Genomic DNA, 115,343 nt, shown 5'->3' with positions numbered 1-115,343 from the left:
ATCTGCGCTCCTACCTGCCCATGCTGGTCATCGGCGGCGCGGCTTCGGCGCCCCTGGCCCGGGTCTTGTGGGACAAACTCCCCCAAAAGGCGGAAAAGGTCGTGCTCCCCGTGCTGCTGCTGGCCGGTCTGGTGCTGTGCACCGCCTATCTGGTGGACTCCACCTATAATCCCTTTATCTACTTCAACTTCTGAGTCAGGAGGACCATGGAATGAGTAAACGGTACAGTATTTTCCTCACCGCGCTGTTCTGCGTATTTCTGGGCGTGCTGACCACAGCGACCGCGCTGGCGCCCGACCGGGAGACCTCCGAACTGGAGAACCGTTCCCTTCAGCAGCTGCCCACCCTCACCGTCTCCGATTTCAGGCTGGCCTGGCCGGTGGAGAACAGCGGCAGCTTCTTTAACGGCACCTTCATGAAAGAATTTGAGACCTACTGCAATGACCAGTTTATCCTCCGGGACAGCTGGGTGGCCCTCAAGTCCTCCTCCGAGCGGGCGGTGGGCAAGCAGGAGAACAACGGCGTCTATTTCTGCGACAAGGACACCCTTATCACCCGCTTTGACCAGCCCGACCAGAAGCGGGTGGACACCAATGTGGGCTATGTGAACCAGTTTGTGGCCAACGCCGGCGTGCCGGTGTACATGACCCTCATCCCCGGCGCGGTGTCCATCTGGGCCGACCGGCTGCCTGCGGGCGCCCCCAACGCCGACCAGAAGGAGGTTATCGACGGCATTCAGGCCAGCAGCGACGCCATCTGGTATGACAGCTATCAGCAGCTGTGGGACCATAGGGACGAGGATATCTTCTACCGTACCGACCACCACTGGACCAGCCTGGGCGCTTACTACGGCTATGTCTCCCTCATGAACGCCCTGGGCATGGAGCCGGTGCCTCTGGACAGCTACACCAAGCAGACCGTGTCCGACAGCTTCTACGGCACCGTATTCTCCACCTCCGGTGTGCGCTGGGTGCAGCCAGACGACATTGATATCTATGTCCCGGATCCCGGCGTGGAGGTCACCTCCTGGTTCACAGGCGAGCCGGAGGAGGGCGCCCTGTACAACTGGGATAAGCTGGACATTAAAGATAAGTACACCTTCTTCATGGGCGGCAACCAGTCTCTGGGCGTTGTCAAGAACCCCAACGTGGACGGACCCAAGATCCTCATCCTGCGGGACTCCTACACCGACAGCCTGGTGCCCTTCCTGACCCAGCACTTCTCTGAGATCCACCTCATCGACCTGCGCTACTACCGCTACTCCATCCCCCAGTATATCAAGGACAACGACATCGACATGGCCGTGGTGCTGTACAGCGTGTCCAACTTCGTCACGGACACCAACCTGTTCACCCTGCGCCAGCCCTGAGGCAGCTTGTTCTTGCCAGCACTCACATTTTAAGGTATCATAAATGGACGGACGCAGCCGCGTCCGTCCATTTTTTGCAAAGTGGGTGTTTCCCTATGACAAAGCTGACCGCCAGTCCCAAGGCGGTGCTGTTCCTGGGCGTGCTGGGGGCGGCATTTTCCTCCTTTTTCGTCCGCTGGTCCCAGGCGCCATCCCTCTTCACAGCCACCTGCCGCCTGGGCTGGACGGTGGTTCTGCTGCTGCCCGCCCTGCTGCTGCGGTACCGGGATGAGCTGAAACAGCTCAAAGGGCGGGATCTCCTCTCCTGCGCCGCCAGCGGAGCCCTGCTGGCCCTCCACTTTGCCAGCTGGTTTGAGTCCCTCCGGTGGACCTCAGTGGCCAGCTCCACCGTACTGGTGAGCACCGAGGTCATCTTCTGCGCCCTGGGCTTTGCCCTCTTCCTCAAAGGGAAAATTCCCAGACTGGGCGTGGCGGCCATCGCCCTGGCCTTTCTGGGCAGTGTGGTGCTGGCTCTGTCCGACGGCGGAGGGGTAAGTGGCCGGAGCGCCCTGTACGGCGACCTGCTCAGTCTGGCCGGAGCGGTGTTTGTGGCCCTCTACACCCTCATCGGCCGGGTGGAGCGGGGCCACATGTCCACCACGGTTTATACCTTCTTTACCTATCTCTCCAGCTTCCTCACCCTGCTGCTGCTGGACCTGATCACCGGCACACCGGTGGTGGGGTACCCGCCCAGGGAATGGGTCATCGGACTGCTGCTGGCGGTGGTGTGCACCCTGCTGGGCCACAGCCTGTTCAGCTGGAGTCTGAAGTACCTCTCACCCTCCTATGTGTCGGCGGCCAAGCTGTGCGAACCGGTGTTCGCCACCGTGCTGGCGGTGCCTCTTTTTGGGGAGATGCCCGGACTGGTGCAGGCTGCGGGCGGTGTGCTGGTACTGGCGGGCGTATTGCTCTACACAAGGGCGGAATAGGAATAAAAGAGAAAACCCGGCGCTTCCGTAAGAACGGAAGCGCCGGGTTTTTGCTGTCTGGGAGGGGCCTAAGCCGTCTTTTGCAGGATGTCCTCCAGCAGCAGTCCGCCGAAGAGTCCGGCAAAGAGCACAGCGCAGGCGGAGAGAGCGGTATAGGAGGCATACTCGTACTGAAGGCTGGCGTACAGGTCCCACTGCCCGGCCCACACCAGGGTGATGAGGGCGCCGGCGAGCATCAGACAGGCCAGCTGGGCGCAGCGGGCGGCTATGTACCGGGAGAGTGGGTGAAGGCAGCTGTAGCGGGTAAAAAAGGTCATGTCTCAGTCTCGCTTTCAAAGAGAATTTCCTGGAGATTCAGCAGGCGGGAAGGCAGAAAAATCCGTGTGGAAAAAATAGAGAAATAAATACAGATATGACTTTATTCTACAAAAATGACGAATTTTATCTAATTTTACGAAAATATACAAAAAGTGCTGAAAAAAGAAGCCGCGTAGCGTTTTACGCGGCAAAAACGATTATATCCCGGGAAAAGCACCCCTTGCAAGGGCAAAAATATACCGTAAAGGGAAAGAATTTCTCGACAAAATCTGACGGAAAGCGCGCGGCTTCGCCCCTGAGAATGGGGAGACGGTTTACCGATAGTTCGGGAAGGTGACATAACGCCGGGTGAGCGGTCGAAAAGCGCGAAATATTACTCTTTCTAATTATTGGATAGTACAATATAATGTATCCAGTGTGTAAGAGCAAAGGAGGAAAACGCAAGATGAGGGAAATGTTTGTAGGAACCCGGGAGGAGCAGGGCGAGGACGGGAGCACCGTTCAATGTGACTACTACGTCCTGATTGACCAGATGGAGGTAGGGGGCAGTTTTGCCTGTGAGAGCTACGGCGTGGGAATTGCCACACCAGGCGGCGAGCGGACGGATCTGCCCAACATTACCACCAGCGCCGCCCGAATCGACGAGCTGATGGAGCTCCTGACCCGCAACGCTGTAACGCCCGCCTCCCTGCGCGATGTGGTGGAGGACTGGCTGTAAGCGGAGCCGCCGGGTTCCGTATATATTCCTTCTCCGGCATAGTATGATGAGATACCCCAGTACACACGAATACATCTAACCTGCAAAAACAGCAGCCTGACAGGCCATTGGCCTGCCGGGCTGCTGTTTTTTAGTCGTCCCAGCCGTCGCTGTTCCAGTCATCGCTGCCCCAGCCGCCGCTGCCGCCGGAGGAACCGGCAGGGCTGGAATCCCAGCCGTCGTCATCCCAATCATCCTTGCGGCGTGAGGTGCTCCCGGCCCGGGGGCGGGACCGCCCGGCGGTGGGGATGTGGGGGCGGAAAGTGGTACCCATGGTCCGGTCCTCCTGAAAGGCCTGCCACAGCCGCAGACCAGCGGTAAAAATACCGACGATCCAGGCAACGGTGACCAGAATGCCAATTGCCAGAAGAGCGATAATCAAGAGAATGATGACACCGATGGGGTTTTTAAAGGCGATGGACATGACGCTCCCGTTGCCCAGGGTCTTGAGGGCGCCCAGCAGGGCGGGCAGCACGAAGCGGATACCGTAGAACAGACCGATGACGTAGAAGGCGAAGGGCGCCATGGCACTGGGTCCGGCGTACAGCAGACCGATGACCAGCCCGGCGGCGGCGCACAATCCCACCCGGAGCAGTTCCCGTTTCAGCATCATTGATATGACCTCCTCTTATGAGATTCCCACGGGCCGAAGCCCCTGAAAGACCAGAATACCCCGCTTCCGCTCGGCGGGGATGGCCACCACGGCCTGATTCTCCGGCATGGTACGCAGCTCCTCCTCCTCCAGCACGCCCCGGGTCTCCTCCTTGATGACGGCGCTGTGTCCCTCGCTGTGGCGCAGAACAGCGGCGCTGTCCTTGGTGCGGGAGTAGCTCTGCTCCAGATAGCGGTGGCGGTAGGAGCCCAGGTACTGGAGCCAGAACTCCTTGCCGGTGTGGGAGGTGTGGAAGAAGATAACCGCGTTGGCGCCGCCGTCGCCGCTCTTCATCACGCTCTCCATCAGGCCGGGGCGGGCCTGGAGCTGGACGGGCACGTCCGGCCCGGAGATGAGGAACCGGATGCCCGGCGCGGCGCCCCGGAGAAACTGTTCCATCTGGACGGTCTGCTCGGACAGGCTCAGCCCGTCGCACACCACCAGGAACCGCCGCCCGTTTTCCATCAGCCGCCGGAGCACCAGGAAGCACAGCTCCTTGGCGGCCAGATTGCTGTCGGATACCAGGTCAATGGAGGCCAGGCCGCCCAGCTCCACCACCTGGGCCATGCCCAGAGTCTCCCAGTCCGGGGTCTCGGGACCGCTCATGGCCCCCCGCCGCAGCTTGCGCAGCAGCTGGTCGCCTGCCTCCAGAGCGCCGGAGGGCAGTGCGCTGAGCTGATCCAGCAGGGCGCAGGCCCGGCTGCCGTCCAGCAGACCCTCCCGGCTCAGCCGGGCGATCTCCTCCGGCAAACTCCGGCAGGTGAGGGCACACAGGGCGGGCAGGGTAAGGGGACTGCCCCGAAGGGAGCACACCTCCAGCAGCAGGTCCCACAGCCCGCCCAGCGGCGGCCTGTTGGGGTTCAGAGATTCGCTCAGATCGGTGAGCAGCTCGGCGGCACCCTCCGGGGAACTGCCCAGCAGGGGGTCACAGCGGAAGAGCTGCCCGTCGGGCAGCACAGCGCCCGCCGACATGGCAGAACAGGACAGCCAGGGGCTGCCGCAGTGGAGCACCACCGTGGGCACGCCCTGGGCGGCGTACTGCCGCAGGATGCCGTGGATGGCCGCTCCGCGGAAGGGGGCGCTGCCGCCGGACACCACGGTTGAGCGCAGAGCCCGCCGGTAGGTGGAAAAGAACTTGTCCGTCTGGGTCCCCAGGCTGGGCAGGCGGGAGCGGCTGTTGACCTCCTCCAGCTGCCGCTGGCGCACCGCGTCGGCGCTGGAAAAAATATCAAGAAGGAAGTTGGACATGATGTACACTCCTGTCAGCGAAAGCGGTCAAAGTGAAAGAGAAAGGGCGGGGCCTCCGCAAGACCCACCACCGCTTCTCCCTTGTTCAGGGCGGACAGGTCCCAGTCCTCCACCGCCCAGCCCTCCCGGCGCTCCGGGGCGGGGGCGCGGCTGCCCAGCAGCTGCTCCAGCACCACATTCCGGCCAAAGTGCTCCCGGACAAAGTCACGGCTCACCGCGTCATTGGGCCGGAAGGAGAAGAGGGAGGCAAAGCCGGTGGCAATGGCCCGGCCCTTGTGCTCGCCGTACAGGTCGTAGAGCTGGGACAGGCTCTGGAGGCTGGCGATAACTTTTACTCCCATACTTCTACCAAAATTGACAGCGTCATCCAAATGCTGGAGGTGGGGCAGCAGCTTCAGCTCGTCCACCACCAGATAGACGTTGCCTCGTGTCCGCTCCTGGCTGAGGGCCTCCTTGAAGGCCTGGTCCATCAGCAGGGAGTAGATGGGGGCCAGGGCCTCGCCCACCGCCAGGTCGTATTCGATGTAGAGCACCCGGCCGCCCTTCTGGCGGATGAACTGCCGGATGGAGAAGTCGCCCTGCCGGGCAAAGACCCCCTGGAACAGGTCCTGGACCATGGAGGACAGCTCGCCCATTACGCCCAGAGCCTGGAGGTTCTTGCCGTCTCCCAGGTACTTGCTGATGCCGCCCAGGTCCGGATAGGAGGCGGCCAGCTCACTGTACTGCTTGGCGCCGGCCTGGTCAAAGTAGCGCCGCAGGGTGCGGTTGTTACACTCCCGGTCCCCAAAAGCCGGGTCAGCCTTGGCGCTGCGCAGCATGGCCAGCAGCCAGGCGCTGAAGATGTTCCGGGCGGAGTTGACAAAGAAGGGCTGCTGGGTGGAGCCCCGGCCGGCAAAGAGGGCCTTGGCGTTCTCGTTGATGCTCTGAATCAGCACCTCTTCGTCCAGACCGCCGGCGGTCAGCTCGGGAAAGAGGTTCCAGACGGCGGTGACATCCCGCAGAGCAGGGGAGCCGGACAGCACCAGATCCCCCCGCTCCGGGGTGTAGAACCGGTCAAAGAAGTCCCGCTTGGCATCAAAGACCACCGCCACGTCGTCCGGCCCCATGGAGGAGAAGAGCCGGTACAGCAGAAGCAGGATGGCGTTGGTCTTGCCGGTGCCGCTGCCTCCCAGAAAGAGGGAATTCCGGCTGAGCAGCTCCTCATCCAGCCGGACGGCATCCGCGCTGCCCCGGCAGGTGCCCGGCAGGCTGACCAGCGGTGCGGAGGGGGAAGGGGGGACGCCCTGGCTCAGGACATGGCCCCTCAGTACAGTTTGAATCAGATCCATTGTGTGCCGCTCCTTTCAGGGCTCGATATCCTGTCCGCCGGAGGGTCCGCCGCCCTGGCTTTCGCCCTCCGCCGGCGGGGCGGCCCCGGCCTCCTGGCCGGAGACTGCCTCCACGCTGGCTGCAAAGCCGCCGGAGGGCCCGGAGGACTGGGCGGCGTCCTCACCTGCGGACAGGGCGGACACCCCGGAGGTGAAGGAGGTCCCAGTCTGCCCGGCGGCCGCGCCCTGGCCCTGTCCGCCTGTCTCCTCCTGGACGGACAGGGAGGACACGCCGGACTTGAACTGAGCCTCCGCCCTGGGCTGGGCCAGCTCCTGGAACTCCTCCGCCATGGTCACATTGAGGGCGTTGGGGTCGTTTTTCTGGAACACCCGGCCCTGGTCGTATTTCAGGTTGTCCTCCAGGTCGGCCTGGGTGACGCCGGGAGGCAGCTGGCTCACCGGCGCATTGTCCAGGCCGCCCACATCTTTGGCCAAATCTCCGGTGTGCATGTTCTCGTTGGTGAAGGAGAAGTGGTCGGTGAAGGTGGTGCCGTCGGGCCGGACCACAGTGTAGGTGCCCGACAGGACGGCGGGCCGGTCCTGGCTGCCGGGATAGCTGCTCTCGATGTTGACGAACACCCGGTTGCCCTGCTGCAGGTCCCTGGCCCAGGAATTTTCCAGCCGCTTGTAGTCGCTGCGGTTGACCACCTGGTTCTGGGCGGACAGGTTCTCTGCCCCCGGGCTGCCGCCGAAACGGGTACCGATGTAGTGCCCGCCGTCATCCCCCGGCTGGCGGGCGGCGCCGCCCGCTTCACGCTGGGCTTTGCCGTCCCGCTGGGGGTCGTCCGTCAGACGCAGCTCCCCGTAGGCCTGGATCACCCGCCCCTGTTCGTCGGTGCGGTAGCCGTAGCCGTTGGAGATATAGTCCGCTTTTCCCATAGTCTGCACCTCTGACATATTCTTTCCACTAGTTTAAAGTGGTCCGGCAGGGCTGTCAATTAACCAGGTTTATCGGAAGGTGAAGTAGACAGTGAAGATGTTCAGCTCCTCATTTGTGCTGTGGCGCACTGTGCTGATGTCCAGGATACCGGCGCCGCCGTCGGCATCCTTCACCAGGTCGAGAAGATCGTACTGCCTGGTAAGCGCCTCCACCGCCTGAGCCAGGGCCTGGGAGGAGGTGAAGCGGAAGGAGGCGTCCTGCCGCTGTGCCACCGCCCGGCGCATGATGTCCAGCACAGTGTCGTAGTCGTACCGGTCCAGGAGCAGGCCGTTGCGGGCAAAGTAGTTGCAGGCCGTGGCGGTACATTGGGGGAGGGGGAAGGTATCGTCTGGCGTATGGGTCTGGAACAGCTCCTCACCGGTGACGCAGAAGTAGTTGTAGGACACATAGTCCGGGTCCTTCTCGCCGTCGGAGAAGAGGGGGTCGCCCCAGGTGGGGTCCAGGTAGTACCAGTCACCGTCAGCCAGCACCAGGTTCCAGCCGTGGGCGCCGCCGCGGGCCGTGCCTGTCACATAGGTGCAGGGGATGCCCAGCCGGTTGAGCAGGTACTGGGTGGTCCTGGCGTAGCCGGCGCACACGCCCCGGCCGCTGACCAGGACGGTATACAGGCTCTGGTCGGCAGCCTCCACGTCGTACTCCGTGCGGCGGATGACCCAGTCGTACACGGCCTTGATCTTGTCGTAATCGCTCCAGGCGGGGTCAATACCGCTGAGGCACTCCTGGGCGGCCGCCTCCACACGGGCCTGGGCGGCGGCCAGATCTGCGGCCTCCTCGCTGTAACGGAACTCAATGGTCGCCTCAGTGGGCACGCCGTTCACAGTGGTGATGGTGCTCGCATTGACGCCCAGCAGCCAGAAGAGTTCGGGGTAATCGGCGTGCACATAGTCCACCATCCGGCGCATGGTGTCCAGGTCGGAGCTGGAGCAGGTGACGATGGGCTCTGCGTTCTGCACGGCCTCCAGCACCCGGAGATAGAGGTCCAGCTCGTTCCCGCTGAGCAGCTGCCGGCAGTAGCGCAGGTCGGACTGTACGGCGGAAGGGGCGGCAGAGAGAACGGGCTGCTGCTGAGAGGCCGCGGGCCGGGAGACCACAGGCGCCTGGGAGCTGGCGGAGGAGTTGGGACGGAAGAAGAAAAAGGGAGCGCAGCCGCTGCACAGCAGCAGGGGAAGGAAGAGGGCGGCGGCAAGACAGAGGCGAAGCATACGTTTCATGAATGATCCACTCCTTCTGCCGGAGAACCGGCGAAATAGCAGCCGGCCGATCCGGCCGTACTTACATGTAGAGAACGGCCCGGGGCAGCCATTGTCACAGCGGAAGGGAAATAAAAATTTTTTTGTTTAGAAACATGACAATCGTGGCGGCACCCCGTTTTTTTTGTCAAAGGCCAAAACAAGGTGGAATTTTATCAACAGTATACAATGGAATAGAAACTCTGAAAAGGAAAAAAACGGATAAAAATAAAGTTTCGATTATAAACCTAGTGATATTGACTTGGGAAAAGAACATCCTTACAATTTGTCTATATTTCACATAAAAAGTAGAATAATAGATAATGTGGAAGAGATGAGATAAAACTAAGGCAATTAATTGAGGGAGGAACATGAGATGGAGAAGAGAAGAGGCGCTGCCTTGATGCGGCTGCGGCTGACAGCTCTGGCTGCGGCGTTCTGCCTGCTGTGGAGCTGTCTGGGCTGGGGCGTCCCCAGCGCGGGCGCAGCGGAGAGCACCGGCGGATATCAGCCCTACAACATTGTCCTGCTGATTGACAAGAGCGGGTCCATGAACGCCACCGACCCGGAGCGGCTGGCCGTATCCGCCGCGGGGATGTTCGTCAACTCCCTGTACGCCGAGAGCCTGATGAGCCAGGCCTCCGGTACCGGCGGAGAGGGCTCCAAGGTAGGCGTCATCTCCTTCAGTGCGGACACAGAGACCGAGACCATCCCGGTGGAGCTGGCCTCTGAGACTGAGGTGAGCTTTCTCACCGAGAAGATCGACTCCATCACCTATGATAAGGTGAACACCGGCGCCACCGACCTGGGCCGGGCGGTGCTCTCCGGCACGGAGATGATCAAAAACACCCAGGACGGCGTGCGGAAGAACATGATCATCCTGTTCACCGACGGCTATACCGACGCACTCTCCGCCGAGGGGATGGCGCGTTCCTCCGCCATGATGGCCGAGGGCCTGGAGGCGGCCCGGCAGATGGGCTGCGAGATCTATGTGGTGGGTCTGAACTACCAGGGACGGATCAATGCCCAGGGCCGGGCGGAGATCTGGAACATCGCCAACAGCACCCAGGCCGGAGACGGACTGATGCTCCCCGACAGCGATGACACCACCGCGGCGGCTCGGGTCAACTACCTCATCACCGACTCCCGCCAGGAGGTCAATGAGTTCTACACCGCCATCTTCGGCATGATGATGGGCTCTGATAGCACAACGCTCCCGCCCTGGTACGAGAATGGCTGGACCTACTACGATGTGGACCTGACCAGCCCCGGCATCTTCTGCGCCAATATCTACATCATCTCCGACGGCGCCATCGGCGGCCTGGGCCTGTGGGACCCCAGCGGCAACCAGGTGGATCTCAACGGAGAGAGCGTCCGCCTTGTCCGTGGCAACGGCTACGCCATGATGACCATTATGGCACCTGCCCAGGGAGTGTGGACCATGGGCGCCGAGGGAGAGGTGAGCTATAAGGTCAACCTGGTGCCTGTCACCGGAATCACCCTCCGGATGGAGACTCAGGTGTACGGCGGCAGCGCGGACATCAAGGTGGAGGCCCTCTACATGGACGAGACCCAGAGCGCCGAGTTCTACACCGGCCTCAGCGGCGCCGTCTGCACCGTCACGCCTGAGGCGGGAGGAGAGAGCCAGACCGTATCCCTGACATATGACGAGGAGAAAAACGCCCTGGTGGGCGAGGTCACCGTCCCCGCCCCCGGCCGGTATGTGGCCGAGGCGTCGGTGACTGCCGCCCAGATGGCCCGCACTGCCGTCCAGACCATGGAGTTTACCATGGGCGGCGACCCTGTTTACATCACTGTGGGTCATAAGGAGAGCATCACTGTGGATCTGCGCCAGCGCTTCCTGGCCGGCTGGGACAATGTGACCCTGACGGTGGAGAGCGCCGAGTGGGACCCCCAGGACCGGCTGGACATGATCCCCGGAGAGAACGGAATCATTACCGTCAAGGGCCTGAGCCAGGGTGAGGCGTCCTTTACCGTCCACGCGGTGGACAGCCTGGGACAGGTGTGGGACATTCCCGGCACGGTGGAGGTCACCTTCAGCCTGATGGTCTATCTGCCCCTGATTCTGGTGGTGCTGGTGCTGATCATCGCCGCGGCCGTGGTGCTGCGGAGACGGACCCGCTATCTCCGCGGCGACTTCACCGTCACCTGCGCCTGCGGCCAGGGGTACAGCGTGGAGACCGTCTCCCCGCCCCGTGGCACTTCCTTTACCCTGTACAACCTGGTGATGTCCAGCATTGACCCGGGCTCCAGCAGCACCGGCATGCAGCAGATCGTCAAGGCGGTACAGGCGGCAAAGAACGAGCTCTCCTCTGACCGCTACCGCATCCGCATCACCACCCGCACCAGCGGCCGGACCAAATATGAGACCTACCGCTACGGCAAGGACAGCCGCGCCCTGGGCGGCGAGATCTACCGGAATGACGAGAGCGGCCTGACCATTGAGGTGGACTTCCACCGGCCGGACGAGGAGGATGACTTCTGAGCCCGGCTCTGAGCAGAAGAAAGGAGAAGCTGTCCATGGACAAAGCGGAAAAGCAGGCAGACAAGAAGTATCTGTACATCGGCGTTGGAGGCGCAGGGCACAGAACGCTCAGTGTCCTCATGAAGCAGCTCAGGGAAAAGGCAGAGCTGCAGGAGAATGCAGAGGACACCCGGAGCCCGGACCAGGCGGATGACGCCTGAGTCCGGCCCTCCGTACCAACCATGGAAGCAGAAGAGGGGGGATGCACATGACGGAAGTCCAAAAGCGCAGGGTGGAGGCCAATCTCAGAACGCTGGACTATCTGGAAGGTACCGGCGTCATCTCCGGCCACAGACGGAGGCTGGTGGATGAGGTGTTTCTCTTCCTCGGCGCCGGCGGCACCGGCAGCAAGATGCTGTGCGCCATCCGGGACCGATTGCGGCAGAAGGTGAGCCCTGAGGAACTGGAGGAGAAGACCGCCTTCCTGGCGGTGGACGACGCAGCCCACAAGGAGCTGGACGAGCTGGAGGAGGAGCGGGGCTTTGACAGCACAGAGGTGCTCCCTCTCCCCTTCGAGGGGTTCGTTGATCCGGCCGGGCTCTCCCCCCAGGTGAAGGCCTGGCTGCCCCCTGAGCTGTACGATGAGATGGGCGGCATGGGCGCCGCAGACCATGGTGAGACAGATTTCTGTGCGGCGTACCGAAGTTCCCGGCAGCTTGTCCATATACGGCTCTGCCGGCCGGATACCATTGCTGCACTCACCGGCCGCCTGACCGCCGCCCTCAACCGCCTGCTGGCGGGCAAGCCCGCCGGCGTGCGCATCAACGTGTTTCTGCTGACAGGCCTGGCCGGCAATACCGGCAGCGGCATTGCGGTTGATCTGGCGTTTCTCACCCGGCAGATCATCTTCAACCTCAGCGAGGACCGGTACAGGCACACCACTGTGTCCGCCTTCCTGATGCTGCCCAGCGCCTGCGGCCGCGCGCCTGACCCGGCGCGCAGGAAGCTGTGGAACCACAGAGCATGCGCCGCCCTGAAGGAGATCGACTATTTCATGGGCCTCCAGAGCCGGGGCGAGGTGTTCCGCCGCCAGTACGGCGCCTTTGAGGTGAAGATCGGAGAGAATATATTCGATTTCTGCACCCTGGCGGAGGGGGCCGATGACAGCGGTGCGCCCTTCAGCGATCCGGCTGAGACAGCCCGCAATGTGGTGGCAGACTCCATTGTGGATCTGCTTTCCGCCGCTGAATACAGAGGGAGACAGCTTCCTCTATCCGTTGTCTTCTTACCGCATACAGATATTCGAGTTGTGGAGGCGGCAAACCGCCGGGATGTCAATTGCTGCTACAACATCATCAGCTACGCCTCCTGCGGGGTACCCGTCGACCTGATGGCGGCCTACATGGCCAGCAAGGTGCTGGACAAGGTGTGGGAGAGGCTCGAACGGTGCGGCGAGGCGGATGCCGAGGCGGCTGAGCAGTTCCTGTTGGACGCCAACCTCTCCCCCAAGGAGGTCAGGGCAGCCCAGGATATGAACCGTCTCCGGGAGCGCTTCGTGGCCCATGCCGACGAGGTGTTCCGGAGCAAGGGCCCCTACTACATGGTCAACCTGATGTACGAGATTCACAGGGTGCTCTATGCCGACGGCAAATTCGCCAGCTACGCTGCCTCCAAGGTCAAGGGCATTTTCGGCACCAACGTGGACTGGGCACGGACGGAGCGCCGGTACAACGAGCTGGACCAGAAGGTAGTCCTGCCCATGGGCACTGGTCTCTACGAAGTGTACAGTTTTGTCGTCAGGGAGCTCCAGAGGCTGCTGAAGAAGAACGCTGGCCTTCTCACCGACACCGCGGTGAGGGACTACCTGGATGAACTTGTTTCCGCGGCGGAGATAGAGCGGAAGGCTGGGAGATTCCTGAACCTGCTGTACAGCAGGAAGGACGAGTGGACCCAGCTGGACCCGACCCAGAGAGGGGAAGAGGCAGTCTTCGACGCGGCCGGACTTGTCCGGGACTTCATCCGGGCGGAGTTCGACCAGCTGGCCGGCGCCACCATGGAGGACATTCTGGTCAAGCTCTGCACCGGCAGCAAGGACACGGAGGTACCAACGCAGCCGCCGGACCGGGACCCTGACGGCCACAAGCCGCTGGAGGCTGTGGCCGAGGCTCTGGTCAGCCAGCTGAGCATGAAAGCCCGCCCGCTGGTGCGGACCCGGGAGGGCTTCAGCCTGGATGACTGCTTCTGCAGCAGCTACCTCACCGTGCCCGACAGCTGCAAGTGGCTGGGCAGGCATATCGAGAGGTACGCCGCCAGCTGCGGCGGGGTGAAGCAGGGCGGCGTGTATCCCAGCTCGGCCTGGGAGGAGATCGCGCTTTTGCGCATTTACAGAGGCGTGCCTGCCTGGGCCCTGTCCTGGGTGGAGCAGGTGGAGGAGGAGTATGAATCCGATCCTCACCGGGCGGGGCTCCATATGGAGCGGGGTGCCAACGGCCGGGACTGGAGCCGCTTCCCCAACCTGATGAACCAACTCACGCGTTTCCGGAGTCCGGACCGGGCGGACAACGCCTGAGTCCGGTTCTCCGTCCCATATCACCTGAGCAGAAGAGAGAAAGGAAGGATATCCATGCCCATGAATGATGCCCAGAAGCGCAAGGTAGAAGCCAATCTCAAGACGCTGGACTATCTGGACGGCACCGGCGTCATCTCCACCCACAAGCGGAAGCTGGCGGATGAGGTGTTCCTCTTCATCAGCAGCGGCGGCAACGGCCACAAGACCCTGTGCACCATCCGGGACCAGCTGCGGTGGAAGGTGGACCCCCTGGAGCTGGCGGAAAAGACCGCCTTCCTGGCGGTGGACGCGGCCCACAAGGAGCTGGACGAGCTGGAGAATGAGCGGGGCTTTGACAGCACCGAGGTGCTCCGGCTCCCCTACGAGGGGGCCCACGAGTCCATCAACCCGGCCAAAATCTCCCCTCAGATGAAGGCCTGGGTGGACCCCAAGCTGTACGATGAGACGGGCGGCATGGCCATCACCGCCCCGTCCCAGTCCGGCTTTGACGAGACAGGCGCCGGCGCCTGGCGTCAGCCCGGCCGTGTCCGTCTCTGCCAGCCCAATACCATCGCCGCCCTTACCAGCGGCCTGACCACCGCTATCAACCGCCTGCTGGTGGGCAAGCCCGCCAGCGTGCGGCTCAACGTGTTCTTCCTGGCCGGCCTGGCCGGCGGCACCGGCAGCGGCACCATGGTGGACCTGCCCTTCCTCACCCGGCAGATCATCTTCAACATCAGCGAGGACCGATACAAGCACACCGGCGTGTCCGCCTACCTGATGCTGCCCAGCGCCTGCGGCAACGAGCCCGACCCGGTGCGCAAGAAGAAGGGCAACCGCAACGCCTACGCCGCCCTGAAGGAGATCGACTATTTCATGGGCCTTCAGAGCCGGGGCGAGGTGTTCCGCCACCAGTACGGCACCTTTGATGTGGAAATCAAGGAAAATATCTTTGATTTCTGTACCCTTGTTGAGGGCATCGCGGACGGCGGCGTATTCTTCGGCGATCCGGCCGATACCGCCAGAAAAGTGGTGGCCAACTCCATCCTGAACCTGATCTCCACCACCGAGGCCAAGGCGGGCAGCAAGCCCTTCCTGGTGGATTCCTTCCTCTCCAACCGCACCGCCCTCAGCGGCGAGGCAGTGGGCCGCCAGAGCCACCGGGTCTTCCCCCGGGACGCCAACTACTGCTATAACGTCATCGGCTACTCCTCCTGCGTGGTACCCATCGACCTGATGACAGTCTATGTGGCCAACAAGGTGTTCGGCAAGGTGTGGGAGAATTTCGAGAAGTGCAGCGAGGCGGACAGCGAGGCGGCCGAGGAGTTCCTGGTGGACGCCCAGCTCTCCCCCAAGGAGGTCAAGGCGGCCCAGAACCTGAGCAGCCTCCGGGAGCGCTTTGTGGCCCGCGCCGATGAGGTATTCAAGAGCAAGGGCCCCTACTACATGGTCAACCTGATGAACGAGATCCACAAAGTGCTCTATGCCGACGGCAAGTTCGCCAACTACGCAGCCTCCAAGGCCAAGGGCATTTTCGGCACCAACGAGGACTGGGCCCGGACGGAGCACCGCTACAACGAGCTGGACCAGAAGGTGGTCCTGCCCATGGGCACCGGCCTCTACGACGTGTACACCTTTGTCATCAGGGAGCTGCAGAGGCTGCTGAAGAAGAACGCCGGTCTCCTCACCGACTCCAAGGAGCATGAGGCCATGTTCCACCGCTCCTTCTCCTGGTCTCCAATCGACCTGACCGGCGGCGCCCGCGCCACCGGAGTAGTGATGAGCTACCTGGACGACCTTATCCCCGAGAAGGAGGTCACCCGGAAGGCCAAGAAGTTCGTGGACCTGCTGTGCAGCAAGAAGGACGAGTGGACCCAGCTGGATCCGCCCCAGGGCAAGAGCCAGGCGGCCTTCGACGCGGCCAAGCTCATCCGGGACTTTATCCAGGAGGAGTTCGGCCAGGTGGTCAACGCCACCATGGAGAACTTCCTGGTGAAGCTCTACTCCGGCGACAAGGACGCGGTGGTGCCCGAACTGCCCCCCGAGGAGGATCCCGACGGCCACAAGCCCCTGGAGACCGCCGCCCAGACCCTGGTCAATCAGCTGAGCATGAACGCCAGCCCCCTGCTGCGGACCCGGGAGAGCTTCTCCCTGGACAGCTGCGGGTGCAACAAGTACCTCACCGTGCCCGACGGCTGCAAGTGGCTGGACCAGCACATCGAGAAGTACGCCACCAGCCACAACGTGGTGGACCCGGGCAGCGTGTACCGCAGCTCCGCCCGGGAGGAGATTGTCCTCTACCGGCTGTACATCTGCGTGCCCGCCTGGGCCCTGTCCTGGGTGGAGCAGGCGGAGAAGGACTATGAGTCCAATCCCCACGAGGTGGGCTTCCACATGGAGCACGGCGAAAACGGCCGGGACTGGAGCCGCTTCCCCAACCTGGTCAACCAGACCCTGTTCCACGGGCAGATCCCCGAGTGGGATCTGCGGGAGGCAGATCTGGCCAAGGAGGCCGCGGAGGACCTGAACAAGGCCAGAGACCTGGGCATGGTGGTGCGGACCAATCCCACCGCCACTGGCGCCACGGCGGAGTACGCCCTCTATCTGCCAAATCCGGACGTGTCGGCGGCCGACCTGCTGGCGGCGGCGGAGCTGGACGACAGCAAGTCCTGCACCATGGAGGAGCTGTGCGGCATTCTGGCGGAGAGGAAGATCAAGGATGCCAAAGGCCTGCTCAAGCCCGCCATGCGCAGGGAGGACCTGAAGTATGTCAACCAGGTCATGACCACCACCGACAAGCCCGCCCCTGCCGACCTGGGCGAGCGGCTGGCCGAGAGCGGCCTGCGGCGGAAGATGGCGGTGTGGACCGAGCTGAAGGCGGACTTCCCCGCGGCGGAGGAGCTCAGGCAGCTGCTGGAGGCCCGCAACGCCGCCGCCGCCATCAAGGCCAAGTCGGGCAAGCGGAAGCAGACCTTTGTGGACTGTCTGGCCAGCGGGCTCATCGAATACAACAAGCTGCGCCACTGCTGGAACATGGAGCTGGGCGACGAGAAGCCCCTGGGCGGCAAGCTGTCCAGCCGTCTGGAGCGGGACTGCAAGGAGTACTACGCGGCTCAGGCCTTCTACGCCCTCAGCGACGACGACTATCAGAGCTTCACCGACGCCCTGAGCGACCAGGAGGACAACGCCACCGACGCCCAGCTGGAGGCCATCCAGACCAGACGAGCGGAGCTGAAGGCGTACCTCAAGGAGATCCGGGCGCTGAAGAAGGAGAGCGATGAGCTGGGGATTGCCTACCCCATGGCCTCCCGGGACTTTGAGGAGGAGGCAGGCAGTGAGCTGGCGGAGGAGATCCGCAAGTTCTACGACTGGCTGATCAAGCAGCTGTAATCAAACCCCGTGCCGGAGGCGCCGGGCAGGGCCACGAGGCCCCGCCCGGCGCCGGACCGGCCTTGCAGTACAGATAGAGAGGTGGACTGCCGGTGAAATACAATCTGAGAGAAGCGCTCCGGGGCCGTGTGCAGAACGTCCTGCCCCGCATGGACCTGCTGCCCCGGAGGAGAGCGGCGGTGCTGGCCTGGAGGGAGTCGGATGCCGCGGCGGCCCGTCTGTGCGGCGCCACGGCGCCCTTCCGGGCTCTGTACCGCCCCTGTCCTCTGGGAGATACGCCGGAGCAGGCCCTCCGCGCCTGCCTGGAGAACCTGGCGGAGGAGCGGAGAGAGGGAGCTGTGGTATGCCCCGACGGCGTGTACCTGCTGTGGGTATGGAGCGGGGAGAAGCCCGTGGGACTGGACACACTGACGGCGGATTTCCGGGGACGGCTGCCCATCCGGGTGGAGCAGTGCCGGCTGACGGCGGAGGCAGACTGTACCCACGACGGCGTGGGCCGTCTCTGGCTTGCGGACCCCGGCATACCAGGCGCGGCGGATGCGCTGACCGCTCTGCTGCTCCTGGGCAGCGCGGATGAGAGCCTCATCTCCGGGAACCTGAAGGTGCCCGCGCGGCTCCAGGCTACCCTCCACAGCGCGGTGGAGCGGGATCTGGCCCGGCAGCTGCGGGACAAGCTGGAGGCCCTGACCGAGGGAGAACAGGCCCGGGAGAAGGAACACTTCCGGGAGGAGTTCGGCCCCACGGAGCGGGATTTGGAGACGCTGCTGGGGCGGGTGCCCCTGCTGCAGAACCTGCCCGTCACCGGCGCGGAAGCTCTGGCAGAGCGCCTGGAGCCGGAGGAGGGCCTGATGAGGCGGATGGCCCGGGCCCTCCGGGGCGAGGCGGACACTGGGCGGACCATTACGGTGCGGGCGGCGCTGGAGGGGCTGTTCGGCCGTCCGGAGGGACGGGCGCCCCATGAGTGGCTGCTGGACCGGGTGCTGCCGGTGCTGCCCAGGGTGTGCAGTGACTATATCAGGCAGCTGGAGCTGAAGCAGCGCTGCTTCCGTCAGTCCCTCCGGCTCCTGACCGGCGAGGCCACCGGACTGGCCCTCTACTTCCAGGAACAGGCCAGAGCAGCGCAGAATCAGCAGAAAATCCAACTGGATGAGGCCCTGGGCCGTGATCTGACGGTCCGCGGTTCCCACCCCGCCCAGCTGCTCTCGGCGGCGGAGCCTGAGCTGAAGCTGTGGGAGGGCTGCGTCCGCAGCGGCCTGGAGGCGGCCTGGTGGGGGTGTGTCAGCGAATTTTTCAGCGTGGACAGCGGCCTGGTGCGGCAGGCCCGGGAGAAGCGGGAGGAGCTGACCCGGGCGCTGACCATCCTGGGCGCCATGGAGCTGGGGCCCTGGCGGGAGCCGGCGGGCCTGCTGGGGGACTGGCGGCAGGAGACGCCGTCCACCCTGCTGGCCGGGCTGTACAGCCAGGCGGAATTTACCGGCGAGGATGCGGCGGTGCTGGCTGAGAGTGCCCGGAAGCGGGCGGAGAAGGCCTTCCGGGCCGCCGGCCTGGAGGAGACCGTTCTCCTGTGGGACGGGGACAGCGTGGGACTGCTGAAAGAGAGCAGAAGCCGCACCGGACAGCCTCTGTTTGAGGATAGAAACGGCGTGCTGACCGCCCGGAGCAACACGGGCAGTGTGCGTGTGCTGCCGGTGCAGGGACTGGGGCGGCGGCTTCTGTGGGAGCTGCGGATCAGCCTGCGCACCCAGGCTGGAGAGGAGGGCTGAGCGGTGGAGCTGAATTTGTTTGAGGACCAGCTGTACCTGGCCACCTGGACCGAGCATGAGCTGGGAGGCCGCGGAAAGGCCAGACTGGTCATCGAGCCGATCCAGTGCTTTGGCAGCACCCGGGCCAGGACGCTGGAGATGACGGTATATCCGGCCCAGGACTACCGGCCCAGGAAGCTGGAGACCCGGCTTCCCGAGGGGCTGTACCGCTATTTTCTCTCCGACTGCGACAGCGGCGAGGCCCTGACGCCGCCGCAGGAGGTGTTCTTCGGCCGGCAGAAGAGCGTGGAGCTCCGGATGGAGCGGGAACAGGGCGGATTCAAGCGGGTTGTCATTACCAGCCCGCTGCCCCTGCGGGCGGGGGACTGCAGCCTGGACTACGGCGTGTTCGGCGCCGTGCCCCTGCCGGAGGCCAGGGACATGGGAGAGCGGTATGAGATATCCTTCCTGCTGCGGACCCGGCGGGAGCTGCCGGTGAAGCTGAGCTGGACGGAGTCCCTGAAGAAAATCCTGGTGCTGCCGGAAAAACTGGAGGATATCTCTGACCGGCCGTGACAGGCAGAGGAGAGAGGAGAGCAACGATGGAGTGTATCTGTCCCTACTGCGGAAAGAAGAGCAAGAGCCATGAGCTGTGCTTTGACCTGAGCGAGCAGTTCAAAAAATGGAAGGATCTGTACTTTGTCGGGTGTACACAGGAGGAGAAGGAGCGGTTTTACGGTGCCTTTGACGGCCTGGTGAACTACTGGCACAATCAGGGCCACGGCCCCACGTTCTACTGCGAGGCAGAGCTGCTGGCGTATTCGGGCCAGCTGACCGACACCGGAGCCCAGGGCGTGTCCAGGGGCATGCTGGAGATTCTGGCATCCATATGGAAGGAGAGACTGCGTGAAAAACGGGGCGAGGTGCCGGCCGAGTACCGGGATCTGCTGGAGTTCATTCGGGGCAACAGCTTTGCCGCCCAGAAATATATGATGCGCCTGGAGGTGCAGTACTACAAGGAGGGGGACGGGGATGTGCGGATCACCGCCATCCGCGACGCCAAGGGCAACATGATCGCCGACCAGCGGCACTGTCCCCACTGCGGCGGCGTCATGTCCTACTGGGCCGGGCGGTATCCCGAGGTGGTGCTCACTGTGCTGGGCGGGCCCCGCATCTCCAAGTCCACCGCCCTGGCGGCCTGTGCCGACGTATTCATCCATGACCGGGCGGCCTGCGCCATCAGCTGGGAGAGCTACGGCGTGCGCACAGTGGATGGCGGCGAGGTGCGGGAGAAGGGCGATAAGAGCTGGATTCAGTTTGAAGCCAACTGCCTGGAGCCTTACAGCGCCAACAGGAAGGTTGCAGCCACCAAGACCGGCAGCATGGAGGCCATTCCCCGCTTCTCCGTGCTGGTACGCATCGGCCAGAAGACCAACCTGATTCTCACGGTTGTGGACCTGCCCGGTGAGTACAGCCTGGACCGGGAGCGGCTGGGCGTGTCCGACGCCATCTTCAAGGAGTATCAGAACTTTTATCAGAACGTGGACTGCGTCTGGTACTGTACCGACGAGCTGGAGCTGCGCCAGATCAGCATCCGGGACGAGGACAAGGCCGACCAGGCCAAGTACGGATACAGTGCGGGACGGCAGGCCACGCCCACCAATGAGCTGATAGCCCGCATGAGCCAGCTGGCCACCCTGTTCCGTCCCAATGTGCCGGTGGTATTCCTGCTGGGCAAGAGCGACACCATTGAGTCCCAGGGGCGGATCAGCTCCATCCTGTACCGGGACGGCTACCGTCCCGGCGCCACCGGCGATTGGCTGGACGTGGAGGGAAAGCAGCGCACCATTCTGCGGGCCAAGGACTTCTGTGACAGGGCCCACCAGCTGCGCGCCTACCTGCGGGAGCAGAACCTCCGGCTCATTGAGCAGTTTGAGACCCATTTTCCCGTCCACACCTTCCTGGCCACCTCCAACTATGGCCACGGCTTCCGGGAGGACGGAACCCCCACCGGAGAGAAGCGTCCCTTCCAGACCGAGGCGCCCTTCCTGTGGATGCTGGCCATGCTTGGCTACCTGCCGGTGTCGGAAGGGAACACAGAGTATTACACTATGAACCGGGAGGGCCGGAAGGACGCGGACCAGCTGAGCTGGGAGAATCTAGGTATGTACGGCCGGAGTGCCGGAGGCTACCGCTCTCACGGAAACCGCCATGGCGGCGGAGGCGGCCTGCTGGGCGGCCTGTTCGGAAGGAGGTAAGAGTATGAGCGGAAAACAGTTGGCGGGTGAAATCCTGAAGGGACACGCCGGACAGTACCGCAGCTTCTCCTGTCCTGCGGGGGTGCTGACCCGTGAGGAGGAGGAACAGTGCCTTAGCGGCACACTGCCGGGGGACCGGAGCCGGGGGAACCAGACCCTGCGGTGCGTCACCTGCGGCAGCCGGCGTCTGCTGGTGTCGGGGTACAGCGCCGCCCAGAAGAGCAGCTCGGTGGACGCGGTCTATCAGCACGCGGCCTTCTTTGAAAATTTCCACCAGTGGTTTGAGAGCGGTACTGCTCATGAGCTGGCCTTCTTCCGCTTCGCGGGGGAGGAGGACTTCCAGAGCGTAGCCGATCAGCGGACACAGCTGAGCAGCGGCTGGCCCCGCCGGGGGGCCGGCCTGCGGGAGACCCTGTGCCAGCTCTCTCTCACGCCGGACCAGCAGGCGGACCTGGCCTGCTGCTGTCTCTCCAGGGGTATGACCAACGACTTCGGCAGCCTGGTCATCCTGATCCCGGGCAGCGAGGACTATGCCGCCTGCTGCCGTACCGTAATGGAACGCATTCTCAGCTGCGTGCCCACCGGCCTGTGGCGCTATCTCAGCTTTTCCACCAACCCGGACGAGATGGGCAAGCGGAGCTTTGCGGTTCTCTTTGCCCCGGAGGGCACTGCGGTGCGGGCCGGGGGGCGGACCGCCATCCGGCTGGATGACAGCACATGGCCGGTGAGCCACAGCCTCCGGCCCGAGACGGCGGAGCTTATCCACGCTGCGGCGTTCAATCCGGAGATACTCCGGACCGTTGCCAGAGAGCTGGAGCGGGACGAGGCGCTGGAACGGCTGACGGAGGAACGCTATGTCAACTTCTGGCGGCAGTATCAGCTCAGACTGAAGCCTCTGGACTGCGCCGCGCTCAAGCAGTACTGCGGCCAGCTGGGCCAGCATCTCAGCGAGCGGGAGCGGAGCAGGCTGGAGGAGGAGGTCCGTGCCCGCCTGACTACGCCGGGCACGCTGGAGGGCGCTCTGCGGCAGGATGAAGCCCTGCTCAGGGCCACCGGTCCGGAGGAGCTGGACCAAGGGCTTGCGGCCTATGAGACGGTCTTTCGCGTCCTGGGCCGGGGACTGGACAAGGTATTCTCAGCCGAGCTGCTCAACCGTATCCTGACCTCGGGACAGCCCACACTGGAACAGCTTGTTGGAGACGCGCAGCGGCTGGACCGCTGCCGCAGCGCCGGTGAGGACGGCGTTTTGGACAAGGCGGCGGTGCGGGAGCGCCGGGAAGTGCTGCGCCGTGAGACGGAGGCGGCCAACCGCCGCCGCCAGGAGGAGTTCGAGCGGGCCATTCCGGCCGGATGGGACTGGAACCGGCTGCGGACGCTGGTGGAGCAGCTGAAGCCCTGCCAGGAGAGTGTCCGGTACAGCTGTCTGAGCAAGCTCGCTCAGCTGGCGGCAGACCATCTGGAGCGCTCCGGACTGTCTGAGAGCAGTGTGCGGGAGTTTTACGCCCAGGCATCCGGCCTCGTGGGACGAGGCGCCGAGCTTGCGCCGCTGGAGAAGTGGTATCAGAGCTGGCAGCAGCAGCTGGAGGAGCGGCGGAAGATGCTGGACAGCATGACCAGCTACCGGGCCTATCTGGAGATGGAGAAGCAGGACGAGGAATGCCTGTACCGCCTTCTGGACTATTTTGAAGACAACGGCTATCGTGACGCAGGCGTGGCCGAGCTGCTCCAGGCGGCGGAGCTGAAGTGGGGCGAGGCCTGGCCCCGCCTGCTGGACCGGCTGACGGAGCTGTTCAAGGTTCTGCGGGGGAAACAGCGGCTGGGCGTGTGGCTGGAGACCGGGAAGAACTGGGCGGCGCTGTACTCCGAGCTGCTGGCCTGCCGGATGATCGAGCAGAAGGTGGGCGAGATCAAGCTGCATCTCTGGTATCAGGATGCCGGAGAGGCAAGAAGTGTGAGGCTGACCAAGGTGCTGGAGACAGTGGAGATGCTCCAGCCGGTGGTGCTGGACGGCAAGCGGGACACGGACGGCTGGTACGACCGGGAGGTACTTCGGGCCCTGCTGGACTCCGGTATGATACACCCGGAGGATGAGGAAATCCTGCGGGATGTACTGGACACCAGAGACCTCGACCTGTTGGGCAGGGATACAGGCCGCAGAAACGGAAAACACGTCAAAAAGCAGAGAAAGCTGCGCCCCGCTTTTGTAGCCCTTATGCTCTCCGCGGCCGCACTTCTCTTGGTGATTGGTATGGCACTCGGCCTGCTTATATCTTCGGCAACAGCGCAGCCCCAGCCCTCCGAAACGCCGGGCACGGAGCAGAGCGGCGAACCCGCTCCCCGGCCCAGCCACTCGGAGGACGTGGAATCCACCCCGGCACCCTCGGAGAGTGAGAAGCAGGTGGTGCCCTCTCAGCAGGTGAGTGCCAGTCCCTCTCCCAGCCAGAGCGGGGGAATGGTAACGCCCAGACAGCCTGAGCCCTCTGACTCCATACGGGAGGACAGCGGGACAGACACTGTAAAGCCGCGGCAATCCTCTTCAGCGGACGACACGGAATAAAAAGAAGACACCAGAGACTGCGGATACGGGCAGTCTCTGGTGTCTTTTCATTTTGAAGCGGGAAGGTTCAGCGCTCTTTGAGCAGCTTGTTCAGCTCTTCCATAAAGGTGCTGATGTCCTTGAACTGACGGTATACGGATGCGAAGCGGACATAGGATACCTCGTCCACGTCCTTGAGCTTTTCCATCACCAGCTCACCGATGCGGGCAGAGGGGATTTCGCGGTCCATCTCATTCTGGAGGGTGAGCTCGATTTCGTCAGCGATGCGGCTGAGGGTATCAAAGGGGACGGTCCGTTTCTCACAGGCGCGGATCATACTGTTGAGCAGCTTACTCTTGTCAAAGGTCTGGCGGCTGCCGTCCTTCTTTATTACCACCATGGGCAGGCTCTCCATGGTCTCATAGGTAGTGAAGCGCTTGTGGCACACCAGGCATTCCCGGCGGCGGCGGATGCTGGCGCCCTCGTCTGAGGGGCGGGAGTCCACAACCTTGCTCTCGGGGTTGGAACAGAAGGGGCATCTCATGGCCGACTCCTCCTATCTGAAATATGTCGTGGGGCTCGTCTCAATAAGTATAACACGGGCTGGACAAATGTGGTATTACTTCTTTGGAAAAAATTTTGTCCAGAGTGAAGTTTTTGAGTATAGGGCCCGGTGTACAGGGGGAATAATAGGTCCAGTGAAAGCGAGGTGAGCTTTATGCAGAACGAAAAGCAGAACAAAACCAACATGGGTCCTCAGGATAAGACCAATGGTCAGAATCCTCAGAACAAGAAGAAGGACCAGGCTCAGAACAAGAGCAACCGTCCCGAGCAGTACTAAGCCGCAGCCGGAGCCGTCCGGAGGCGAGGCACAGGCCTCACTTCCGGACGGCTTTTTGCCGGAGAAAAGCGGGGAAAAAGGCATAAAAACAGCCCAAAAGAGCCTGATAGATTCCAGTGCAAAAAAAATAAAAAAATTTCAAAATTCTTCTTGACAAATCTCGAGGTTCTGGTATAATAAATCCTGCGCTTGCGAGTGAGCGAAACGAAATAGCGGGATTGTGTAAGGGTAGCACGACAGACTCTGACTCTGTTTGTGAGGGTTCGAATCCTTCTCCCGCTGCCAAAAGAAGTCTGGAATCAAACGATTCCAGATTTCTTTTTTTTCAAAAACAATCAGAGGCCGGTATCCTTTCTCTGTGGAAGGATACCGGCCTCTGATTATATGATACATATCATGCTAGAGAATGTTTTTCAGCGAGAGCTGCTCTGCCTCATAGAGAAGTCTGATTTGGGTGATAAGGCGGGCATTTGCAGCGGAGTACTCACCGCTCTCCTCGCAGGTGATAAATTCCCCTACCTCCTGAAATCCGCTGTTGATATCATCGGTATCCGCATGCCGGAGGAGCACATGAAGGTACAGCGTGTGGGATTCCCAGTCCCGGAAGGCTTCTTCCGTGAGCCGGGCAGCCTCATCCCAGTTGCCGGCCTCGGCCCAGGCCTCCGCCTGGGTGAGCTGGTCGGCGAGGGAAGCGGTGAGACGGTCCAGATAACCGGCATTGTACAGCGTGGCGGCGAAAAGGGCGGCCAGAATACCACATGCAATCCAAAGCCGTTTCATTTGGCAGTCACATCCTTTGCCGCCAGATAGATTTGATTCTGCCCGTCCACAGTGAGCAGAAATACATCTCCGGCGGAGGTTATCTTGTGGGCAGCCAGCTGCCGATCCAACCAGGTGCGGTTAAGCCCTCTGGCACGGAGATTGTGGTCCAGAATCCGTCCGTCATTGATGATGACCAGCGGCAGCCCTGGCTCCGCTGTCTGTATGCCCATTTGACTGGCTGTTACAGGCAGCTCACCGGCCCGGGGCAGAACGGAAATTTGCCCGTTTGTCTCCAGAATGGCGTATTTAACCGTATTGATGTCGGAGACACCCTTCATTCGCAGTTCTTCCATCAATTCATCCACAGTGAAGCGGTTCTTTTTCATTTCCTTTTGCAGAATTTTTCCGTCCTCCACAATGATGCTGGGCCTTCCACAGATGATGGCCCGAAAACGCACACTGCGCATGGTGAGCACTGAGATGATCATAGTAATACACAGCAGCGTCAGAATAGGGATAATACCGGAGAGAAGAGGGATACCGAAGTCCTGCATGGGTACAGCGGCCAGGTCTGCGATGATAAGGGCCAGCACCAGCTCTGATGGCTCCAGTTCACCCACCTGCCGTTTGCCCATCAGCCGCACTCCGGCGATAATCAGCAGATAGAGAATGATGGTGCGCAGAAAGGCAATGACCATGAGAAAACCTCCCAAAGACAGCTCGATTAAAGTCAGTATCACCGCCCGGCGGCATAATATGCAGGGAAAAGAAACGGTAACGAAAAATAAGAAAATAAAAGAAAAAATTTCCAAAACTTTTTTTAAAATGTGACCAAAATGTAACTCTTGTATGGTATAGTGGGTTCACAGACGGAAGAGAAAAGTAAGGTACCGTGTTTTTTGTTCCTGAAAGGGACGAAAAGGTACTGAAAATGAAGGAATTCTTCCGGTAACGAAAGGGCAAACCGGCCGAAAGACCGGGACGCAAAGTCAGGAGGCTAAAGCGGCGCGCCCTGTCCGCCATGCCCGTCCGACTGCCGCATTTTCAACCTCAAGGATTGAAAGGGGAATTGAAACATGTTGGCAAAGAAGTGTAAGAAATTGGTGGCGATGCTGCTGACGCTGAGCCTGGTGCTGGGATTGCTGGGCACTGCCGCTCTGGCAAACGGCACAGAGTCCTCCGGCGGAAACCCGGGTCCGGTGACGGAGCAAGGGGTCACGGTGGACAAGACCGCCACACCGCTGGATGAAAACGACAAGACGACCGTCTCCCTGTCTGTGGGCGCGACAGAGGAGAAGGAAAATGTGGCAGTCATGTTCCTGCTGGATAAATCCACCAGCCAGGGCATGCGGGACGAGGCTGCCGCCATGCTGGACGAACTGAAGACCAAAACCAATACCAACATTCTCTATAATGTGGTGATCTTCTCCGGCACGGCGACGGCAACCGGATGGAAGGACATTCAGAATGACGCAGACTTGGAGGACACCAAGGCCAACTTTGTCAACGCTGCAACCACCAGCGGCACCAATATGACCGCCGGTATCCAGAAAGCCCAGTCTGAGCTGACTACCCTTCCTGCGGAGTATGACACCACGTATCTGGTCACCCTCAGCGACGGTATCACCTATGTCTGGGACGAGGACGGTCAGACCTACTGTGTGGCGGTTGCCGGACTCAATGCCAAGGGGGACGCAGTAGAGGGCAGCATCCAGACCGGACCGGACACCTGGACGATGCTTCACCCTGTGGACCTGTATCCTCATACAGATAACAGCGCCCGCACGACGGTGGAAAGCCTCTACGGGAGCTTTAGCGCTTTTCTGACGGATGTGGCGTCCAGAATGGAGGCCACCAGACAGGACGGATATGTAAAGGCATATGGTGCGGACGGATCCTACGATAAGACCTCCTATGTCACTACCTACATCTATCAGGGTTGGGAGGAACAACAGGCTGTGGCTGAGGATACCTACGCCTGTGGTCCGGAGTTTGCCCTGTACTATGCCGCCACTGGTTATACCACGCTGGCCGCTCAGTTTGACAAGAGCTTTGCCTATGCCGTGCCCGAACTGGACGGCAACGGCGCGGACAATACCTCCAACTGGGAGAACTACCCCTGGGGCCAAGAGCTGATGAACTACTGCCAGTCCCAGAGCACCAATTCCGGTGAGGGCAGCATCTCTAATGCCAATGCGAAAGAGATTTTTTCCGGGATTAAGGACGCGATTCTGTATACCATCCAGAGCGGCTCTGTGACCGATATCATTGGGGACGATTTTGACCTGAGCGGTCTGGACACTGTTAAGCTGACCGTGGGCGGCACTGAGCTGACCGGAACGGCAGATGCGGAGAATGAGAACCTGATCAACTTCGGCACAGCCGATAAGCAGGGCGTCTATCCCTACACTGTGGAGTACAAGCCTGCCACTGATACGGAGAAGGAACAGCTGGTGTGGACCATCAACGTCCCCGTGGAGAGTGCCGCGGGCGTGAAGCTCTCCTACGGCCTGACGCTGGTCAATAAGGCCGAGGAGCCGGGCGACTATACTGTGCCCACCAATGAGAGCGCTGTTCTGAACTACACCTCTACGGAAGGCGGCAGCGGCACCGTGGCTTTCCCTGTGCCCCAGCTGACCTATACCATAGAGGATGAGGGTGGAAATCCTGATCCCGATCCTCCCGCTCCTGACTGGGAGGTCTCCAAGTCCAAGACGGCCACCAACCTGAACTCCAGTTATGAATCCCAGATTACCCTGTCCCTGCCTGCGGCAGGCTACGCTCCCAAGATGGATGTGGTATTTGTTGCGGATGGTACATCATTCGGTCGGTGGAATACATATAAGAATAATATAAAAAGCGTTTTGGAACAGTTGAAGCAAAAGGAAAATCTTGATATTTGTGTGGGACTGGTCACTTTTGGAAATACAGCAAGCGACACAGTTCCGCTGAAAACATTGGAGGAATTTAACCTCCCCGGTTTCATCTTTGCTAGTTCTGGAACCAATATTCAGGCCGGTGTACGGGCTGGCAGAGAGATGCTGGCTTCCGGGCGTGATGACGCAGAGAAGTATCTCATTCTGCTGACAGACGGCGGTGCCTTCTACTGGCTGGATGAAGATGGCGCTTCTGTGACGAAGCCGTATAAAAGTGGACGGTTCTTCGACAGCACTGCCCAGGAAGACTCCCATATGTATAATAATAATCTGACTGGGATGTACAGCATAGCGTCTGGAAGCTTTGCTGCTTTCCGGGAGCAGTACGGAACGCAGGTGGAGGCCTTTAACAAGTCCGCTACTGTATGCACAAAGGGCACAAAAGAGGACGGAATGGGCGACGCATACATTTACAGCACCTCGGACTGGAGCAACAAGGAGGTCTATCCCTTCACCAACATGGAGCAGGGCACCTATAATGCCTCTCAGGAGATGGTGGAGGCTGCGGCGGATGGTGTGCATTTAATTACAGTCGGTGCCTATGACTATTATCCGGATCAAGCAGCGGTACACACGGTTTCCAATCTCTTCCTGGATTGGACGGGTGAGGTTGGCGATCTGTATAAGGTCAATACGGGAGACGCTGATGACTCCATGGAAAAAGCGTTTGCCGGAGTTCAGGACAGCCTGATCCAGCTGGTGGATGCCGGGTCCAAGGTAGTGGACGTTATTGGCTACGGCGACGACTACAATTTCGACTTTGTCAACAGCATCGACAAGCTGACCCTCACCGAGGGCGGAGTTGCTCTGGATAAGGTCAAGATTGACGACACCACCTACGGCTTCGGCCCGATTGAGGAGAACGGAACCACCACCTATCGCTATGTCCTGCACTACTATGCTGACGGGGCCACCGACGAACAGACCAGCGGCAACGGACAGGTGGAGGACGAGTACATCGTGTGGGAGATCAACGTGCCTGTGACCAAGGATGCCACTGTCCAGCTCACCTACTCCGTAAAGCTGACCAACCCCAAGACTGCTGCTGGTACCTACGGCCAGTATGACGCTGACGGCAGCAAGGGCTACGACGGCCTGTACACCAACAACAGCGCGGTGCTCTATCCCGTGGACTCTCTGGGCAATGTGGGCGAGGCGGAAGAATTCGGCAAGCCCACCGTGTCCTACACCGTCAGCGGCGGTGGCGGCGGCTCCAGCTATGACTATTACACTGTCACGGTCAACTATCTGGACAAGGAGACCGGTGACAAGATTGCTGAGAGCTATAAGACGCCCAGCCGCATTGAGGGCAGCCGCTATGATGTCACCGAGTATGACGCCATTGCCATTGACGGCTACACCTACGACAGCACCAGCGGCGACGCGCTGAGCGGTGTCCTCAACAGCAATAAAGTCATCAATGTGTACTATGTGGCCGAAGAGACCGACATTGATGACGGCCAGACCCCCGGCGGCGGCGATCCGGATATCCCCACCGACCCCACGGATCCCACTGACCCGACCGATCCGACTGATCCCACTGATCCTACCGATCCCGGTGAGGAAGTGGATATCGGCGACGGCGAGACGCCCACCGGCAACCTGCCCCAGACCGGCACCACCGTCAACCCGCTGTATGTGGCGGGCATGCTGATGCTGGCTCTGTCCATGGCTTCCGCCGGTACTGCGGGCATTATCCTGCTCAAGCGTAAGGAGAACTAACCGCAGAGAGCGCCGGAACAAATCCAAACAGCAGACGGGAGCGCCTGAGTTCAGGCGCTCCCGTTTTTTATTCCAGGTTGACGGGCAGAGGAGAAGCACATAAAATAGGGGACAAATACACCGGGGAGGTGCTTCCCATTACAAAGAGAAAAAAGAGACTGATCTGCGCCGGAGCAGCAGCGGCTGTTGTGGTAGGGTTGGCGGCGGGACTGGACAGCCGGCTGACGGTGCCCCATTATCAGATAGAGAGTGAAAAGCTCAGCGGAGGCGTGCGGGTGGCCCTGATCACCGATCTCCACTGCTGTGACTACGGCCAGGGCCAGCGGGAGCTGCTGGACGCAGTGGCGGCAGAGGAGCCCAATTTGGTGCTGCTGGGAGGCGACATTGTGGACGACGACCCCAGCCTGCCGGTGGAGAACGCCTACACGGTGGTGAAGGCGCTGGCGGAGCAGTACCCCACCTACTATGTCACCGGAAACCACGAGTTCTGGAGCGGCCAGGTGGAGGAGATCAAGGAAACTATGGCGTCCTGCGGAGCGGTTGTGCTGGCGGGAGCCTGGGAGGACGTGACGATTAACGGCCAGAACCTGCGCATCTGCGGCGTGGACGACCCGGCGGTGGGGACGGTGGAGTGGAAAACACAGATGACCCGGGTGGGTGAGGCGGCGGACGGGAGCCGGTTCACCATCCTGGTGACCCACCGGCCCGAGCGGGTGGAGACATACATACAGTATGGGTTCGACCTGACGGTGGCAGGCCACGCCCACGGCGGCCAGTGGCGGCTGCCCGGACTCATCAACGGCCTGCTGGCCCCCAACCAGGGGCTGTTCCCCAAGTACGCCGGAGGAGTTTATGACCTGAACGGGCAGACCATGGTGGTCAGCCGGGGACTGGCCAGAGAGAGCACCCGGATTCCCCGGATCTTCAACCGGCCTGAGCTGGTGGTGCTGGAGCTGGGGCCGGAAGCGGGGATGTGAGCAAAAAGATTTTTTGCTTCATACAAAGAAATTGTATAAAAGAGGCCGGTTTCACAGCAAAAAAGCCAGATTATAGGCTATCTTTTGTATAAAATTACGATTTTCATTCATACTGAAAAAAGACAGTTGCCCAAAACCGGGCAAGTAGAGTACAATCAATGGGATAACAGGCTGTCAGAGCGCCCACCGGCCCCAGTACCGGCGGACGGAGCAATGGAAAGGGAACCGAAACGGTTCCCTTTCGTGTAGCATTGAGGGATTTCCGCGCTCTGACGGCTGAACGATAGGAACGAAAGGCGTGATACAAGCGATGAAAGCGACCTTGATCCTGGCCAACGGCATGACCTTTACGGGCCGCAGCATCGGCTCCACCGCAGACCGTGTGTGCGAGATGGTGTTCAACACCTCCATGACGGGCTATCAGGAGATTCTGACCGATCCCTCTTACGCCGGACAGGGCATTGTGATGTCCTATCCCCTTATCGGCAATTACGGCGTGAACCACGAGGACAACGAGTCCTCCCGTCCCTGGGCGGAGGCCTTCATTGTCCGTCACCTCACCACCCGTGGCAGCAATTTCCGCTGTGAGGGCGGCCTGAACGAGTACCTGAAACAATATGATATCACCGGTATTGAGGGCGTGGACACCCGCGCGCTGACCAGAATACTCCGCAGCGAGGGGACCATGAACGGCATGATCACCTGTGCGGAGCATTTTTCTGTCCAGGATTGCCTGGAGAAGATCAAGGCCTACCGGGTGCAGGGCACCGTGGAGGCCGTGACCCGCAAGGCGCCCCAGGTGTATCCCGCCATGGGAGAGCAGCAGCTGCGGGTAGCCCTGATGGACTTCGGCGTGAAGGAGAACATGATCCGCTGCCTCCAGAAGCGTGGGTGCCAGGTCACCGTCTATCCCGCCCACACGCCCGCTGAGACCGTCCTCACCGGCGGCTTTGACGGCGTGATGCTGTCCAACGGCCCCGGCGACCCGGCGGACAACACCGCCATCATCGAAGAGGTGAAGAAGCTCTATCAGTCCGACCTGCCTCTGTTCGCCGTCTGCCTGGGCCACCAGCTGCTGGCGCTGGCCACCGGCGCCGAGACCCGGAAGATGCGCTTTGGCCACCGGGGCGGCAACCACCCGGTGAAGGACCTGGAGCACGGCCGGGCTTATATCACCAGCCAGAACCACGGCTACGTGGTCACCAAGGAGAGCGTGAACCCGGAGGTGGCCGAGATCTCCCATGTGAACGTGAACGAGGGCAGCGTGGAGGGCCTGAAGTACAAGCGGCCCAACTGCTTCACCGTCCAGTTCCACCCGGAGGCCTCCCCCGGACCCATGGATACCGAGTATCTGTTTGACAACTTTGTGGACATGATGAAGCAGAAGGGAGGGGCGCGGTAATGCCCAAGAATCCGAATATCAAGAAGGTGCTGGTGCTGGGCTCCGGCCCCATTGTCATCGGTCAGGCCGCTGAGTTCGACTACGCCGGCACCCAGGCCTGCCGCGCCCTGAAGGAAGAGGGCGTGGAGGTGGTGCTGGTCAACTCCAACCCCGCCACCATCATGACCGACAAGGACATTGCCGACCATGTGTATATTGAGCCCCTGAACATCGCCAGCGTGGAGCAGGTCATCGAAAAGGAGCGTCCCGACTCCATTCTGCCCACCCTGGGCGGTCAGACCGGCCTGAACCTGGCCATGAACCTCCACGAGCAGGGCATCCTGCAGAAGTACGGCGTCCGCCTGCTGGGCACCAGCCCTGAGTCCATCCGCAAGGCGGAGGACCGCCAGGGTTTCAAGGACGCCATGGAGGCCATCGGCCAGCCCTGCGTCACCTCCGACGTGGTGGAGAGCGTGGAGGACGCCGTGGCCTTCGCCGGCAGCATCGGCTACCCCGTCATCGTCCGTCCCGCCTACACCCTGGGCGGCACCGGCGGCGGCATCGCCTACGACGAGCCCTCCCTCCGGGAGATCGCCGACCGGGGCATCCACCTGAGCCGTGTGGGCCAGGTGCTCATCGAGCGGTGCATCTCCGGCTGGAAGGAGATCGAGTTCGAGGTCATGCGGGACTCCGCTGGCAACGTGATTCAGATCTGCTCCATGGAGAACATCGACCCCGTGGGTGTCCACACCGGCGACTCCATCGTGGTGGCCCCCACCCAGACCCTGGCCAACAAGGAATTCCAGATGCTCCGTAAGGCCTCCCTGGACATTATCTCCGCCCTGGAGATTGAGGGCGGCTGCAACGTGCAGCTGGCTCTGAACCCCGACTCCTTCGAGTACGCGGTCATCGAGGTCAACCCCCGCGTGAGCCGCTCCTCCGCCCTGGCCTCCAAGGCCACCGGCTACCCCATCGCCAAGGTGGCCGCCAAGATCGCCCTGGGCTACACCCTGGACGAGATCCCCAACGCCGTTACCGGCAAGACCACCGCCTGCTTCGAGCCCACCCTGGACTACTGCGTACTGAAGATTCCACGCCTGCCCTTCGACAAGTTCACCACCGCCAGCCGCACTCTGGGCACCCAGATGAAGGCCACCGGCGAGGTCATGGCCATCGGCAACTCCTTCGAGGGCGCCCTGATGAAGGCCATCCGCTCCCTGGAGCTGCCGGTGAAGTCCCTGCGCCTGCCCGGCCTGGACGAGCTGTACACCGAGGAGATTGAGGAGCGACTGGTGAACATCGACGACCAGCGGCTCTTCGTGGTGGCCGAGGCCCTGCGCCGCGGCTTCTCCCCTGAGAAGATCAACAAGATTACCAAGTACGACCTGTGGTTCCTGGACCGGTTCCAGAACATCGTGGACATGGAGGACAAGCTGGACCACGGCCATCTGGACGCCGACACCCTCCGTCAGGCCAAGGAGATGGGCTTCTCCGACGCCTGGATCGCCGCCCTGTCCGGCAAGGAGCGGAAGGAGATCAAGGCCCTGCGGGAGAGCATGGACATTGTCCCTGCCTTCAAGATGGTGGATACCTGCGCCGCCGAGTTTGAGGCCCAGACGCCCTATTACTACTCCTCCTACGATGAGGAGAACGAGGCGGTGGACGGCCTCCACCTGCCCAACGTGGGCGAGCTGGCCCCCCACATCCCCGAGGCGCCCTACCTGTCCGCCGCCACCGCCGCACCTCACCGCACCGAGGGCGCGCCCGAGCGGAAGAAGGTGCTGGTGCTGGGCTCCGGCCCCATCCGTATCGGCCAGGGCATCGAGTTTGACTACTGCTCCGTCCACTCTGTCTGGGCCTTCAAGCGCCTGGGCTATGAGACCATTATCATCAACAACAACCCCGAGACCGTGTCCACCGACTTCGACGTGGCCGACAAGCTCTACTTCGAGCCCCTGACCCCCGAGGACGTGGAGGCCGTTGTGGAGCTGGAGAAGCCCTGGGGCGCTGTGGTCCAGTTCGGCGGCCAGACCGCCATCAAGCTGGCCCAGGCCCTCACCGACATGGGCGTGCCCATCCTGGGCACCCCGGCCGACGGCGTGGACGCCGCCGAGGACCGGGAGCGGTTTGACGAGATTCTGGAGCAGTGCGGCATTCCCCGCGCCAAGGGCCAGACCGTGTTCACCACCGAGGAGGCCCTCGCCGCCGCCCGGGAGCTGGGCTACCCGGTGCTGGTCCGGCCCTCCTACGTGCTGGGCGGCCAGGGCATGGAGATCGCCTACTCCGACAAGAACATCATCGACTTCATGAAGATCATCAACATGACCGTCCAGGAGCACCCCATTCTGGTGGACAAATACCTGATGGGCCGGGAGCTGGAGGTGGACGGCGTGTTCGACGGGGAGGACATCCTGCTCCCCGGTATCATGGAGCACGTGGAGCGCTCCGGCGTCCACTCCGGCGACTCCATCGCCGTCTATCCGCCCCTCCACCTGGAGGACAAGCACAAGGACATGATCCTGCGCTACACCCGGGATATGGCCAGGCACCTGGGAGTCATCGGCCTCATCAACGCCCAGTATATCCTCTACAACGACGAGATTTACGTCATTGAGGTCAACCCCCGCTCCTCCCGCACCATCCCCTATATCTCCAAGGTCACCGGCGTGCCCATCATTGACCTGGCCACCAAGGTCATGCTGGGTCAGAAGCTGAAGGACCTGGGGTACGGCACCGGCATCTACCCCGAGGCCAGCTACTACGCCGTGAAGATGCCCGTGTTCTCCTTCGAGAAGCTGACCGACGTGGACACCGGCCTTGGCCCTGAGATGAAGTCCACCGGCGAGTGCCTGGGTCTGGCGGAGTCCTTCCCCCAGGCCCTGCTGAAGGCCTTCAAGGGCGCCAACATGAAGGTGCCCAAGCGGGACGGCCGGGTCATCGTCACCGTGAAGGACGAGGACAAGGGCGAAATCGTGGGTATTGCCCGTGGCATGGCCGATATGGGCATTGAGATTCTGGCCACCTCCGGCACAGCCGACGCCCTGGAGGCCGCGGGTGTTCAGTGCCGCTGTGTGGCTCGTGTGTCCGAGGCCCACCCCAACATCCTGGACATGATCGCCTCCGGGTCTGTGGACCTGGTCATCAACACCCCCACCCGGGGCCGCAAGCACAGCTCCGACGGCTTCAAGATCCGCCGCTCCGCCGTGGAGCACTCTGTGCCCTGCGTCACCGCTGTGGACACCGCACGGGCTATCCTCACCGTCCGGGAGCAGGGCCGCAGCGCCGACCTGCGCCCCATCGATATCACCACCATCTGAACAAAAATTCCGCGCCGGATGATTTATCCGGCGCGGAACTTTTGTTGGCGCAGGCAAATTTGACGGATAGCTCCTTTAAGGTTCTGATATTAAGCACAGAGCAGGATGTCAAAAGGAGCTCTCCATCAATAATATTATATTTTTAAGAAAACTGGAGGAACGGGTATGGAGCAGGCCTTTAACCCCTATCTTCCCAGCTGGGAGTATGTCCCCGACGGTGAACCCCATGTGTTTGGCGACCGGGTATATGTCTACGGCTCCCACGACCGGTTCGGCGGCCCTCTCTTCTGTATGAATGACTACGTCTGCTGGTCCGCTCCTGTGAAGAATCTGAGGGACTGGCGGTATGAGGGTATCATCTACCGCAAGAATCAGGACCCTATGAACAAGAAAGGCCGGCGGTGCCTGTACGCGCCTGACGTGACTCAGGGCCCGGATGGACGCTATTATCTCTACTATGCCATTGACTTTCTGGGCGTTATGTCAGTGGCGGTGTGCGATACTCCGGCGGGCGAGTACCAGTTCCACGGCCATGTGAAATTCAAAGACGGCCACATCTGGGGTACCAAATCGGGGGAACCCTTTCCCTTTGACCCGGGCGTGCTCACCGATGATGACGGACGGGTCTGGCTCTACTCCGGTTTTGCCACCAAGGTGCCCGCCGTGGCCTCCGGGTTCCACAATCTGACCAACTCGGGTGGCGTGGTGCTGGAGCTGGAGCCGGATATGGTCACCATCAAGTCCGGGCCTGACCTGCTCTTCCCCACTAAGGGGAAGCCGGGTGCCTTTGAGAACCACGCCTTCTTTGAGGCCAGCTCCATTCGAAAGGTGGACGGACAGTACTGCTTTGTCTACTCCTCCCAGCACAACCACGAGCTGTGCTACGCTATGGGACCCAGCCCCAGAGGGCCCTTCACCTTCGGCGGTACCCTAGTGGACATTGGCGACCTGTTCCTGGACGGCAGAACCGACGAGACCCGGGCGGCCAACTACCTGGGCAACACCCATGGGGGCATTGTGGAAGTGGGTGGCCAGTGGTACGTGTTCTATCACCGCCAGACCAACCGGCACTCCTATTCCAGACAGGCCTGCGCTGAGAAGCTGGAGCGGCGGCAGGACGGCGGCTTCCGCCAGGCGGAGGTCACCTCCTGCGGCCTCAACGGCGCACCACTGAAAGGCAGCGGCCGGTATCCGGCCCGAATTGCCTGCAACCTGTGGAGCGGAAAAGGGAGTGCACGGTACGATATCCGGTTCCCACGGCTCCGGCTTGCTGCTCACCCCTATTTCACCCAGGAGGGGAAGGATGGCGAGGAGCGGGACAGCCAGTATCTGGCCAACATGCGGGACGGAGCGGTGGCCGGCTTCAAGTATTTTAACTGCAGGGGGCTGAAATTTGTGTCCGCAGAACTGCGGGGTCACGCCAGCGGTGAGCTATTGGTGTCCGACACGCCGGATTTCAAGGCTCCGGCAGCCAAAATTTCGGTGAATCTCAATTCAAATGCCTGGAAGGAGTTGGGTGCTCCCTGCACAATTCCCAACGGCACCCGGGCATTGTATTTCAAATTTGCAGGGAAGGGAAGGATTGATTTCCGCTCCTTTGAGCTGATAGACAGGTCATAAAATACGCAAAAACAGGCAGGTCCCGGAAACTCCGGGACCTGCCTGTTTTTTTATGAAATTATTCCCACTCGCTCCTGCCAGAAGTTTTCTAAACAGATTTGCTTATGGGATTTAGCTCAGAGTATTGACATTATTTCCATTATTCAGATAGTGACGGCTATCTGATTTTTTGTTGCCATAGTGTTGCCACGCGTTCTACAACTTTTCTTCATCAGAAGCTAGAGAGCGTTTCAGCATTTCTAACTCTTGTGTTTTTTCTAAATAAGCACTTTCTAATTCTGATAGTTTTGCTTTAGTATTATCATATTGATATTGAATATTTTCTGGAAGTTCAACTCCTTGTCTCTGATATTTGTTTTCAATATCAGAGACAATTTTTTGACGCCGTGATATTCTGTTCTGAATTTTTTCAAGCGTTTCTTCTACTCGGGCGATCCGCTCGGATAAAGATAATTCTAACCTTTTCTTCCTGCTTTCTCTTTTTTTATCAGCATTTTCAAGACCTATTACTTCAGCTATGGCACTTTTATCAATTGGTACCTCATTCATTTTGTTATATGTATTTATGAAGCTGTTCATGGAATACATATGAAATTCTTGCCCTGTTTCCGATGTGAATTCTCGTCTAAGTTCTATTCTTGGACCAATCGTCTTACCTTTGACGATATTCCACCAATCTTCTTTCTGGTCGTGTGTCACATAAACGATTCCCACAGATCTCTCTTTAGCATATTGAATTGTCTGTTTCCATATAATTAAGTCTCCATATGCATTATTATCGTCAAGTTGATCTTTACGCTTTTTGTCATCCATATATCCAGGAGGAATAGATTTTTCATATCTTTCTTTTCCCTCCTTTTTAATAGCGTCTATTTCATCCTGGCTAAGTTTTGCACCAACTTTCCCCTCGAAGATTGTCAATATTTTATCTAATATTTCATCGGCTTCAACGTTTAAAACTAATAGGTTCCTATCTTTATTGCTATCCAACCATTTAAAGAGGTATCTTTTAAGGTCTGAAATCTCATCGTCACTTGAAGTGAGGCGCAAAGTATCGATCGCCTTATTAGTAAACGCATCTATCTCTTTTTTAAACTGGTCATATCTTTGAACGGTTTCATAGATAACTTCACAGCGTTTACGCATATATTCATATGCTACTTGATACGGAATCCAAACTCTATCCCTAAAGCTCTGAAATGCATCAAGTAAAGAATTTCTAGTCTTAGCAGAATATCTATACAAATTTAATAGCACATTTGTATCAAACACAAATATCGCTTTTTCCCACAGCTCCTGCTTTTCTTTACTTGATGGCTCTATATATTCCTTAATTGCACTTCTCATATCTTCTCCCTATCAATATATTGCCAGGAATTCTAACCCCAGATAATCTTCCTCAATATCAATACTCTCAAATTCTTGCTTTTTTGTTGATGTTATTTGCTTTCTCAAAGCTCGATTAAGTCCAAGGAAATCTTTATATATGTCAAATACAGGGAGTGGCGTATCCTTGTAATACTTTCGGGATTCTAATTTTGCTAATATAGTGAGTTCTTTTCCTTCATAATCCTCTAAATCATTATAATCAATTAGCAAATTATCGGGCGAAACTTTTCCAATTCCCAGCCAATAATCACATTCGCTACCCAACTCACAGAAAATGGGGATTCGCATCTTAGAGTTAGAAAAGACCGCATTGAGCAATCCTCTTTCCGCAGTCCCATTACATTCTATCCCATTCAAAATATATGGTTTGTATTCATCAATTAAATGTATCATATCAAACTGCTCTGGGACATAAATTTCGCCCGTAACGCGGATGATTGAAGAAATTCTAACATCTTTTATTGAGGTGCTTTGACTGTCACCTGCAAAATCAAAATAATCATCTCTCTGCTGCAAAATCTCTTCAAATTTGGCGCATTCCAACAAATAATTAGATGCTTTATTATCGTTGTCAACTTTTTCAGCACTTTCCCAGTCAGCTGCATGTCCAAGGATGAGCGTTGAATACTGATCCACCTTTTTTTTATTATAATATATTAGATTTCCGAACATAGGCATGCCTCCATACATATCTATAGAACTATCTCGGCCCTAAAAACTTATCACCATTCAAATGAATCATGTGATCCGGCATATCTGCAATCCAAACTTCCGTTTCCCAAGCAAGTGTCTCAGAAAACTTCTTGAATGTCTTAAAATCCAGAAAAGCTGTAACATAGATTTTCCCCGCGGTTACGCCGGTGGTCATTTCTTCGATCTCTTTGATGCGTTTCGGCTCCATCGGCCCAACAGATGTTACCGACTCTATAAAATACAGCCAGTTCTTCTCCTCTGAGTAGAGGACCACATCTGGCATCTTATCATGTAATGTAATAGTAAATCCCAGTTCACTAAGCTTGTCCTCGTTCTTTACCAAATCCTTTTCAATGGTATCGCCGACATAGAGGCATTCCGAATTTGGAGCAAAGCGCGGTGCAAATTCCTCGATAATTGCTTTTTGTAGTTGATTATGATCTCCTGGAGAAAAAGTGAAATCTTTACCGTTGATTTTCACAGGCATTTTGCGTCTGACACGCTTAGAAGCATATAACTGAACAAGCGTGTCGTGATTAGTTTGAAAAGAAGTAAGCTTGGTTTCCCACCGATCTGTACCAAAACTCTGTACCAACTTCAGCATTTCATCTGTCAACCGATAGCGGTAATTTGGGCTGTTGGTGGCCTTACCATTATCCTCGATGAAAGCCGCATTTCTGAAATGGTGCATAGCCTGTTTTCTGAAGGTTTCACGACTATTTTCCGCATAAGTAGTCCCATAATTGTTATTCGAAAAAGCAATTACATCGTGAATACGAATCCATTCGTTCGTCGCATCTTGCCACGGAGTTTCCTCAACAAGTCCCGCCATGGCAAGCAAAACACAACAGCACATGGCATTTTGCTGCTTTGCTGGGACTTGCAAGGCATTTAAGATCTCTTTTGCTTCATCTATTCTACTCATACATAACCCCTCAAAATTCTGTCACAAACCGGTTCCGACATATCGTGTGCAGCAATCAGCTCTTTCCCCATGGCCTCAATGACATCCATGGATGGAACCGGCATAGAGTTCACCTCAGTCGAATTGACCTGCGTTGAACCATTCAAGATCCTATAATAGCAGTCATACAAGGTGGAATTAAACAAGACATAAAGCCCGTACACAACACACTCCGAAAGATCACGCATCCCATCGATAAAATTTATCTTGTTTTGTGTGCTGATCTGGGAATACTCAGGATGCTTTTTTGCCAAGTAAACACCACATTGAAGCCGCCTATGTTCTTCTTTTGCTGTGAATCGTTTGACAAAAAGATAGTTCTTATTTGGTTGTAATAGCCCCCGCTGCTCAGTAACCAAGTACTCGTGTTCCTTCCCTACAGGAAAAACCACTTTGCCATTTTGTATGTGCTGAGAATAGAACAATGGAACAGCCTGTTCTTCAGCTGCATCTCTCAGTGCTTCTCTGTTTCGGAAGTCAACTGTAAGTCCGGTTTTCATTTTTAGGCCGATGCTTGGCAAGGTATTTTCCCACTTGTTCAAACTATTAAGTGTCTCTACTTCATCAGCATTTGTTACCAGATAGACATAGGAATCTGATCCGTTGACAACGGCAGAATAGGGTGCCTCAAAAATGGTCCTTTGGGAAAAGTCTGCATTGCTTTGGGTCGTAGTAATGGTAACAGTTTTTGGCTTTGAGCGCGTTTTTCTCAGTTTAATAATGATAGTTTCCTGTAGTACACTCTCTTTTTCAAAGACTTTATCGCGACTAACAAATAAGTGGATATGCTCCAAAACACCTTCACTTAGAAACTTCTGACGGAATCTCTTAAAATAAGCACCCGAAGTCCAGGAGCGCGGGATAATATAAACCAATTCTCCACCATCTATCAAATTAAACATACTCATAGAAGCAAAAAGAAAATAGAGATTGGGAGCGCCATAACATACATCTTGCATGGCTAGGGCTTCTGGAGCATCCTTTGCTATTTTCATGTATGGAGGATTTCCGATTACAAAATCAAATTTTTCAGGCTCTAAATTCGCCCCTAACATCAGATTATAGTCAGTTGCTTGGCTTAAAATGTAGTTATCAGAAACGATTTCATAGGATATTTTCTGTCGAGATTGACTACACGCTACCTCCAGATTGGCTCGCAATAGCTCCATTACATTTGGGTCATTCTCATAACAAACCAATCTAATCTCTTTTATTGTCGAGAAAGCTTGCAAGCGTTCCAATAGTGCAATTGAGAGAATGCCAGAACCAGCACCAGGATCAAGAATAGAAAGTGTCTGGCGTTCGTTAGGAATCTTAAACAGCTCAGCCATAAAAACGGCAGTTTCTTTGCTTGTAAAAAACTGGCCATATTTCTTGCGCTGACTTTTCGGCATATGGTCAATATATTCTGTTGTTGCATTAATTGCAAAGTCAAGCATGCTCATGATTCGTAAACTCCATAATTTCATCAATGCCGCAGTCTAAAGCCACACAAATTTTATATAGGCTCTCCATTGATACAAATTCATTTTTCCCCATCTTTGCTAGGACATTAAAGCTAATGCCTGCGGCATCCTTTAAGTCCGAGCGTTTCATCTTTTTGTCGATGAGAATTTTCCAAAGTTTATCATAAGATACCGGCATTGCAACTTCTCCATTCGTGTGTGGATAAGTAATTATATCACAAAACACACGATACCTCAAGATAGACTCACGAAATCATGAGACCATTTCAAGTCAAATGGTATGCAGAATTATATAGCGACTTGTGTCAATACGGTTATTTGGATGCCGTTTTTCCGCTGTCTCTTCTGAGCATATTTCACCAACTCCCGCGCGTTGCTGGCGGGGTGCCAGGCATAAGCGATCAGATAGTCTACATGATCAACAACATAATGGTTTGCTCTTATAATTGCAGCCTTGCGTGGAACGCTTTCCATCCCTGGTGGATAGAGGGTGCTGTCAAATCCATCTGGCGTTGAGATGGGCTGCTCTGCTGGGTGGTACGGCAATAGCAAAATGAGCTTCACATCTGGGTAGAGATGCTTCGCGGCCTTAACTGCTGACGCTGCAAGGCGGTCAAATCCACCATAGTGACCGACGATAAATTCTTTGACACCATATTCAACAATGTGCTGCTCCACAGCCGCATACAATGCCGGATAAATTTCTTCCGATGTCTCGCGGTGTCCGATGAAAAAACAGCTTTTTCCGCCCAAAGTTCTCCCTCCTGTATAGTTGTGTTTATCGTTAAAATTATACGATATAAATGATTAAATCACAACGATTTATCAAAGTATAATTTACGAAGAACACAAGCAAAGGAGTGATGCAGGTGAAGGATATTCTCTCGGTTATAACCGCGTATCGAGAGGAACGGGGCTGGACAGAGTATCAGCTTGCAGAACGCTCCGGTTTACCGCAATCCACGATCTCCTCATGGTATCGTAAGAACATGGTTCCGACCATTCCATCTCTGGAGAAAATCTGCACAGCTTTTGGTATTACGCTGTCTCAGCTGTTTGCAGAAGGAGATGCACCTGTTTCCTTGACTGAGGCGCAGAAAAAACTTCTGGAACGCTGGTCAAGACTAAGTGAAGAACAGCAGGCCATTGTATTTGCTTTGATTGATAAGATGTAAAAAATCCGTCAGAGGCACATCTTGAGGATGTTGCTTCTGGCGGATTTTTTGTGTCAGCCTAACAGGTGTTTCTCCGTCACAGCCTTTAGATATAGTTCTGGCTCACCATTCAAAATCAGTTCGGCATAGGCCAGCGGATCGTTGTAGATCAGCCAGTCCAGTTCTGACCGCTGGTACATACTATTTGCTAGTTCGTTCTCCACGGCCGTGCAGTCGATGGAGAGCAGCGTCCCGCCCGCCAGACGCAACTCCACACAGACGGTGTCCAGGTTAAACTCACAAGACAAAATCTTCCTCATACTCGTTACCTCCTAATACTTAAATTTCAATTGGTTTTCCGCAGCGGCGCAAAGGCCGTTTCGGTTGTTTTAGTTATCCGCAAGCAATGCGTGTGGATAGCCACACACAAGACTGGCAAGCAATGCGAGTGTTAATACACACTCACATTTCCTGCCGTCTGCTTGTTGAGGGCAGTGCCCCCAAGCCCCTTTTTGAACACAGAATTTCATTCTGTGGCTGCGCGTTCTGCGAACGCTTTGAAGGAGTACGCCAAAATGCCGTACCCCTTTGGGTAAGGGTGTAACAGATCATGACACCCTTATGGCCTTGGGGGCTACCGTGAAATAGTGTAGCCCTTGACAGATAAGTGAGCAAAATGCCACCCCATTTTTCCCTTCCGCGACGGTGGCGACGGTCGCAACGGTGCTGTGAGTACCCCTCAAAACACCGTCGCGACCGTTGCGAGCGTCGCGCTTTACTCGATTACTTCAAACGCAGGTGCTTCCACCACCATGTAGATCAGCCGGATACGCCGTCCAGCGTGCTTAGTTTTGTTCTCGTACTTTACCTGATGTTCTTCCAGCAGGCGACTGGCATTCACATTCAAATGCTTGGTGAGCCGGTTCACCGCCATATCCGCTTGAATCGCCTGAGCCAGCTCGGTGGGACTGCCTTCCCATTCCCGGTTGTCAGCGGATACGATCTTCGCTACGGCCTCCAGTATCGGGTCTGGAGGCTGTTTCCAAAGCTCATTTTCTGCATGGTCAAGACTCCAAACCAGGCTCTCCTGGTCTTTGCTCAGATACAGCCGCTGATCCGGCTGGTCTCTGCCTACCGCCTCCAAGGTGGCCTTGCTATCTGTTCGCTTCTCCTTCTGCATCAGGAGCGCACCATCCGCACAGCCCAGCAGGCCGGTGGTGCCCGAGATCATCTCAAAACTATCCCCCGCAGGCTGCTTTCTGGTGTGGTGGACGATCAGAACGCAGACGCCATACCGATCAGCAAATTGCTTCAGCTTGCCGATCACCTCATAGTCGCTGGAGTAGCTGTAACTATCATTCACCACCTCACGGACTTTTTGTAGGGTATCCACGATAATCAGCTTGGTATCACTGTGTTCCCGAACGAACTTTTCCAGCTGTTCATCCAGGCCACCGCCGATCATCTTAGCGTTGGTGGCGAAGTGAAGAGAGCTTGTCCCTTCCACGCCAAACATACGGAACATCCGGCGCTGCAACCGGCTCTCATCATCTTCTAGGGCAAGATAGAGCACGGTTCCCTGGTGGACTTTGTAGCCCCACAAATCCTGCCCGGTACTGACATGGTGGGCAATCTGCGCCACCAGGAAGGACTTGCCGATTTTGGGCGCTCCGGCAAGGATGTACGCTCCAGTGTAGAGTAGGTTCTCAATCACTGCGGATTTCCCCTCGAACACATTGTCCATCAGCTCGTCCAGGGTCACAGTGTGCAGGTATGCCGGGTCGCTCATGCGGCGCATCTTCCGGTAAAGTTCCTCCAAATCTCTTTCGGGGGAATTGCTTTTTTCGTCTGGGTCTGGTATAGTGGTCTTGGAATTTTGAGAGATTGACTGCCCATCATCTGCGCCAACAGATGAGTTCTGGGCGGTCATTTTCTTTTTATCATCGGTCATAGGCAAAATCCTCCTGCATCCCGTTCATAATGGTAGCGATCATCTGGATGGTGTCCAGCAGCTCATCGTTTACCCCCTGCCCGGCCTCGATCCGGCGCAGCTCGTCCAGCACAGCGGCCAGATGATCCCGCAGGGCCTTGTAAACCCTGGGGTTTCCCTGGACCACCACATCCCGGCAAAGCAGCCGACGGATGATATAATCCTGCTTGGTCAGTCCGGTGAGCTTCACCGCCGTTTCGATCTGAGCGTCCTCCTCCGGGGAGACCCGGAAAGCCACGGTCTTGTTCCTCCAACGGTTGTGCTTGTCCAAATTCTTTGCTGACATTTTTAATTGCCCCTTTCCATGTTCAGTTTATCCGCCATTTCCGCCTGCTTGGACGGAAACAGGTGTGCGTAGTTATAGGTGATGTCGATGCTTTCATGGCCTACCCGGTCTGCGATAGCCGTAGCAGAGAACCCCATGTCAATCAGAAGCGACACCGCGCTATGACGAATATCGTGGATTCTGATACGCGGTACCCCCGCTTCTTTGGCTCCCCGGTCCATCTCCCTATGGAGATAGCTTTTGGTGACAGTGAACATCCGGTCATCCGGCCCGATGCCGTAGAGCATTTTGATGTAATCCTGGATTTCTTCTGCCAGAAATTGCGGCATGGTGATGACCCGATTGCTCTTCTCGGTTTTGGGAGTGGTAATCAGATCTTGACCGTTCAGCCGCTGGTAAGACTTGTTAATAGATACGGTGCGCTTCTCAAAGTCAAAATCCGCTGGGGTCAGGGCAAGCAGCTCCCCCTCCCGAATACCGCACCAGTAGAGCATCTCAAAGGCATAGAAGGATAGCGGCTTGTCCATCATCACCTCGGCAAATTTCAGGTACTGCTCCTTGGTCCAGAACATCATCTCCCGGTTTTTCTTTTTGCCCATGCTGCCCGCCTTCTTGCAGGGATTTTCCCTAAGGTTGTAATACCGTACCGCGTGGTTGAAGATGGCGCTGAGCTGGTTGTGGACTGTTTTCAGGTACACTGGAGAGTAGGGCTTGCCGTTCTCGTCCTTGTGGTTCAACATCTCGTTTTGCCAGGTGATGATCTGCTGAGCGGTGATGTTGCACATTTTCAGCCTGCCGAAGTAGGGCAGTAGCTTGGTGCGGATGATGTGATCCTTGGTGGCCCAGGTGTTTTCCTTAAGCCGGGTCTTCATATCCGCTGTGTAGAGGTCCACGAAGCTCCTGAAGGTCATATCCAGGTCGGCACTGGTCTTGTTGAGCTGTTCCCGCTCCCATGCCTGCGCCTCTCGCTTGGTCTTGAAGCCCCGTTTCTGGGTTTGCTTGCGCTCGCCGTTCCAGTCGGTGTAGCGGTAGACCGCTCGCCAAGTATTCGTCTTTTCTTCTTTGTAGACCGCCATGATTAGCCCTCCTTTCCCGTCTTGCCGTAGCAAAACTTCTCCATGAAAAAGTTTCGGTTGACCCGCCCGGCGATGGTCAGATAGCCTTTCTCCCGGAGTTCAGCGTTGAGTTTGTGGATTACCTTGTAGGCGTGGGACTTGGAGATATCCAGTTCCTGGGCCACTTCCTCCACGCGCATAAAGTTTTGTGCCTGCATTGAAAATACCTTCCTTTCCTCATTGATGGCTGTTGCGGCTGGATATTGTGTTCCATAAATGCCTCCTCACTTTCGTCCACCACTTTTTCCCGTGATGTATAACCGGGAATTGCGGCAGTTCTTTTTTATTTATTGATTCTAAGCTATTATGCTTAGTCTGTTGTCATTATACTAAGCAAAATAGCTTGTGTCAATCGGAGTACACAAAATAAATTAAATAAAATTGTTTAGGATTCTCTTGACATTACTAAGCATTTCTGCTACGCTTTTCCTAAGAACAATCAACGATTGGAGTTAATGATATGGCGATTGGCGAACGGATTCACTTTTTCCGTCTCCTGCGGGGGATGACTCAGAAATATCTCGGCATGGCGCTGGGCTTCCCGGAGAAGTCTGCCGATGTGCGCCTTGCTCAGTATGAAACAGGATCAAGAACCCCTAAGGCAGACCTTACTGCTGCCCTAGCCCAGGTACTGGATGTCTCGCCCCATGCCCTCTCTGTCCCGGATATAGACTCCTATGTGGGGCTGATGCACACCTTGTTTACCCTGGAGGACAACTACGGGCTCAAAATCAGCGAAACGGATGGAGAAGTCTGCCTGAAGGTGGATGTGCGGAAGAACAAGGATGCCGCCCGGCTGCATGAGATGCTCTGTTCCTGGCAGCAGGCCGCTGCCATGCTGGAGACGGGCGAAATCTCCAAAGAGGATTACGACAAGTGGCGCTACCACTATCCGGAGTTTGACAAAGCCCAGAAGTATGTGAAGGTGCCGCCCCAGGACCTCTTTTGACCCCCTCACTTGTAGGCCACAGGAGAGGCTGTTTGTTGCACAGAATAATAATAAAAAGAAAAAGAGAGCTAACTGACTAATCAAAATCAGTTAGCTCTCTTTTTATGAATAATGAAAAAGTGTTGCCAAATCGTTGCCACAAAGGGCCTTAACCCCTCAAAAACCCAGTAACTACGGGCTTTTTCGGGCCTCTGAAATCATTCCCACTCGATGGTGCCGGTGGGCTTGGGAGTCAGGTCGTAGCAGACGCGGTTGACGCCGGGGACCTCGCTGGTGATGCGCTGGGTGATGTGCTGGAGCAGAGCGAAGGGCACGTCCTCCACAGTGGCGGTCATAGCATCCACAGTGTTGACGGCGCGGATGATAACAGGCCACTCGTCAGCACGCTTGTCGTTGCGCACACCCACGGACTTGAAGTCGGGGATGACGGTAAAGTACTGCCACACCTTGCCCTCCAGGCCGTTCTTGGCAAACTCCTCGCGCAGGATGGCGTCGGACTCCCGGACGGCCTCCAGCCGGTCGCGGGTGATGGCGCCCAGGCAGCGCACGCCCAGACCGGGGCCGGGGAAGGGCTGACGGAACACCATGCCGTCAGGCAGACCAAGGGCCTTGCCCACCACACGGACCTCGTCCTTGAAGAGGAACTTCAGAGGCTCCACCAGCTCAAACTTCAGGTCCTCGGGCAGGCCGCCCACGTTGTGGTGGGCCTTGACTCCGCCGCTCTCCAGAATGTCGGGGTAAATGGTGCCCTGGGCCAGGAACTCGATGCCCTCCAGCTTGCGGGCCTCTTCCTCGAACACGCGGATAAACTCGGCGCCGATGATCTTGCGCTTCTGCTCGGGCTCGGCCACACCGGCCAGCTTCTCCAGGAAGCGGTCCACCGCGTCCACATAGACCAGATTGGCGTCCATCTCATCCCGGAACACCTTGACCACCTGCTCGGGCTCGCCCTTGCGGAGCAGGCCGTGGTTGACATGGACACAGACCAGCTGCTTGCCGATGGCCTTGATGAGCAGAGCGGCTACCACGGAGGAGTCCACGCCGCCGCTGAGTGCCAGCAGCACCTTCTTGTCGCCCACCTGGGCCTGAATGTCCGCCACCTGCTGGGCGATAAAGGCCTCAGCCAGGGCAGGGGTAGTGATTCGCTCCATGCTCTCGGGACGCTTGTTGCTTTCCATATAGGTCCTCCTTATATTTGATGGATTCATTTTATTTCCACTGAACGGCGCTCAAATGTGGAGACTTTTCTCTGTATTTGTGCAGAAAAAAGTTGCGCAATTATATCAATATTGAAATAATATCACAGAAGCATGGGAAATTCAACGTTTTCCTGCCCTTTGGAGGCGAATGTAGGGAAAACGCCGCGTTGAACACCATATCCTCTGCAAAAGTATAGAAAAGCTGTTTTAGCACTTAAAAAGGTACCGCCCTGCTGATTTTGATATCAGCAGGGCGGTCTTGCAGGTTACAGGTTTGCGTCCAGAGCGGATACATCTCCCCGCGTTCGGGAGCTCACTCCCATTCCACCGTGGCAGGGGGCTTGGAGGTGATGTCGTAGCAGATGCGGTTGATGCCCTTGACCTCGTTGACGATGCGGACGGACACCCGGTCCAGCACATCATAGGGAATGCGGGCCCAGTCGGCGGTCATAAAGTCATCGGTAGTCACGGCCCGGAGTGCCAGAGTGTAGTCGTAGGTGCGGCCGTCGCCCATGACGCCCACAGAGCGGGTGTTGGTCAGGACGGCAAAGTACTGGTTGATGCCGCCATCCAGACCGGCCTTGGCGATCTCGTCCCGGAAGATAAAGTCGGCCTCACGGAGGGTATCGGCCTTCTCCTTGGTAATGTCGCCGATGATGCGGATGGCCAGGCCGGGGCCGGGGAAGGGCTGGCGGGAGACCAGATACTCGGGCAGGCCCAGCTCACGGCCCAGCTGACGGACCTCGTCCTTGAACAGCAGGCGCAGGGGCTCGATGATCTCCTTGAAGTCCACGTAGTCGGGCAGTCCGCCCACGTTGTGGTGGGACTTGATGACCGCGGCGTCACCGGCGCCGGACTCGATGACATCGGGGTAGATGGTACCCTGGGCCAGGAAGTCCACAGCGCCAATCTTCTTGGCCTCTTCCTCAAAGACCCGGATAAACTCCTCGCCGATGATCTTGCGCTTGCGCTCCGGCTCGTCCACACCGGCCAGCTTCAGGAGGAAGCGGGTCTCGGCGTCCACCCGGACGAAGTTGATATCCCAGCGGGCAAAGGCCTGCTCCACCTCGTCGCCCTCATCCTTGCGCATGAGGCCGTGGTCTACAAACACGCAGGTGAGCTGATTGCCCACGGCCTCGGCCAGCAGGGCGGCCACCACGGAGGAGTCCACGCCGCCGCTGAGTGCCAGCAGCACCTTGCCGCTGCCCACCTTTTCCCGGATCTCCCGGATGGCGGTGTTCTTGTAGTCGCCCATGGTCCAGTCGCCGGCAGCGCCGCAGACCTCATAGAGGAAGTTGCGGATCATGGCCACACCGTTCTCGGTGTGGTTGACCTCGGGGTGGTACTGCACGCCGTAGAAGCCCCGGGCCTCGTCGGCGATGGCCACGTTGGGGCAGGCGTCGGAGTGGGCCACCAGGTCAAAGCCCTGGGGAACCTTGGCCATATAGTCGCCGTGGCTCATCCAGGAGATACCCTGGGCAGGCAGGCCCTTGAAAATCTTGCAGTCGGTGTTGTAATAGGTCTCCGTCTTGCCGTATTCCCGGGCGGAGTCGTCCTGAGCGGCGGTTACTTGACCGCCCAGAGTGTGGGCCATAAGCTGGCAGCCGTAGCAGATGCCCAGCACAGGAATGCCCAGATTGAAAATCTCCGGGTCCACGTGGGGGGCCTTTTCGTCATAGACGCTGTTGGGGCCGCCGGTAAAGATAATGCCGATAGGCGTCATGGCCTTAATCTGCTCCAGGGGAGTGGTGTAGGGCTTGACCTCGCAGTAGACACCACACTCACGCACACGGCGCGCGATGAGCTGGTTATACTGACCGCCAAAGTCCAGGACAACGACAAGCTGATGGGACATCGTCCGACCTTCTTTCCTTGATTTTCCATTGTCCCGCACAAGCGGGGCAGCGCGGGATTTGATAGCTTAGAATATCATATTTCGGCCTTTGGCGCAAGCAACGAGGCCTACAAACCGGCGCCCTGTGCCGCCCCGATTGCCGTCATCTCTCACAGAGGAGGAGAAAAAAGAAAGCGGTAAGAAATTGGGAAGTAGAAGTCCTCCACACAGCCCAGAAGCGCATCGGAGAGGGAGAGATTCTCTTTGGCAGATACCTGACCGGTGAGCTCCGTCACCACCTGGGTGCAGGAGCCGTCGGTGTAGCCGGTGACAGGGCCTATCTCCAGCGTACCACCCACCACGATGATACGGTGGAGCCCGGCCGCATTGTCGTTGAGGGAGAAGGAGTAACGGCGGCTCAGTTGATCCTCGGAGAGTGCCGAATAGCCCTCCAGGCCGTAGACAAAGAGCTGAATATCAGGGTCGGAGAGGGTGCAGTCCACCGCCAGGGTGGCCGACCAGGGGTCATCCAGGCTGTCCCGGATGGTCTCATAGTCCTGGCTGGGTAGGATGTCGTACACCGTCACCGGCACACCGGCCAGCATTCCAACAGGGTCGGCCTTGGCCCCGGCCAGCGCATCTCCGCTGTCCATGGCGTCCTGATAGTCCTCCCAGGCGGTGAAATCGCCGGTCCAGCTGTCACCAGTTTCGGGGAAGAGGGACCCGCCGATGAGGGGCGAGTTGTCCTGCTGGTACCCGTCCAGGGTGATGGAGGGCAGGGAAGTGGAGGAGGCAGTCAGATTGTTGGCATAAGGATAGCAGAGGGTGACGGTCAGGTCCCTTCCGCTGGTATTCTCCACCACATAGCGGTCGGTGACCCTGGGATAGTAAAGGAGATTGTCAGCCGTGGAGCCGCCAAACAGGTCGTCGGTGAAGTCCACGGTGAGCTTCCGCCAGGTCCTCAGGTTGGAGCTGTCTCCATCCACAACCAGGGGCAGAACGGGAGGATTGTACGAGTCAAAGCCGACAGTGGGCTCGGCCTGGTCGGGCCTTGCAATGTCGGTGAGCGGGGCCTGCTCCTCCCCGGCCAGAGGAACGTAGCACAGATAGCTCCACTGGTCGTCCTCGCTGCCCGATGCCGCATCCCATTCGGGATTCCGCACATAGAGATCCAGGCCGGCGCCGTTGATGACGCTCTTGTGGTCTTCCCAGAAATCAGTGTCCGCCCGGAACATGGTCTCCGCGCCCTGGGGAAGGTTCTCCGCCCCAAGAGCCACCTCAGGCAGCTCCGTCACAGTGCTCAGCTTGCTGCCGTCAAAGGTGAAGAGGGCGGCGGTACAGCTTTCGGCTCCGTGTGTAATAACGGCATTGGTGCAAAGCAGGTACTGCTGCTGGGTGGCTATGTCCACCCAGGTATAGACTTCCCCGTCGTCTCCATTGATAATGGTGACCGGCTCCACCGGCTCTCTGGTCCGGTTGTCAAAGACGCCCACAAACAGACTGCCGAGCCCGAAGGCGTGGGGACCTTCGTAACGCAGGACACCTAGGGTGCGGCCATCTCCCGGAATGGAGCAGAGCAGCTCCCAGGTATCGCCGGGCTGTTGGCCGCCGGGAGATTCTGCCGCCAGCAGCTGGGCCAGTTCCTCGTCCGGGATGGTGTCGTCCGAGCCAGTGGCCACTGGGGGAGAGACGATCTCGCCGCCCGGATAGAGTCCACGGAGGAGCGCCGGCAGCGCTACGGCCAGTGCAATCACCAACACCAGGCAGGCGGCCAGGGAGAGAAGCCTGCCCCACCGGAAGGAGCGGGCGGTCCGCCGGCCGGGGAGGGAGACAATCCGGCGGCGCAGGTGATCGGGGGTGCGGAGAGACTCCACCTCTCTGATATAATCCCGCTTATTCATCGTCAAACCCTCCTATCATCCGTTTCCGCAGGGCCTCCCGGCCCCGCCGCAGCCAGGAGAGGGCCGTGCTGGTGGTGCCGCCCATGATCTGGGCGATTTCAGCGGCGGTGTAGCCCTCAAAATAGTGTAGATAGATGGCGTTCCGGTACCGCTCGGGCAGACGGCGTACCTCCTCCAGTACGGAGCCCTCTTCCCGCTCCGGTGCGGGCAGGGCCTCGCTGAGGGACACCTCCCGGCGGTTGCGGAACAGGTTTTTGCACCGGTTCAGGGTGCAGCGGATAAGCCAGGCCTTCAGGTGCTCCTCATCGGAAAAGCCCTTGCGGCAGGTGAGCAGCCGCTCAAAGACCTCCTGAGTCACGTCCTCCGCGTCCTCCGGTGATGGGGCGTTGTGGACCGCCACACGGTAGACCGTGTCCATATAGTGGTCACAGGCGTAGGAGAACGGGCTTTCCCGCTGGAATTGTCCGGTCATAGGCTTCCTCCTCCTTTCACCTCTAACACACCTGAGCAGAGCAAATTATTGCAGGATAAAAACTCTTTTTTCTGCTTATTTCGCAGATGAAAAATTTACAGATGGTTCACTGGAATTTCAGGTTGCTTTCAGCTTGAACTGTTATACTTGCTCCCATCCTGAAACAGAAAGGAACCTTACTTATGCGGAATAAATGGATTCCCGCCGTGCTTGCCGCGGCGATGTTGATTTCCTGCGCCGCCTGTACTGCCGGGGAGACGGAGGACGTGCCGTCCGCCGCACCCACCCAGAGCACTGCTGTCCAGAGCAGCGAGACAGTGGAGATCGCTGTGGTGCTCTCCGATGACGGGGTCACAGTGGACGGCCAGGCGGCCTCCACAGACCCGGCCTCAGCGGTCTATGTGGGCGCGGAGATTGTCTACTATGAGGACGGCCACGACGAGACCTACGGTGAGGGAACCACTGAGGAGGCCCACTCCGCCGAGGAGGCGGCCGCCCATATGGTGGTTACCATCACCCAGCCCGGCGCGTACCGGCTCTCCGGCACCCTTTCCGCCGGACAGGTGGCGGTGGACCTGGGAGAGGACGCAGAAGACGACCCGGATGCGGTGGTCACCCTGATTCTGGACGGGGTGGACATCACCTGCACCGTGGCTCCGGCGGTCATCTTCTATAACGTCTATGAGTGCGGCAGCAAGGACACAGCCACCGCCTCCCCCACGGTGGATACCTCCGCCGCAGGCGCCAACGTGATTCTGGCCGACGGCTCCACAAACACAGTCACCGGCTCACATGTGGCCCGTATTTATAAGGAGGGCACGCAGGATAAGCTGCACAAGTACGACGGCGCGTTTTACTCCAAGATGTCCATGAACGTGAGTGGGGAGTCGGACGAGTCGGGCACGCTCAACATCATCGCCGACAACGAGGGCCTGGACAGCGAGCTCCACCTGACCATCAACAGCGGCAGCATCTTCATCACCGCCCAGAACGACGGCATCAACACCAACGAGGATGGCGTGTCGGTCACCACCATCAACGGCGGACGGCTGTCCATCAACGCCGGTTTGGGCGCGGAGGGAGACGGCATCGACTCCAACGGCTACCTGACCATCAACGCCGGTGAGGTTGTGGCGGTGGCCAACGGCCAGTCCGGCGACGGCGGCATTGACTCGGACAGCGGCATCTACCTCAACGGCGGCAGCGTCCTGGCTCTGGGCAGCCGGAACGACGCCGTGGATACCGCCTCCGGACAGGCCTATATGGAGCTGTCCTTCACCGGAGAGCAGGCCGCCGGGAGTAATATTGTTATCAAGGACAGCGAGGGCAGCGAGCTGGTCAGCTATACTGCCGAGCGGGCCTTCTCCTCCCTGACCTACACCGGAGCCGACCTGACCGACGGAGCAACCTATACGGTCTATGTGGACGGGGTGCAGCAGCAGTTTATAGGCCACAGCTTCGGCATGGGCGGCGGAATGGGCTTCGGCGGCGGACGGCCCCAGGACGGGCAGCAGCCGCCCGAGAACATGGGAGAACCTCCTGAGGGCATGGGTGAGCCGCCCCAGGACGGTGAGATGCCGGAGGGCGAGCGCCCGGAGCGGCCCGAGGGAGCGGGCGGTGACGGACAGCAGCCGCCCCAGCCCACCGACGGCGGGGACCGCCAGCCTCCTGAGGGAGGCATGGCCGGAGATGAGACGGCTGAACCCTCCACCGAGTTTACCATCTTGGCAGATACCCACAGCTTCTCCGGCGTAACCGGCGTACAGAGCGAATAAGACAGAGCAGCGCCTCCGGTTTTTCGGTCCGGAGGCGCTGTTTGCTGTTTAAAGGGCCTGAGCGATGGCCTCTGCCACCCGGATGCCGTCCACAGCGGCGCTCATGATGCCGCCGGCGTATCCGGCGCCCTCACCGCAGGGATACAGACCGCGGACGGGGGACTGGAAGGTGTCGTCCCGGAGGATGCGCACCGGGGAAGAGGAGCGGGTCTCCACGCCGGTGAGCACCGCCTCAGGGGCGGCGAAGCCGTGGAGCTTCCGGTCAAAGATGGGCAGGGCGGCCCGGAGCGTGCCGGTCACAAAGCCGGGCAGACAGCGGTCCAGGTCGGTGGGGGTGACGCCGGGCCGGTAGGTGGGTTCAATGCTGCCCAGCTTTTTGGAGGGTACCCCCGCCAGAAAGTCCCCCACGGTCTGGGCGGGGGCCCGGAAGTCCCCGCCGCCCAGATGGAAGGCAGCCTCTTCCCACCTGGCCTGGAAGGCGGCGCCCGCCAGGGGGTGGTCGCTGCCGTAGTCGGCGGGAGAGACACCCACCAGGAAGCCGCCGTTGATGAGAGCGCCGTCCCGGGCCCGGCAGCTCATGCCGTTGGTCACCAGCCGGCCCTGTTCCGAAGCGGCGGCCACCACCGAGCCGCCGGGACATACGCAGAAGGTAAAGGCGCTGCGGCCATCGGGCAGGTGGCAGGAGAGCTTGTAGTCTGCCGGGGGCAGCTGCTCCCAGGCGGGACCGAACTGGGCCGCCGACACAGCCGCCTGGCTGTGCTCAATGCGTACGCCGATGGCAAAGGGCTTGGGGGCCATGGGTACCCCGGCGTCCATCAGCATCTGGAAGGTGTCCCGGGCGGAGTGGCCGGGGGAGAGCACCAGGGCGTCGCAGGGCAGGTCGTACCGCCCGGTGGGGCCGTCCACTGTCAGAGAGGTCACCCGGCCGTCCTTCAGCCCCAGACCGGTCAGCTTGTGGCCGAAGCGGACGTCGCAGCCCAGGCGGATGAGCTCCAGGCGGATGGTTTTTACCACATCCCGCAGCACGTCGGTGCCGATGTGGGGCTTGTGCTGGTAGAGAATATCCTCCGGGGCACCCGCCATCACCAGCGTGCGGAGCACGGTGGAGATCCGGCTGTCGTGGGTGCCGGTGGTCAGCTTGCCGTCGGAGAAGGTGCCCGCGCCGCCCTCGCCGAACTGGACGTTGGAGGCCGGATTGAGCACGCCGGTGGCCCAAAACCGCTCCACGTCGGCGGTCCGCTCCTCCACCGGGCGGCCCCGCTCCAGCACAATGGAGGGGATGCCGTTACGGGCCAGGTAGAAGGCGGCGAAGAGCCCGGCGGGGCCCATGCCCACCACCACCGGCGGCAGAGCGGAGCTCCGGCGCACCGGCGGGAAGGTGTAGGGGACATGCTCGTGGAGAGAGACGTTTTTGTCCCGGCAGCGGGCCATAATCCCGGCCTCGTCGGCCACGGTCACGTCCACAGTGCAGACATAGTGGACGTCATTTTTCTTCCGGGCGTCGATGGACTGCCGGGCCAGAGAGAGACGGACCACGGCGTCGGGCTTTATGCCCAGAATGTGGGCGGCCTTCTTCTTCAGCTGGGCTTCCCCGCCGCCGATGGGCAGGGGGATATTTGAAATTCGAATCATAGTACCTCCGTATGGAAGCGCCCGGACACCGGCCGGACGCAATAAAAAATGGCATAATGGCTGGAATACAGCCATTATACCATTGCAGAGGGGCGGACACAACCCGCCAGAGCCTGGAGGGCTCAGACACAGACGGGGTAATTGCCGGTAAAGCAGCCGTCGCAGAAACCACAGCTGGCCTGGGGCGCGATTTTGTGCAGGCTCTCCAGGCTGAGAAAGCCCAGACTGTCGGCGCCGATCATGTCCCGGATCTCCTCCACCGAGTGGTGGCAGGCGATGAGGTTCTTCCGGTCGGGGATGTCGGTGCCGAAGTAGCATGGGGCGATGAAGGGGGGCGCGGAGGAGCGCATGTGGACCGCCGTGGCCCCCGCCTCCCGCAGCAGGGAGACAATCTGTCGGGAGGTGGTGCCCCGGACGATGGAGTCGTCAATCATGACCACCCGCTTGCCCGCCACACAGCTGGCCAGAGCGCCCAGCTTGATACGCACCGCCTGCTCTCTGCTCTCCTGGCCAGGGGTGATGAAGGTGCGGCCGATGTACCGGTTCTTCACCAGACCCACGCCGTAGGGGATGCCGGAGGCCTCGGCGTAGCCCATGGCGGCGTCCAGGCCCGAGTCGGGCACGCCGATGACCACGTCGGCCTCGGCCGGGTACTCCTGGGCCAGCAGGCGGCCTGCGTTCCGCCGGGCCTCGTGGACTGACTGACCGCAGAGTACCGAGTCGGGCCGGGCGAAGTAGATGTACTCAAAGATGCACATATGGCTGGAGGCGGCCACGCAGTTTTCACGGATGGAGTGCACCCCATCCCGGCTGGCCACTACAATCTCACCCGGCTCCAGCTCCCGCTCGAAGATGGCACCCACGGCGGTAAGGGCGCAGGTCTCGGAGGCGAAGATCACCGCGTCGCCCCGGCGGCCCATGCACAGAGGCCGGAAGCCCCAGGGGTCCCGGGCGGCGATGAGCTTCTGGGGCGACATGACGATGAGGGAGAAGGCGCCACGCAGACCCTTCAGAGCCTGGCACACCGCCTCCTCGGCGGAGGGACAGCGGAGCCGCTCCTGGGCGATGGCGTAGGCGATGAGCTCGGAGTCGGTGGTGGTCTGGAAGATGGCGCCCCGGTACTCAAAGGCGGTGCGCAGCTGGTCGGCGTTGACCAGATTGCCGTTGTGGGCCACGGCCAGGGTGCCCTTGACGTACTTGAGGGTCAGGGGCTGGGCGTTCTCCCGGCGGCTGCCGCCGGTGGTGGCGTAGCGCACATGGCCCACAGCCATGGTGCCCCCCAGCCGGTCCAGAATTTCGGGGGAGAACACCTCTCCCACCAGGCCCAGGTCCTTGTGAAAGGCCAGCTCACGGTCCTGAATGGTGGCGATGCCGCAGGCCTCCTGTCCCCGGTGTTGGAGGGCAAAGAGACCGTAATAGGTGGTGCGGGCGCAGTCTCCGGCAGGGTCCAGCACACCGAAGACGCCGCATTCCTCATGGATTGACACGAAAATATTCTTCCTTTCTGAAAGGGGATGGATGAGCACGGAAACGGTGCTCAGACACGACAATCAGCCCTCCGGCCGGGCCGCCATGAGAGGCAGCCCGGCCGTGAGGGCGGAGTGAGGTGTTTTAGAGAAAGCAGAATGGATTACACGTAGAAGAGTAGGTCGCGGTAGGTGGGGAAGGGCCAGTGGGCGCGGTCCACCAGCAGCTCCAGCTGGTCGGCGACGGCACGGGCGGCCTCCATGGCGGGGAGGACAGTCTCGGCGCAGTACCGGGCGCTCTCCTTCACAGACTCGGGCACAGCGGTCACGGCCTTATCCAGGGCCTCGGTGCGCTCCATAAGGGCGCTGGTCTTGCCGGTGATGGTGCGGACCAGGGCGATCTCGCCGTCGGCGGAGACGCCGATGGAGCCCTTCACCGCCGCGCCCTGGGCCACCTGGGTGGAGTAGGCCATGCAGGCGGGGATGATCTGCTTGTGCAGGATGTCCAGGGAGGTTCTGGCCTCGATGAGGATGGTCTTGGCGTACTCCTCCTGGGCGATCTCCTGGCGGGAGTGGATCTCCTCCATGGTGTAGATGCCCTGGGAGGTGAAGAGGGCCACGTTTTTCGCGTCGTCGAAGTGCTCCAGGGCCTCGGGGGTGTTGTGCAGGTTCATCAGACCCCGGCGGGCGGCCTCCTCGGGCCAGTCGGCGCCGTAGCCGTTGCCGTTGAAGAGGATGAGGCTGTGGGCGGACAGCTCCCGGCGGATGAGGGCGGAGAGGGCGGCGTCGAAGTCTTTGGCCTGCTCCAGCTCCCCGGCGTACAGCCCCAGGGACTCGGCCACGGCGCAGTTGAGCATGATGTTGGGGCAGGCGATGTTGAAGGAGGAGCCGGGCATGCGGAACTCAAACTTGTTGCCGGTGAAGGCAAAGGGGGAGGTGCGGTTCCGGTCGGAGTTGTCCAGGGGAATGGGGGGCAGGGCGGTGACGCCGATGTCCATGCTGCCGGGGGCGGCGTCGCTGTGGCCGGTGCCCTGAATGAGAGCGCTGATCACGCCGGACAGCTCGTCGCCCACGTAGACGGACACGATGGCGGGCGGCGCCTCGTTGCCGCCCAGGCGGTGGTCGTTGCCGGCGCTGGCCACCGAGATGCGCAGCAGGTCCTGGTACTCATCCACGGCCCGGATGACGGCGGTGAGGAAGAGGAGGAACTGGGCGTTGTCCATGGGGGTCTTGCCCGGGTCCAGCAGGTTCTCGCCGGTGTCGGTGGACAGGGCCCAGTTGTTGTGCTTGCCCGAGCCGTTGACCCCCTCAAAGGGCTTTTCGTGGAGCAGACAGACAAAGCCGTGGCGGTTTGCCACCTTCTTCATCACCTCCATGGTCAGCTGGTTCTGGTCGGTGGCCAGGTTGGCGGTGGTGAAGATGGGGGCCATCTCGTGCTGGCTGGGGGCAACCTCGTTGTGCTCGGTTTTGGCGTAGATGCCCAGCTTCCACAGCTCCTCGTCCAGGTCGGCCATGAAGGCCTTCACCCGGGGCCGGATGGAGCCGAAGTAGTGGTCCTCCATCTCCTGGCCCTTGGGTGCGGGAGCGCCGAACAGAGTGCGGCCGGTGAGGATCAGGTCGGGGCGCCTGGCGTAGTCGGCCTTGTCGATTAGGAAGTACTCCTGCTCAGGACCCACGGTGGCGGTGACCCGGCGGACCTCCTTGCCGAAGAGCTTGAGCACCCGGGCCGCCTCGCGGCTGAGCACGTCCATGGACCGGAGCAGAGGGGTCTTTTTGTCCAGGATCTCGCCCCGGTAGGAGCAGAAGGCAGTGGGGATGCACAGGGTGTCGTCCTTAATAAAGGCGTAGGAGGTGGGGTCCCAGGCGGTGTAGCCTCTGGCCTCAAAGGTGGCCCGCAGGCCGCCGGAGGGGAAGGAGGAGGCGTCCGGCTCGCCCTTGATGAGCTCCTTGCCGGAGAACTCCATGATGCCGGAGCCGTCCCCGCAGGGGGAGAGGAAGGCGTCGTGCTTCTCGGCGGTGACACCGGTCATGGGCTGGAACCAGTGGGTGAAGTGGGTGGCGCCCTTTTCCACGGCCCAGTCCTTCATGGCGGAGGCCACCACGTCAGCCACCGCCGGGTCCAGGGCTTTGCCCTCCTTGATGGTGCGGCACAGGGCGCGGTAGGCATCCTTGGTCAGGCGCTCCTTCATCACGGACTCGTTGAACACCATGCTGCCAAACAGCGCGGGAATCTTCTTCATAACACTCACTCCTTAAATTTGTGCCCGAAATATGCAAAAGGCGCCGCGGCATCTGCCGCAGCGCCTTTGCTGCCATATTGCTGGATTGTACAGGGAGAATAGCCCGTTCCGGCATCCTTGCCGTCAGGGAAGGGAAATAAAAAAAGAAGATGCTCCACCCATGGGGGTCGGAACACCTTCGTTCTCAACTGATAGCGTAAGTATAGGAGCAATGCGGTCATTTGTCAAGAGAAAATTTTCGCAGGCCGGACATTTGTCCCGGAGAGACGGAGCCGGAGGCGTTGGCCTCCGGCTCCGGGTTAATCACTCAATATGCACGTGGTTGTGGATGTGCTCGGAGCAGTAGCAGTAGTAGCCGTTGCACTTGGAGCAGTAGCGGAACTCTTCGTCGGGGTAGTCGGTGTCGGTCTTGCCGCAGACAGCGCACTTGTGGATGTACCCCTTCTGCTGCTGGGCGTGGCGGGTGGCCTGCTTGAAGTTGATGGTCTGGCGGGAGGTCTGGTGCCTGGCACGGCGGAAGGTACGTGTGCAGAACTCCCCAATGTCCGACCAGAAGAAGAGAACATAGTTGAGGATGGCAACAACGGGCGGGATGACCATCACCAGCATGATGGGCCCGTAAATCACGGTATACACCAAGCCCTTGCCGATGCCGAAGAGGAAGAAGGCCGCGTCAATCCAGGCCAGCCACTTGGCCTTCAGGGGGATGACGAAGAAGAGCAGGATGGTCAGGTCGGGGAACAGGGTGGCCATGGAGAAGAAGAGGGACATGTTCAGGTAGTCCGCGCCGTACAGGATGGGGATAGAGGTGGTGAAGCCGCCCAGAAACAGGGACAGGATCAGACTGGACAGGATATTCATCAGCACGCCGGTACCGTAGAACACGGTGAACTTGGTGCTGCCCCACTCCCGCTCCACCGCTCTGCCGATCCACCAGTACATATACAGTGAGAGGATGAACCAGAATGGGTTGTCGTTCAGGGGGATAAAGATAAAGGTGATAAGCCGCCACACCTGGCCGTGGATGATATGGTAGAGATCGAAGGCCAGATAATTGGAGATGGGGAAGGGACCGAACTGGTCCAGAATGTAGACAATGGCGGTACCGATGACAATGTACATCATCAGGTTGGGGATGGCCAGCCTGGGATGCTTTCTGCAGAAGCGGTCAAACCAGCTGTCAATGGAGCGCAAGGCAAGTCCTCCTAACAATCAAATTGTGCTGTGCATCATTCTACCCGCTTTTCTTCGAGAAGTAAATAAAAAATCTGTGAACATTCTTCCACCGGGAGGAAAAGTATGTTAAACTGGAAAAACCGACAAAACACACCTTGAGGAGGCATATGCCATGAGCGTGGTAAGAGATATGTCCCTGGCCGAATCCGGCCGCAGAAAGATCCAGTGGGTACGGGATTTTATGCCCGCCCTCAGCGGGATTGAGGCCCGTTTTGAGAAGGAGAAGCCCTTTGCCGGGCTGCGGGTGACCGTGTCCGTCCACCTGGAGGCCAAGACCGCCAACCTGGGCCTGGTGCTGGCCAAGGGCGGCGCTGAGGTGCGGCTCACCGGCTCCAACCCCCTGTCCACCCAGGACGATGTGGCCGCCGGTCTGGCCAGCCTGGGCGTGGAGACCTTCGGCGTCCACGGCGCCACGGCAGAGGAGTACGAGGACCATCTGGTCCAGGCACTCTCCCACAAGCCTCACCTGATTGTGGACGACGGCGGCGACCTGGTCCATCTGCTGGGCGGCAAGCGGGCCGACCTGGCGGAGAACCTCATCGGCGGCTGCGAGGAGACCACCACCGGCATCCTGCGCCTGCGTGCCCGGGAGCGGGAGGGCATCCTGCCCTGCCCCATGATGGCGGTCAACGACGCCAAGGCCAAGCACTACTATGACAACAAGTACGGCACCGGCCAGTCCGTGTGGGACGCCATCATGCACACCACCAACCTCATTGTGGCGGGCAAGACCGTGGTGGTGGCCGGCTACGGCTGGTGCGGCAAGGGCGTGGCCATGCGGGCCAAGGGCATGGGCGCCGACGTGGTGGTCTGCGAGGTGGACCCCTTCAAGGCACTGGACGCCACCATGCAGGGCTTCCGGGTGATGAAGATGGACGAGGCCGCCAAGATCGGCGACGTGTTCGTCACCGTCACCGGCTGCAAGGACGTGATCACCCCCGCCCACTTCGCCGTGATGAAGAACAACGCCCTGCTCACCAACGCCGGTCACTTTGACTGCGAGGTGGACGTGGCGGGTCTGGCCAAGATGGCGGTGAAGCGTGAGCTGCGCCGGGACAATATTGAGGGCTTCACCCTGCCCGACGGCCGTGTGCTCAACGTCATCGGTGAGGGCCGCCTGGTGAACCTGGCCGCCGGAAACGGCCACCCCGCTGAGATTATGGACATGTCCTTTGCCGTCCAGGCCCTGGCGCTGGAGTGGCTGGCCAAGCATCGGGACGGCCTGGAGAAGAAGGTCTACAATGTGCCCGATGAGATTGACGACCAGATTGGCCGGGTGAAGCTGGCTGCTCTGGGTCTGTCCATTGACACCCTGACCCCCGATCAGGTGGAGTACCTCAACGGCTGGAAGGCCTGAGAATTTTGAATCCCCGCTGCCGGAAAACCGGCGGCGGGGATTTTCTGCTTGACAATATCGAACATCGATAATACAATGAGAGCGGGAAGAATAACGATATTCGATATACGGAGGTGAGACCATGGCACGGGAAAAATTCCGCACCCTGACGGAGCAGATGTTCTATATTCTGCTCAGTCTCCAGAACGAGTGCTGCGGCATGGACGTAATGGAGCGGGTGGCGGACATGACCCAGGGCCGGGTGGCAGTAGGGCCCGGCACCCTGTACAACCTGCTGGAGGAGTTCGCCAGGGCGGGCATGATCCGGGAGACCAAAGTGGAGGGCCGCAGGCGGAGCTACCTTATCACCCCGGCGGGCCGGGCAGCGCTGGCGGCGGAGTATGAGCGGCTGGAGCGCCAGGCGGCGGACTACCGCCAGTACCGGCTGGAAGAGGGAGAGGAGGACGGCCATGGGGAACTTGGAATACAGGCCGGAGCCGTTCCTGTACTATGACGGCGAGGGGATCGCGCGGCATCTGGAAAAAATGGCGGCCAGGGGCTGGCGGCTGGAGAAGGCAGGTCCTTTCTTCTGGCGCTATCGCCGGGCGGAACCTGCCGGGGTGCACTACGCCGTGACCTATTTCCCCGAGGCGTCGGAGTACAACCCCTATCCCACCGACAGCCAGGAGGAGTTCTATGACTACTGCCGGGAGGTGGGCTGGAACCTGGTGACCGAGTGGGACCGGATGCAGGTTTTCTCCACCGAGCGGGCCCATCCCATCCCCATCGAGACCGACGAGGCGGCCCGGGTGAGGGTGATCCACAGGGCCATGCTGCGCAGGTTCCTGCCTGCCAGCCTGCTGAGCCTGGGCCTGGAGGGGCTCATAGCGGTACTCTCTATTGCAGCCATCCTGCAAAATCCAGTGGCCAATCTGTGCCGTCCAGCCGGACTGCTGCTCACTCTGGCCTGGGTACTGGTGGGGCTGAGTACCTTTCTGAATCTGGCGGGCTACCTGGTGTGGTACCTACGGGCCAGGAAGGCGGCAGAGGCAGAGGAGCGGCCTGCGGAGGAAGCGGGGTGGTTCCGCGCCCTGACCATTGCGGTGGCGGCGCTGGGTCTGATGGCCGTTCTGGCGGCGCTGGGCACGGCCGTGTCGGCGGGCACTCCGTGGCTGGGCGTGTATGCCGTCCTGATGTCGGCCGTCTGCATCGGGCTGGTGGCGGCGGTGAGAGCATTCATGCGGCGGCGGGGTGTGGAGCGCGGGGAAAACCGGAAGCTCACGCTGGCAGTGGCCGCCGCGCTGCTGCTGGTGATCAACATCATTCCGAGGGCGGTCATCGGGGGCCAGCCGGCGGAGCTGCACATCGTTGACCGGGCCGCCCTGCCCCTGGTGCTGGCGGATCTTCAGCAGGGGGAGCCGGGTGCATTCACATACAGTTGGGAGACGTCGCGCTCCCCACTGGTGACCTATGGCGCGGGGTGGCAGCGGGGTGTGACGGTCGGCGGTCCGGTCCAGCTGGAGTACCAGGTGGTGGAGGTGCACCTGCCCGCCCTTTTCGACCTGTGCCGGAACAGCTATCTCAGCCGCTATGACAACCGGTACAGCGCGATTACCGAGCTCCACTTCCGGCCCCTCAACGACCCGGCCTGGGGCGCCGACGAGGTGTGGCAGGTGTGGGACAACGAGGGCCCCTGGCCTTACTATCTGGCGTGTAAAAACGGCCGGATTGTGTGGCTCATGGCCGACGATTTCCTGACGCCGGAGCAGACGGACATTGCGGCGGAGCACCTCTTTGGCGGGACAATTTAGGGGAACTGTGTACTTGGGGCCAAGAAAACCGTTGACAAACGGGGAAAATCTGATACAATACATTTCGCAAAAGTGAATACGCCTTATCAAGAGCGGTGGAGGGAACGGCCCGATGAAACCCGGCAACCTGCGCATTGCGCAAGGTGCCAAATCCGGCGAGAGAATCGAAAGATGAGGATGGAACTGACTCCATGCGCTCCGCCGGCCGGCGGAGCGCTTTTTCGTTCCGGACCATCCCCGCGCAAACACAGAAAGGAAGAATGTACTTATGGCACACCATCTCTTTACCTCTGAGTCCGTTACCGAGGGACACCCCGATAAAATCTGCGACCAGATCTCCGACGCCGTGCTGGACGCCATCCTGGAGAAGGATCCCGAGGCCCGTGTGGCCTGTGAGACCACCGTCACCACCGGTCTGGTCCACGTGATGGGCGAGATCTCCACCCACTGCTATGTGGATATCCCCCACATTGCCCGTGAGGTCATCCGGGAGATCGGCTATGACCGGGCCAAGTTCGGCTTTGACTGCGACACCTGCGCTGTCCTCACCTCCATTGACGAGCAGTCCCCCGACATCGCCATGGGCGTGGACAAGTCCCTGGAGGCCAAGGAGGGCGGCGCCGACGCCGAGCTGGAGAACGGCGCTGGTGACCAGGGCATGATGTTCGGCTACGCCTGCGACGAGACTCCCGAGCTGATGCCTCTGGCCATCTCCCTGTCCCACAAGCTGGCCTACCGTCTGGCCCAGGTCCGCAAGCAGGGCCTGGTGGACTACCTGCGGCCCGACGGCAAGAGCCAGGTCACCGTGGAATACGACGAGAACGGCCAGCCTGTCCGGGTTGACACCGTGGTCATCTCCACCCAGCACAGCGCTGAGGCCACCCTGGAGCAGATCCGCAAGGACATGGTAGAGCTGGTCATCAAGCCCACCATCCCCGCCCAGCTGCTGGACGAGAACACCAAGTACTACGTTAACCCCACCGGCCGCTTCGTGGTGGGCGGTCCTCAGGGCGACTCCGGCCTCACCGGCCGCAAGATCATCGTGGACACCTACGGCGGCAGCGCCCCCCACGGCGGCGGCGCCTTCTCCGGCAAGGACCCCACCAAGGTGGACCGCTCCGCTGCCTACATGGCCCGCTATGTGGCCAAGAACATCGTGGCCGCCGGTCTGGCCAAGAAGTGCCAGATTGAGCTGGCCTACGCCATCGGCGTGGCCAAGCCCGTGTCCGTCCTCATCGACACCTTCGGCACCGGCACCGTCTCCGACGAGGCCCTGTCCGCCGCCGTCAGCAAGGTCTTTGACCTGCGGCCCACCGCCATCATCCGCAAGCTGGACCTGCGTCGCCCCATCTACCGCAAGACCGCGGCCTACGGCCACTTCGGCCGCACCGACGTGGACCTGCCCTGGGAGCGCACCGACATGACTGAGGCCCTGAAGGCCGCCCTGTAAAACCCCCGGAACAGGAAGAAAAGCGTAGACAAAGGCAGAAGTTTACGGTAAACTATATGGGCAGACGCCATGCGTCTGCCCATATCTTATGCTGAACACAGGAGGCCGATTGACGTGCTGAATGTCCTCTATCTCCTCAACTTCGCCGGTAAGGCCGGGACGGAGCGATATGTGGAGACCCTGGTGAAGTACCTCAACCACAAGCATATCCGGGCCTTTTTCGCCTACAACCAGGGGGGCCTGCTGGTGGAGCGGATGGAGGAGGCAGACGTCCCCATCCGGCAGATCGACATGAACAGCCGCTTTGACTTCAAGGCGGCCAAGGCCCTGGCCAAGCTGTGCCAGGAGTGGAACATCGACGTGATCCACTGCCACTACCTGCGGGAGCACTACACCGCCCTGCTGGCCAAGCGGTACAACAAGCACATCCGGGTGGTGTACACCAACCACTTTGTGCTGGAGAACAACGCCATTACCCGGCTGTCCAACAAGTGGATGGACAAGCGGCAGGACCAGATGATCGCCGTGTGCAACCTGGGCAAGCAGCAGCTCATCCGCAACGGCTGGAGCGGAGACCGGATTTCCGTCATCTTCAACGCCGTGGATCCCGCCGCCTGGGCAGGGGACCGGAGCGAGTCCACCCTGCGGCAGGAGCTGGGTATCCCGGAGGACCGGTTTGTCATGCTGTGCGCCTCCCGCTTTGCCGACGACAAGGGCCACCACTATCTGCTGGAGTCGGTGAAGCGGCTCAAGGAGATCTCCGACGTGTCCTTCACCCTGGTGCTGGCGGGAGACGGCCCTCTGCTGGAGGAGCGGAAGGCCCAGGCCAAGGAGCTGGGGCTGGACGACTGCGTCAAGTTCATCGGCTTCCGCAAGGACATCAAGAACCTGTACAAGGCCAGCGACCTGTATGTCAACTCCTCCCGGCACGAGGCCCTGTCCTTCCTCATCATCGAGGCTATGGCCGCCGGACTGCCCGTGGTGGTCACCGACATTGCCGGCAACCCGGACATCGTCAATGACCAGACCAACTGCGGCCTGCTGGCAGAGTACGACAACCCGGAGTCCATGGCGGGCGCCCTCAAGCGGATGATGGAGGAGCCGGAGCTGCTGGCCCGCTGCCGTGCCAACGCGCTCAAGGCGGTGGACGACCGCTTTGAGGTCCACAAGATGGCGGAGGCCACCTTCCGTATCTACGAAAAGGCGGCCAAGGGGTAAAACCTGCCGCTCAGTTACAATTTTTCCACAAGATTGGAGCCTATGTCTATGTCTGTCGCACAAAACAGTGCCCTGGTCCGCTTTTTTATCGCCCTGTGGGCCGTCCTGAGTGACGGCTGGGCGGAGAGCGTGCCCGGGAAAATCCTCCGGCGGATCGAGATTGCCGTCCGCCACGGCGTGGAGGGCAGCGTCCTCTGGCAGTTTGTCTGGCGGGACGGCCGCCTCCCGGGCGGCTGGCCGGGAAGCCTGACCTGCCGGGTTGTTACCTTCATTATCAACATTCCCTGCATGATTGTACAGTGGCTGTACAAAATCTGGAAGAACGTGTGGGACGGCAGCATTGCCTTCCGCATCGCCTCCGCCCTGGGCGGAGCCACCTTCGTGTTCCTGGGGCTGTCCATGCTGCTCATGCTGGTGGTGGACCACAACAACTGGAACAACGCCTACACCCTGCTGTGCATGTACGGCGTGATGATGCTCTTCCTGGCCGGCTGCATGGCCCGGCCCAAACACCGGCTGGACCTGGACAAGCTGGGACCCTACTACACCCTGTTCATGGCCTTTGTGTGCTATGGCTTCCTCACCAGCCTGGGCACCGACTTCTCCTCCGGACTGGTCAGCGGCATCACCGGCAGCCTGTCCTGGCGCTTCTTTGTCTTCCACGCCATCGCCTTCCTCATCACCCTGCTGACCGTGAGCTCGGTGCAGAAGGTGGAGCAGCTTCAGCTGATGCTGGTCATCTCCCTGCTCGGCCTGACTGTATCGGCTCTCTACGGATGCTACCAGGGCTATATCGGCGTGGAGGTGGTACCCTCCCAGCAGGATCTGATCCTCAACGCTGGCATGCCCGGCCGGGTCTACTCCTTCTTCGATAACCCCAATAACTTTGGTGAAATCCTGATTATGCTCATGCCTTTCCTGCTGGCCCTGCTTCTCAACGCCAGGGGCTGGCGTGGGAGAGTGCTGGCCCTGGCAGCTCTGGCGATCTGTGTGGTGGCTATCGGTCTGACCTACTTCCGCACCGGCTGGATTGCCATGGTTCTTGTCATGGCCGTGTTCCTGATCCTACAGAACTGGCGCTTCCTGCCTCTCTTCATCGTGCTGGGTCTGCTGGCGCTGCCCTTCCTGCCTGAGAGCATCATGAACCGTATCCTTACCATCGGAAACATGAAGGACAGCTCCCTCCGATACCGCTTTGCCATCTACGGCAATACCACCTACCTCCTTGAGGACTACGGTCTGCGGGGCGTGGGCCTGGGTACCGACGTGATGCGTCAGGTGTTCAGGGTGTACCCCACCATGTATGACGGCAACTACCCCATCCACACCCACAACAACTATGTCCAGATGTGGGGCGAGCTGGGCTTCTTCGGCGCCCTGACCTATGTGGCCATGGTGCTCCACCAGCTGAAGGTGGGCGTCAAGACCTACTATACCTGCACGGACCGCCGGATCAAGAACATCCTCTCCGCCGCCGTGGGCGCCTTCTTCGGCATTTCGGTCATCAGCGTGGCCGAGTACACCTGGTTCTACCCCCGCAATATGTTCGTCTACTTCTTCCTCTTCGGCGTCATCGCCGCCTGCGTCAAAATTGCCCGCGCCAAGGAGAGCGCGGAGGCATAACTCCATCATCCATGAAAAGCCCGGGCCGACGGCCCGGGCTTTTTATTTTACGTTTGGAAGTGAAAATGCTGGAATTGTCTCCTAAATGTTGTGAAAGTGTGAGCGAGGCGCTGCTTTAACGGATAAAATTACTCCAAACAGTGGGAACAGCTCACGGAATATGATAATTTTTTGTCTGATTCCGTCGAGAAAAGGGGTAATTTGCTATGGCAAGAAAAACGGTTGAGCGCGGCATTTCCTACGACGATGTCCGGAAGGCATACTATGTCTACATGGACTATGGACGGGACGAGGAGGGACAGCGGGTCAAGAAGTACAAGACCTGCGCCACACTGGCGGCAGCCCGGCGGGCTCTGCGGGAGTTCCAGAGCGAACTGGAGAGCCGGCGGCAGGTGACACCACGAGCACTGACCTTGGACCAGTGGCTGGAATACTGGATGGAGGAGGTCATCCGGCCTAACCGGGCGGAAACCACCATCTACGGCTACCGGAAGATCATCGACAACCACCTGTCCGACGCTCTGGGGGATATTCCGGTACAGAAGCTGACGCCCCGGCACCTGCAGGAGTACTACGCCATGCTGATGCGGGACAAGGGACTGTCGCCCAACACAGTCCGGCGGCATCACGACCTGCTCTCGGCCGCCCTCCACACAGCGGTGCGGCAGGACATTATACTCCGCTCTCCCACCGAGCGGGTGGAGCCGCCTCGGGTGGTGACACGGGAGGTGGGCTACTACGGCCCTGAGGAGCTCAAGAAGCTCTATGCCCTCGCAGAGGGGACCAGTCTGGAGCTTATCATCCGGCTGGCGGGGATGCTGGGCCTGCGGCGGGAGGAGATCTGCGGCCTCCGGTGGTCCAGCGTGGACTTTGCCCAGCGGAGAATCCATATCTGTGCCGCCCGCACTGCCGCTGGGGCGGAGATTATCCAGAAGGAGACCAAGAACCGATCCTCCAACCGGGTGTTGCATATGAGCGACGAGCTGGTGCGGCTTCTCCGCCGGGAGCGGGCCAGACAGGCGGAGAACCGGCTGGCCCTGGGGGACAAGTGGGAGGACTCGGGGCTGGTGGCGGTGGACCGCATGGGGCACCCGCTGTCCCCCAACGCCGTCTCTCTGGCCTTCACCCGGTTCATTCGCCGCACTGGACTGCCAAAAATCACCCTACATGGCCTGCGGCACACCTTCGCCACCGTGGCCTCCGCCCAGGGGGCGCCTCTTTTTGATATCGGCAAGGCTCTGGGGCATTCCACCCCTGCCACCACCGGACGGATTTACACCCACCTGCTGGACCAGAACCACGAGGCCACCCTGGACCGGGTGGCGGCGGCGCTGAAATAAGAAGACGCCCCCGGGATATCCCGGGGGCGTCTTTGCACATAGCGCTCAGGACACGGAGGTGACCTGATAGCCCTCGTCCTCCACGGCCTTCTTGAGGACGTCGTCAGCCACGTCGTGGGACAGGGTGACCACGGCGCACTTGCCCTCCACGTCGGCCACGGCGGAAGTAACGCCGTCTAGAGCGGAGAGGGCCTTCTCCACGTGGGCCTTGCAGTGATTGCACATCATGCCTTCAATTCCGAGCTTCTTTTCCATGGTGATCGTTCCTTTCTCAGTGATTTCTTTGGACTCATTATGTTGGGGGACAGCGGTGTCCCGGGGCGTGGGCTTGAAGAACTTGAGCCGCAGGGCGTTGGTCACTACGCACACCGAGCTGAGGCTCATGGCCGCGGCGGCGAACATGGGGCTGAGCTGGAGGTGGAACAGGGGATAGAAGGCACCGGCGGCCAGGGGGATGCAGATGATGTTGTAGAAGAAGGCCCAGAACAGGTTCTCCTTGATGTTGCGGATGGTGGCCTTGGACAGCCGCACCGCGTCCACCGCGTCCATCAGGTCGCTCTTCATCAGCACGATGTCCGCCGATTCGATGGCCACGTCGGTGCCTGCGCCGATGGCCAGACCCACATCCGCACGGGCCAGTGCGGGGGCGTCGTTGATGCCGTCGCCCACCATGGCCACCTTCCGGCCCTGGGCCTGGAGGGCGGACACGGTCTTTTCCTTGTCCTGGGGCAGAACCTCGGCCACAATCTCGTCCACACCCAGGGCCTGCCCCACTGCCTGAGCAGTGCGGCGGTTGTCACCGGTGAGCATGACCACCCGGATGCCCAGGGCCTTGAAGCCCGCCACAGCGGCGGCGCTGGTGGGCTTGGCGGTGTCGGCCACTGCAACCACACCCAGCAGGCTGCCGTTTTCCGCGAAGTAGAGGGGGGTCTTGCCCTGCTCCGCCAGAGCACCGGCGGAGGCCTCAAAGCCGGACAGGTCCACGCCTGCCTCCTCCATCATGGCCCGGTTGCCCGCCAGCACGGGGGCGCCATGGAGCAGGGCGGTGACGCCCCGTCCGTGGATGGCCTGGAAGCCTTCCACGTTCACAAGGGGGATGTTCCGGTCACCAGCCTCGGCCACAATGGCCTGGGCCAGGGGGTGCTCCGAGGGCTGCTCTAGGGAGGCGGCCACGCACAGCAGCTCCTCCTCGGTGACGTCGGCGGCGGTGAGACAGTCGGTGACCACCGGAGAGCCGCTGGTGAGGGTGCCCGTCTTGTCCAGCACCACCGTGTCGATGGTGTGGAGGGTCTCCAGGGCCTCAGCGGACTTGATGAGAATGCCGTTTTCAGCGCCCTTACCGGTGCCCACCATGATGGCCACGGGGGTGGCCAGGCCCAGGGCGCAGGGGCAGGAGATGACCAGCACGGCCACACCGGCGGTGAGGGCGGAGGTGATGCTGCCGCCGGTGGCGATGAGCCAGATGACAGCGGTCACCAGGGCGATGCCGATGACGGCGGGGACAAAGACACCCGCCACCCGGTCGGCCAGCTTGGCGATGGGGGCCTTGGAGGAGGCGGCCTCATCCACCAGGCGGATCATCTGTGCCAGGGTGGTATCCTCGCCCACCCGGAGGGCTTTGAAGGTGAAGGAGCCGGACTTGTTGATGGACGCGGCGGCCACCTTGTCCCCCGGGCCCTTGTCCACCGGCAGACTCTCGCCGGTGAGGGCGGACTCGTCCACAGCGGAGAAGCCATCGGTGATGATGCCATCCACCGGGATGCGCCCGCCGGGCCGCACCACAATCAGGTCGCCTACCACTACTTCCTCTACCGGAATCTCGGTCTCCACACCGCCCCGCAGAACCGAGGCGGTCTTGGGGGCCAGGTCCATCAGGCGGGTGATGGCCTGGCTGGTCTTGCCCTTGGAGCGGGTCTCCAGGAACTTGCCCAGGGTGATGAGGGTGAGAATCATGCCGGCCGACTCAAAGTACAGGTCCATGGACCACTTGTTTACCAGGTCCGTATCTCCGTGGCCCAGACCCCAGCCGATGGCAAACAGGGCGGCCACACCGTAGATGAGGGCGGCGGCAGAGCCCATGGCGATGAGGGAGTCCATGTTGGGCGCACCCTTGAACAGGGTTTTGAAGCCTACCTTGTAGTACTTGTCGTTGACGTACAGAATGGGCAGCAGCAGCAGAAACTGGACCAGGGCAAAGACCATGGCGTTTTCTGTACCGTGGAAGACCTCAGGCAGAGGCCAGCCCATCATGTGGCCCATGGCGATGTAGAACAGGGGGATGAGGAAGATGAAGGACACGATGAGACGGCGCTTCATGTGCTTCAGCTCCGCCTCCATGAGAGAGGGCCCCTGTTGCACGGCGGGGGACTGCTTCCCGGCGGGCAGGGGGCAGGAGGCGCCGTATCCGGCGGCAGCCACCGCTGCCTCAATGGCCTGGGGCGAGGTCTTAGCCGGGTCATACTCCACGGTCATGGAGTTGGACAGCAGGTTTACGTTGACCTCCGTGACGCCGTCCAACTTTCGTACCGCTTTATCCACGTGGGCCGAGCAGGCGGAACAGGTCATGCCGGTGACGTCAAATTTCTGTTTCAAAGGGAACACCACACTTTCAAACGCAGCAAAATAGGAAACAGGGGGATTACTTGAGAATCCGGCCCAAGGTCTGGGTGAACTCGTCGATTTTGGCGGCCCGCTCCTCGTCGCTGGCGGCCTCCTGGACGCAGTGCTTCAGATGGGCGGCCAGAATCTCCTTGTTGGCCCGGTTGAGAATGGCCTCGGTGGCCATGATCTGCTGGGAGATGTCGATGCAGTAGCGGTCATCCTCCACCATTTTCAGAATACCGTCCAGCTGTCCGCGGGCGGTTTTCAGCAGCCGGGTTACGGTTTTCGCGTCGGCCATCATAGCGGACCGCCTCCTTTCTGTTGAACACCCCCCTGGGGGGGAGTGTTATGACGGTGTAAGCATACTCGCACACTGGGGATTTGTCAAGAGAAAAAATTGAAAACACCGCATACGGGCGCTGGGCGTTCAAGTGGAGCAGGCAATAAAAAAACCGGGCCGGCATGTGCCGGCCCGGAATCAATTAGCGGGCAGTGCTGAGCTGCTTGGCGCTGGAGTGATAGATGGGCTTCCACTCCACCCGGCGCACCAGGGCGGCCAGGGAGATGGGGATGTAGGTAAACATGAAGACGGGGAAGAGGAAGACGTAGAGCACTTTTTTCGCTGCGGGAGCGCTGATGTTCTTCCACTCGCTGAGTACGGTGATAATGCCGTAGACCAGCAATCCCATGTAGAAGGTGAAGAGGGAGGAACCCATAAACTCCAGACACATGGAGATGACATAACGGGCGATGTAGGGGGGCTCCATCAGGCAGGCGGCGCAGATGATGCCGTTGAAGAGGAACACGGCCAGAGTGAGCAGCATGCCGGGAGCCACGGTCATCAGCATGTCATAGCAGGACCAGCTGGTTCGGTCCAGACGGGCGCAGCCCTTCAGCAGGGGGAGGGTGTACTTCATATCCACCTGATAGAAGCCCTTGGACCACCGCAGCCGCTGATCCCAGGACTGACGGAAGGTGGTGGGCTGCTCGTCGTAGACCACAGCGGCATCGCAGTAGCCGATGCGGAAGCCCTTGACGGCAGAGCTGACGGAGAACTCGATGTCCTCGGTGAGCAGGTGGTAGGGCCAGCCGCCGTTCTCACGGATAACCTTGGCGGACACCAGGAAGCCGGTGCCAGACACGTGGCAGTTGCTGCCCAGCAGCATCCGGGGGTAGCTGAGGAAACGGGCCTCACGCAGGAACCAGATGGAGTAGCCAGCGGAGATCCAGTTGTCGCCAAAGTTCTTGGAGTTGCGGTAGCTGGTGAGAGCGTCGTACTTCCCGGTGTCAAAGACCCGGTTCATCTCACGCACAAAATTCTTATCCACCAGGTTATCGGCGTCAAAGATGAGGTAGGCGTCGTACACGTCCCGCTCCTCCGCGGCCAGATGGTGGAAGAGCCAGTCCAGGGCGTAGCCCTTGCCCTTGAGCCGCTGGTCCTGACGCTCATAGACAATGGCGCCCGCAGCACGGGCCGCACCGGCAGTGTCGTCGGTGCAGTTGTCGGCGATGACATAGACGTCCAGCAGATCCGAGGGGTAATTCTGCTGTTTTAAGCATTGTATCAGCTCGGCTATGACTCCTTCCTCATTTCGGGCGGAGATCACAGCGGCATAGCGGTGGAATTTACAGTTTTCCGGCAGGCGGGGCGGGTGCTTCCGGCGCACAAGGCCTACGCCCAGATAGACCAGTTGATAAAAGTAGAGTACCGTAAAGAGCACGGCGATGAAGAGATTCAGGTGCTCTATCAAATGGATCATATTCATAACATTTCACCTGATAACAGTTTTTGTTGACATAAGGGTGAACACTTCTGCCCATTTGCGATATCTTAGCACAAATTTTAAATGTTACAAGTTCTTTTCATAGATATTAATAAAAAGTTAAAAAAGTATGGTAGAAGTGACCAAAAGCAAAATTGAAACAGACGGCGGCGCAGACATTCTTGACAACAAAAAAGGACACCCCATAATATATTTGTAAACGGGAGGAACAGAAGGCACATGAGTAAGACGAAGCGGAAAGAAAATAGTTCCATTGATATGCCCGCACTGGCGAAGCCGGGCAGGCCGTGCTATACTAAACCATTCGAACTACGAAAAATTTGCCTGGTCCTCTTGACTTTCCACCCGGTGGAAGGTGTAAGGTGAGGCCGTGGAGAGGTGAACGGCAGTGAAAATCAATGAAGTAGAGGAACGGGTGGGCATTACCAAGCGCAACATCCGCTACTACGAAAAGGAAGGCCTGCTCACGCCCGGGCGGAACAGCGACAACGGCTACCGGGACTACACCGAGGCTGACGTGACGGAGCTGAAGAAGATTAAGCTCCTGCGCAAGCTGGATATGCCCCTGGAGGAGATCCGCCGGATGCAGCACGGCGCTCTGACCCTGGAGGATGCCGTCCGCCGCCACATGATTGTGCTGGAGCGGGAGCGGAGCAATCTGGGCACCATGCAGGCCCTGTGCGCCAGGGTGCTGGAGGAGGGTGCCCAGCTCTCCGGGCTGGATGCCGACCGCTATCTGGCAGAGATGGAGCAGATGGAACAGGAGGGGACCCGATTTGTGAACATCAAAAAGAAGGATACCATGTCCCGCTATCTGGGGCCGCTGGGTGCGGCGCTGATCTTCATCGCCTTCATGGCGGGCATCATTGCCCTGCTGGTGTGGGCCTTTACGGTGGACCCGGCGGAGGCGCCGCCCTTACCGGTGCTCATCGTCATCATCGCCATTCCGGCGGCGGTTATCATCGGCGTCCTGGTGGCGCTGGTCCAGAGATTCAAACAGATCAAAGGAGGAGAAGAGGATGCTGCTTCTCAATATTGATTACATTCCCGACAAGAAGATCGAGGCCCTGGGGCTGGTAAAGGGCAGTGTGGTCCAGGCCAAGAGCTTCGGAAAGGACTTTATGTCCGGCATGAAGAACCTGGTGGGCGGCGAGGTGGAGGCCTATACCGACCTGCTCATCCAGGCCCGGCAGATTGCCACCAAGCGCATGGTGGACGACGCCCAGGCCATGGGGGCCGACGCGGTGCTGAATATCCGCTACACCAGCTCCTCCATCATGCAGGGAGCTGCCGAGGTGACGGTGTACGGCACAGCTGTGCGCATCGTGGGGTAAGGTCATGAAACCGGCGAAAACCACATGGATTGCCCTGGCAGCCACGATCCTGGCGCTGATTCTGGGGATTGCAGGCTACTTTCTGCTGCCGGACAGCCTGGCCATGCAGATCGGAGCTTCGGGCCAGCTCCAGAATTATATGCCCAAGGTGCCCGCCCTGCTTCTGCCCGTGGCGGTGGGGGCGGTGGGTACAGTACTGACCCGCAGCGGGGAGAAAAAGACCGCCGGTCTCATCCTGGCGGTGATCTCCCCGGTGCTGTCGGCCATAACCTTTGTGATGAACTGGCCCAAATAAAGGAGGAAGCATACGTGCTGAAGATTGAACACTTTTCCAAGACCTATCCCGGGGGAAAACGGGCTGTGGACGACCTGAATCTGAACGTTGCACCGGGTGAAATCTTTGGTTTTATCGGCCATAACGGCGCCGGCAAGACCACCACCCTCCGTGCGGTGGCGGGCGTGATGGACTTCACTGAGGGCTCCATCACCATTGGCGGCCACGACGTACGCAGGGACGCCACGGCGGCCAAGAAGATCACCGCCTTCCTGCCCGACAACCCGGACCTGTACGACTTCCTCACCGGCGTGCAGTACCTGAACTTCATCGCTGACCTGTACGACATCCCCCGGAAGGAGCGGCAGGAGCGGGTCCAGAAGTACAGCGACGCCTTTGAGCTCACCGGCAGCCTGGGCAGCCCCATCGGCAGCTACTCCCACGGCATGAAGCAGAAGCTGGCCATCATCTCCGCCCTCATCCGCCAGCCCAAGCTGCTCATTCTGGACGAGCCCTTTGTGGGCCTGGACCCGGTGGCCGCTCATCTGCTCAAGGGCTACCTGCGTGAGGTGTGCGACAACGGCGGCGCGGTGTTCTTCTCCACCCACGTGCTGGAGGTGGCGGAGAAGCTGTGCGACCGCATCGGTATCATCCGCCAGGGCAAGCTGGTGGAGGTGGGCGCCACGGAGGACATTGTGGGCAGCTCCACCCTGGAGGACGTGTTCCTGGAGCTGGAAGGGGAGAAGGACCGTGACTAAATTCCTGGCTCTGGTATCCGTCAACCTGCGGGCTACCCTGAGCGCCATGCGCTTCGGCTCCAGGCGGAAGGGAAACAAGGCGGATCGGCTCTCCGGCTTCGGCGCGCTGTTCCTGCTGGCCGGTCTGGGTCTCTACATCTCCGGCGTGTACAGCTTTACCTTCGGCAGCCAGCTGGCTCCCCTGGGCATGATCAATCTGCTCATCCTCATTATGCCGGTCATTGCCGTGTCCTTTGGGCTGATGTTCACCAGTTTCGCCGCCCAGGGCGTGGTATTTGGCGGCAAGGACAACGACCTGATGCTGTCCATGCCCGTGTCCCCCTTCTCCCTCATGCTCTCCCGCACCCTGGCGCTCTACGTGGAGAACCTGATCTTCACCGTCTTTGTCCTGGCCCCCGCCGGTGTGGCCTACTTGGTCTTTGACGGTACAGGCGGGGCCGGCTTCTTTGTGGTGCTGATGGTAGGGGCGGTGCTCCTCTCCGCTCTGCCAACCCTGTTCTCCCTGCTGATCGGCTTTGGGCTCTCCTGGGTGTCCTCCAAGTTCCTCCGCCGGGGAATTTTGTCCACCCTGCTGTATCTGGTATTCTTCCTGCTGCTCATGGGCGTGATCATGCGGCTCAGCTTCGCCATGGGCGACCTGAGCCGGTATGCCGCCGGGCTTCAGGACGCCTTCACCGGCTGGGGGCTGCCCTTCCTGCTGCTGGAGCAGGCGGCCTGTGAGGGGAATCTGCTCTCTCTGCTGGCTCTGACCGGGCTGTGCCTTGTGCCTTTCCTCCTGGTGGTGTGGCTCTTTGCCGGACGGTACAAGAAGATTGTCACCAGCATGGGCGCCCGCAAGGCCCGCAGCGACTACAAGCTGGAGCGGCTGTCCGCCTCCGGCCACCGCGCCGCCCTGCTGAAAAAGGAGCTCAAGCGCTTTTTCGGCACGCCTGCCTATTTCATCAACGCCGGCTTCGGCCTTATCCTGCTGGTTGCGGGCGGCGTGGCCTGCCTGGTGTTCCGGGGACAGGTGGAGGAATTCCTGGCCCTTACCCAGGGATTGCTGCCCGTGGTGCCCATTCTGGCCCTCAGCGTGGCTTTCCTGCTCTCCACCACGGAGATCACCGCCTCGTCCATCAGCCTGGAGGGCAAACAGCTCTGGATTCTCAAAGAGGCGCCGGTGTCCGCCGGAGAGATCTTTCTGGTCAAGGCGGGGATGCAGATGCTGGTTACCCTGCCCTGCCTGCTGGTGGGTGTCATCTGCGCCGCTGTGGCCGTGGGTGTGGATGTGGGCTCCACCGTGCTGCTCCTGGTGCTGGGGCTGCTCTTCAGCGGCGTGATGGCACAGAGCGGCCTGCTGGCCAACCTGCGCTTTCCCAAGCTGGACGCCCCCAACGACACGGTGGTGGTCAAGCAGTCGGCTTCGGTACTGATCGTCATGTTCGGTTCCTGGGTGCTGCTGGCGGCCCTGGGCTTCGGGCATTTCTTCCTGTTCTCCCGGCTTGGTGAGACAGCCGGTCTGCTCATTGCGGCGGGAATCTGCGCGCTGCTCAATGTGGTGCTGTGGCGGCTGCTGGCCACTGTGGGCATAAAGCTGTTTCGGGACCTGTAAAATGTGCAAAACTGCCGGAGGGAAAGGGAACTTTTCCACCGGCAGTTCGTCTAAAGTGCAAATCATTGGGAAGGAGCTTGACTATGAAAGGAAAGAAGATTTTCTCCGCTGTATTGTCTCTGTCCCTTGCCGCTGTACTCTGTCTGTCCGGCTGCACCTCAGCCGCCGCAGATGACAGCAGTGTGTCCTCCGGCGTGGCGCTTTCCGTGCCCCCTGCTGAGGAGGCGGTCAGCGCTCCTGCCCAGACCACGGTGGACATCCCCACCAGCGACCCGCTGGCGCCCCCGGAAGAACCCGTCTACACCATCGCCCAGCAGCATCAGCCCGACCTGGTGCGGGTGCAGGGCACGGTCTCTGTAGAGGAGGACCGCATTCTGGTGACCAACAGCAACGAGTGGGCGCAGTACCCTGAAATTGTCCTCGGCCTGGAGAAGGACACCCTGATTCTCAACGCCGTGGACGGTAGCACCATGGCCGCGGAGGACCTGCGGGAGGGCGAGTATGTCTACGCCTATGTGGGTCCCGAGATGACCGAAAGCCTACCGCCCATCACCACGGCGGCGGTGATTCTGGCAGCCATCCCTGCTGATTACGCTGTGCCCGCCTACTCCATTGTGGAGCAGGTGAACGTCTGGGAGGGCCACACCTCCATCCTCATGAGCGATGACGTCACCTATTCCATGGGCGATGCGGAGCTGCTGGCCGGTCCGGGCTTTACCTGCGGCACCATCACCTTGGCTGACATCATCCCCGGCTGCGGTCTGCTGGCCTGGTATGACATGCTGGCCGAGTCCTTCCCGGCCCAGGCCTGGCCCGTCAAGGTGATGGTCATTCCGTCCCCTTATGACGCCTGGGCGGAACTGGAGCCCGGACGGCTGGCCGTCAACGGCACAGAGGTGGAGCTGATGGCGGCGGAGCAGCCCTATGTGGAGGGGGAGACCCTGATGGTTCCCGTCCGGGCCTTTGCCGAGGCCCTGGGCTGTGAGGTCGTCTGGAACGCCGACCAGCCCGAGAGGATTTCTGTCCAGGGAGAAGGCACGGAGTATCTCCTCACGCTGGGCAGCGATCGAGCCGCCACAGGGGACGGCGGCGACGGAACGCCCCTCACGGGGACGCTGACCACCCGGAACGGGGTGTCCTTCCTGCCTGCCGACGACCTGCTGAACCTCCACAATGTGAGAGCTGAGGGGCTCTGGCCGGTGTAAGGGCAAAAAAACAAGAAAAAGAGCGGGCAGGCCTTGAGCCTGCCCGCTCTTTGTAGTAGAATGAGGTTGCATTATGTAAAGTAAGGGAGCTACGCCCATGAAAAAGAACAAGGCGCTGCTGCGCCGCGCCCTCTCCATTCTGCTGTCCCTGATGCTGCTCGCCGCGCCGGCCCTGGCGCTCGATACCGCCCAGGCCGGGGAACTGCTCCAGAAGTACTACATCGACAGCGTCTCCCAGGAGGTGCTCTCCCAGCCAACGGTGGAGGACATGATCTCCGCGCTGAGTGACCCGTACACACAGTATCTGAATCCACAGGCCTACGCCGAGTTCCTGGCCTCCATGTCGGATACCCGGACCGGCGGTGTGGGTGTGACCAGCAGCATGTCGGCCCAGGGCCTGCTGGTGGAAGCGCTGATAGAGGGAATGCCAGCCCAGAAGGCAGGCATTCAGCCGGGAGACATCATTACCGCTGTGGACGGGGTCTCTGTCCTTGGGCAGAGCCTGGAAGGGGCGGCAGCCTGGCTGCGGGGCGAACCGGGCACTCAGGTGACGGTTACCGTGCTGCGGGACGGGGAGAGCAGGGACTATGTCCTCACACGTGAGGAGCTGGTCATCCCCGCCACCACCACCTCGCTGCTGGACGGCCACATCGGCTACATCACCTGCACCACTTTCGGAGATGAGACTGAGGCCCATTTTGTGGAGGGCATTGAGGCCAATGATGCCGCCGCGGACCGATGGATTGTGGATCTGCGGGGCAACGGCGGCGGCAGCGTCAGTGCCTCGGTGCAGGCGGCGGGCACCTTCGCGGGCCAGGGGAACCTGGTCTATCTCCGGGATAAGGCGGGCAATTACGCTGCCGAGCCCCGGGAGGAGGGAGAGCTGACCATGGACCCGGTGATTACACTGGTGGACGGCGGTACCGCCAGCGCCTCCGAAATCTTCGCCTCCGTCATTCGGGACCAGAGCGCCGGTATTGTCATCGGCAGCCGGACCTACGGCAAGGGCGTGGCCCAGATTCTGCTGGACGAGACCAATTACCCCGGCAGCTTCACCGAAGGGGACGCCCTCAAGGTGACAGCCTACCGCTATTTCTCTCCCAATGGTACCACTGCCGACCGGGTGGGGGTCATTCCCGACCTGCTGGTGGATGACGCCTATGCCGCCGACGTGGCCTATCTTCTCTCCGCCTCCGGCCCCAAGGGGGACACCTCCGGCCTGCTGCGGGTTGATATGAAGTGGCGCTGGTACGTGGAGCTGGAGACTGCCGCCTCTGAAACCGGAAAGCCTGCCTTCACCGCCCTGCTGGAGGCTCTTCCGGCCCAGACGCCCCTCTGGCTGGGCACTGGCGGCGTCGACGGCTGGGAGAGCGTCACCGCCGCCGAGCTGGCGGAGCGGTACAGCCTGACAGACTATACCCCCCGCACCTTTACGGACACGGAGAATTCGCCCTATGCTGCCGCCATCAACACTCTGGCCACCTATCGGATTGTCTCCGGCTCGGGCGACGGCACCTTCCGGCCGGAGGGTACACTGACCCGGGCGGAGTTCTGCGCCCTGCTGGCCCAGGCCCTTCACGACGGCAGAGAGGGGGACACCGGCTTTGCCGATGTGCCCGCTGACGCCTGGTATGCGCCCTCCCTCAATGCCCTCACCGCCATGGGCCTTATCAGCGGATACAGCGACGGGCTGTTCCACCCCGACGACCCCATGGACCACCAGCAGTTCCTCACCATCATGGGACGTCTGGCGGAGTATCTATCCATGAACTTCTACGAGGCGGCCAAGACTGAGCACTCCGCCGGACTTGGGGATTACTGGGCCTGGGCGGGCTGGTCCCGGGAGTCCATGTGGCTGCTGGACGGCAGCCAGAAGAACATTTTCGGCCAGACGGTCTCCCTGCTCTGGGCACCTCTGGGAGAAATTGATCCCACTGCGCTTACCACCCGGGAGGAGGCCGCCGCCATGGTGTACAACCTCTTTGTGGCCACCGGCCTGCTGTCGGTCTGATTTCAGAGCTGTGATGGAGAGAAGGCGGAGAAAATCGAAAGGATGATTGTGGCCTGCGATACCCTTCAGCTCCATGTGGAGGCGGCGCAGGAGAAGATGGGCACCCACTATGAGGTGCTCCTGCTGGACAGCAGACTTCATGCCCAGCCTGAAAAGATGAACGAAGCGGTGTTTGAGGCCATAGCAGGGCTGCCCGCTCAGGTGGATACGGTGCTGCTGGCCATGGGTCTGTGCGGCGGATCGGTGTCAGGCCGTCCCTTCCCCCGGCGGACCGTTATCCCGAAGGTGGATGACTGCATCACGCTGCTGCTGCATAAGGATCAGACTTGGCGCCCCAACCTGAAGGAGTGCGGCCATTTTTACCTGACCGACACCCTGGAGGGCCGTCTGTCCATTGAAAACATGCACCGGCGCCTGACAGAAGAGTACGGCGAGGAGGACGGCGGCGACATTTTTGATATGTGGTTTGCCAACTACAAGAGCGTGGATATCATCGACACCGGCGCCTATCCCTGCCGCTCAGAGTCCTATCTGGAGAAGGCGAAGCGGCAGGCGGCGCTGGTAAATTGCCCTCTCACCTATGTGGACGGCAGCAATCTGCTGCTGGAAAAGCTGGTCTCCGGACAGTGGGACCACCAGTTTATCGTGGCGGAGAAGGGGCAGGTGCTGGAGCAGGCGGCCTTTTCCGTATGAAGAGAGAATAAGCATTGCAGTTTGGCGATAAGACAGAACTTCATATGGCGAGATAAATGGAAGTAATACGGCGGAGGCCGTATTACTTCCATTTTTTAATGGGCATAACTGCGCGGATAAGTGCTGAGAACAGTGATATATCGATATAAATGAAAACGCCTGAGCTTCTAAAAGCCGAATTTTGAAAAATCTGAATGCGGAATAATCCAGACTTTTGCCAGAATAATTAAGGCGCACCCATATCCGCTCTGATACAATCAAGATGAACAAAAATGAACTAAAAATAAACAAAAAATTATGAAAAACAGAAAAGGAGGCGGATATTACAGCAGACGGGGTGTCCGGACAAAATGGGAAGAAGGGTTTGGAATACGCTTGAACAAAAACACGCCCCGTGCTGATTGGTAAAGCAGGTATTCAGATTCAGATGTTATCGGAAGAAGGAAGGGAGGATTTATCTCCATGTTGGCAAGAAGAAAACGAGTTTTGAGCGGTCTGCTGGCCCTCGCCATGTCATTCTCCTGCCTGAACGGAGGCCTGTCAGCCGGGGCAGTTCAGGATGACAGCATACCTGTCCTAACGGAAGAGGTTTCTGAGGCAGAAATCAGGCTGGAGGCGGAGGAAGCGCTCTCCATCAAGGAAACAAACCTCACCGACGCGGATCAGAAGTATAAGGTCTGTGAGTTCCGCGAAGTTGGAGGGGCCAGCGGCGGCAAGGCATTCATGTTCCAGCCAGACAGCGACGGAATGTGGGTGGAGCTCTCGCTCAAGAGCGCCATCACTGCCGGTACCTATACCCTCTGCATCGGAAGCAAAACCTCCAATAACCGGGGTATCTATGACGTCAGCTTCAACGGCGCCAAGGTGGGCACGGTGGACGGCTATGCCGCAACCGGCGCTGTGATGGAGTGGACCGTCGGTACCATCACCATTCCGGCGGACACGGAGGAGAACGTGTTCCGATTTGACTGCACAGGGAAAAATCCGGATGCAGTAGGCACTGCCAATGGACTGATTGTGGACTATCTCCGTCTGGTACCTGCACAGGCGCCTGAGGACTTTGCAATCACACTGTCCGCCGGGGAGCACGGAGCGATTACTTCCGTACCTGAGAGCAGAGTACCGGCAGGCGGTGAGGTGGAGCTGACCTTCACTCCTGATGAGGGCTACTGGCTGGATACGGCGGAGATCAACGGCGTACTGCGGGTACCCGAGGGTTCTCCGGCGGTATACAACGTGACCAATGTCCAGAGCGATGTAGCAGCTGAAGCGGCCTTCCTTCCGGTGCCGGACAAAGCGGACGGTCTCTGGGTGGAAGAGAGCGCCATGGCCGATGCCGATACCGGAACGCTCAGCACGAACATTATGAATGTGTCCGGCACAGCCAATGGAAAAGGATATGTCAACCAGGTTAGGGAGCCAATCAATGAGACCTTGCTGTTCCGCAGCCCCTGGGCGGAGGAGCAGGCCACGCTGATTGTCGGCACTAAGACCGACGGAAACCGGGGCCGCTTCAAGATCCTGCTCAACGGCCAGGAAGTGGGCACCTTCGACGGCTATGACACACAGAACGCCCCCAAAGCGATTACGGTGGGTGACTGCGCGCTGAAGGAGGGCCTCAACGAGATCACCTTCCAGGCTGACGGCATGCACGAAGGCAGCACCAATGGCGCACTGGTGATCGACTATGTCCAGTTCCTCCCGCCTCTGGACGGGGAGGAGCAGTTTATCTACACCGGCGGGGAGTCCGGATACAATGAGCTGGACGCCGGGCTCTGGACCAACGCAGAAGCGGCCTTGGCCGGGCCTGACGGCCATGGAGGCCGTGTAAGCGTGGAAGCGGGTGCCTCTGCCATCTTCTCCCGCTATGAGAACCCCGATATGGGGATTCCCTCCGGCGAGACAGGAAACTACGAGGTGTGGGTATGGCATCCTGCCGGAAACACCAATGGAGCGCTGGCCCGCTACACCATTCAGACCGGCGGCGGTATGTGGATCAAAGAGCTGGACCAGTCCGCCGGAGACGGGTGGGTGAAGCTGGCTGTCATCACCGTGGTGGGCAACACCTCCACTGAGATTGCCCTCAGCGCAGCTGCGGGACAGGAGGACAAGACCCTCTATGCCGGCGGCGTCAAGCTGGTGCGGACCAGAACACCGGCTGATCCTACATCGACCCCCGGCGGCGGCGGCTCCACAGAGCCTGCCATCCTGGTCAATCAGACCGGCTTTGACTACGGCAAGCCCAAGCGTGCTACGGTAGTCAATGTGCCCGAGGGCTCTGCGTTTTACCTGAAGGACAGCACCACCAAAGAGGTACTGTACCAGGGTACCGTGGAGTACATGCCCTGGAGCGGAACGCTCTACGACAACACCTCCAGCAAGGGCGAGGTGCGTTCGGTGGAGGGCGGCATCATCGACTTCAGCGAATTCAACCCCGATATCCCCACTGAGTGCTATCTGGAGTGCGGTACAGCCGTGTCCTTCCCCTTTATGATCGCGAAGAACTGGATGCAGCGGGTGTCCCTGCCCTCCGCCACCGATTTTATGGAGCAGACCCGCAGCGATTACGGCACCGACCCCGGCTGGCTGCAGATCGGCTGGCGGGACAGCCATCAGTTCAGCTATGAGCTGCCATCCCTTGTGCTGCAGTACATGTCCAATCCCTCTTATTACAATAATCTGCCTTACGACGTGTGGAGAGCCGAGGACTGCATGTTTGAGGACCTGCGGGTGCAGGACGAGCCCAACATCGTCTGGCTGATGCAGTTCGGCATGGAGCGCTACTACGACATCCGCTTCAACGGCGACGTGGATCCCATTCCCGACCGTCCCCACCGCCCGCCGGAGGTCTCGCTGGGCGAGAACAATCCATGGGGCAACAACAAGCCCGGTCCTATCTACCTCCACGGCATGATCAAGGAGCAGATGGCCTATGTGCTGTATATCTACCCCCAGATCAGTCAGTGGATGAGTAAAGAAGATTATATCAAGTACCGCGACTTCCTCCTGGACGAGTGGGATGAGAGCCGCTGTTCCCTCCAGTTCCACCAGGTGGCCGGTGAGAAGCACAACCTCTTCGAGACCCAGACCGTGGTGGGTAACCTGAAGGGCGGCTTCCCGCCCGGACACTCCATCGTGCCCAACCTGCTGATGTATGAGATTGTCAACCGGGACATGCAGGACCCCGAACTGGTGACCGACACCCTGCAGGCCATGGACGCGGAGCGCTTCTTTGACGCGGCCTACAACAACTGTGCCTATGTGCTGGAGCACTTCCCCATTGACGACCCTCAGTACAGCAAGGGCCAGCGCATGAATGAGCACATCGTTATGGAAAATATGGCGTGGTTCCAGGAGATGTATCCCGATCGGGCGCCTGAGGAACTGCTCCCCGCCATTGAGAACTGGGCGGAGAAGATGATTGCCCGCTCGGGCAACCTGTGGGACGTGCGCATGGCGGCCTCTGTGGCTGCGGGCGACAACCGGGACTACTGGACCGGCTCCGCCTTTGACCAGCAGGAGGTCCACGCCTTTGACAACAACACCCTGAACGAGCCCGGCAATACCTCGGGCTTCCAGGCGGCCGCGCTGGCGGCGGCCCGGGTGCTGGACCATGAACCGGAAACCCAGGCGCGCCTGCGTGAGCTGGGTATCGCCGCCATTGACAACATGTTCGGCCGTAATCCCTACGGCAGGACCTACTTCTTCAGCTGCACCCGCACTGTGCAGGAGGACGGAACCCCCGACTACAAGGATCGAAATACCGACCTCATCATCCCGGGTCACGAGCAGGAGATTGAAGGCACCGACCTGGGCTGGATGGAGCGGGACCTGCGGATGGGCTCCGGCGTACTGGCCATTGTACGCGGCCGCATCGATGCTTCGCCGAAGGAATGGGCCTACCCCTACAACCCGGACACCCCGGGCGGCTATAAGGAGGGCTGGGTGACCTACAACACGGCATGGAACTCCTCCATTGCCTATTCCGCGGCGGACGAGATCCGGATTGAGGCCCAGCCCACCGCTGACGGCCGCAGTGTGAATATCACGCTGTGGGCGCCCAACAATCTGGACTACGAGAAGCAGGAGTTTGTGGACATCGATGTAACCGACCTGCTCACCGGCGAGACCGGTACCCTCCGGCTTACGGAGGACGGCGTGGACGCGCTGACCTTCAGCGGCACCTGGACGGCTGACAGCGACTATGCTGAGGCGGAGTTCTCCTATGGCTACGGTCTGTTCCGGCGCAGTGCCTCCGCCGTGATCACCGGCGAGGGCTTTGTCCCTGTGGAGCAGATTGTGCTGGAGAGCGAGGCTGTCACGGCCCCCGCCGGCGAGACCTTCCAGATCCCCGTGGCACAGGTGCTCCCCGAAAACGCCACCAACCGCAATGTGGTCTGGACCAGCGCCGACCCCGAGGCGGTCAGAGTGCTGGATAACGGTATGCTCCTGGCGCTGAAGCAGGGCGCCGTGGTGGAACTGACCGCATCCTGTAAGGGTTCGGATGCCACCGCAACGTGTACGGTCACTGTGGGCGCGCCCCTGCCTGCGTCCCTTATGCTGGAGGCGGACGCATCTCAGGTCCTGACCGGCGAGACCACTCTGATTCAGGTCACAAAGTTTATTATGGGAGATGGTTCTGAACAGGACGTGCCGGCCGGCACAGTGTTCCGCTATGGCGTCAGTGACCTGACCCTGGCCACTGTGTCTGAGGACGGCCTGCTGCTGGCCAAGCGGCCCGGCACTGTCACCGTCTGGGCAGAGACTGAACTCCAGGACCGGACGCTGCGGGGCGAGTGCCAGCTCCAGCTGGAGGAGATCTCTTCGGAGAAGCTGGTGTTCGAATTTGAGAAGGAGATCGATGACGGCTATGGCCTCAGCGATAACCTGACCACCTCCATGGGGACGGAAGTGTCGGAACAGCTCAAGGGATACTTTGACAAAGACACCGCGGTAGTGCTGTTCAAGCCCACCGAAGTGGGGGCCTGGCTCCAGCTGGGCGGTCTGCAGTTGCCTGCCGGACGGTATGCCGTGGAACTGGGCGCCAAAAAGGACAGCGTTTACGGCTATGGTCCCTATGACATCACTCTGGACGGCGAGAAGCTGACCACCATCGACTTCGGCGATACCGGTGAGTGGTACACCTATTACCCTCTGGGCGAGGTGGAGTTCTCCGAGGCAGGCAGCCACGACCTCAGGCTGACCGCGCTGGGGCCCAAATTCAACTGTGCGCTGAACTGCGTTGTGTTCCGCACCATGGGTGAGTCTTATCCTGCTGTGGACTTCTCCACGCTGAAGGAGAGCATCAGCCAGGCCGAAGCGCTGCTGGCAGCCGTCCGCGCCGGCACTGACGGCAAGAACTATCCCGAGAATGCGGAAGAGGTTCTTGTGGCCGCACTTCAAGAGGCCTATGACATTCTGGCAGAGGCGGAGCATCCCGCCACGCAGGAGGAGATTACTGCGGGGGCGGAGGCGCTGAACAGCGTAACAGAGGAGATCAGGGCAGCGGCTGAGGAACCCACCGGCCCGGCCGTCTACGCTGTACGGATTGCGGAGACGGAACACGGCACAGTAAAAGTTTCCCGCAGATTTGCCTACCATGGGCAGAAGGTGACTATCACTGCAGAGGCGGAGGAGGGCTATGCCCTGTCCTCTGTCACGGTAACCACAGCCGCGGGCAAGGAAATTCCGGTCAGCGACGGCGTGTTTACCATGCCCTATGCTGCTGTCACCGTAAAGGCTGTCTTTGAACGTACCGGCGAGAGCATCACCGGCTTTGACGACGTGGAGCCGGGCAGCTGGTATGAGGAGGCAGTGGACGCAATGGTGGAGGCCGGCCTGATGCAGGGTACCGGCGGCAATCTGTTCCAGCCTTACGGCACTGTGACCCGGGCAACCATGTGGACCATCCTGGCCCGAATGGACGGCGTGGACACCGAAGGCGGAAGCAGCTGGTATGAGAAGGCCCAGGCCTGGGCCGTGGCTGAGGGCGTGTCTGACGGCACCAACCCCGATGCTGCGGTAACCCGGGAGCAGATTGCGGTCATGCTGTACCGGTATACGGGCGGCACAGCGGCCCAGTCTGAACTGAACTTCAGCGACAGCGGAGACATCTCCAGTTGGGCAGCTGACGCCATGGCGTGGGCAGTGAAGGAAGGTATCCTCACCGGTACGCCCGGCGGAAAGCTCAATCCTCAGGGTACTGCCACGCGGGCTGAGGCCGCAGTGATACTCCAGCGCTGGACAAACAAATAAAACAACAGCCGAGGGCCGCGCTCATCAGAGCACGGCCCTCGGCTTCACTATTGATGTTTCAAGTCCTGTCAGGAGAGCAGCAGCTTGTCGTCGGCCTCGTCGGAGCCGGTGGCCTGGCCGAACTTGGCCAGCAGGTCCTCCACCGTGAGGCGCTTCTTCTCCTCGCCCGAGATGTCCAGGGCCACCCGGCCCTCGTACATCATGATCAGCCGGTTGCCGTGAGCAATGGCGTCACGCATGTTGTGGGTGATCATCAGGGTGGTCAGATTGTCCCGCTGGACAATGTGCTCGGTGGCGGTGAGCACCTTGGCGGCAGTCTTGGGGTCCAGGGCGGCGGTGTGCTCGTCCAGAAGCAGGAGCTTGGGCTTGACCAGGCTGGCCATCAGCAGGGTAAGGGCCTGGCGCTGTCCGCCGGAGAGCAGGCCCACCTTGGAGGTGAGCCGGTCCTCCAGGCCCAGGTCCAGAATTTTAAGCAGCTCCCGGTACTCCTCACGCTCGGCGCGGGTGATGCCGGGGCGGAGGGTGCGCTTCTGACCCCGACGCTTGGCCAGAGCCAGATTCTCCTCAATCTGCATGGTGGCGGCGGTGCCGGTCATGGGGTCCTGGAATACCCGGCCGATGTATTTGGCCCGCTTGTGCTCGGGCAGCCGGGTCACGTCCACGCCGTCGATGAGGATGCTGCCCCGGTCCACTGGCCAGACACCGGCCACCGCGTTGAGCAGTGTGGACTTGCCGGCGCCGTTGCCGCCGATGACGGTGACAAAGTCACCCTCCTTCAGGGTGAGGGACACGCCGTTGAGGGCGCGCTTTTCATTGATGGTGCCGGCGTTGAAGGTCTTGTAGATGTTCTGAAGCTCAAGCATGGGCGGCATCTCCCTTCTTGCCGGTCTTGGCGAATTTACCCTTCCAGTGGGGGATGGTGAGGAACACGGCCACCACCAGGGCGGTGAGCAGCTTCAGGTCGGTGGTCTCCAGACCCAGCCGGAGCACCAGGGTGATGACGATGTAGTAGATGATGGCGCCGATGACGGCGGAGAGCAGCTTGAGGGCGAAGTTGCGGAACACCTTGCCCAGCAGCACCTCGCCGATGATGACGGCGGCCAGGCCGATGACGATGGCGCCGCGGCCCATATCCACAGTGGCGCTGCCCTGGTACTGGGAGAGCAGGGCGCCGGAGAAGGCCACCAGTCCGTTGGACACCACCAGGCCCAGCACCTTGGTCCAGTTGGTGTTGATGCCCTGGGCACGGGCCATGTTCTGGTTGGCGCCGGTGGCCCGGAGAGAGGAGCCCAGCTCAGTGCCGAAGAACCAGTAGAGCAGGGCGATGACGATGAGCACCAGGGGCACCAGAAGGATAAAGGGGTTGGAGGCCGACAGGTCGCGGATATAGCGGGAGGAGAGCATGAGGGGATACTTGTCCACGCTGACGGAAAGGGTGGCCTTGGTGGTCAGGCCGGAGCCAACGGCCATGATGCGCAGGTTGATGGAGTAAAGGGCCAGCTGGGTGAGAATGCCGGCCAGAATGGCGGGAATGCCGCAGAGGGTGTGGAGCAGTCCGGTGACCAGACCGGCCAGCATGCCGGCCAGAATGGCGGCCACCAGGGCCACCCAGGGGTTCCAGCCCAGGGAGATGCCCAGGGCGCACATGGCGCCGCCGGTGGCCAGGGAGCCGTCCACCGTCAGGTCGGCCACATCCAGAATCCGGTATGTAATGTACACACCGATGGCCATAATACCCCATATCAGGCCCTGTCCCAGGGCACCCGGCATGGAGTTGAGAAAGGAGAGCAGGAAATCCATCTCGGTTCCTCCTAAAAACTAGAAATTTAATGAGCTGGGAAAAGCGCACAGCAGCGGGAGCGGAGGATTCCGCTCCCGCCGCCGGGCAGTGGCAGGTGAGCCTCAGGCTCAGGCGATGGGCTCATAGCCCTCGGGCGGGGTGATGCCCAGGGCCTGGCAGTTGACCTCGTTGTACATCTTGGTGAGGGTGGTGTCATAGGAGATAGCCATCTCGGACACGCTCTCTTCGCCGGTGAGAATCTTCACGGCCATCTCGCCGGTGATCTGGCCCAGCTCATAGTAGTCGATGGACAGGGTGGCCACGCCGCAGCCGGAGCAGATGCCGGACTCGCCGGCGATGACGGGCACTCCGGCGGGGATGACCACGTTGGCGATGGTCTCGGCGTTGTTGGCGGCAGTGTTGTCGGTGGGGATGTAGATGACGTCGGAGTTGTCACAGGCGGTCTGGGTGACAGAGGACAGGTCGTTGACGTCGGTGAAGGCATACTGGGCGCAGGTGTAGCCCTTCTCCTCCAGGTAGCCCTGAATGGTCTCCACCTGGAAGATGGAGTTGGGCTCGGCGGAGCAGTAGACCAGGCCCACGTTGGGATACTCAGAGGCAGGGAAGAGCTCCTCCAGCAGGTCGGCCTGCTGGTCCAGCGGAGCCAGGTCGGAGGTGCCGGAGATGTTGCCGCCCAGCACGCCGTCCTCGGTGGAGTCCAGGTCCAGTGCCACGCCGTAGTTGGTGACGGCAGTACCCAGCACGGGCACCGTGTCGGTGGCGGAGGCGGCGGCCTGGAGGGAGGCGGTGGCATTGGCCAGAATCAGGTCCACATTATCCGCCAGGAAGCCGTCGATGATGGTGGCGCAGTTGTTGCTCTCGCCGCCGGCGTTACCCTCTTTGAATTCGACGGCGTCACCCAGCGCGGCGGTGATGGCATCCTTGAAGCCCTGAGTAGCGGCGTCCAGAGCGTCGTGGGGCGCCAGCTGGCAGATACCCACCACATAGGAGTCCTTCTCCGTGGACTGGGACCCGGAGGGAGCGGGGGAGCTCTCCTGAGGCTGGGACGCGGAGGGATTGGTGGAAGTCTGGGGATTCCCGCCGGTGTTGCCGCCCACGGTACAGGCGGTCAGGGAGAGGGTCATGGCGGCGGCCATGGCCAGAGCGGTCAGCTTGGACAGTGTTTTCATGGTATCCTCCTCCAAATGCTTTAGCGCTTTTAGGTGTTAAAGAAACTGGGTGTAAAAAAAAAGCCTTCCGGCTGTTGTTGCGTCTATTATAATGAGGGCGACAGGAATTGTCAATCCTTAATTTTTGGAAAGCGAAGGGTTGTTCACGGCTTTGTCATAGACTTTTCAGCATGTGTGTGATATGATTGAACGGAATCTATCTCGTGTGGAGGCATTGCATTGAGAATTGATGTACTGGGCGTCGGGATTGATAATCTGACGCCGGAGGAAGCCATTGAGCGAGGGGCCGGACTGGCCGCCGGAGAGAAGTTTGCCTACGCGGTGACCCCCAACCCGGAGTTCCTGCTGATGGCCAAGAAGAACGAGAAATTCCGCGCCGTGCTCAACGGGGCGGATCTGGTACTGGCTGACGGTATCGGCGTGGTGAAGGCTGCGGCCATTCTGGGCCGGCCGCTGAAGGGCCGGGTGCCCGGCATTGACTTTGCCGCCGGACTGCTGGGCCGGATGGCCCAGTCCGGGGAGCGGCTGTTCCTGCTGGGCGCCAAGCCCGGCATTGCCGAGACCGCTGCGGCCAACCTGCAGAAGCAGTATCCCGGCCTGATGGTGTGCGGCACCCATGACGGCTACTTCCAGGACCCCCGGCCGGTGATCCGGGCCATTCAGGAGTCCCACGCAGATGTGGTCTTTGTCTGCCTGGGTGCGCCCAAGCAGGAGCTGTGGATGGCCGAGTACGGTCCGTCCACCGGCGCACGGCTGATGGTGGGCCTGGGCGGCTCCCTGGACGTGTTTGCCGGCGCTGTGGAGCGGGCTCCGGAGAAGTGGCAGAAGATGGGCATGGAGTGGCTCTACCGGCTGCTCAAGGAGCCCAAGCGCATCGGCCGCATGGCCAAGCTGCCCCTGGTGCTGGTGGACGCCGCCGGCGCCCGGCTGCGGGGAAAGTGAGGCAGACGGATGTCCGGCAAGCTGATTGTATTTGAAGGGACCGACGGGTCGGGCAAGTCCACCCAGTTCGCCAGGCTGTGTGAGCGGCTGGAGCAGGAGGGAACCTCCTTCCGGCGGCTCATCTTTCCCCAGTACAAGGAGCCCTCGTCCGCCCTGCTGCGTATGTACCTGAACGGGGAATTCGGCACCCATCCCGACGACGTGAACCCCTATGCCGCGTCCACCTTTTATGCGGTGGACCGGTACGCCGCCTGGAAAAAGGACTGGGGCAGCTATTATCAGAACGGCGGGCTGGTCCTGTCCGACCGGTATACCACCTCTAACGCGGTGCACCAGACCTGCAAGCTGCCCGAGGCGGAGTGGGAGGATTTTATCCGCTGGCTCTTTGACTTTGAGTGCGGCAAGCTGGGGCTGCCCGCCCCCGATCTGGTGATTTACCTGGACATGCCCACCGACAAGGCGGTGGAGATGCTCCGCGCCCGGGAGAAGGCCACCCACACCAAGGGTGATATCCACGAGGTGGATACGGAGTATCTGGCCAAATGCCGCCGCACCGCCCTGGCCGCCGCCGGACTTCTGGGCTGGCGCCGGGTCTCCTGTGTGGACGGTACAGGTGCTGTCCGGTCCATTGAGGATATTCACCGGGAAATCTGGGATATCATAACCGCTCAGAATCTGCTCTGAACGGGAGAAAGAACACCACTGGTCAATACACCGGGGCGGCTCAGCCCTGGAAAAACAGGAGGAAATGAACATGATCTATATTCTGCTGGGCAACGGCTTTGAAGAGTCTGAGGCACTGGTTCCTCTGGACCTGCTTCGCCGGGCCGGCGCCAAGGTGACGCTGGTGGGCGTGGATGGCCTGGAGGTCACAGGCGGCCACGGCGTGACCGTAAAGGCAGATATCAGCATGGATGATGCCCATGACCCCGAGGATATGGAGATGCTGGTGCTCCCCGGCGGCCTGGGCGGCGTGGAGGCCATCCAGAAGAACCAGTTCGCTCTGGCACTCATTCAGAAGGCCTACGACCGGGGCTGCTGGCTGTGCGCCATCTGCGCCGCACCCACCATCCTGGCCCGGGAGGGCTGTCTGGATCGCCGCAAGGCGGTGTGCTACCCCGGCATGGAGGATGAGATGGGCTCCGCCGTGGTGCAGAAGGGAGCCCAGGTGGTGACCGACGGCCGCATCATCACCGGCGAGGCGGCCGGCTCCGCCTTTGAGTTCGGCCTGCGCCTGGTGGAGGCCGCCTGCGGCCGGGAGGCCATGGAGCGGGTGCGCAATGCCGTCCACTTCCATCACTGAGGAAAAGGCGGCGCTTCGCCGGGTGGTGCGCGCCCGGCTGTCCGCCATGACCCCGGCGGAGCGGGAGGAGAGCGACGGAGCGCTGTTCCGCCGCTTTCTGGCGCTGCCCCAGCTGGCAGCGGCGGAGACCGTTCTGCTGTTTTACGGTATGGGCACCGAGCCTGATACGGCCCGGCTGATTCCCGCGCTTCTGGACCGGGGGCAGCAGGTCCTGCTGCCCCGCTGCCTGCCCGGGCACGGGCTGGAGGCCCGCCTGGTCACCCGGGAGAGCACCCTCATCCGGCACCGGTACGGTATGCTGGAGCCGGGAGAGGACTGTACGCTGGTTCCCCGGGAGAAGATCGACCTGATCCTGGTGCCCGGACTGTGCTTTGATGGCCTGGGTTATCGTCTGGGCCACGGCGGGGGATACTATGATCGCTATCTGGCGGGGTATGCGGGTACCACTGTGGGCCTGTGCCGCCGGGCCGTGCTCCGGGAGGCCGTTCCGCGGGAGGAGCATGACCGGCCGGTGAGCCTGGTGATAACCGACGGAGAGCCTGTCCGGTGCTGAAGCGGAAAAGACGGGCCCCGAAGGGCCCGCCCTTTGCCGCTGTCCGGCGGGAGAGGGTGCTCAGCAGCAGCCGCAGCCGTCGTTGCAGCCGCAGTTGTTGTTGCAGCCGCCGCAGGAGCTGCCGCCCCAGCTGCCGCCGCAGCAGCAGCACAGAAGGATGATGATCAGGATGATCCAGAGACAGCCGTTGTTGCCCATACCGTTGTTACCACAGCACATGTAGATATTCACCTCACATTATTCTGAGGAACCGGGGGCCGGAGGCCTCCGTTCCCTTCACGACCCATACTATGTGGGGCGCTAATCTGTGGTGACAGGAGGACATTTGATTTTTTTCTTTTGCAATGGATAGGAGTTGAAGCAATGTCTCACTACGAAGGAAAGCGGGAGGCACCCCGCCGTCAGCCCCAGCGGGACGGCGGCAGTGCAGCGCCCAGGAGAGAGGGCGGACAGCAGCCGCCGCGCCGCCGTCGCCGCCGTCTGAGGGCCTGGGGCGCGCTGCTCTATGTGGTGCTGGTCATCGGCGTGTCCGCGCTGCTGGCAGGCCTGGGCTGGATCTGGGCCGGCGATGTGCTGGCGCTGAACAAGGCGGAGGTCACCGCTACCATCACCCTGCCCGATGATATCTTTACCTATACCGAGGAGACCAACGAGGAGGGGGAGACGGTCACCGTCTCCCGTGCCGACGTGGGCTATGTGGCCGACCAGCTGAAGCAGAACGACATTATTGAGTACAAGTGGCTCTTCAAGCTCTTCTGCAGCTTTACAAACGGCAGTGAGAAGATGACATCGGGCACCTACACCCTCAGCACCACCATGGATTACAGCGCCATCATCCGCAATCTCAGCGCCAAGTCCTCTGCCCGCACCGAGGTGACGGTGGTCATCCCCGAGGGCTCCACACTGAAGCAGATCTTTGAGATTCTGGAGCAGAACGGCGTGGCCACGGTGGAGGAGCTGACTGATACCGCGGCAAACTACGATTTCAAGTTCTCCTTCCTCAAGGACGTGATTCCTCTGGGTGACGCCACCCGTCTGGAGGGCTACCTGTTCCCGGATACCTATATCTTCTACCAGAATATGGACCCGGTGCAGGCGCTGAACAAGATGATCCTCCGCTTTGACGAGGTCTTTACCGAAGAGATGCGCGAGGAGGCTGCGGCCAACGGCCAGAGCATCCACGACATCGTCACCATCGCCTCCATGATCGAGAAGGAGACCACCGGCAATGACCAGACCGACATCGCCGATGTTATCTACAACCGCCTTTATAACCCCACTTCGGAGACAGCGGGTTATCTGAACATCGACGCCACCATCCAGTATATCCTCCCCGAGCGGAAGGAGAAGCTGACGGCGGAGGATCTGGCCATCGACAGCCCCTACAACACCTACAAGTACACCGGCCTGCCTGCCGGACCCATCGCCAGCCCCGGCCAGGCCTCCCTGCGTGCCGCCATGAACCCCTCGGGCAACGGCTACTACTTCTACGCCCTGGGCGATGACGGTGAGCACCACTTCTTCAAATCTTATAGCGGCCTGACCAGTTTCAAGGCCAGCCAGGAGCTGTATCAGAATGGATAAGAAGAGACCGGAGCTGCTCTGTCCCGCCGGGGATATGGAGCGGCTGAAGATGGCGGTGGCCTACGGGGCGGACGCCGTCTATCTGGCGGGAACCATGTTCGGCATGCGTTCCTTTGCGGGCAATTTCACCCCTGAGGAGCTGAAGGACGCCGTGGGCCTGTGCAAGGCCCACGGTGTGGCCGTCAATATCACCTGCAACACCATGCCCCGCAACGACGAGGTGGCCAGACTGCCCGAGTGGCTGGAGTACCTGGACGCGCTCAGGGTGAACGCGGTCATCGTGGCCGATGTGGGCTCCCTGGCTCTGGTGAAGCGCCACGCTCCCCACGTCCAGATCCATATCTCCACCCAGGCCAGCATCGTCAACTACCAGACCGCCTCCGCCTGGTATGACCTGGGGGCCAACCGGGTCATCCTGGCCCGGGAGCTGTCCATGGACGAGATCCGTGAGATTCGGGCCAAGACCCCCAAGGACCTGGAGATTGAGGCCTTTGTCCACGGGGCCATGTGCGTGTCCTATTCGGGCCGCTGCCTGCTGTCCAACTACATGACGGGCCGGGACTCCAACCGGGGCGCCTGCGCCCAGCCCTGCCGGTACAAGTACGCCCTGATGGAGGAGAAGCGGCCCGGGGAGTATTTCCCGGTCTACGAGGACGAGAAGGGCACCTACATCATGAACTCACGGGACATGTGCATGATTGACCATATCCCTGAGCTGATAGAGGCGGGTGTGGACAGCTTCAAGATCGAGGGCCGGGCCAAGAGCGCCTATTACGCCGCCATTGTGGCGGGTGCCTACCGCCACGCGGTGGACGCCGCCCTGGCGGGTGAGCCTTTGGACCCGGTGTGGCGGGACGAGGTGGAGCACATCAGCCACCGGCACTACTCCACCGGCTTCTACTACGGCCAGCCCGGCCAGTTCACCGAGGACGCCCGGTACATCCGGGACTGGCAGGTGTGCGCCCTGGTGGAGTCCTGCCAGAGCGACGGCACCGCCGTGCTCTCCCTGCGCAACAAGTTCGCCGTGGGGGGGGAGCTGGAGCTGGTGGGGCCGGACGTGCGTCCGGAGCGGTTCACCGTCTCCGCCATGACCGACGGCGATGGACTGCCCCTCACTGAGGCCCGCAAGCCCCAGATGAAGCTGATTATGAAGCTGCCCCGTGCCGTGCCGCCTCTGTCTCTGCTGCGTCGGCAGGCGTCGGGAGAATAAGGAGGAAGTTCCATGCTGGAGTATAAGTTCGACACCCAGCTCCTTATCGCCGGAGAGGATCTCTCCGAGGAGGAGATTCACGACTACATCGCCCAGAACATTGAGGGCGACTGCCTGCTGGCCTTCGGCGACGAGGATCTCATTAAGATTCACTTCCACACCAACACCCCCTGGAAGGTGCTGGAGTACTGCGCCTCCAAGGGCGACATCCACGACATTGTGGTGGAGAACATGGAGCGCCAGGAGAACGGCCTGAAGGGCTGAGCCCGTTGGGAGAGAAGGAGGCTGAACGCCCCTTGAGCAAGCAAAAACACGTCCGGCGGCTGGACTTCGACCTGCTCCGGGTGGCCTCCATGGCCGCCGTGGTCTACCTCCACACCGCCGCCAACGGGCTGCGGCAGTCGGAGGACATGGTCCTGTGGCACCTGTCCAATCTGCTCTGTTCTCTGGGCGTGGCGGCGGTGCCGCTGTTCTTCATGCTCTCCGGTGCCCTGCTGCTGGGGTCGGAGAAGACCGACGACCCGGTCTATCTGCTTCGACGCAGGCTGCCCCGGGTGGCTGTGCCGGGGCTTTGCTGGTCCCTGCTGGTGATTGCCGGGGTATGGCTGACCCAGGGCGGGGAAATCGCGCTGCTGAAGCTGGTGAACCTGCCGGCCATCTCGGTCATCACGCCCTACTGGTTCCTTTACGCCCTGATCCCCATGTATCTCCTCTCGCCGCTGCTCAAGCGGCTGACCGACCACATGGAGGAGCGGCACTGGCGGTATCTGCTGGGGCTGTGGGTGGTGGTGACCTTGGGCCTGAATCAGCTCAGCGGCTTTCTGCCCGACCCCTGGTACGCCCTGCTGCGGGAGAACCAGACGCTGAATGTGAGCGTGCTGGAGGGGTATCTGGGTTACTTCCTGCTGGGCGCCTGGCTGGAAGGGCTGGAGAAGCCGCCATCCCGGCGGGTGCTGCTGGCGGCCGTGCTGGGCAGCTGGGCGGTGATCACTCTGGGCACCTGGATTGTCTTCCTGGTGACCGGCACCTACGGCCAGCAGTTTGCCACCTACCGGGGCATCTTTACCATGGCGCTCTCCGCCTCGCTGTTCCTTTTGTTCCGGGATCTGTTCCGTGGCAGGAGAAGCGGACGGGTGGCAATCCTGCTGTCCGCCTGTTCCTTCGGCGTGTACCTGGCCCATCCCATGGCCATTGAGCTGCTGCAGAAGCTGCTGGGCGGCGGTCTGACCGTGCCCGGCCAGCTGGCGGTGTGGCTGCTGTCTCTGGTGGGCTGTGTTCTGGGCGTGGTGCTGGTATCCAGCGTGCCGGGGCTGTGCTTCCTGGCCACAGGACAGCGCTTCCGGGATGCCTGCCGGGAGAGCAATGTCTTTGCGCTGCTGCGGTTACGGCACAGAAAGGCCGGGGGAAAGCGGCTTCCACCTCAATAGACGAATAAAAAACAGCACCGGATTGTTATCCGGTGCTGTTTTTTGTTTCTTACATGCTCTGGCTGATGCAGATATGCAGATCGGTGAAGAGCTTGGTTTTGGGGACGGTGCCGAAGGCCAGATAGTCATAGAGCATCTGGAGGGGCATGGAGCCCTGAATGTCGGGCTGCTGGACAATGGTGGCGGAGATGAGGCCGTTTTTCAGCAGCTCCTGCTGGGCGGGAGCCAGGTCGTGGGTGATAACCGACAGATTGCGGCCCCGGGCGGCCCGGTGAATCTCCTGACATACGCCGTAGTCTCCCATGTTGACGATATAGATCGCCTTCATGTCGGGGTTATGCTCCACCATGTCCACCACTTCGGTAAACTCACCGTCGCGGAACAGGGCGGGCATACCGCCGTCCACCATGGTGAGGCCGGGGTAGGTAGCGGAGAGCTCCTGGGAGAAGCCGCCCATCCGCCCGGCAAAGCTGGGGGAGTTGGGGCCGTCGGCTGCGGCGATGCCCACCAGTCCGCGGCCTCCCGTGCACAGGGACACCAGGCCGGCCGCCACACGGCCGGAGTGGACATAGTCGCAGCCCACATAGGCCAGGTGGGGTACAAAATCCTCGTCCAGATTGAAGAACACGGTAGGGACGCCCTTGGCGTTCATGCGCTGGATAAAGGCCATAAAGGAGGTGGTACGCAGGGGCAGGGCGGCGATGCCGTCGGGGTGGCTCTCCTCAACCTCGCGGAAGAGACGCTCCAGATAGGGCGTGTCCAGCTGACGGATGAGGTAGAAATCCACCGTCACGCCGAATTCCCGCAGCTCAGCGGCCTTGTCCCGGGCGGCGTGGAGGATGTCCAGGTGGAACACAAACTCCGGCCCGTGGAAGATGAGGAAGGCAAGGCGGAGCTTCCGCTTCTTGACTGCCAGCATCTGACCGGCCATATTGGGCCGGTAGCCCATCTCCTCGATGAGGGAGCGCACCCTGGCCTCTGTCTCCGGGTTGACGCCGGGCCGATTGTTGAGCACCCGGTCCACCGTGCCCCGGGAGACCCCGGCGCGCTTGGCGATGTCCTTTATGGTGACCATAACCGTGACCTCCCCTTACGCTTCTCAGGCCTGCTTGGCCTCAGGGAAAATAACCTTGTTGACGAAGAAGAAAATGACCATGGAGATACCGCCGTTGAGCACCACGGTGCCGATGTTGTAGATGAAGTCGGGCACGAACATGCCGGCGACGGCCACCCACACGCAGTTGATGGAGTTGACGATGCAGTTGATGATGATGAAGGCCACGATGTACCAGGCGATCTGCCAGGCCAGGTTGCCCTTGCTGCGGAAGACGAAGTTGCGCTGGATGGGGAAGTTGATGATCTCGCCGATGGCCATGGCGATCATATAGGCACAGAAGTAGCCCAGGCCGCCGTGGGCGGCGTCATAGCCGAAGATGTTCCACTGGAAGGTCTCGCCGAACAGGGTCACCGGGATGCCCGGCCAGCCGAAGTCCACATTGGACAGGCTCTGGAAGGCCAGGGGCAGGAACTGGAGGATGAAGTACTTGAGCACCGTCACCAGGTTGCTGACGATGACGAACAGTCCGCCCTCACGGATCCACTTGGCGGCCTTGGGGTGGTTTCCGGCGAAATGATTCCACCAGCCGACCAGGCCGGTCTGCGTCTTTTCGGTAGCCATATCAGTTTTCTCCTTTCACATTGCCAGCCTGAGCCAGGGCCAGGTCGGTCTCTTTCTTAGCCTTGTTCATCCGGGAACGGGCGGAGAGCAGGTGGCCCACACCCTTGAAGAAGTGGCCGTTGAAAATCTCCACCAGCGCGGCGGACATGTCCATGTCGAAGGCGCCGCCCATCATCTTGGCCACACCACGGAAGGGCATGTTGTAGATGAAGAGGATGTTCAGGTCGGGCGTGCCCTTGGCCTCAGCCTTGTTCTTCAGGTGGGTGAGGATGGCGTAGACCAGACGGCCAACCCAGCGCTTGGCGTAGAAGAGCTGGGAGAAGGTGTCGTTCATGCCCAGAGGCGCGGAGCGGTCCCACTTGGCGGGGGGGATGGGACGGCCCAGCAGGTACTCAAACTCGGCGTCGCCCACGTCGCTGACCTTGCCGGAGCAGTAGCTGGGCAGCTTGCTGAGGTCGTAGGGGGCGGGGGCGTCGGTGCCCTGCACCGCCACAGTGGCGGTGAGGCGGATGTCGGCACAGGAGGCGCCCACACGGACCTCGTAGTCGCCGCTCTCTACCTCGAACTTTCCGGTCTTTACATTGAAGTACCGGAAGGCCTTGTCGTCCAGCTCCACGGTGACGGTCTTGCACTCGCCGGGGTTGAGGAACACCTTCACAAAGCCCTTGAGCTCCTGCTCGGGACGGAACACCACGCCGCCCTTGCGGGAGACGTACACCTGGGCGATCTCCGCGCCGGGGATGCTGCCGGTGTTGGTGACGGTGAAGGTGACGGACTTGTCGTCGGCCCGCAGGTCGGCGTAGGCGAAGGTGGTGTAGCTCAGGCCGTAGCCGAAGGGGAAGCGGACGGGCACCTGAGCGGTCTGATAGTAGCGGTAGCCGATGTACAAGCCCTCCCGGTACTCGGCGGTAGCCTCAGTGCCGGGGAAGTGGCGGTAGGCGGGGGTGTCCTCGTACTTCATGGCCCAGGTCTCAGCCAGCTTGCCGGAGGGATTGACCTTGCCGGTGAGCACATCCACCACGGCGCCGGCGCCGGCCTGGCCGCCCAGGTAGCCGTGGACCACAGCCTTGCAGCTGTCCAGCCAGGGGGCCTCGATGGGGGCGCCGCCGGACAGGACCACAACCACGTTGGGGTTGACCTTGGCTACGGCCTCCAGCACGTCCACCTGGTTCTGATGGATCTTCATGTGCTTCCGGTCCAGGCCCTCGGACTCGCTGATCTCGTCCAGGCCCATGTACATCAGCACGATTTCGGCGTTCTTGGCCAGCTCCACGGCGGCATTCTTCTTGGCCTCGTCGGCACCGCCGTGACGGATAAAGCCGGGCTCAAAGCCCACCAGCTTCAGGCCGCTGTCCGCCTTGATGACGGAGAGGGCACAATCCAGCTTGGTGGGGTTGACCATGCTGGAGCCGGCGCCCTGGTAGCGGGGCGTCTGGGCAAAGTCGCCGATGACGGCCACAGAGGTGCCCGCCTTCAGGGGCAGGATGCTGTCCTCGTTCTTGAGCAGCACGATGGTGCTCTCAGCGGCCTTGCGGGCGGTGGCGTGGTGGGCGTCCACGTCGAACTCCTTGGGGGCGTCTTCGGGGATGACGGTGGCGAAGAGCACGTTCAGGTACTCGTCCAGCCGCTGGTCAATCACGTCCTCGGACAGAGTACCGGCTTTGACCGCAGCCACCAGCTCCCGGTCGCTGTTGCCGCCGGTGGCGGGCATCTCCAGGGAGTTGCCGCACTTGAGCCCCTCAGCCCGGTCATTGCTTCCGCCCCAGTCGGTGACCACGAAGCCGTCAAAGCCCCACTGGTCCACCAGAATGTCCCGCAGCAGCTCCTTGTCCTCGTTGGCGTACTTGCCGTTGATGCGGTTGTAGGCGGACATGATGGACTGGGGGTGGCCCTCCTTCACGGCAATTTCAAAGCCGGTCAGGTAGATTTCCCGGAAGGTACGCTGGTCTACCACGCTGTCCGAGTGCATGCGCAGGGTCTCCTGGCTGTTGGCGGCGAAGTGCTTGGGGCAGGCCGCCACGCCCTGGCTCTGGATGCCGCGGATGTAGGCCGCGGCCATCTTGCCCGCCAGATAGGGGTCCTCGGAGAAATACTCAAAGTTGCGCCCGCACAGGGGGGAGCGCTTCATGTTCAGACCGGGGCCCAGCAGCACGCTGACGCCCTGGGCCTTGGCCTCTTCACCCAGCATCTTGCCCAGCTCCTCGCCCAGCTCAGGGTCCCAGGAGTTGGCCATGGTGGCTGCCGTGGGGCAGCAGGTGGCAGGCAGGGAGGCGTTCAGTCCCAGATGGTCCGCCGCGCCCGCCTGCTTCCGCAGCCCGTGAGGGCCGTCGGACAGGAACATCCCGGGGATGTTCAGCCGCTTCACGCTCTTGGTGGTGAAGTTGCCCTCGCCGCTCAACAGGCTGCACTTCTCTTCAAGGGTCATTTTCGCTATCAGATCCGCGTATTTCAATCCCTTACACTCCTTTTCCGGAACAATTGTCCCCTGCTGTCGCTGTCCTGTGCTCGAACACGACCTTTGTGCACAGTATAGCAGAAAGAAAAGCGAATGGGACGTGTTTGACGTAATCGGTATGTTTACGTGCGTAAATTGCAATTTGGGACGGGGCACGAAGGGAAATTCGGGCCCCAGATACTGCCCGGCCGCCTGCCGGAAAGGCAGGCGGCCGGAGGCAATCAGGTATTTGCGGTGCCGGAGACGGTGCAGACAATGCCGGTCTGGAGATTCTCCACATCCATGGTGTAGTTGGTACCATCGGAGGTGGTAGCGGTAAAGCTGCGGGTGTCGCCGGTGAGGGCGATGGAGCCGTCATCATTGAGGGTCCAGGTGCCGGAGTCGGTCTGAATACCGGAGTTTTCGGCGTTGTAGTCGAAAGCCACGGTGAAGGTGTTGTCGGGCATCAGGACCACGTTGCAGACCAGCCAGCCGTCACCGGTGCCGGTGAGGGTGAGGTAGGAGCCGTCGCTGGGAGCGGAGCTGCCGCCGCTGACAGCGCCGGAGACGGTGCAGACGATGCTGGTCTCCACGTTCTCTACATCCATGGTGTAGTTGGTACCGTCAGTGGTGGTGGCGGTAAAGCTGCGGGTGTCGCCGGTGAGAGCAATGGAGCCGTCGTCGTTAAGGACCCAGGTGCCGGAGTCGGTCTGGATGCCGGAATTCTCAGCGTTGTAGTCGAAAGCCACGGTGAAGGTATTGTCGGGCATCAGGACCACATTGCAGACCAGCCAGCCGTCACCGGTGCCGGTGAGGGTGAGGTAGGAGCCGTCGCTGGGAGCGGAGCTGCCGCCGCTGACAGCGCCGGAGACGGTGCAGACGATGCCGGTCTCCACGTTCTCCACATCCATGGTGTAGTTGGTACCGTCAGTGGTAGTAGCGGTAAAGATGCGGGTGTCGCCGGTAAGGGTGATGGAGCCGTCATCGTTGAGGGCCCAGGTGCCGGAGTCGGTCTGGATGCCGGAGTTCTCGGCATTGTAGTCGAAGGAGACAGTAAAGGTGTTGTCGCTCAGAAGCACCACGTTGCAGACCAGCCAGCCGTCACCGGTACCGGTGAGGGTCAGGTAGGAACCGTCGCTGGGGGCGGAAGAGCCGCCTCCCACAGTGCCGGAGACAGTGCAGACGATGCCGGTCTCCACATTCTCCACATCCATGGTGTAGTTGGTACCGTCGGCGGTGGTAGCGGTAAAGCTGCGGGTATCACCGGTAAGAGTGATGGAGCCGTCATCATTGAGGGTCCAGGTGCCGGAATCGGTCTGAATGCCGGAGTTCTCGGCGTTGTAGTCGAAGGAGACGGTGAAGGTGTTGTCGTTCAGAAGCACCACGTTGCAGACCAGCCAGCCGTCGCCGGTGCCGGTGAGGGTCAGGTAGGCGTCGCCGCCGGGCTGAGCGGACTCAGTGGGCTGGACGGTCTCGGAGGCAGTGGGAGCGGGGGATTGCTGGTCGCCGTCAGCCGCAGCCACGCCGCCGGTGCGGAAGAAGGCGGCCCAGAAGATGAGAGCCAGCACCAGGGCGATGACCACCACAATGCCGATTCTGGCGGGAACCTTCACGCTGTCCTTCCACTTGCTGCGGTTGAGGAACACAAAGAGGGCGGCGGAGAGGACGGCAGTGTCCAGCACCACCAGAAGCACCAGCCAGTAGGGGGAGGTGTCGGCCGCGGCGGCCACGGCGGCGCTGTTGGCCTGGGTGTAGAGGATGTTGTGGCAGGCGGTGCGCATGGCCTGCTGGGCGGTGTTGCTGGAGCTGTCCAGGGTGACGCCCATGAGGCAGAGCATCATGTCGCCGCCGGCCCGGATGGCCAGATTCACGTCCATCCAGCCGGTGTTGCCCATGGCGGAGTCGGTGACCACCACGCCGCGGAAGCCCCACTCATCCCGGAGCACGCCATTGAGCATGGCGGGGTTGGCGCCGGCCCAGACAGTGCCCAGGTAGTTGTAGCTGCTCATGATGGCGGTGGTGCCGCCCTCCTTGACGGCGATCTCAAAGGCGCGGAGGTAGATCTCGCGCATGGACTGCTCGTTGGCCCACACGGAGAGGGAGAGACGGTTGCTCTCCTGGTCGTTGAGGGCGAAGTGCTTGACGTAGCAGTACACGCCCTGGCTGGCGGCGCCCCGGATGGTGGCGGCGGCCAGCTTGCCGGAGAGGAGGCTGTCCTCGGAGTAGTACTCGAAGTTACGGCCGGAGAGGGGGGTGCGGTGGATGTTGGCGCCGGGTGCGTAGAGACCCACCACGTGGTTGGCCACGGCCTCCGCGCCGAAGGTGCGGCCGAATTCCTCCACCAGAGTCTGGTTCCAGGTGGAGCCGATGACCACCTGGCTGGGGAAGGACACGCCCCGCAGGTTGCTCACCAGGCTGTTGATGCCGGCAGGGCCGTCCAGGTCGTTGGTGGCGGGCTTGCCCACGCTGGTGACCTCGGGGGTGGACCAGCCGCCGTTGGAGATCATATTGGTCATGTCCTCCACGCTCAGCTGCTCCAGAAGCTGCTCCCACATGGGGTCGTCGTAGTCCTTGCCGGACAGGTCCTCCAGAGTGAGCCCGTGGTTGGCAAAGGTGATGGGCTGGTCGTCCGGGTTGTTCTCATACACCGGCGCGTTTGTGAAGGCGGCCACCACCTCGTCGGAGGCAGTCTTGCCGTCGGTGCGGGCGGTGGGCAGGGTGCCCTCCCAGTCGGCACGGGAGACGTACTGGGTGATCTGGCCGTTGGTCACGTCGTCAAAGCGGTTGACAGCGGCGGTCACGTCGGTGGAACGGGGGTTGCTCTCGTCATAGACGGTGGTAGAGGAGACGGTGTACTCCCACTGGTCAATGACCTCGTGAGCGTTGCTCATCAGCTTAATCTGATAGGTGCCTGCCTCCAGCACATAGCAGCCGTTGGTCTGGTAGTCGTAGGAGGCCATGTCCTCGGCGGCAAAGGTGATGGTGACGGACTGGCTGTCGCCGGGCTGGAGCAGCTCGGTCTTGTCGAAGTCGGCCAGCACCACATGGGCCTTTTCAATGCCGCCCACGGTGTAGGGGGCGGTGTAGTAGACCTGAACTACGTCCTTCCCGGGGACGCTGCCGGTGTTGGTCACCTTCACGGTCATAGAGATGGTGCCGTCGGCATCGGAGTAGTCCTCAATCTCCTGGGTAAAGGTGGTGTAGCTCAGGCCGTAGCCGAAGGGGTACTGGACGGCGGCCTGGTAGGCCTCCTCGTCGCACAGACCGGTCTCGTTGTCGATCCAGCGGGTCTCGTAGAAGCGGTAGCCCACGTAGATGCCCTCGGCATACTCCACGTAGTTGCGCTCCAGGTTGCTGTATGTAAAGTCGCCTGCATTCCAGTAGGCGGGGGAGGAGGAGATGTCGTAGGCGTAGGTGTCGGTGAGACGGCCGGAGGGGTTCACCACGCCGGACAGGGCCTCGCCCACGGCGTTCATGCCGGTGCTGCCGGGGCCGCCGATCCACAGGGCGGCGTCGATGCCGTCATCCTCCAGGAAGCCCAGCTCCATGGCGTGGGAGGAGTTGATGAGCACCACCACGGTCTCATAGCCCTGGGACTTGACCAGCTCCAGCAGGTCCTCCTCGTCCTGGGTGAGGGAGAGATAGCTGCGGCCGTCGTCGGTGTCGCTGTACCCGGCGGCGTACATGTCGGCGGGCAGGTCGCCGCCCTCGCCGCCGATACGGGAGAGCATGACCACGGCCACGTCGGAGAAGTCCCGGGCCTGCTGGAGCACCTCGTCGGTGTACTGGGAGGCGGGCACCTCAGCGGGGGTGAAGTTGGAGCCGGTGTAACCGCCCTGCTCGGGACGGCTGACGCCGGAATTGCGGTAGAAGTCGGCCAGCTCCTCGTTGACGGTGAAGCCGGCGTTGGTCAGGCCCTGGATCAGGTCCACGTTGGAGGACGTGTCGCTGGAGCCGCTGCCGGTGCCGCCGTAGAGGGGAGAGATGGTGGCGTAACCGAACAGGTTGACCTTGGCGCCCTGCTCCAGGGGGAGCGCGCCGTCCTTGTTCTCCAGCAGCACGAGACCTTCGGCCTCAAGCTCCTGGGCCATCAGCAGGCTGGCCTCCTTGGCCTCCTCGGGGGTGAGTTGCTCGGCGGTGACATTGCCGCCGGTGAGGCGGCTGTTCAGGTTGGCCGCCATAAAGGCGTTGATGGCGGGGTACAGCTGGATGCACACCACGTTGACAATCAGCGCGATGACCACCAGCACGCTGACCAGGATAACGGGCAGCTTTCCCGCCGGACGGGGGGACGCCGTGTTCTTTTCTTTCATATCCATGCTCCTTCTCCTTTCATTTTGCCCGGGCACAAAATCAAAAATGAAAAAGACGGTTGCTTTTTTCGTGCCCATGCTGTATTGTATTCAACACAGTGTTGTATTTCAATCATTAGATTTTTTAAAAACGTCGTGTTCAAGACACAAAATGAAAAAGTGTTGGAATTACGGCATAAGCGATAAAAAAGACGGGAAACAGGAGGAACGGCATGGAGAAAGAGGAGCGGAAGGAGAACCAGCGGACCCGGCTGACCAAGCGTCTGCTGCGGGAGAGCCTGCTGGGGCTGCTGGCGGAGAAGCCGGTGGAGAAGATTACGGTAAAGGAGCTGTGTGAGGCGGCGGAGCTGAACCGGTCCACCTTTTATGCCTATTATCAGGACGTATTTTCCCTCTATTATGAGATGGGCAACGAGCTGGTGGACGCCCTGGTGGACTATGTGCGGACGGGCGGGGTGGAGACCGAGCCCATGCTGGCCTATATCAAGGAGCACCGGGAGATGTTTGCCCTGCTCATCTACAACGGGCAGTTCATGGACATGAATTCCCCGCTCCAGCGGCGTGTGTTTGAGGAGACCATCCGGTACTCCTGGCCTGCGGGTAGGGAGATGGACGTGCCGGAAATGGAGTGGAAGTATGTGCTCCAGTACATGTTCATGGGGGGTAGCGGAGTGATCCACCGCTGGGTGCGCAACGGATGCGACATGGAGCCCGGGGAGCTGGCCGCGCTGCTGGAGGGGATGACCGAGACCATGATGCGGGCGGCGCCCGTGCTGGCACGGCAGGTCGGGAAAAAGGCATGACAAGTCCGCCGGGATATGCTATACTGAAGAAAACATTTCCCGGAAGGAGGTTGTTCCATGAGCGACTGTCTGTTCTGTAAGATTGCGGCGGGTGAGATTCCGTCCAACAAGGTCTATGAGGACGACCAGGTCTATGCCTTCTACGACATTGACCCCCAGGCGCCCACTCATTTTCTCGTGATTCCCAAGGCCCACATCGGCTCCTGCGGCGAGATCAACGCGGAGAATTCCGGTGTGGTGGCCCACGCCTTTGAGGTCATCTCCAAGGTGACCAAGGACCTAGGCATCACGGATTTCCGCGTGGTGTCCAACTGCGGCGAGCAGGCCGGTCAGAGCGTGCACCATCTGCACTTCCACGTCCTGGCGGGACGGGATATGACCTGGCCTCCGGGCTAAGGGCCTGCGAGCCGCGCCAAGCGTTTTGGCCCGTAGGGCCAAAACCTTGATGCCGGGCGGATTCACTCCGCCCGAGCAGATAAAATGGACGGGGCCCCCAGGCGGTTTCCGCCTGGGGAAAAGCAGGCTGGCCAGAGCGTGCACCATCTGCACTTCCACGTCCTGGCGGGACGGGATATGACCTGGCCTCCCGGTTAATCCCAGCGTTTTGACGTGACTGCCACCCCGGCGCCCAGCCGCCGTTCTCAGAGGGAAAGGCTAAAAAAGGCGGTCTTTGACCGCCTTTTTTCCTTGGAATAAATTGAAGCCGTATGGGTGAAATTAGCGAGGAAGAATGTTGCCGTTTGGTAGCATTTTTCTGAGGTGATCCCATGCACTTTCAGAGAATCGAGGATCTGAGGGTTGACCACGATAAGAGCCAGATTGAGATAGCGGCTTATCTCAATTTGAACCGAAATGTCTACTGGAGGTATGAAAAAGGAATTCGGGAGATTCCTGCCTGGGCTGTGATTAAGCTTGCAGACCTCTATCAGACCACCACCGACTATATCCTGGGACGCACAGACGATCCTTCTCCCCGTGCGTAAGCTGGCCTCCTTTGCGCTGCCCTTTGGGGTGGGCGTATTTCTGTCGGCGTATCTGCTTCCCCGGCCTGTCCGGCTGGCCGGGGCGGCTCTGTGCGCCCTGATTTGGGTGGTATGCCTGTTTTGCTGGCGCAGACAGCGGGAGGACAAGCGGCTCCGACTGGTGCTGTACGCCGCGGGGCTGGCCCTGGGCCTGCTGTGGAGCTGGGGCTATGACATGCGCACGGTGTACCCGGCGGAACAGCTGGCGGGCACGGAGGGTACCTTCGTGTTTCAGGCGGCGGACTGGCCGGAAACGGGGACATACAGCGTCTCAGTAGAGGTGCGGCTGTTGAGTCCGGATGGGCCGGAGCTGGGGGCCATCCTTTATTTCTACCCCGGCGACGAGGAGATCCCGGACATAAAGCCCGGCGACACCCTGACCTGCACCGCGCGGCTGAAATTGGCGGACACCATCGCCGGGGAGAAGAGCGGCTACTACTACGCCAAGGGCATTTTCCTCACCGCCAGCGCGCAGGGAATCCCGGAGGTCGCACCAGTGGAGAACGTGCCCCTGAAATACTGGCCCACCCTGTGGCGCAGGGCCATGAGGGAGCACATCGACGCACTGTTTTCCGACGAGACCGCCGGTCTTGCCCTGGCCCTGACCACCGGGGACAAGTCCGGCCTCACCGGCGGGTTCTATACCGCCCTCAAGCGCTGCGGCCTGGCCCATGTGGTGGCCGTGTCCGGCATGCATATGAGCATGGTGGTGATGCTGGCCGCCATGCTGGTGCGCAGACGGCGGAGAAAAATGATGGCCATCGTGTCCATCCCGCTGGTGCTGGCCTTTATGGCACTCACCGGCTTCGCGCCCTCGGTGGTGCGGGCCGGCGTGATGCAGATTCTCCTCCTGCTGGGCCCCGCCCTGAGCCGGGAGGGAGACACGGTGACTTCCCTGTCCTTTGCCCTCCTGCTGCTCCTGCTCCAAAACCCCAACGCCGCCATGGATGTGGGACTTCAGCTCTCCTTCCTGTCGGTGGCGGGTATTCTCACCATTACAGGGCGTCTCAACGAGAAGTTTTTCCACCGTTTCCCCCTGAAAAAGGGGAAAACCAAGCCCCGGCGGCTCTATAACAGCGCCGTCCGCTTCCTGGTGGGCTGCGTCACCATGAGCATCGGGGCCATCGCCTTCACCACGCCCCTCACCGTTTATTACTTCGGCACTGTCTCCCTGGTCTCGCCTCTGGCCAACCTGCTCACCCTGTGGGCGGTCACCGTGCTCTTTCTCCTGTGCCTGCCCGCCGCTGCTTTGGGCGGTGTGCTGCCCGTTGTGGGAAAGGCCCTTGCAGCCCTGGCGGAGCCGGTGAGCTGGCTGTTCCACCGCATCGTGTACGGCCTGAGCGGCCTGCCCTTTGCCTCGGTCAGCCTGGAGACGGGCCGGTACCTCCTGTTCTGGCTCCTCTTTGTCTACGCTGTCATCGGGGCCTGCATTTTGTTCCGCAAGGAAAAGCCCAGACCCATTGTGCCGGTGTGCTGCTGTACCATCGCCCTGGCTGCGGCGCTCCTGTTCAACGCCCTGTCCCTGCGGGGCAGCGGGCTGACCGTCACGGTGCTGGACGTGGGCCAGGGGCAGAGCATCCTGCTGACGGCTCAGGGCAGCACGGCTCTGGTGGACTGCGGCGGTAGCAGCGGAGATGATCCCGGGGACATTGCCGCCGACTATGTGCAGGCCATGGGCAAGAGTACCCTGGATCTGCTGGTGCTGACCCACTACCACAGTGACCACGCCTGCGGTGTGCCCGAGCTGTTGGAGCGGCTGACCGTCACCACTCTGGCGGTACCCGATGTGGAGCCGGACAGCGCCCTTCGGGCGGAGATTCTGGCTCTGGCGGAGGAGAAGGGGACGGCAGTCATCTTCATTGAGGAGGACACTGCGGTGGAGCTGGGCGGCGCGTCGCTCACCCTCTATGCGCCCCTGGGCACCGGCGGCGGCAACGAGGAGGGGCTCTCCGTGCTGGCTACCCTGGGGGACTTTGACGCCCTCATCACCGGAGACATGAACGCCGCTGTGGAGCGGCGGCTCATCAAATACGGAAACCTGCCCGATATCGAGCTGCTGGTGGCAGGCCACCACGGCTCCAAATCCTCCACTTCGGAGGAACTGCTGGCGGCGGTCACACCGGAGTACGCTGTCATCTCGGTGGGTTACAATACCTACGGGCACCCCGCGCCCGATACCCTGGACCGGCTGGAGCAGGCGGGCTGTACTGTCTGGCGCACCGACCTCCAGGGCACCATTACCGTCCGGGCAACGGACTGAATCCACCCACAAGGGGGAACAACCCATGGCAAAAAAGGAAAAGGCGGACAGCGCCGCCTATCAGAAGCTGAAAAAGGACATCTCCGACGGCAATATCGGCCGCCTGTATGTATTCCACGGCGAGGAGACCTATCTCCGGGACTTCTACCTGGGGCAGATGAAAAAGAAGCTCCTGCCTGCGGGCATGGAGGAGTTCAATCTCCACACCCTGTCGGGCAAGGAGTTTGACATCAAGCGTCTGGCCCAGATGGTGGACTGCCTGCCCATGATGAGCGAGCGGACCCTGATTGTGGTCAGCGACTATGACCTTTATAAAGGAGACAAGGAGGGGCTCACCGCCCTCTTTGCCGATCTGCCCGACTATGTGTGTCTGGTCTTTGTCTACGACCTCATCGAGTACAAGGCGGACGCCCGTACCAAGCTGGCGGCAGCCCTGAAGGAGCACGGCAGCGTGGTCAACTTCGCCCGGCAGGAGCAGGGGGATTTGGTGGACTGGGTCCGCCGCCGCTTCAAAGCCACCGACCACGACATCGGCTCCGAGGAGGCCAAGTACCTCATCTTCCTCTGCGGCGACCTGATGAACGGCCTCATCTCGGAGATTGGCAAGATCGGCTCCTACGCCAAGAACCACCGCATCACCCGGGAGGATATCGACGCCGTGGCCACCCCCCAGCTGGACGCGGTGGTGTTCCAGATGACAGACGCCATTGCCGCCGGGAATTTCGACAAGGCCGCCGCTGTTCTGGGGGACCTGTACCACATGCAGGAGGCCCCCATCAAGATTCTGGCTGTCCTGGGCAAGCAGCTCCGACAGCTCTACTCCGCACGGCTGGCCATTGAGAACCGGAAGGGTACCTCCTATCTGATGGAGCTGTGGGGTATGCGCTCGGCCTACCCGGCGGAGAAGCTGATGCAGTCGGCCAGACGATTCTCATTGCCGTGGTGCCGCCGGGCGGTGATCCGCTGCGGGGAGATGGACCTGGCCATGAAGTCCACCGGCGCCGACGGTGAGGAGCTGCTCACCCAGTTCCTGCTGGAGCTGGCGGGGGCATCGTCCCGAAAGCGCTGAACGGAGGAACAAGCTGTGCTGAAAATCAAAGAGGCCATCGTGGTGGAGGGGCGTTATGACAAAAACACCCTCTCCCAGCTGGTGGATACCATGATTATTGAGACAAAGGGCTTCGGCATCTTCAAGGACAATGAGCGGCTCTCCCTGCTCCGCCGTGTGGCCAGGGAGCGGGGGCTGGTGGTGCTCACCGACTCGGACGGCGCGGGCTTTGTCATCCGCAACTTTCTCAAGGGGGCCATCCCGCCCCAGCAGGTGAAGCACGCCTACATCCCCGACCTCTTCGGCAAGGAGCGCCGCAAGCGCCAGCCGGGGAAGGAGGGCAAGCTGGGAGTGGAGGGCATGCGCCCCCAGGTGCTGGAGGAGGCCCTCCGCCGTGCGGGAGTCACCTTCCTGGACCAGGAACCGGGGGAGCAGGCGCCCAGGCGCCCTATCACCAAGGCGGACCTGTTCTCCGCCGGGCTGTCCGGCGGACCGGATTCCGCGAGCCGCCGCCAGGCTTTGCTCCGGCGCCTGGACCTGCCCGAGCACATGACGGCCAACGCCATGCTGGAGGCGTTGAATGTGTTCTGTACCTATGAGGAGTTTCAAAAGGCCGTCTCTGACCTTGAGATGGCGGGAAAGCAGTAAAATTGTTCTGTGAGCCCGGCGGATTGTCCCGCCGGGCTCACTTTATACCCTGCCAAAAAATTTTTTAGAAAAAGCGAAAAAACCCCTTTACAAACAGGAGAGGGTATGCTATTATAATCCTGCAAACAAGAACTACTACTGTTAAGGAGGCGAGTATGGAACGCACCATCCGGTACAGCAAAAAGCGTGAGGCCATTCTGGAAGCTATCTGCTCCACCGATATCCACCCGTCGGCTGACTGGATTTATCAGCGGCTCAAGCCCGCCCATCCGGATCTGTCTCTGGGTACTGTCTACCGGAACCTGAACTTTTTCCGGGAGCAGGGGACGATACAGTGTGTAGCAGTGGTCAACGGACAGGAGCGCTATGATGCAAACGTCCACCCGCACAATCACTTTATCTGTGACCACTGCGGCGCTGTGATTGATCTGCATCAGATTCCGGTGGACGCCGGGCTGGATCGGCAGGTCAGCGAGAAATACGGGCTCCAGGTACACCATCACGACCTTGTTTTCCACGGCACCTGCACACTTTGCGGGAAGAAAAGCCAAATCAGTTAAATAAAACAAAAAATCAAAATCAGGAGGAAATTAACATGAAGAAGTTTGTCTGCACCGTCTGTGGTTATGTCCATGAGGGCGATTCCGCTCCCGAGTTCTGCCCCATCTGCAAGGCTCCCGCTGAGAAGTTCAAGGAGCAGTCCGGCGAGAAGACCTGGGCCGCTGAGCACGTGGTGGGCGTGGCCAAGGGCGTGGACGAGGAGATCATCAAGGGTCTGCGCATGAACTTCGAGGGCGAGTGCTCCGAGGTCGGTATGTACCTGGCCATGGCCCGTGTGGCTCACCGTGAGGGCTATCCCGAGATCGGCCTGTACTGGGAGAAGGCCGCCTATGAGGAGGCCGAGCACGCTGCCAAGTTCGCCGAGCTGCTGGGCGAGGTCGTGACCGACTCCACCAAGAAGAACCTGGAGATGCGTGTTGACGCCGAGAACGGCGCCACCGCCGGCAAGTTCGAGCTGGCCAAGAAGGCCAAGGAGCTGGGTCTGGACGCCATCCACGACACCGTGCACGAGATGGCCCGCGACGAGGCTCGCCACGGCAAGGCTTTCGAGGGCCTGCTGAAGCGCTACTTCGGCTAAGCTGACAGAGTAAAAAGTCCCCGGACCGTAAGGTCCGGGGACTTTTTTGCCGTGGCGGGTCTCGTCACCGAGCGTTTTGGTGGAGCCAAAACCTCGATGCCGGGCGGATTCACTTCGCCCGAGCAGGTAAAATCAGCGGGGTCCCCATGGGCAAGTCCCATGGGGAATGGCCGCCACGGCAAGGCTTTCGAGGGCCTGCTGAAGCGTTACTTCGGCTAAGCTGACAGAGTAAAAAGTCCCCGGACCGCAAGGTCCGGGGACTTTTTTGCCGTTTATTTTACGCTTTCATACAGCCGCAGCATGGTGAGGATGCTCTGCTCTCTGGAGTAGCTGACCTGGGGGGCGAAGGTGTTGTTGCCCACGCCGCCCATAACACCGCTGGCCTGCATCTGGCCCACCGCATCAAAGGCCCAGGAGGCGATGGAGGAGTTGTCCGCGAAGGTGAGTGCCTGAGCTGCCAGCGGCTTGCCCACAGCCTCGGCCAGGCGGGCGAGCATGGTGGCGGCCTGCTCCCGGGTCAGGGTGCCGTTGGGGTCGAACCTGCCGCCGCCCACACCGGTCACAACGCCCAGCGCGCCCATTTTCTGTACGTTGACATCGCTGGTGTCGGTAAAGGTGGTGCGCTCGGCAATCTCAGAGCCCTTGATGGTCTCGTACAGCTCCACAGCCAGGGCGCAGAACTCCGCCCGGGTGGCGGGCTGGGTGTATTTGCTCTGGAGACTGTCGGGCACAATGCCTGCAGCGATGGCGGCGTTGACCTGCTCCACTGCCCAGCTGGAGGGGGTGTCCGCCGGGGGCGTCACAGGTTCGGTGGGTGCGGAGGGATCGCCTACGGTGAGCAGATAGGTGTCAATGGTGTAGTATCCCTCATCAGACTTGCCGGTCTGGGTGGCGAGGGCGTAGCCGTCCACAAAGGAGCCGATCCACTGCCAGTCACCCTCGGGGATGATGACGTTCCCTTTCAGGTCGATGACGCTGCCCGGTTCCCCGGCCTGTTTCTGGACCTTGGCCACGCCGTTGAGGAAGGGGTCGTACTGCATTTCACCGTAAAGATAGGGGATGGATACCTTGCCATTCCGGTCCAGGGTACCGTAACGGCTGGAGACCTTGGAGAGGAGAAAGCCACGCTTCATATAGTTGTCCCACTGGCTCCAGTAGGTGACACCGGTACTGTAAAAGAAGTCCTTATCAAAGGGGGTCAGGTTGCCCTGGAGGTCAATGAGCATATAGTCGCTCAGGTTCAGGTCCTCTTTGGTGACCGTAGAGGAATAGCCGATATCATTGGGGCCGTTGTACCGGAAGCCGCTGAACTTCACTACCGCGTACCCGTTGGAGAAGCAGGTGACGGGCTCCCAGCATTTCACGTCCGAGGTGGTCACGTTATTGCCGTACAGGGAGGACCACTCGATCTCATAGCCGGGCAGCTCAAGGACCTTATTGCCCTTCCTGTCCATGAGAAAGTAGGCGGAGCGGGAGGTGAAGTGCTCCCCTCAGCGTGGACAACATGAGCAAGCTTTGAAACCGAGTCCTCATTCCATGGTATAATGTAAATGCTTTACCAATACGCAGGATAGGGCAACGCTGGAGAGCGACCTGAGCAGC

Annotated in this window: 94 protein-coding genes, 1 tRNA gene and 2 riboswitches (1 of these 97 running past the window's edge); of the genes, 55 read left to right on the top strand and 40 right to left on the bottom strand. The window is 60.5% G+C overall.

Features of this window, described 5'->3' with window-relative positions; translation table 11 throughout:
- The 3 genes from ACOX7T_RS08460 to ACOX7T_RS08450 all read left to right on the top strand — a co-directional run.
- On the top strand, positions 1 to 194 hold the 3' portion of the coding sequence (locus tag ACOX7T_RS08460; protein WP_433441752.1) for an MBOAT family O-acyltransferase. 1,210 nt of this gene lie to the left of the window's left edge; 194 of the gene's 1,404 nt are visible here — the last part of the coding sequence; its start codon lies off the left edge, out of view; it ends in the stop codon at positions 192 to 194.
- 17 nt (positions 195 to 211) lie between these two features.
- Positions 212 to 1,369, top strand: a complete 1,158-nt coding sequence (locus ACOX7T_RS08455) for a DHHW family protein (RefSeq protein ID WP_433441750.1) — start codon at positions 212 to 214, stop codon at positions 1,367 to 1,369.
- Positions 1,370 to 1,464: 95 nt separating this feature from the next.
- Positions 1,465 to 2,337, top strand: a complete 873-nt coding sequence (locus ACOX7T_RS08450) for a DMT family transporter (protein WP_433441748.1) — start codon at positions 1,465 to 1,467, stop codon at positions 2,335 to 2,337.
- Between the two features lie 68 nt (positions 2,338 to 2,405).
- Here ACOX7T_RS08450 and ACOX7T_RS08445 read toward each other — a convergent pair whose 3' ends face one another.
- Complete coding sequence (locus tag ACOX7T_RS08445; RefSeq protein ID WP_433441746.1) at positions 2,406 to 2,654, bottom strand: hypothetical protein; 249 nt, start codon at positions 2,652 to 2,654, stop codon at positions 2,406 to 2,408.
- 446 nt (positions 2,655 to 3,100) lie between these two features.
- On the opposite strand from ACOX7T_RS08445, the gene ACOX7T_RS08440 reads away from it, so the two are divergent.
- Complete coding sequence (locus ACOX7T_RS08440) at positions 3,101 to 3,373, top strand: DUF6514 family protein (protein ID WP_433441744.1); 273 nt, start codon at positions 3,101 to 3,103, stop codon at positions 3,371 to 3,373.
- Positions 3,374 to 3,503: 130 nt separating this feature from the next.
- Here ACOX7T_RS08440 and ACOX7T_RS08435 read toward each other — a convergent pair whose 3' ends face one another.
- The 5 genes from ACOX7T_RS08435 to ACOX7T_RS08415 all read right to left on the bottom strand — a co-directional run bounded on the left by ACOX7T_RS08435 (position 3,504) and on the right by ACOX7T_RS08415 (position 8,830).
- The gene (locus tag ACOX7T_RS08435; RefSeq protein WP_433441742.1) at positions 3,504 to 4,025 is read right to left on the bottom strand and encodes a hypothetical protein; all 522 of its coding nucleotides are present in this window, start codon (positions 4,023 to 4,025) and stop codon (positions 3,504 to 3,506) included.
- A gap of 15 nt (positions 4,026 to 4,040) precedes the next feature.
- A complete protein-coding gene (locus tag ACOX7T_RS08430) occupies positions 4,041 to 5,312 on the bottom strand; it encodes a hypothetical protein (RefSeq protein ID WP_433441740.1) in 1,272 nt (423 codons plus the stop codon).
- Positions 5,313 to 5,326: 14 nt separating this feature from the next.
- Entirely contained in the window at positions 5,327 to 6,640 is a 1,314-nt protein-coding gene (locus tag ACOX7T_RS08425; RefSeq protein WP_433441738.1) for a type IV secretory system conjugative DNA transfer family protein, read from the bottom strand.
- A gap of 15 nt (positions 6,641 to 6,655) precedes the next feature.
- Complete coding sequence (locus ACOX7T_RS08420; RefSeq protein WP_433441736.1) at positions 6,656 to 7,558, bottom strand: DNA/RNA non-specific endonuclease; 903 nt, start codon at positions 7,556 to 7,558, stop codon at positions 6,656 to 6,658.
- Between the two features lie 69 nt (positions 7,559 to 7,627).
- The gene (locus ACOX7T_RS08415; protein ID WP_433441734.1) at positions 7,628 to 8,830 is read right to left on the bottom strand and encodes a transglutaminase domain-containing protein; all 1,203 of its coding nucleotides are present in this window, start codon (positions 8,828 to 8,830) and stop codon (positions 7,628 to 7,630) included.
- A gap of 394 nt (positions 8,831 to 9,224) precedes the next feature.
- On the opposite strand from ACOX7T_RS08415, the gene ACOX7T_RS08410 reads away from it, so the two are divergent.
- From ACOX7T_RS08410 to ACOX7T_RS08375, 8 genes are all read left to right on the top strand, one after another.
- The gene (locus ACOX7T_RS08410) at positions 9,225 to 11,354 is read left to right on the top strand and encodes a vWA domain-containing protein (RefSeq protein ID WP_433441732.1); all 2,130 of its coding nucleotides are present in this window, start codon (positions 9,225 to 9,227) and stop codon (positions 11,352 to 11,354) included.
- A gap of 35 nt (positions 11,355 to 11,389) precedes the next feature.
- Positions 11,390 to 11,554, top strand: coding sequence for a hypothetical protein (locus tag ACOX7T_RS08405; protein ID WP_433441730.1), 165 nt, complete (start codon positions 11,390 to 11,392; stop codon positions 11,552 to 11,554).
- Positions 11,555 to 11,601: 47 nt separating this feature from the next.
- The gene (locus tag ACOX7T_RS08400; protein ID WP_433441728.1) at positions 11,602 to 13,902 is read left to right on the top strand and encodes a tubulin-like doman-containing protein; all 2,301 of its coding nucleotides are present in this window, start codon (positions 11,602 to 11,604) and stop codon (positions 13,900 to 13,902) included.
- 54 nt (positions 13,903 to 13,956) lie between these two features.
- Positions 13,957 to 17,271 (top strand): tubulin-like doman-containing protein, encoded by a 3,315-nt coding sequence (locus tag ACOX7T_RS08395; RefSeq protein WP_433441726.1) that lies wholly within the window; start codon positions 13,957 to 13,959, stop codon positions 17,269 to 17,271.
- Positions 17,272 to 17,363: 92 nt separating this feature from the next.
- Positions 17,364 to 19,034 carry a hypothetical protein gene (locus ACOX7T_RS08390; protein WP_433441724.1) on the top strand — a complete coding sequence of 557 codons (1,671 nt, stop codon included), beginning with the start codon at positions 17,364 to 17,366 and terminating at the stop codon, positions 19,032 to 19,034.
- Between the two features lie 3 nt (positions 19,035 to 19,037).
- Positions 19,038 to 19,589: a hypothetical protein gene (locus ACOX7T_RS08385; RefSeq protein ID WP_433441722.1), complete on the top strand. Its 552-nt coding sequence runs from the start codon at positions 19,038 to 19,040 to the stop codon at positions 19,587 to 19,589.
- A 26-nt stretch (positions 19,590 to 19,615) separates the two neighbouring features.
- Positions 19,616 to 21,271 carry a hypothetical protein gene (locus ACOX7T_RS08380; RefSeq protein WP_433441720.1) on the top strand — a complete coding sequence of 552 codons (1,656 nt, stop codon included), beginning with the start codon at positions 19,616 to 19,618 and terminating at the stop codon, positions 21,269 to 21,271.
- A gap of 4 nt (positions 21,272 to 21,275) precedes the next feature.
- On the top strand, positions 21,276 to 23,828 hold the full coding sequence (locus ACOX7T_RS08375; RefSeq protein WP_433441718.1) for a hypothetical protein: 2,553 nt from the start codon (positions 21,276 to 21,278) through the stop codon (positions 23,826 to 23,828).
- A 67-nt stretch (positions 23,829 to 23,895) separates the two neighbouring features.
- Here the strand turns inward: ACOX7T_RS08375 and nrdR are convergent, their stop codons facing one another.
- The gene (gene nrdR, locus ACOX7T_RS08370) at positions 23,896 to 24,351 is read right to left on the bottom strand and encodes a transcriptional regulator NrdR (protein WP_433441716.1); all 456 of its coding nucleotides are present in this window, start codon (positions 24,349 to 24,351) and stop codon (positions 23,896 to 23,898) included.
- A gap of 174 nt (positions 24,352 to 24,525) precedes the next feature.
- Here nrdR and ACOX7T_RS08365 point away from each other — a divergent pair, with 174 nt between their 5' ends.
- Together ACOX7T_RS08365 and ACOX7T_RS08360 are read left to right on the top strand one after the other, a co-directional pair.
- Entirely contained in the window at positions 24,526 to 24,648 is a 123-nt protein-coding gene (locus tag ACOX7T_RS08365) for a hypothetical protein (RefSeq protein ID WP_433441714.1), read from the top strand.
- A gap of 211 nt (positions 24,649 to 24,859) precedes the next feature.
- Positions 24,860 to 24,933 (top strand) — tRNA-Gln (locus ACOX7T_RS08360).
- Between the two features lie 114 nt (positions 24,934 to 25,047).
- On the opposite strand, the gene ACOX7T_RS08355 is transcribed toward ACOX7T_RS08360, so the two are convergent.
- Both ACOX7T_RS08355 and ACOX7T_RS08350 read right to left on the bottom strand, forming a co-directional pair.
- On the bottom strand, positions 25,048 to 25,428 hold the full coding sequence (locus tag ACOX7T_RS08355; protein WP_433441712.1) for a DUF4363 family protein: 381 nt from the start codon (positions 25,426 to 25,428) through the stop codon (positions 25,048 to 25,050).
- A complete protein-coding gene (locus ACOX7T_RS08350) occupies positions 25,425 to 26,108 on the bottom strand; it encodes a DUF421 domain-containing protein (RefSeq protein ID WP_433441710.1) in 684 nt (227 codons plus the stop codon). The genes ACOX7T_RS08355 and ACOX7T_RS08350 overlap by 4 nt, the downstream gene beginning before the upstream one ends.
- Before the next feature lie 250 nt (positions 26,109 to 26,358).
- Positions 26,359 to 26,451: riboswitch (cyclic di-GMP riboswitch) on the top strand.
- 35 nt (positions 26,452 to 26,486) lie between these two features.
- Between ACOX7T_RS08350 and ACOX7T_RS08345 the strand changes: the two genes are divergently transcribed.
- The 5 genes from ACOX7T_RS08345 to ACOX7T_RS08325 all read left to right on the top strand — a co-directional run bounded on the left by ACOX7T_RS08345 (position 26,487) and on the right by ACOX7T_RS08325 (position 37,363).
- Positions 26,487 to 30,068 carry a VWA domain-containing protein gene (locus tag ACOX7T_RS08345; RefSeq protein WP_433441708.1) on the top strand — a complete coding sequence of 1,194 codons (3,582 nt, stop codon included), beginning with the start codon at positions 26,487 to 26,489 and terminating at the stop codon, positions 30,066 to 30,068.
- A gap of 188 nt (positions 30,069 to 30,256) precedes the next feature.
- On the top strand, positions 30,257 to 31,045 hold the full coding sequence (locus tag ACOX7T_RS08340; protein ID WP_433441706.1) for a metallophosphoesterase: 789 nt from the start codon (positions 30,257 to 30,259) through the stop codon (positions 31,043 to 31,045).
- A gap of 310 nt (positions 31,046 to 31,355) precedes the next feature.
- The gene (locus ACOX7T_RS08335) at positions 31,356 to 32,447 is read left to right on the top strand and encodes a carbamoyl phosphate synthase small subunit (RefSeq protein ID WP_277215477.1); all 1,092 of its coding nucleotides are present in this window, start codon (positions 31,356 to 31,358) and stop codon (positions 32,445 to 32,447) included.
- Complete coding sequence (carB, locus tag ACOX7T_RS08330) at positions 32,447 to 35,743, top strand: carbamoyl-phosphate synthase large subunit (protein ID WP_433441704.1); 3,297 nt, start codon at positions 32,447 to 32,449, stop codon at positions 35,741 to 35,743. Before ACOX7T_RS08335 ends, carB begins: the two co-directional genes overlap by 1 nt.
- Before the next feature lie 165 nt (positions 35,744 to 35,908).
- Positions 35,909 to 37,363, top strand: coding sequence for a family 43 glycosylhydrolase (locus ACOX7T_RS08325; protein ID WP_433441702.1), 1,455 nt, complete (start codon positions 35,909 to 35,911; stop codon positions 37,361 to 37,363).
- A gap of 195 nt (positions 37,364 to 37,558) precedes the next feature.
- On the opposite strand, the gene ACOX7T_RS08320 is transcribed toward ACOX7T_RS08325, so the two are convergent.
- The 6 genes from ACOX7T_RS08320 to ACOX7T_RS08295 all read right to left on the bottom strand — a co-directional run bounded on the left by ACOX7T_RS08320 (position 37,559) and on the right by ACOX7T_RS08295 (position 42,628).
- Positions 37,559 to 38,710: a PIN domain-containing protein gene (locus ACOX7T_RS08320; RefSeq protein WP_433441700.1), complete on the bottom strand. Its 1,152-nt coding sequence runs from the start codon at positions 38,708 to 38,710 to the stop codon at positions 37,559 to 37,561.
- Positions 38,711 to 38,722: 12 nt separating this feature from the next.
- Positions 38,723 to 39,424 (bottom strand): hypothetical protein, encoded by a 702-nt coding sequence (locus ACOX7T_RS08315; RefSeq protein ID WP_433441698.1) that lies wholly within the window; start codon positions 39,422 to 39,424, stop codon positions 38,723 to 38,725.
- A gap of 28 nt (positions 39,425 to 39,452) precedes the next feature.
- Positions 39,453 to 40,370: a BsuBI/PstI family type II restriction endonuclease gene (locus ACOX7T_RS08310; protein WP_108981132.1), complete on the bottom strand. Its 918-nt coding sequence runs from the start codon at positions 40,368 to 40,370 to the stop codon at positions 39,453 to 39,455.
- On the bottom strand, positions 40,367 to 41,854 hold the full coding sequence (locus ACOX7T_RS08305; protein WP_433441695.1) for an Eco57I restriction-modification methylase domain-containing protein: 1,488 nt from the start codon (positions 41,852 to 41,854) through the stop codon (positions 40,367 to 40,369). Before ACOX7T_RS08305 ends, ACOX7T_RS08310 begins: the two co-directional genes overlap by 4 nt.
- Entirely contained in the window at positions 41,841 to 42,053 is a 213-nt protein-coding gene (locus ACOX7T_RS08300) for a helix-turn-helix domain-containing protein (RefSeq protein ID WP_297202301.1), read from the bottom strand. The genes ACOX7T_RS08305 and ACOX7T_RS08300 overlap by 14 nt, the downstream gene beginning before the upstream one ends.
- Before the next feature lie 110 nt (positions 42,054 to 42,163).
- Entirely contained in the window at positions 42,164 to 42,628 is a 465-nt protein-coding gene (locus ACOX7T_RS08295; RefSeq protein ID WP_433441693.1) for a hypothetical protein, read from the bottom strand.
- Positions 42,629 to 42,738: 110 nt separating this feature from the next.
- Here ACOX7T_RS08295 and ACOX7T_RS08290 point away from each other — a divergent pair, with 110 nt between their 5' ends.
- The gene (locus tag ACOX7T_RS08290) at positions 42,739 to 43,050 is read left to right on the top strand and encodes a helix-turn-helix domain-containing protein (RefSeq protein ID WP_433441691.1); all 312 of its coding nucleotides are present in this window, start codon (positions 42,739 to 42,741) and stop codon (positions 43,048 to 43,050) included.
- Positions 43,051 to 43,103: 53 nt separating this feature from the next.
- Here ACOX7T_RS08290 and ACOX7T_RS08285 read toward each other — a convergent pair whose 3' ends face one another.
- From ACOX7T_RS08285 to ACOX7T_RS08265, 5 genes are all read right to left on the bottom strand, one after another.
- Complete coding sequence (locus ACOX7T_RS08285; RefSeq protein ID WP_433441689.1) at positions 43,104 to 43,349, bottom strand: DUF6061 family protein; 246 nt, start codon at positions 43,347 to 43,349, stop codon at positions 43,104 to 43,106.
- A gap of 455 nt (positions 43,350 to 43,804) precedes the next feature.
- Positions 43,805 to 44,980 carry an AAA family ATPase gene (locus ACOX7T_RS08280; RefSeq protein WP_433441687.1) on the bottom strand — a complete coding sequence of 392 codons (1,176 nt, stop codon included), beginning with the start codon at positions 44,978 to 44,980 and terminating at the stop codon, positions 43,805 to 43,807.
- Positions 44,970 to 45,305, bottom strand: a complete 336-nt coding sequence (locus ACOX7T_RS08275) for a plasmid mobilization protein (RefSeq protein ID WP_433441685.1) — start codon at positions 45,303 to 45,305, stop codon at positions 44,970 to 44,972. Before ACOX7T_RS08275 ends, ACOX7T_RS08280 begins: the two co-directional genes overlap by 11 nt.
- Before the next feature lie 2 nt (positions 45,306 to 45,307).
- The gene (locus tag ACOX7T_RS08270; RefSeq protein WP_433441683.1) at positions 45,308 to 46,381 is read right to left on the bottom strand and encodes an Arm DNA-binding domain-containing protein; all 1,074 of its coding nucleotides are present in this window, start codon (positions 46,379 to 46,381) and stop codon (positions 45,308 to 45,310) included.
- A 2-nt stretch (positions 46,382 to 46,383) separates the two neighbouring features.
- Positions 46,384 to 46,578, bottom strand: a complete 195-nt coding sequence (locus tag ACOX7T_RS08265) for a DNA-binding protein (RefSeq protein ID WP_433441681.1) — start codon at positions 46,576 to 46,578, stop codon at positions 46,384 to 46,386.
- Positions 46,579 to 46,880: 302 nt separating this feature from the next.
- Between ACOX7T_RS08265 and ACOX7T_RS08260 the strand changes: the two genes are divergently transcribed.
- Positions 46,881 to 47,369 carry a helix-turn-helix domain-containing protein gene (locus ACOX7T_RS08260; RefSeq protein ID WP_433441679.1) on the top strand — a complete coding sequence of 163 codons (489 nt, stop codon included), beginning with the start codon at positions 46,881 to 46,883 and terminating at the stop codon, positions 47,367 to 47,369.
- Positions 47,370 to 47,566: 197 nt separating this feature from the next.
- Here the strand turns inward: ACOX7T_RS08260 and guaA (ACOX7T_RS08255) are convergent, their stop codons facing one another.
- The 4 genes from guaA (ACOX7T_RS08255) to ACOX7T_RS08240 form a co-directional block, all read right to left on the bottom strand.
- Positions 47,567 to 48,520, bottom strand: a complete 954-nt coding sequence (guaA, locus tag ACOX7T_RS08255) for a glutamine-hydrolyzing GMP synthase (protein ID WP_433441780.1) — start codon at positions 48,518 to 48,520, stop codon at positions 47,567 to 47,569.
- Between the two features lie 361 nt (positions 48,521 to 48,881).
- Complete coding sequence (gene guaA, locus ACOX7T_RS08250; protein WP_433441677.1) at positions 48,882 to 50,423, bottom strand: glutamine-hydrolyzing GMP synthase; 1,542 nt, start codon at positions 50,421 to 50,423, stop codon at positions 48,882 to 48,884.
- A gap of 149 nt (positions 50,424 to 50,572) precedes the next feature.
- Positions 50,573 to 52,303, bottom strand: a complete 1,731-nt coding sequence (locus tag ACOX7T_RS08245; protein ID WP_433441675.1) for a hypothetical protein — start codon at positions 52,301 to 52,303, stop codon at positions 50,573 to 50,575.
- Positions 52,296 to 52,775 (bottom strand): RNA polymerase sigma factor, encoded by a 480-nt coding sequence (locus tag ACOX7T_RS08240; RefSeq protein ID WP_433441673.1) that lies wholly within the window; start codon positions 52,773 to 52,775, stop codon positions 52,296 to 52,298. The genes ACOX7T_RS08245 and ACOX7T_RS08240 overlap by 8 nt, the downstream gene beginning before the upstream one ends.
- A 182-nt stretch (positions 52,776 to 52,957) precedes the next feature.
- Between ACOX7T_RS08240 and ACOX7T_RS08235 the strand changes: the two genes are divergently transcribed.
- Entirely contained in the window at positions 52,958 to 54,550 is a 1,593-nt protein-coding gene (locus tag ACOX7T_RS08235; RefSeq protein WP_433441671.1) for a carbohydrate-binding domain-containing protein, read from the top strand.
- Between the two features lie 48 nt (positions 54,551 to 54,598).
- Here ACOX7T_RS08235 and ACOX7T_RS08230 read toward each other — a convergent pair whose 3' ends face one another.
- The 4 genes from ACOX7T_RS08230 to ACOX7T_RS08215 form a co-directional block, all read right to left on the bottom strand.
- Complete coding sequence (locus tag ACOX7T_RS08230) at positions 54,599 to 56,182, bottom strand: NAD(P)/FAD-dependent oxidoreductase (protein WP_433441669.1); 1,584 nt, start codon at positions 56,180 to 56,182, stop codon at positions 54,599 to 54,601.
- Between the two features lie 122 nt (positions 56,183 to 56,304).
- Positions 56,305 to 57,669 carry an amidophosphoribosyltransferase gene (gene purF, locus ACOX7T_RS08225; RefSeq protein WP_433441667.1) on the bottom strand — a complete coding sequence of 455 codons (1,365 nt, stop codon included), beginning with the start codon at positions 57,667 to 57,669 and terminating at the stop codon, positions 56,305 to 56,307.
- Between the two features lie 143 nt (positions 57,670 to 57,812).
- On the bottom strand, positions 57,813 to 59,888 hold the full coding sequence (locus ACOX7T_RS08220; RefSeq protein WP_433441665.1) for a glutamine synthetase III: 2,076 nt from the start codon (positions 59,886 to 59,888) through the stop codon (positions 57,813 to 57,815).
- A 303-nt stretch (positions 59,889 to 60,191) separates the two neighbouring features.
- Positions 60,192 to 61,082, bottom strand: coding sequence for a rhomboid family intramembrane serine protease (locus tag ACOX7T_RS08215; RefSeq protein ID WP_433441663.1), 891 nt, complete (start codon positions 61,080 to 61,082; stop codon positions 60,192 to 60,194).
- A gap of 154 nt (positions 61,083 to 61,236) precedes the next feature.
- Between ACOX7T_RS08215 and ACOX7T_RS08210 the strand changes: the two genes are divergently transcribed.
- The 7 genes from ACOX7T_RS08210 (at position 61,237) to ACOX7T_RS08180 (ending at position 69,902) form a co-directional block, all read left to right on the top strand.
- On the top strand, positions 61,237 to 62,481 hold the full coding sequence (locus tag ACOX7T_RS08210; RefSeq protein ID WP_433441661.1) for an adenosylhomocysteinase: 1,245 nt from the start codon (positions 61,237 to 61,239) through the stop codon (positions 62,479 to 62,481).
- A gap of 121 nt (positions 62,482 to 62,602) precedes the next feature.
- Positions 62,603 to 62,974 carry a PadR family transcriptional regulator gene (locus ACOX7T_RS08205; protein WP_433441659.1) on the top strand — a complete coding sequence of 124 codons (372 nt, stop codon included), beginning with the start codon at positions 62,603 to 62,605 and terminating at the stop codon, positions 62,972 to 62,974.
- On the top strand, positions 62,931 to 64,271 hold the full coding sequence (locus tag ACOX7T_RS08200) for a DUF2812 domain-containing protein (RefSeq protein WP_433441657.1): 1,341 nt from the start codon (positions 62,931 to 62,933) through the stop codon (positions 64,269 to 64,271). The genes ACOX7T_RS08205 and ACOX7T_RS08200 overlap by 44 nt, the downstream gene beginning before the upstream one ends.
- A gap of 80 nt (positions 64,272 to 64,351) precedes the next feature.
- Positions 64,352 to 64,449: riboswitch (SAM riboswitch) on the top strand.
- A 90-nt stretch (positions 64,450 to 64,539) separates the two neighbouring features.
- Positions 64,540 to 65,721 carry a methionine adenosyltransferase gene (gene metK, locus ACOX7T_RS08195; RefSeq protein WP_433441655.1) on the top strand — a complete coding sequence of 394 codons (1,182 nt, stop codon included), beginning with the start codon at positions 64,540 to 64,542 and terminating at the stop codon, positions 65,719 to 65,721.
- Between the two features lie 114 nt (positions 65,722 to 65,835).
- Entirely contained in the window at positions 65,836 to 66,939 is a 1,104-nt protein-coding gene (locus ACOX7T_RS08190) for a glycosyltransferase family 4 protein (protein ID WP_433441653.1), read from the top strand.
- A gap of 48 nt (positions 66,940 to 66,987) precedes the next feature.
- Complete coding sequence (locus ACOX7T_RS08185; RefSeq protein WP_433441651.1) at positions 66,988 to 68,562, top strand: O-antigen ligase family protein; 1,575 nt, start codon at positions 66,988 to 66,990, stop codon at positions 68,560 to 68,562.
- Between the two features lie 206 nt (positions 68,563 to 68,768).
- On the top strand, positions 68,769 to 69,902 hold the full coding sequence (locus tag ACOX7T_RS08180) for a tyrosine-type recombinase/integrase (protein ID WP_433441649.1): 1,134 nt from the start codon (positions 68,769 to 68,771) through the stop codon (positions 69,900 to 69,902).
- A gap of 45 nt (positions 69,903 to 69,947) precedes the next feature.
- Here the strand turns inward: ACOX7T_RS08180 and ACOX7T_RS08175 are convergent, their stop codons facing one another.
- From ACOX7T_RS08175 to ACOX7T_RS08165, 3 genes are all read right to left on the bottom strand, one after another.
- On the bottom strand, positions 69,948 to 72,494 hold the full coding sequence (locus tag ACOX7T_RS08175) for a heavy metal translocating P-type ATPase (RefSeq protein WP_433441647.1): 2,547 nt from the start codon (positions 72,492 to 72,494) through the stop codon (positions 69,948 to 69,950).
- A 46-nt stretch (positions 72,495 to 72,540) separates the two neighbouring features.
- Complete coding sequence (locus ACOX7T_RS08170) at positions 72,541 to 72,804, bottom strand: metal-sensing transcriptional repressor (RefSeq protein ID WP_006571435.1); 264 nt, start codon at positions 72,802 to 72,804, stop codon at positions 72,541 to 72,543.
- A gap of 181 nt (positions 72,805 to 72,985) precedes the next feature.
- Positions 72,986 to 74,269, bottom strand: a complete 1,284-nt coding sequence (locus ACOX7T_RS08165; protein ID WP_433441644.1) for a glycosyltransferase family 2 protein — start codon at positions 74,267 to 74,269, stop codon at positions 72,986 to 72,988.
- A 406-nt stretch (positions 74,270 to 74,675) separates the two neighbouring features.
- On the opposite strand from ACOX7T_RS08165, the gene ACOX7T_RS08160 reads away from it, so the two are divergent.
- The 9 genes from ACOX7T_RS08160 to ACOX7T_RS08120 all read left to right on the top strand — a co-directional run bounded on the left by ACOX7T_RS08160 (position 74,676) and on the right by ACOX7T_RS08120 (position 88,408).
- Complete coding sequence (locus tag ACOX7T_RS08160) at positions 74,676 to 75,326, top strand: MerR family transcriptional regulator (protein WP_433441642.1); 651 nt, start codon at positions 74,676 to 74,678, stop codon at positions 75,324 to 75,326.
- Positions 75,307 to 75,621 carry a YbjQ family protein gene (locus ACOX7T_RS08155; protein WP_433441640.1) on the top strand — a complete coding sequence of 105 codons (315 nt, stop codon included), beginning with the start codon at positions 75,307 to 75,309 and terminating at the stop codon, positions 75,619 to 75,621. The genes ACOX7T_RS08160 and ACOX7T_RS08155 overlap by 20 nt, the downstream gene beginning before the upstream one ends.
- A 4-nt stretch (positions 75,622 to 75,625) precedes the next feature.
- Entirely contained in the window at positions 75,626 to 75,916 is a 291-nt protein-coding gene (locus tag ACOX7T_RS08150; RefSeq protein ID WP_433441639.1) for a DUF1648 domain-containing protein, read from the top strand.
- A gap of 14 nt (positions 75,917 to 75,930) precedes the next feature.
- On the top strand, positions 75,931 to 76,653 hold the full coding sequence (locus ACOX7T_RS08145) for an ABC transporter ATP-binding protein (protein ID WP_433441637.1): 723 nt from the start codon (positions 75,931 to 75,933) through the stop codon (positions 76,651 to 76,653).
- The gene (locus tag ACOX7T_RS08140) at positions 76,646 to 78,244 is read left to right on the top strand and encodes a hypothetical protein (RefSeq protein ID WP_433441635.1); all 1,599 of its coding nucleotides are present in this window, start codon (positions 76,646 to 76,648) and stop codon (positions 78,242 to 78,244) included. The genes ACOX7T_RS08145 and ACOX7T_RS08140 overlap by 8 nt, the downstream gene beginning before the upstream one ends.
- 83 nt (positions 78,245 to 78,327) lie before the next feature.
- The gene (locus tag ACOX7T_RS08135; RefSeq protein WP_433441633.1) at positions 78,328 to 79,449 is read left to right on the top strand and encodes a stalk domain-containing protein; all 1,122 of its coding nucleotides are present in this window, start codon (positions 78,328 to 78,330) and stop codon (positions 79,447 to 79,449) included.
- Positions 79,450 to 79,546: 97 nt separating this feature from the next.
- Entirely contained in the window at positions 79,547 to 81,460 is a 1,914-nt protein-coding gene (locus ACOX7T_RS08130; protein ID WP_433441631.1) for a S41 family peptidase, read from the top strand.
- Positions 81,461 to 81,502: 42 nt separating this feature from the next.
- Complete coding sequence (locus ACOX7T_RS08125) at positions 81,503 to 82,153, top strand: DUF1638 domain-containing protein (RefSeq protein WP_433441629.1); 651 nt, start codon at positions 81,503 to 81,505, stop codon at positions 82,151 to 82,153.
- A 462-nt stretch (positions 82,154 to 82,615) separates the two neighbouring features.
- Positions 82,616 to 88,408: an S-layer homology domain-containing protein gene (locus tag ACOX7T_RS08120; RefSeq protein WP_433441627.1), complete on the top strand. Its 5,793-nt coding sequence runs from the start codon at positions 82,616 to 82,618 to the stop codon at positions 88,406 to 88,408.
- Between the two features lie 68 nt (positions 88,409 to 88,476).
- On the opposite strand, the gene ACOX7T_RS08115 is transcribed toward ACOX7T_RS08120, so the two are convergent.
- The 3 genes from ACOX7T_RS08115 to ACOX7T_RS08105 form a co-directional block, all read right to left on the bottom strand.
- A complete protein-coding gene (locus tag ACOX7T_RS08115) occupies positions 88,477 to 89,271 on the bottom strand; it encodes an ABC transporter ATP-binding protein (RefSeq protein ID WP_148316943.1) in 795 nt (264 codons plus the stop codon).
- Entirely contained in the window at positions 89,264 to 90,208 is a 945-nt protein-coding gene (locus ACOX7T_RS08110) for an ABC transporter permease (protein ID WP_433441625.1), read from the bottom strand. The genes ACOX7T_RS08115 and ACOX7T_RS08110 overlap by 8 nt, the downstream gene beginning before the upstream one ends.
- A 108-nt stretch (positions 90,209 to 90,316) precedes the next feature.
- A complete protein-coding gene (locus ACOX7T_RS08105; RefSeq protein ID WP_433441623.1) occupies positions 90,317 to 91,378 on the bottom strand; it encodes an ABC transporter substrate-binding protein in 1,062 nt (353 codons plus the stop codon).
- Between the two features lie 219 nt (positions 91,379 to 91,597).
- Between ACOX7T_RS08105 and ACOX7T_RS08100 the strand changes: the two genes are divergently transcribed.
- The 4 genes from ACOX7T_RS08100 to ACOX7T_RS08085 all read left to right on the top strand — a co-directional run bounded on the left by ACOX7T_RS08100 (position 91,598) and on the right by ACOX7T_RS08085 (position 94,176).
- Positions 91,598 to 92,320: a WecB/TagA/CpsF family glycosyltransferase gene (locus tag ACOX7T_RS08100; RefSeq protein WP_433441621.1), complete on the top strand. Its 723-nt coding sequence runs from the start codon at positions 91,598 to 91,600 to the stop codon at positions 92,318 to 92,320.
- 9 nt (positions 92,321 to 92,329) lie between these two features.
- The gene (locus tag ACOX7T_RS08095; RefSeq protein ID WP_433441619.1) at positions 92,330 to 93,004 is read left to right on the top strand and encodes a dTMP kinase; all 675 of its coding nucleotides are present in this window, start codon (positions 92,330 to 92,332) and stop codon (positions 93,002 to 93,004) included.
- Positions 93,005 to 93,074: 70 nt separating this feature from the next.
- Positions 93,075 to 93,623 (top strand): DJ-1 family glyoxalase III, encoded by a 549-nt coding sequence (locus ACOX7T_RS08090; protein ID WP_433441617.1) that lies wholly within the window; start codon positions 93,075 to 93,077, stop codon positions 93,621 to 93,623.
- On the top strand, positions 93,601 to 94,176 hold the full coding sequence (locus ACOX7T_RS08085; RefSeq protein WP_433441615.1) for a 5-formyltetrahydrofolate cyclo-ligase: 576 nt from the start codon (positions 93,601 to 93,603) through the stop codon (positions 94,174 to 94,176). The genes ACOX7T_RS08090 and ACOX7T_RS08085 overlap by 23 nt, the downstream gene beginning before the upstream one ends.
- Positions 94,177 to 94,236: 60 nt before the next feature.
- On the opposite strand, the gene ACOX7T_RS08080 is transcribed toward ACOX7T_RS08085, so the two are convergent.
- On the bottom strand, positions 94,237 to 94,395 hold the full coding sequence (locus ACOX7T_RS08080) for a hypothetical protein (RefSeq protein WP_433441613.1): 159 nt from the start codon (positions 94,393 to 94,395) through the stop codon (positions 94,237 to 94,239).
- A gap of 144 nt (positions 94,396 to 94,539) precedes the next feature.
- On the opposite strand from ACOX7T_RS08080, the gene mltG reads away from it, so the two are divergent.
- Genes mltG through ACOX7T_RS08060 form a run of 4 tightly spaced genes read left to right on the top strand, consistent with a single transcriptional unit; the run spans position 94,540 to position 98,397 of the window.
- Positions 94,540 to 95,760: an endolytic transglycosylase MltG gene (gene mltG, locus ACOX7T_RS08075; protein WP_433441611.1), complete on the top strand. Its 1,221-nt coding sequence runs from the start codon at positions 94,540 to 94,542 to the stop codon at positions 95,758 to 95,760.
- Positions 95,753 to 96,970: a peptidase U32 family protein gene (locus ACOX7T_RS08070; RefSeq protein ID WP_433441609.1), complete on the top strand. Its 1,218-nt coding sequence runs from the start codon at positions 95,753 to 95,755 to the stop codon at positions 96,968 to 96,970. Before mltG ends, ACOX7T_RS08070 begins: the two co-directional genes overlap by 8 nt.
- 12 nt (positions 96,971 to 96,982) lie before the next feature.
- Positions 96,983 to 97,234, top strand: a complete 252-nt coding sequence (locus ACOX7T_RS08065; protein WP_006571412.1) for a hypothetical protein — start codon at positions 96,983 to 96,985, stop codon at positions 97,232 to 97,234.
- A 32-nt stretch (positions 97,235 to 97,266) separates the two neighbouring features.
- Positions 97,267 to 98,397: an acyltransferase gene (locus tag ACOX7T_RS08060; protein WP_433441607.1), complete on the top strand. Its 1,131-nt coding sequence runs from the start codon at positions 97,267 to 97,269 to the stop codon at positions 98,395 to 98,397.
- Positions 98,398 to 98,446: 49 nt separating this feature from the next.
- Here ACOX7T_RS08060 and ACOX7T_RS08055 read toward each other — a convergent pair whose 3' ends face one another.
- The 4 genes from ACOX7T_RS08055 to ACOX7T_RS08040 all read right to left on the bottom strand — a co-directional run bounded on the left by ACOX7T_RS08055 (position 98,447) and on the right by ACOX7T_RS08040 (position 106,828).
- Positions 98,447 to 99,472: a LacI family DNA-binding transcriptional regulator gene (locus ACOX7T_RS08055; protein ID WP_433441605.1), complete on the bottom strand. Its 1,026-nt coding sequence runs from the start codon at positions 99,470 to 99,472 to the stop codon at positions 98,447 to 98,449.
- 24 nt (positions 99,473 to 99,496) lie between these two features.
- Positions 99,497 to 100,075, bottom strand: coding sequence for a hypothetical protein (locus tag ACOX7T_RS08050; protein ID WP_006571409.1), 579 nt, complete (start codon positions 100,073 to 100,075; stop codon positions 99,497 to 99,499).
- A gap of 1 nt (position 100,076) precedes the next feature.
- The gene (locus ACOX7T_RS08045) at positions 100,077 to 102,527 is read right to left on the bottom strand and encodes a glycoside hydrolase family 3 C-terminal domain-containing protein (RefSeq protein WP_433441603.1); all 2,451 of its coding nucleotides are present in this window, start codon (positions 102,525 to 102,527) and stop codon (positions 100,077 to 100,079) included.
- 224 nt (positions 102,528 to 102,751) lie between these two features.
- Complete coding sequence (locus ACOX7T_RS08040; RefSeq protein WP_433441601.1) at positions 102,752 to 106,828, bottom strand: glycoside hydrolase family 3 C-terminal domain-containing protein; 4,077 nt, start codon at positions 106,826 to 106,828, stop codon at positions 102,752 to 102,754.
- Positions 106,829 to 107,034: 206 nt separating this feature from the next.
- Here ACOX7T_RS08040 and ACOX7T_RS08035 point away from each other — a divergent pair, with 206 nt between their 5' ends.
- The 9 genes from ACOX7T_RS08035 (at position 107,035) to ACOX7T_RS07995 (ending at position 113,741) form a co-directional block, all read left to right on the top strand.
- Positions 107,035 to 107,625 (top strand): TetR-like C-terminal domain-containing protein, encoded by a 591-nt coding sequence (locus ACOX7T_RS08035; RefSeq protein ID WP_433441599.1) that lies wholly within the window; start codon positions 107,035 to 107,037, stop codon positions 107,623 to 107,625.
- A gap of 57 nt (positions 107,626 to 107,682) precedes the next feature.
- Positions 107,683 to 108,021: a histidine triad nucleotide-binding protein gene (locus ACOX7T_RS08030; RefSeq protein ID WP_277215345.1), complete on the top strand. Its 339-nt coding sequence runs from the start codon at positions 107,683 to 107,685 to the stop codon at positions 108,019 to 108,021.
- Positions 108,022 to 108,105: 84 nt separating this feature from the next.
- The gene (locus tag ACOX7T_RS08025) at positions 108,106 to 108,219 is read left to right on the top strand and encodes an HIT domain-containing protein (protein WP_433441597.1); all 114 of its coding nucleotides are present in this window, start codon (positions 108,106 to 108,108) and stop codon (positions 108,217 to 108,219) included.
- A 173-nt stretch (positions 108,220 to 108,392) separates the two neighbouring features.
- Positions 108,393 to 108,608 (top strand): helix-turn-helix domain-containing protein, encoded by a 216-nt coding sequence (locus ACOX7T_RS08020; RefSeq protein ID WP_148316972.1) that lies wholly within the window; start codon positions 108,393 to 108,395, stop codon positions 108,606 to 108,608.
- Positions 108,601 to 110,907 (top strand): DNA internalization-related competence protein ComEC/Rec2, encoded by a 2,307-nt coding sequence (locus tag ACOX7T_RS08015; protein WP_433441595.1) that lies wholly within the window; start codon positions 108,601 to 108,603, stop codon positions 110,905 to 110,907. The genes ACOX7T_RS08020 and ACOX7T_RS08015 overlap by 8 nt, the downstream gene beginning before the upstream one ends.
- A gap of 25 nt (positions 110,908 to 110,932) precedes the next feature.
- Positions 110,933 to 111,976 carry a DNA polymerase III subunit delta gene (gene holA / locus ACOX7T_RS08010; protein ID WP_433441593.1) on the top strand — a complete coding sequence of 348 codons (1,044 nt, stop codon included), beginning with the start codon at positions 110,933 to 110,935 and terminating at the stop codon, positions 111,974 to 111,976.
- 15 nt (positions 111,977 to 111,991) lie between these two features.
- Positions 111,992 to 112,603 (top strand): toprim domain-containing protein, encoded by a 612-nt coding sequence (locus ACOX7T_RS08005; RefSeq protein ID WP_433441591.1) that lies wholly within the window; start codon positions 111,992 to 111,994, stop codon positions 112,601 to 112,603.
- Between the two features lie 155 nt (positions 112,604 to 112,758).
- Positions 112,759 to 113,163, top strand: a complete 405-nt coding sequence (locus tag ACOX7T_RS08000) for a Fur family transcriptional regulator (protein ID WP_433441589.1) — start codon at positions 112,759 to 112,761, stop codon at positions 113,161 to 113,163.
- Between the two features lie 35 nt (positions 113,164 to 113,198).
- A complete protein-coding gene (locus ACOX7T_RS07995; protein ID WP_294536280.1) occupies positions 113,199 to 113,741 on the top strand; it encodes an NADH peroxidase in 543 nt (180 codons plus the stop codon).
- Between the two features lie 272 nt (positions 113,742 to 114,013).
- Here the strand turns inward: ACOX7T_RS07995 and ACOX7T_RS07990 are convergent, their stop codons facing one another.
- Positions 114,014 to 115,195 (bottom strand): S-layer homology domain-containing protein, encoded by a 1,182-nt coding sequence (locus tag ACOX7T_RS07990; RefSeq protein ID WP_433441587.1) that lies wholly within the window; start codon positions 115,193 to 115,195, stop codon positions 114,014 to 114,016.
- Positions 115,196 to 115,343 lie beyond the last annotated feature (148 nt).

The sequence above is a fragment of the Pseudoflavonifractor sp. genome, from assembly GCF_050943825.1.
GTDB lineage: Bacteria > Bacillota > Clostridia > Oscillospirales > Oscillospiraceae > Pseudoflavonifractor.
The sequence above is the reverse complement of the archived record's forward strand: the minus strand, read 5'-3'. Positions and strand labels throughout refer to the sequence as shown.

Bases quoted from the DNA above. Each gene is read 5' to 3' on its own strand.
- ACOX7T_RS08085 (WP_433441615.1), top strand. From the start codon at position 93,601: ATGCCGTCCACTTCCATCACTGAGGAAAAGGCGGCGCTTCGCCGGGTG.
- ACOX7T_RS08165 (WP_433441644.1), bottom strand. From the start codon at position 74,269: ATGAATATGATCCATTTGATAGAGCACCTGAATCTCTTCATCGCCGTG.
- ACOX7T_RS08150 (WP_433441639.1), top strand. From the start codon at position 75,626: ATGAAACCGGCGAAAACCACATGGATTGCCCTGGCAGCCACGATCCTG.
- ACOX7T_RS08230 (WP_433441669.1), bottom strand. From the start codon at position 56,182: ATGATTCGAATTTCAAATATCCCCCTGCCCATCGGCGGCGGGGAAGCC.
- ACOX7T_RS08395 (WP_433441726.1), top strand. From the start codon at position 13,957: ATGCCCATGAATGATGCCCAGAAGCGCAAGGTAGAAGCCAATCTCAAG.
- ACOX7T_RS08185 (WP_433441651.1), top strand. From the start codon at position 66,988: ATGTCTGTCGCACAAAACAGTGCCCTGGTCCGCTTTTTTATCGCCCTG.
- ACOX7T_RS08035 (WP_433441599.1), top strand. From the start codon at position 107,035: ATGGAGAAAGAGGAGCGGAAGGAGAACCAGCGGACCCGGCTGACCAAG.
- ACOX7T_RS08435 (WP_433441742.1), bottom strand. From the start codon at position 4,025: ATGATGCTGAAACGGGAACTGCTCCGGGTGGGATTGTGCGCCGCCGCC.
- ACOX7T_RS08135 (WP_433441633.1), top strand. From the start codon at position 78,328: ATGAAAGGAAAGAAGATTTTCTCCGCTGTATTGTCTCTGTCCCTTGCC.
- ACOX7T_RS08180 (WP_433441649.1), top strand. From the start codon at position 68,769: ATGGCAAGAAAAACGGTTGAGCGCGGCATTTCCTACGACGATGTCCGG.
- ACOX7T_RS08345 (WP_433441708.1), top strand. From the start codon at position 26,487: ATGTTGGCAAAGAAGTGTAAGAAATTGGTGGCGATGCTGCTGACGCTG.
- ACOX7T_RS08375 (WP_433441718.1), top strand. From the start codon at position 21,276: ATGAGCGGAAAACAGTTGGCGGGTGAAATCCTGAAGGGACACGCCGGA.
- ACOX7T_RS07995 (WP_294536280.1), top strand. From the start codon at position 113,199: ATGAAGAAGTTTGTCTGCACCGTCTGTGGTTATGTCCATGAGGGCGAT.
- ACOX7T_RS08380 (WP_433441720.1), top strand. From the start codon at position 19,616: ATGGAGTGTATCTGTCCCTACTGCGGAAAGAAGAGCAAGAGCCATGAG.
- metK (WP_433441655.1), top strand. From the start codon at position 64,540: ATGGCACACCATCTCTTTACCTCTGAGTCCGTTACCGAGGGACACCCC.
- ACOX7T_RS08220 (WP_433441665.1), bottom strand. From the start codon at position 59,888: ATGAAGAAGATTCCCGCGCTGTTTGGCAGCATGGTGTTCAACGAGTCC.
- ACOX7T_RS08440 (WP_433441744.1), top strand. From the start codon at position 3,101: ATGAGGGAAATGTTTGTAGGAACCCGGGAGGAGCAGGGCGAGGACGGG.
- ACOX7T_RS08455 (WP_433441750.1), top strand. From the start codon at position 212: ATGAGTAAACGGTACAGTATTTTCCTCACCGCGCTGTTCTGCGTATTT.
- ACOX7T_RS08020 (WP_148316972.1), top strand. From the start codon at position 108,393: ATGCACTTTCAGAGAATCGAGGATCTGAGGGTTGACCACGATAAGAGC.
- mltG (WP_433441611.1), top strand. From the start codon at position 94,540: ATGTCTCACTACGAAGGAAAGCGGGAGGCACCCCGCCGTCAGCCCCAG.
- ACOX7T_RS08400 (WP_433441728.1), top strand. From the start codon at position 11,602: ATGACGGAAGTCCAAAAGCGCAGGGTGGAGGCCAATCTCAGAACGCTG.
- ACOX7T_RS08000 (WP_433441589.1), top strand. From the start codon at position 112,759: ATGGAACGCACCATCCGGTACAGCAAAAAGCGTGAGGCCATTCTGGAA.
- ACOX7T_RS08130 (WP_433441631.1), top strand. From the start codon at position 79,547: ATGAAAAAGAACAAGGCGCTGCTGCGCCGCGCCCTCTCCATTCTGCTG.
- ACOX7T_RS08445 (WP_433441746.1), bottom strand. From the start codon at position 2,654: ATGACCTTTTTTACCCGCTACAGCTGCCTTCACCCACTCTCCCGGTAC.
- ACOX7T_RS08450 (WP_433441748.1), top strand. From the start codon at position 1,465: ATGACAAAGCTGACCGCCAGTCCCAAGGCGGTGCTGTTCCTGGGCGTG.
- ACOX7T_RS08405 (WP_433441730.1), top strand. From the start codon at position 11,390: ATGGACAAAGCGGAAAAGCAGGCAGACAAGAAGTATCTGTACATCGGC.
- ACOX7T_RS08245 (WP_433441675.1), bottom strand. From the start codon at position 52,303: ATGAATAAGCGGGATTATATCAGAGAGGTGGAGTCTCTCCGCACCCCC.
- ACOX7T_RS08055 (WP_433441605.1), bottom strand. From the start codon at position 99,472: ATGGTCACCATAAAGGACATCGCCAAGCGCGCCGGGGTCTCCCGGGGC.
- ACOX7T_RS08285 (WP_433441689.1), bottom strand. From the start codon at position 43,349: ATGAGGAAGATTTTGTCTTGTGAGTTTAACCTGGACACCGTCTGTGTG.
- ACOX7T_RS08290 (WP_433441691.1), top strand. From the start codon at position 42,739: ATGCAGGTGAAGGATATTCTCTCGGTTATAACCGCGTATCGAGAGGAA.
- ACOX7T_RS07990 (WP_433441587.1), bottom strand. From the start codon at position 115,195: ATGGACAGGAAGGGCAATAAGGTCCTTGAGCTGCCCGGCTATGAGATC.
- ACOX7T_RS08355 (WP_433441712.1), bottom strand. From the start codon at position 25,428: ATGAAACGGCTTTGGATTGCATGTGGTATTCTGGCCGCCCTTTTCGCC.
- ACOX7T_RS08170 (WP_006571435.1), bottom strand. From the start codon at position 72,804: ATGATGGCCGACGCGAAAACCGTAACCCGGCTGCTGAAAACCGCCCGC.
- ACOX7T_RS08350 (WP_433441710.1), bottom strand. From the start codon at position 26,108: ATGGTCATTGCCTTTCTGCGCACCATCATTCTCTATCTGCTGATTATC.
- holA (WP_433441593.1), top strand. From the start codon at position 110,933: ATGGCAAAAAAGGAAAAGGCGGACAGCGCCGCCTATCAGAAGCTGAAA.
- ACOX7T_RS08240 (WP_433441673.1), bottom strand. From the start codon at position 52,775: ATGACCGGACAATTCCAGCGGGAAAGCCCGTTCTCCTACGCCTGTGAC.
- ACOX7T_RS08040 (WP_433441601.1), bottom strand. From the start codon at position 106,828: ATGGATATGAAAGAAAAGAACACGGCGTCCCCCCGTCCGGCGGGAAAG.
- ACOX7T_RS08415 (WP_433441734.1), bottom strand. From the start codon at position 8,830: ATGAAACGTATGCTTCGCCTCTGTCTTGCCGCCGCCCTCTTCCTTCCC.
- ACOX7T_RS08070 (WP_433441609.1), top strand. From the start codon at position 95,753: ATGGATAAGAAGAGACCGGAGCTGCTCTGTCCCGCCGGGGATATGGAG.
- ACOX7T_RS08275 (WP_433441685.1), bottom strand. From the start codon at position 45,305: ATGTCAGCAAAGAATTTGGACAAGCACAACCGTTGGAGGAACAAGACC.
- ACOX7T_RS08335 (WP_277215477.1), top strand. From the start codon at position 31,356: ATGAAAGCGACCTTGATCCTGGCCAACGGCATGACCTTTACGGGCCGC.
- ACOX7T_RS08200 (WP_433441657.1), top strand. From the start codon at position 62,931: ATGGGGAACTTGGAATACAGGCCGGAGCCGTTCCTGTACTATGACGGC.
- ACOX7T_RS08270 (WP_433441683.1), bottom strand. From the start codon at position 46,381: ATGGCGGTCTACAAAGAAGAAAAGACGAATACTTGGCGAGCGGTCTAC.
- ACOX7T_RS08265 (WP_433441681.1), bottom strand. From the start codon at position 46,578: ATGCAGGCACAAAACTTTATGCGCGTGGAGGAAGTGGCCCAGGAACTG.
- ACOX7T_RS08210 (WP_433441661.1), top strand. From the start codon at position 61,237: ATGAGCGTGGTAAGAGATATGTCCCTGGCCGAATCCGGCCGCAGAAAG.
- ACOX7T_RS08235 (WP_433441671.1), top strand. From the start codon at position 52,958: ATGCGGAATAAATGGATTCCCGCCGTGCTTGCCGCGGCGATGTTGATT.
- ACOX7T_RS08115 (WP_148316943.1), bottom strand. From the start codon at position 89,271: ATGCTTGAGCTTCAGAACATCTACAAGACCTTCAACGCCGGCACCATC.
- ACOX7T_RS08420 (WP_433441736.1), bottom strand. From the start codon at position 7,558: ATGGGAAAAGCGGACTATATCTCCAACGGCTACGGCTACCGCACCGAC.
- ACOX7T_RS08305 (WP_433441695.1), bottom strand. From the start codon at position 41,854: ATGAGCATGCTTGACTTTGCAATTAATGCAACAACAGAATATATTGAC.
- ACOX7T_RS08320 (WP_433441700.1), bottom strand. From the start codon at position 38,710: ATGAGAAGTGCAATTAAGGAATATATAGAGCCATCAAGTAAAGAAAAG.
- ACOX7T_RS08090 (WP_433441617.1), top strand. From the start codon at position 93,075: ATGATCTATATTCTGCTGGGCAACGGCTTTGAAGAGTCTGAGGCACTG.
- ACOX7T_RS08365 (WP_433441714.1), top strand. From the start codon at position 24,526: ATGCAGAACGAAAAGCAGAACAAAACCAACATGGGTCCTCAGGATAAG.
- ACOX7T_RS08260 (WP_433441679.1), top strand. From the start codon at position 46,881: ATGGCGATTGGCGAACGGATTCACTTTTTCCGTCTCCTGCGGGGGATG.
- ACOX7T_RS08125 (WP_433441629.1), top strand. From the start codon at position 81,503: ATGATTGTGGCCTGCGATACCCTTCAGCTCCATGTGGAGGCGGCGCAG.
- ACOX7T_RS08205 (WP_433441659.1), top strand. From the start codon at position 62,603: ATGGCACGGGAAAAATTCCGCACCCTGACGGAGCAGATGTTCTATATT.
- ACOX7T_RS08325 (WP_433441702.1), top strand. From the start codon at position 35,909: ATGGAGCAGGCCTTTAACCCCTATCTTCCCAGCTGGGAGTATGTCCCC.
- ACOX7T_RS08080 (WP_433441613.1), bottom strand. From the start codon at position 94,395: ATGTGCTGTGGTAACAACGGTATGGGCAACAACGGCTGTCTCTGGATC.
- ACOX7T_RS08110 (WP_433441625.1), bottom strand. From the start codon at position 90,208: ATGGATTTCCTGCTCTCCTTTCTCAACTCCATGCCGGGTGCCCTGGGA.
- ACOX7T_RS08425 (WP_433441738.1), bottom strand. From the start codon at position 6,640: ATGGATCTGATTCAAACTGTACTGAGGGGCCATGTCCTGAGCCAGGGC.
- nrdR (WP_433441716.1), bottom strand. From the start codon at position 24,351: ATGAGATGCCCCTTCTGTTCCAACCCCGAGAGCAAGGTTGTGGACTCC.
- ACOX7T_RS08410 (WP_433441732.1), top strand. From the start codon at position 9,225: ATGGAGAAGAGAAGAGGCGCTGCCTTGATGCGGCTGCGGCTGACAGCT.
- ACOX7T_RS08430 (WP_433441740.1), bottom strand. From the start codon at position 5,312: ATGTCCAACTTCCTTCTTGATATTTTTTCCAGCGCCGACGCGGTGCGC.
- guaA (WP_433441677.1), bottom strand. From the start codon at position 50,423: ATGTCCCATCAGCTTGTCGTTGTCCTGGACTTTGGCGGTCAGTATAAC.
- ACOX7T_RS08050 (WP_006571409.1), bottom strand. From the start codon at position 100,075: ATGGCTACCGAAAAGACGCAGACCGGCCTGGTCGGCTGGTGGAATCAT.
- guaA (WP_433441780.1), bottom strand. From the start codon at position 48,520: ATGGAGCGAATCACTACCCCTGCCCTGGCTGAGGCCTTTATCGCCCAG.
- ACOX7T_RS08095 (WP_433441619.1), top strand. From the start codon at position 92,330: ATGTCCGGCAAGCTGATTGTATTTGAAGGGACCGACGGGTCGGGCAAG.
- ACOX7T_RS08280 (WP_433441687.1), bottom strand. From the start codon at position 44,980: ATGACCGATGATAAAAAGAAAATGACCGCCCAGAACTCATCTGTTGGC.
- ACOX7T_RS08030 (WP_277215345.1), top strand. From the start codon at position 107,683: ATGAGCGACTGTCTGTTCTGTAAGATTGCGGCGGGTGAGATTCCGTCC.
- ACOX7T_RS08105 (WP_433441623.1), bottom strand. From the start codon at position 91,378: ATGAAAACACTGTCCAAGCTGACCGCTCTGGCCATGGCCGCCGCCATG.
- ACOX7T_RS08315 (WP_433441698.1), bottom strand. From the start codon at position 39,424: ATGTTCGGAAATCTAATATATTATAATAAAAAAAAGGTGGATCAGTAT.
- ACOX7T_RS08155 (WP_433441640.1), top strand. From the start codon at position 75,307: ATGCTGCTTCTCAATATTGATTACATTCCCGACAAGAAGATCGAGGCC.
- ACOX7T_RS08120 (WP_433441627.1), top strand. From the start codon at position 82,616: ATGTTGGCAAGAAGAAAACGAGTTTTGAGCGGTCTGCTGGCCCTCGCC.
- carB (WP_433441704.1), top strand. From the start codon at position 32,447: ATGCCCAAGAATCCGAATATCAAGAAGGTGCTGGTGCTGGGCTCCGGC.
- ACOX7T_RS08310 (WP_108981132.1), bottom strand. From the start codon at position 40,370: ATGAGTAGAATAGATGAAGCAAAAGAGATCTTAAATGCCTTGCAAGTC.
- ACOX7T_RS08065 (WP_006571412.1), top strand. From the start codon at position 96,983: ATGCTGGAGTATAAGTTCGACACCCAGCTCCTTATCGCCGGAGAGGAT.
- ACOX7T_RS08300 (WP_297202301.1), bottom strand. From the start codon at position 42,053: ATGCCGGTATCTTATGATAAACTTTGGAAAATTCTCATCGACAAAAAG.
- ACOX7T_RS08025 (WP_433441597.1), top strand. From the start codon at position 108,106: ATGGACGGGGCCCCCAGGCGGTTTCCGCCTGGGGAAAAGCAGGCTGGC.